A 115343-nucleotide genomic window follows, 5' to 3' on the forward strand; every position below is an offset into this window, starting at 1 on the left:
TTCTTTAGATTTAACAGAAGGAATCATCGCCAATCAATTTTAGATAAAATCATTCAGAGATGCGTAGAGCATAAACCGATTGCTTACGCTTCGATTAAATTACACGAGACTTAAATGGGTAACCCTATAAATTATATCTCTGAATTCTATTGTCCATGTTTTGATGGAGTTGAGTTTTTCTTTCTTGAACCTGAAGATAAGCTCTATTGGCTGTTTCTATTGCTCTGCTAATTAAACTCTCCAGTTGTTTGTAATGAGAATTTACTTCTCGGTATTGTTGCTCATTTTCTGATTCATAATACTCCTTCATAACGATAACCAAATGATTTGAAAGATCATTTATCATACTTAATCTAGGAGATAATTCTACAATCTCGCTGCTAAATTCTTTATTAAAGGCCTGATATATTATTTTATCGGTAAATAGGTCTTGATTATAAATGTTGATTTTTATATTATTCTCATATTCACCACCAGATATTAAAACATCAGTTAATAGATCAATATCTGCTAAAAGGCTTTTGATTTCCTTTTCTTGTTTAGTGAATAAGCGAATGTCTTCCAAGCGGTTTAATCGATAAGATATCTGATGTAACTCGTTCAGTTTATTCTGTAATATTTTAATAAGGTTGATATGTTGCTGTTCATTGAAGATGATTCTCTCATCTTTGGCTTTAGCGTTTACTATCAGATTATTAATGGTCATTAAAAGGAGGATGGAAAACAAGAAACTCACCATCATCAAAATAATTTTTCTTGAAATTGATTTTTTCATAGCTTCTAATTTAATTCAGTCCGTGTTTTTTAAAGATGGCTTGGCCCTCTGGAGAAATTGCATAAGTCATAATCTTTTGCGCAATATCAGGATGTTGACTACTTTCTAATTGTGCCAAAATCAATCTCTTTTTTGTGTTTTCAAGGCATGGAATATCCAATATATCCATATAATCGCTATTTCGATCCCAAGTATAGGTGGCATACCAATTTATCACAATATCGGCTTCATCATTTATAATAGCCATGCTTAAGTCTTTTGAGTCTGTGGTAAACCGAATAGCATTTTGTTCCACTTCTTCAAATACACCTTCTGAAACCAATAGCTTTTTGGTTGCTTTTCCCACGCTTCCGCTACTTGGATTACCAATAACAACATAATAATCTTTAGAAGTGAGGCTTTGAATTTCAGCTTTGATATTTAATGGGTTTCCTTTTTGAACGATGACGGCTAATTTGTTGTGACCAACTTTGGCCGTATCTGTTATTATTCCTTTTTTAAATGCCGTGTAAATATAGGATTCGGAACCAGGCAAATACAAGTCTCCAACACCATTTTGCTCAATGGCATTCAGTAAATTACCAGAGCCTCCCTTTGATATTTCAATATGACAGTTTTCTTGTTTTTCGATGATCTGTTTTATTTCCGTCATCGGACGAATCATAGTTATGCCACAATATATTAATAGTTCTTTCTTTTCTTCTTGCTGATTCACTTTGCAGCTAGTAAAAATAAAATGAAGCACAATAAGGCCTAGGAATAGTATGTATTTCTTCCCCATTTTTATAAATCTTGATTTTTAATAAATTATTCGAATACTAAGTTAATCAAAATTATTTGGAATGGCAATTTGGATGTGCTAAGCTAGTACTTGAGGAGTCAATAGGAAATATAATAGCATAGGCTATAAATGACATGTATGGAATGTAGATTTTAGTCTCTACTGTAATGAGTTTGACAAGTTAGATAAATGCAACAAGAAGTTTCTAAAAAACCGAAATGCCAGTATAAGTGGTAAACAGTTCTAAAGCCCTTAATCCAATCTTGGAATTTCCAGATGGGTTTAAACCCGGAGACCATACCGTAACCACCAATTGACCTGGGATGATAGCGACTATGCCTCCACCCACACCGCTTTTGCCCGGTAATCCAACACGATAGGCAAAATCGCCGGCAGCATCGTAGAGCCCGCTAGTGAGTAGGAGGGAGTTCATTCTTTTGCTTTGGCGTAGACTCAATACTTCTTGTTTACAAAATGGAGAGAATCCTTTGTTCGCAAGGAAAATAAATGCTCGGCTTAAATCGGCGCATGACATTTGAATGGCCGATTGGTGGTAGTAAACATCTAAAACCTCTTTAGGTTCGTTATTCAGGTTTTTATAGCTCTTTAGGAAGTTGGCTAAAGCCACATTTCTATATCCTGCTTCTTTTTCTGAATGAGCTACCTCGAAGGCATAGGAAACTTGAGGATTTCCAGCCAAATTTCTAACAAAGGAAAGGAGTTCCTTTTTCATCTTGCCAGGGTTTTGTGTAATCATATCGGTAATCACCAAAGCTCCGGCATTCATAAATGGATTTCTCGGAATGCCTTCTTCGAATTCTAATTGTACCAAAGAATTGAATCTTGTTCCCGATGGTTCTTTGCCTACTCTTTCCCATACCTTTTCATGGAACTGCTGCATAGCCATACTCAAACTGAATACTTTGGCTATACTTTGTATGCTAAAAAACTCATCGGCTTGTCCTACTTTAAATTCTTGTCCATCAACGGTATGAACTGCCATACCAAACTTATTTAGGTCGATATTAGATAAGGCAGGAATATAGTCTGCTGCTATTCCTCTAGAAGTTTCTGCTTGCACTTCTTGTTCTATTTGAAGAAGGATTTCTTGTAAATTCATGGGGCGAAATTACTTAATTCCATCAATATTCATGGATTAGTTTCACTAAATCACTTGGAATGAAATCATCGTAACTTTGTTTTACGAATGTATTTTATTCTATTAATCACCAAATATGGCTGGGAGCCTGAAGCTGGAAGTCTGAAGTAAATTTACTTTTAGCTTCGAACTTCCGGCTTCGAAGCACAAAAATTACAAAAAAGAAACACTAAAGCGCATAATTTTAAAAAGGAATGAGACAATAAACGAGAAAAGAACTACACTTACGATTTAAATATCTACGGATACAAATGGTGAGCTGTAATGGCTTGATATCCCGTTTTATAGAGCTTATCTTTGTATCAACAAGTTTAAGGAATAAGTGTTAAGAACGAACAATTAGGAGGACCAACCATGAAAAAAGTATTACAAATTACCACCAGTATTATTATCATACTCAGCTTAAGCTTTTTTAGTCCTTTAAAAGCTCAAAATTCACAAATAGAACAAGAAACACAATTTAATATATATCCTAACCCTGTGATTAGTGGACAAGTGGTAAAGATAGAAGTAGAGGTAGATGAGAATAAAATCGTTCATTATTATGTGTTCGATTTTGCGGGAAGAATGATAGAGGAGTCCACTGGTCATAGTTTAGGCCTAGGAGAAGTAAGTTTGGAGAAAGAGTTCACCATAGAGATGAAGGGAATGTATTTTGTTAAGGTGATTATGGAAGATGTTAGAACGAATACTAAGAAATCTATGGTGAAAAAGCTCTCCGTTAATTAGTCTTTGGAAGAAAATGTCAAATACTGCGTTACTCTAGATTTGAAATCAGTCATTTACAAAAGTAAACTCCTTAATTTCAAAACTTCGAAAGCCTTGTCTTTGACCTCATCTTATCAAAGACCTAAAAAAAAGGTGTTTTTTTGAAGGCACATTTAAAAAAGACATAAAGATATTTGTTAATAAAACCCGAATTGATTTTGATTTCAGAAAAGCCCCGGATCGCGAGATTAGGGGCTTTTATATTTTCAAAATAGATGTTTACATTTTTCTGCATAAACAGCTGCCTTTTCTTTATCATGAAGTAGTAAATACAAATCATGAATTTCTTTATAAATATAATCGTTTGATACACCATTTTTATCAGAAATTAGAAACGCATCCAAAGCTTCTTGGTACCTGTTTTCATCACGATATATATATCCTAAATCTTCTGCTATGACAGAAGGAGTCTTTGATATTTCTAGACCTCTTTTTAAAACCTCAATACCTATACTGGGTTTCATCTGTGAATAATACATTTCGTAATCACCAGTGGCCTCACATGCAATCATTGGAATAACTTCCTTTTCCTCTAACTCATAAGTTTGAACATAATTTAAGCCGCCTTCAGTCTGAAAAATGACATAATCACTGATTCTTTCAGGTAGTGAAACATCCATAAAACAATCATTTTCATTATGTTTGGAGTCAATCAAAATTGCTCTGACTATACAATGGGCTTCTTCATCAGGAATAATCATTTCTAGCTTAGGTGACAAAATCCACTCTCTAGGATCCTCAGAGTTTTCTTCAATGATATCAAATAATAAGGATTGTTGCTTTTGATGGTATATATCTTTCAATTTCATATTTATAAGTTATTGGTAATGAAAAATAAAGATACAAATATTCATCTAGATAGGTAGTGAAACTAAACAGGAATCTATTGAAACTTTAGGTATAGCGATAAATAAAATATACGAGTGTAAAACTAAGATTCTAATTATGACTTCTTCTATATGTATATCGCCATTAACCATTGTAAAATTCAAAGTGTGCTTAAGGCCTACTTTAAATAGGAAGTGGTATTAATCTTCAGCATACAAAAACAAACAACTATCTCCATAACTTAAAAAGCGGAAATCATTGTCCATAGCGTATTGGTAAATTTCTTTCCATTGCTCTCCCAAATAGGCCGATATGAGGAGGAGTAATGTGCTTTTTGGCTGGTGGAAGTTGGTAATCATGCCATCAATCATTTGATAGTCGTAGCCTGGACCAATGAGTATTTGGGTTTCGGAGCGCAGCTCCTGGAGTTTGTGCAGAATTAGAAAGTCGAATATAGCTTGTAATGATTGCTCTACCGAGGGTAAAGACGCTATATGCTCGTCCAACTCATAAGCCTCCCATTGACTGATTTTATATTCTTCTAGATTGGGTTGATGAATCATTTTTACGCCGATCCAATATAAACTCTCTAAGGTTCTAATACTTGTAGTTCCTACTGCTATTAGCTTTTGGTCTTTTTTATTAATCAATGATTCAATTAATTCCTTCTTCACCAAAATTTGCTCAGTATGCATGATATGATTGCCCACTTCCTCATCAGAAACTGGTTTAAAAGTTCCAGCACCCACATGCAAGGTCACATAATGAGTTTCTATTTTTTTATGAGACAATTTCTCCATTACCGCATCCGTAAAGTGCAATCCTGCTGTTGGAGCAGCAACCGAACCCTCATTACGTGCATAAATGGTTTGGTATCTAATTTTATCGTTCTCTTCGGCATTGCGATCCATATATGGAGGCAATGGAATTTTGCCAGTCTCTTCCAATACAGTAGCAAAATCAAGCTCCTCAGGTGTCCAAGTCAAACGGATATAGCTATATTCTCTTTCGTCTTTAAGTTTTTCTGCTTTCAGCACATTCTTTTGACCAGTTAACTCAAAGGGCATTTCCAGTTCACCGCTTTTCCATTTCTTTCTATTGCCAATAAGGCATTTCCAAACCACTCCACTTTTTTGCTGAAATGCATCTTGAATTTCGCGAGTAGGTTCAACTGGTTCTAGGCAAAATATTTCGATTCTAGCGCCTGTATTTTTTGCAAATATCAACCGAGCTTGAACCACTTTGGTATCATTAAAAACCAAAAGGCTATTTTCTGGTAAGAAACTTGAAAGCGTTTTAAACTGACTTTCCTGAATTTTCCCATTAAAATACAATAGCTTAGAAGCATCCCTTTCTTCTAAAGGATACTGTGCAATTCGATGTGATTCTAGAGGGTAATCGTATTCTTGGATTTGTATATTTGAGGGTCTTTGCATAGTAAATCCGATATGTTTGATTAGAGGTTCAGGATGTCATCAATATTTAAAACATCGAGGTATTCATCTACTATATAACCTAATTCTGGGGTGTCTATTTTGCGAATTTTGTTTAGGTCGAGATCGTAGATGACTTCCACATAAAACTGCTTGTAAATATAGAGTTTCATGATACTTTCTTCTTCTTTCTTTTCCATAATCAATCGCCCAGACTCCATAATGAGTAGCAGTTTCTGAACTTGTGTAAGACTATTAAAGCGTGCTTTTTCCATAAGTGGTATTCCTGCTGCAAAGATACTGGAAATTGCTTTTGCTTAGAAAATTTAAGAATCTTTCAGAATTAGTCTAAACATCATTCTTATAATTATTGCTCATGTCATTTACTTGATATAGCCAAAACTTACCAGCTTGCATTAATTAAGCTTCGGTTTCAAATCGAAACTATCAGGAGAGCATTAAATAATACGCATCTCAAACGAACCAAAAAATCTCTTATCTTCGCATGTATTCTAAAACATTTAGTCAGTGAAAATATATTACGGTTTCGACGAAGTGAAACACATCAAGAATGCAGTGGTAACTGTAGGTTCTTTTGATGGTGTTCACATGGGGCATCAAGTCATTATCAATAAATTAAAGGAATTAGCCAGAATTGAAGAGGGCGAATCGGTGGTGATCACCTTTTATCCTCATCCAAGAAAAGTTCTTTATCCAGAAACTACTGGTAGAGATTTATTGATGATCAATACACGCAAAGAAAAGATTCATCTTTTGGAAAGAGCAGGAATCGATCATCTGATTTTTGTGGAATTCACAAGAGAATTTTCCAATACTACATCGGCACAGTTTGTGGAGGATTATCTCATTAAAAAGCTGAATACTAAAGTATATGTTACTGGTCAAAATCACCATTTTGGTAAAAATAGAGATGGAGATATTGATGAGCTTTCTAAGCTTGGAAAAGAACACAACTTTCAAGTTGAACTGATTCATTTGCAAGATATTCAAAATGTAGATGTAAGCTCCACATTGATTAGAGAGTCTATTATTAGAGGGAAATTGAATACTGCCAACTTGTATTTAACTCATCCTTATTTTGTGATTGGACATCTTTCTTCCGGAAGTCAATTGTATAAACGGATGGGATATAATACATTCCGTATGGATATTGGCGATAAGTATAAATTGATTCCTCCTTGCGGTTCTTATAAAGTGAGAATTAATTATAATGGTCATATTGACGATGGAATTGCTTTGATTAGTACTTGCACCAATGCACTAAACGAAAGTGTTCTAGATATTTATACTAAGAATATGGATGTTCATAACCTTCCAGGTAAAGATGTGATTATATATTTCTTGGAGGAGCTTAATGTTCAAGACGACGAGAAAAAAGGCAGCCTTCTCAATTCCATCATGATGAAGGATTTGATTAGATTCGATAGCAATGGCTGATGCCGAAGCCATGCATATTGAGTTTCTAGGGACTGGAACATCATTGGGAGTTCCTATGATTGGTTGCAAATGTCATGTTTGTAAATCAAGCGATACTAAGGACAATAGAATGCGTGCTTCTTTGTTGATTAAATACCAAGGAAAAAATGTAGTGATTGACTGTGGACCAGATTTCAGGACCCAGTTACTACGTGCTGGTGTTGACGATTTAGAAAGCGTAATTATCACCCACGAACATCGCGATCATATTGCAGGTTTAGACGATGTGAGAAGCATCAATTATATCCTTAGGAAAAGTGTGGAGCTTCGCTTATCGGAGGAGTCTTTAAAAGCAGTAAAAGTTGAGTTTCCCTATATATTTAACCCTGGCGATTATCAAGGTGCTCCCCAAATAGATTTAGTACATTTAGATGATGAGCCTTTTGAGTTAAATGGGTTGAAATTTATTCCATTAAAGGTGATGCATCGCCATATGAAAGTATATGGTTTTAGAATAGGCGATTTTAGTTATATCACCGATGCCAATTATATTCCAGATGAAACCATGGCGATTCTAAAAGGCACCAAAATAATGGTATTAAATGCCTTAAGGTTAAAAAAACACCCGTCACATTTTAGTTTAGAAGAGGCTATAGAAATTGCTCAAGAAATTGGAGCTGAGAAAACCTATTTCACCCACCTCGGCCATTTAATTGGCAAGCATGAGTATGTAAATCCCAAGCTCCCAAAAAATATGGAATTGGCTTATGATGGTTTAAGCTTTTCTATTCCTTATTCTCAAAATTAATTCTGAAAAGGATTGGCATATTCTGTGTTATTCAAGAATGTTTCATCGGTAAGCGTCATCAAAAAAGCTTTTAAATCTGCTATATCTTGTTCATTCAACTGCAATCCTGGTTCTAAATTATATTGCATTGCATCATCAATGGTTGTAGAGGCTTTTACATGTCTGTTATAATGCTCCAAAACTTGATTTAGGGTTTCAAAACGACCATCGTGCATATAAGGTCCTGTTGCCGCAATATTCCTAAGTGATGGGACTTTAAATTTAGCTCGGTCTGCGGGGTTTTCTGTGACAGAAAAATAGCCATCATCAGCAAAATCGACATCAGTGTCCAAACCATTATTCATATATTGGTTATTGGTGAAATTTACTCCTGCATGACAGTGAAAACACTCTCCTCCTTTTTGCTGACCATTGGGATCGTATTCTGTAAAAAACAAGTCTTTACCACGTGCTTCACTTTCACTAAATGTTGCAATTCCTAATAGCACTTGGTCGTATTTGCTATTCATTGACAAAATGGTCATCATAAACTGTTCCATGGCCAATCCCATTCTCTCGCTACTAATTTTATCATCACCAAAAGCTCTTATGAATTGATCTTTGTAAACCTTAGATTCCTCCAGTTTTGCTACTACATTTTCTAATGTCTCATTCATCTCTAGGGGGTCTTGAATAGGCATGAGTGATTGTTCTCTCAATGTTTTTGCTCTTCCATCCCAGAAAAAACTATTATTATGCCAAGCCATATTAAAAATGGCCATCGCCTGACGTTTCCCTTCCAAGCCTTCTACACCTTCGCTAAATCTCCTGGTATCGCTAAAGCCATCTAATTGTAAGTGACAATCTGCACAACTTTGAGAGGCATCTTTCGAAAGCATGGGTTCATAGAACAACATTTTGCCGAGCTCCACTTTTTGCTGAGTCAGCTGATTGTCTTCAGGAATAGGTGGTTTTGGGAAGTAACTGGTATTCAATACATAAGAACTTGTATCATAAACAGCGACCTCCTCAGGTTCGGTGTTTTGGTTTTCATTTTTATCGCAACTAATGAGCAATATGCTAATTAATGCCAATAGACTTAGAAATTTATTCATGGTTTTTGGAAGTGTTTATTATTAATAAAAGACTCATCTGTAAGGCTTTGTAAAAAGGCGATGAGGTTTTCTTGGTCTTGTTTACTTAAGTTCAAGGGTTTAATCAATTGGTTTTTGTGGGGATGGTTTTTTCCTCCACTGTTATAGTGGGCCACTACTTCTTGCAGATTCTTTAAGGAACCATCATGCATATAAGGAGCTGTTATGGCTATATTCCTTAAAGAAGGAGTTTTGAATAAGGCCAAATCAGCTTCGTCATAGGTTAGTCTATAGCGACCCTGATCCTCATATTCCTCGTATAATCCATTATTCTCAAAGGCATAATTAGAGAAATTAAAGCCAGAATGACATTGGAAACAATTGGTTTTTTCACTATTAAATAATTCTAATCCCGCTTTTTGTTGTGGATTTAATGCTTCATTATTATTTTGAAAGGAAAAGGCATCATATGTACTATTTCCACTCAATAAACTTCTTTCAAAAGTGGCTATGGCTCTAGTAATAACAAATGGATCTATTTCCCTTTGGTATGCTTCTTGGCTTAAGGAAAGGTAGAACTCATCTTCTCTTAACCTTTCAGTTATTTCTAAAAGATTAAAATCAAACTCTACATGTTCTTGCACTGGAACCAATACTTGCATTTCAAGAGTATTTACTCCGCCTTCACGAGTAAAATAAGGTTGATAGGCCACATTGGCCAAAGAAGGAGAATTCCTTATTCCAGGGCTGTTTTCTACACCTAAACTGACTCTGGTGGTATCGCTAAAAGCAAAAGAGGGCAGATGGCAACTGGCACAACTGATACTTTGATCTCGTGATAATGATTTCTCGAAAAATAGGTTTTTTCCAAGTTCCCACCTGGCATGAGAATATTCATTATCCTCGGGATATTCCACGGCAGGAAAACCCTCAGGAATTTCCATAGAAAATGGAATTTCCTGAATAGTTTCTGAATCCTCTACCTTTGAACAAGCAAAAGCTCCAAATAAGAGGATAAAAAATATGAAAAAAGGAGTTCTCACTAATTTCTTATTGACTGATCACTAATTTTTGTGTTTCAATAACCTGAGACTGATTTATTAAGCTTAAGAAGTAAATTCCTGCTTCATCAATATCTATATCAAGTTTGGTCTGATTGGCTTCTATAAATTGTTCTTTAATAATACGGCCACTTAAATCGGTGATCTGTAGTTTAGAATTTGTAGGATAATCTTTATAGAGAAGAATATGGGTTTGATGAATGGTCGCAGGATTAGGTGCAATTACAAAACTAGCTTGTGGCTCTAAATCATCAAGCCCAGTAAATACCATTTGCGAAAATACTTTAGTGGAGAAATTAGACAATAAGACTGCAGATTCGCCAGTTTCAGCATGTGAAAATAAACCTGCAGAAACATCAATATTTTCAAGTAAACCCATATAATCAGCTTTTATACTGATGATTCTTTCATCACCATTGACCAAGTTGGCAGTAGGAAGATTTACCATTAAATAATTAATATCACCTAAACTATGTATCTGATAGTCGATTAATAATGCAGTACCAGTCTTTCCTTCTAGTGCAGCAAATCTATAGCCCGAAGCCCAGCCCCAATGCATATCAGGATTTTGTAGTGCCAATGGATGGCCTTCAGGATAAGTAGTAGGATCTAGATGGTTTATCTCAGGTTCAACACCTATTCCAAATCGAATTTCTTCAATAACATCAATGTCATGATTTCCAAGATTGAAAGACATTTCCTCTTCCACATTTACTAATAGCCAAGTGTCTTCTATGTCTGTAACTATTCCGCCGTCATGAACAATTTTAATTTGCGACACATAGTATTGTAATCTTGTGATGGAATACTCATAATCAAGATCATGTGTATAGGATTGTTCCATTTCTAGAACTTGGTCTCCCATATAATTATTAATATTAAGGATTATAGCGTTTTGAGCAAAAGAGCCAAAACCTAATAATACCAATAGGGAAAAGAGTACAGTTTTCTTCATAAGAATAGTTTTTAATTTAAAAATACATAAAAGCAAAGCCAGGGTATTGGCTTAATTGTTTGTGCTTCTTCCGGTATACCTTCTATGTATAAATGGAGAAAAAAGGCTTTAAAATCACTTCGTAAAACCCTATATTATAGTCAAATATATGAAAACAATCTTCAATTCAAACATAGTGGTTTTGTATTTAGGTATTTTAATGTCTTAATTATTTGTTTTTGCACTAAGACTCATTTGTAGAACTCAGAAAATGAGTAGGCTAGAAAGGTGAATGACAAAACAATATACTTTGTTAAATATTTTATAAAGTTTTAAATAGAAAATGTGCCTAGGATAAATAGGCGATGATGAGTGATTATTTCTAAATTTGCAAAAAAACAAAGATATGCTCTCTATCATAGTTGCCGTTGCTGAAAATAATGCCATTGGAAAAGATAATGATCTCATTTGGTATATCTCAGACGATTTAAAACGTTTTAAGCGCTTAACTACAGGTCATACCATTTTAATGGGAAGAAAGACTTACGAATCTTTACCAAACGGAGCCCTCCCCAAAAGAGAAAATGTGGTGATTACTAGAGACAAAGACTTGAAATTAGACAAATGTACCATGCTACATTCTGTTGACGAGGCCATAGAAAAATATGCCAAGTCAGAAGAAGAAGTATTCGTGATTGGAGGAGGGAGCATTTATGAGAAACTACTTCCATATGCACATAAAATCTTCTTGACTAAAGTTCACTCTAGCTTTGAAGCAGATGTGTTCTTCCCAGAAATCGACATACAAAACTGGAAAGTTATAGCAGAAGAGCATCATGAGAAAGGGGAGAAGAATGAGTTTAATTTTAGTTTTATTGATCTTGTGAAGGTTTAACCAACGGAGGCCCTGAGACATAAGGGATTTTAATAGTGGAGTGAGAGAATGATAGGATCTATGGAGCCTCTAATGCTATTAACTCATTCACTGGGGTGTTCACTCATCATAGCCATACTTCCAAAGATTCTTGTACTATCAAATCATGGTCAAAAGCCAATTCAGGTAATTCATCAATAAAGAACCATTCTGTTTCACTGGCATCATCACCCGCTTGTGCTTCTTGTTCTTCTTCTAAAAAAGCTCCAAAAACTACACTTACCGTTCTTCCTCTTGGGTCTCTTCTGGGTTTGCCATAGGTTTTTAATTGTTGAAGTTTCACATTTGTAAAATGAGCCTCCTCCTCCAATTCTTTAAATCCTCTTAGAGAAGTTCTAAGGATTTTTTAAAGAGATTGTTGGTTTTTTATGAAGCAGAATATTATGTTGGTATCTTTATATTTAATGATAAACCTAATTAATTTACTATATTTGCGTATATAATCCATGGTATATGGATTATATACGCAAATATAGTATTATGATAGGTGAGATAGAAAGAGAATTATCAAAAATAAAAACCCATATCATTGACCATTCGAGTATATCAAGTATACTTATGAATTTGGGGTATTTTAAGGTAAATGATAAGATAAATCATTTAAAACAAAAGGGTGTTTTAAAACCAATCAAAAAAGGTTTATACTACCACTCATCTATTATTACAAAAAATATTATTTCAAAAGAATTATTAGCCAATACTATTTTAGGGCCTTCTTATATTTCTTTGGAATATGCTTTATCATATCATGGTCTTATTCCCGAAAGTGTTTTTCAGTTGACATCAGTTTGTACTAAACGGAGCAAACAATATGATACAGAATTAGGTGTTTTTAGTTATAAACATATTAAAAAGGAATTGTTTTCTATTGGACTTAAAATAGAGCATGCCAAAAATGGTTTTTTTATGATAGCCACAAAAGAAAAAGCATTATGTGATATGATTTATTTAAAAAACACTTCTTTTTTTTCTAAAAAGGAACTCATTGCTTTTTTAGAAGATGATTTAAGAATCGATATAGTTGATTTAAACAATTTGAATATTGAAATAATAAATGACTATTACCAAAAGAGTAAATCGAAACGAATTGCTATTTTTCTCAAATTACTAAAAAACAATTGATGAATATTTTAGAACAGATGCTTTCTAAATATGAAATAGAAAGTGAAAATGATATGATAAATGCCCTGAAAGAGATATTTCAGGAAATCGTATTATTGGGATTGTATAGAGGTGGTTTTTTTGAGAAAGCGGCATTTTACGGAGGTACTGCATTAAGGATTTTATATGGCTTAGATCGTTTTTCGGAGGATTTAGATTTTACTTTGCTAGAAAAGAATAAAAATTTTAAATTGGAACCCTATTTCCCTGTCATTATTGAGGAGTTTAACTCCTTAGGAATTAGTATCAATATACATACCAAAAAGAAAAGTAGTAACATCAGCCATATTGAATCAGCTTTTTTAAAAAATGATACTTCTCTACATTCTTTGCATATCTCTTCTGAGAATATTAGTTCCATTTTGGGAGGTATATATTCCGGCAGAAAAATTAAAATTAAGTTTGAAATTGACACAAATCCCCCATTAAAATTTCAAACAGAATCAAAAACCTTATTAATGCCTATAACTTTTAATATTTTAAGCATGAGTTTACCCAATCTTTATGCGGGAAAAATGCATGCTGTATTGTTTAGAAATTGGAAAACAAGGGTTAAAGGAAGAGATTGGTACGACTTTGAATGGTATGTAAAGCAAGGTGTAAAATTAAACCTGGAACATTTACAGCATCGAATAATTGAGAGTGAAAATCTTGACAGTGCGTTTGTATTAACTAAAGAAGTATTTATCGAATTCATGTATAAAAAAGTTGACCAATTAAACATTAAAAATGCGGTAACAGAAGTTAGTCCATTTTTAAAAGATACTTCAGTATTAGGTGCGTGGACAAAAGATTACTTTAGATTTTTAACTGGAAAAATTATCTACTGCTAATCAGCTTAAGCCTTCTTATTAAAGAAATAAGCTTTCCAATGATTCTCGTACTATCAAATCATGGTCAAAAGCCAATTCAGGTAATTCATCAATAAAGAACCATTCCGCTTCGCTAGCATCATCGCCAGCTTGTGCTTCCTGTACTTCTTCTAAAAAACCGCCAAAAACCACACTTATCGTTCTTCCCCTTGGATCTCTTCCGGGTTTACCATAGGTTTTTAATTGTTGAAGCTTCACATTTGTGATATTGGTTTCCTCCTCCAATTCTCTATAAGCTGATTCTATTAAATCTTCCTCCATCTCAATAAATCCACCTGGCAAAGCCCAATGATCTTGATATGGCTCATGCCCTCTTTTTATGAGAAGAATTTCGGTTTGCTCTTCAAGTTTTCTTAGTATTACCATATCTACACAAAGCATGGGACGTGGGTATTCGTATGTATATGCCATAGTTTCGAATATTTTTTTCAAAGGTAATATAGATTCTCAAATGATGGGAAATACTTCATATCTCATTCCAAAGAATCAGGTCAAGAACTTTACTATTTAACAAAAAGCGGATTAACTGTGCAGTCCATAAATATTTAGGTGGATGTTTTGATTTCTTTCCAAAATCTATTTCAATCCATTTTGGCAGAAGCAATACATTTTCTATCTTCGGCACCAGTTTTATCTATTATTAAAAATGATATCATGAAAAAATATTTCAAATTTATTGCCGCTTTAGTGTTGTTTATGTCCTTGCCTTTAAGTCAGTTGGCTTTTTCTCAATCTGTAATGTCTCCCAGCGATTTACTCAGTTTGGAACGATGTGGAATTAGTGAATTAAGTCCTGATGGTTCAGAGTTGATTTACAGTATTTCAACACCAAGAACAGCAAATGAGGAAGCTGGTGGCTCACATTATAAGTATTATAAAATGAATATGACCACTCAAGAATCTACACTTCTTTTTGAGGAGGGTTTTAAAGGTGGTTCTCCTCATTATAGTCCCGATGGTTCTCATTTAGCTTTCACTTATACCGAAGAAGGTGGAAAGAGTCAAGTTTGGGTAATGCCAGTTGAAGGAGGAGAGAAAATACAAGTGACCCATGCCGAAAATGGAGTGAGTTCTTATCAATGGCAGCCTGATGGTTTGGGAATGGCCTATCTTTCTATGCAGGTCAAATCAGAAAAAGAAATGGAACTTGATGATCGCGGTTATGGCTTTATCTTTTATGAAGAAAATCTTAAAATAAAAGAATTATATTTGGTACAATTTGATGCCAATTATCAAACTCAAGAGGAAAAGAAACTACTAGAGAACACTCATGTTTGGGAGATGATTTTTAGTCCAAGTAGCGAATATTTAGCTTTTACTACCACCGAGAAAAACCTTACAGATCAAAAATATATGTTCCGTAAAATTAAAATTATGGATTTGGCTTCGGGAAAGCTCATCAATGAAGTAGGAAATATTGGTAAACTCGGAAACTATGCCTTTAATGAGGAGGGTACTCAATTGGCTTTTGCCTCAGCTTTAAATATCAACGACCATGCCGTAAGTCAGGCCTTTGTTTATTCACTTAAAAAAGAAGAAATAACAAATCTCACTCCTGAGAATTTCAAAGGCCATGTGAGTTGGATAGCATGGAAAAGTAATAAAGAAATCTTCTTCTATTCTGGAGAAGGTGTTTATCCTAAACTCTCTAGTGTATCCATTAAAAAAGGAAAACGTGATGTATTATTAGACGCTGAGGATTCAGGTATCATTTTCGGAAAACCCATATTTACTGCTGACCTCAAAACCTTTGTTTTCACAGGAAATACACCCAGTGATTATTCCAATATTTATTCGTGGAGTGGAAAAGGAAAACTCAATAAACTGACCAATGTGAATCCTCAATTAGCCGATATGGAACTGGGAGAGCAAGAAGTGATTCAGTTTATAGCTAGAGATGGCAAAGAAATAGAAGGATTATTGATGAAACCTGTGGGTTATAAAAAGAACAAGAAATACCCTTTGGTATTATATGTTCACGGTGGACCTGAATCTCATCATAGCAATGGTTGGTTGAGTAGGTATTCCACCCCGGGACAGGTGATGGCCGGAAAAGGATATTTGGTGGCTTATTTGAACTATAGAGCCAGTACTGGCTATGGTATTGATTTTGCCATGGAAGGTTTTATGGATCCTGCAGGAAAAGAATTTGACGACTTAGCCGATGGTATTGAGTATCTCATTGCCGAAAAAGGCGCTGATAAAGAAAGAGTTGGAATGGCTGGTGGGTCTTATGGTGGATATGCTTCGGGTTGGTTCGCGACCTATTATACCGAATATGTAAAAGCCGTTTGTATGTTCGTAGGAATTAGTAATGTGAGCAGCAAGCGCGGAACTACAGATATTTCTTATGAAGAGTTGTATGTACACAGTGGCAAACCATTAGAAGAACAGTGGCAGATGAATTTGGAACGCAGTCCGGTTTATTGGGCGCACCAAAGTAAAACTGCTACCTTAATTTATGGTGGTGCCGATGATCCACGTGTACATCCAGAGCAAAGTTTGCAATTATACCGCCGTATGAAAATGAATAACCATCCTGCCGTTCGTTTGGTACAATATCCAGGTGAAGGACATGGTAACAGAAAGCAAGTGGGACAGATAGATGTTATTTATCGTCAGATTGACTGGCTAGATTGGTATGTGAAAGATTTAAAACCTTTAGATGGACCCATGCCAGCGCTTGATATCAGTGAGAAATATGGTTTGGATTGGGAGTTTTAAGAGGTCTGAAACCACACAGACTGATCACATCATGACTCTGATAAACAATGAGTTTCGTTGTATTAATTGAGTGAGATAGCTTGAAGTCTAAAGTTGGAAGCCCGATTTGATTTACCTCTAGCTTCGTGCTCCGAGCTTCGAACCACAAAACTTGTAGAAACTGAAATGCTAAAGGGTATCGTTTTAATAGCAGAAATATAATTCCAACATCATCATAGTTTCACTGATTTTGAATTCTAGCAATGATACTGCCTAAAAAACCCGTAATTTTGTATCCTTAAAAACTCACAGATCATGTCAAAAATAAGATTGGCTATCAACGGATTTGGAAGAATAGGTAGAGCTACTTTTCGCCTACTTATTAACCATCCCAATATTAGTGTTATTGCCATTAATGATTTAACAGATACCTACACCCTTTCACACCTTTTGAAATACGATACGGTTCACAGAGCCGTGAAGGCGAAGGTAGATTATGATGAGAATCATTTGATAGTTAATGATCAATCAACGCTGGTTTTAAAGGAAAAGAATCCTCAGAATTTACCTTGGGCTGATTTGGATATTGATGTGGTGATTGAGTCCACAGGTTTGTTTGCCACTAAAGATAAAGCAGGCATGCATTTGCAGGCAGGAGCGAAAAAGGTAATCATTTCAGCTCCTGCAAAAGATGATGAGGAACAGGAAATTCCGTTTATAGTTTTGGGTGTAAATGATAAAGATATTGACAAGAATCTAAAGATTATTTCCAATGCCAGTTGTACCACCAATAATGTGGCTCCACTGATAAAGATATTAGACGAAAACTGGGGAATAGAAAAAGGGTTTATCACCACAGTTCACTCTTACACTAAAGATCAGAATATTTTAGATGGACCTCATAAAGATTTGAGGAGGGGAAGAACGGCAGCAGAGAATATAGTGCCTACTACAACCGGAGCGGCAAAGGCAGTTACCCGTATTTTTCCTCATTTAGACCAGAATCTAGGTGGGGCAGGTATACGAGTTCCTGTTCCCGATGGTTCACTCACCGATTTAACTTGTACACTTGCCAAACCCGCTACCATTGAAGAGATTAATGAAGCTTTTAAAATCGCCAGCGAAACTACTATGAAAGGCATCCTCGAATATACCGAAGATCCTATTGTATCTCGTGATGTGATTGGCAACTCCCATTCCGCTGTTTTTGATGCTCAACTCACGGCGGTTCTTGGTGATAAAAACAAATTGGTGAAAGTAATCGCTTGGTATGATAATGAGATGGGTTATTCTAATCGTTTGGTGGACTTGGTGGAGCGTTTTGTTTAATTATAGAGAACTTTTAATCTAGATATTGAACTGAAAATTAACTATTTTTGTTTCATGACAACAATTACTATTAAAAATGGAGCTAAACTCAGTAGAGATACTTTTGAAAATTGGGATGATTTTCAGAGAGAATTAATATTGATGCAGGAATCATTTGAACTCACAGAAAAGCATAAGGAGATTTTATTGTCACGCGAAAAAGAAGCCAATACTGCTCAAGAGCCTGGTTTGACTTGGGAACAAGTGAAAAAATCTATCAAGAGGAAAGATGTATAATCTAACTTTTCGACCTCCTGCTAAAAATGACTTGCAAGAAATTATAGAATATTATGATTCAATTAATCCAAAACTTGCTGATGTATTCTTGCAGCAATTAGATAAAGCTGTATATCATATTCAAAACTACCCATTGTCTTGTCAAAAGAAATTTAGTAGTATTAGAGTTGTTTTCTTAAAGCGGTTCAGCTATGGGATTTATTTTATAATTAATCAACAAGAAATAGCTGTTATAGCCATACTTCACAGCAGTAGGAACCCAAAAATCTGGAGAACTCGATAAAAGAATAGTCTTTTTCTATCTAATATTACAATATAAGATAGACTAATACCCAGCCAAAAAAGAAGTAATACTCTGTTGTTCGGTCTCAATACCTAATTTTTTTCTCATTCTAGATCTAGCTACCACAATGCTTCTATAACTTTGATTGGTAATGGCCGAGATTTCTTTGGAAGATAAGTTCATTTTTAGAAAGGCACACAATCGCAATTCGTTTTTAGTAAGGTTTGGGAAATCTGATAATAGATTGGTATAGAAATCCTGATGCGTTTCAACAAAAAGCTTTTCGAATTCTTCCCAATTGAAACTAAAATGCTCTTGTTTTATACTAGTGAGAATAGAGGTGAGATTTTTTCTCATTTCATCAGAGCCATCTTCCCTAATCGACAATATTCTATTGTGGGTATCATTTAGTAATTCGGTAATCTGTAAGGTGTGCAATAACTTAGCTGTAAACTCTTTGTTTTTTGACTCTAAGGTAGAACGCAATATTTCATTCTGTAATTTCCTTTTGGTAGCTTTTGTTTTTTGAAGCCTAAATAGCATGAGAAAGAATAGAGCAATAATAATGAGCCCAATTAATATGGTATACAAAATCAACTCGTTTTTCTTTTGTTTCTCAATGAGCTCTCTCCTACTTTGTTTGTATTTTGCATTCAGCTCAATACTGGTCACTTTCTTAATATTCTCTGTATTGATAGCCTCTTCGCTGAGTCTCTGTTCTATTTCTTTATATTCCAGGGCTTTCTCAAATTCCCCCAATGATTTGTGGATGGTATACAATAATCGAACAGCTTCTTTCTGTACATGTGGATGCCCAATTTCTTTACCTAAATCATAAGCTTTTAAAGTGTAATAAATAGCGGAGTCGTTGGAGTTATTATGGGTATGAAATACTTCTCCTTTGTTTTTCAATAATAGAGAAAGCTCACGATTTGAATTGGCTAAATAACAAAGCTCTATGGCTTTGTTTAAATATATCATTCCTTCTTTATACTCCTCTAAATCGAAATAAACGATAGATAGATTGTGATAAAAGAATATAATATGAGTGGTATCATGAGCGGCAATGGTTTTATCTAAATATTGGTTTAAATAGTTTTTCGATTTAAAAAAGTTCCCCTCATCTCTTTCTAGCACGGATAGATTATTAATGATAGCATGAATTTTGTTCTCATCAATATCTTTAGGAGAAGGATGGCTTTCGTATAAATCTTTGGCTTTTAAATAATTATAACGAGCTTTTTCATAATCTTTCATTATTAAATAAACCGTTCCAATCCTATTATATATGGCAAAGCTTCCTAAGGAATCTATTCTGTTTTGTATCTCTAATGCCTGATGTAGATAATCGAAAGAAAGATCGAATAAGTTGAGCATGAAGTGCAATTCTCCTGCCACATTATACAATTCAATCTTGGTGGTATCATGAATGTATTCATCTAGCTTAAGTGCCTCTTCCAAATAAAAATAGGAGGTACGGGTATTATTATCAAACTCTTTTCTAGCCTTCTTTACTAAAGTCTCCACATAAACATCTGGATGTTCAGCATTAAATAGTATAGAATCTACTTGAGCACTTAAATGATTAGAACAAAATAAAATCAATAGAAGTATTATCCAATATTTATTCATTCCCAGAGTGGTTTTTCTAGAGGCTGAATCAGCAAATCTGCCTTTGAAAATATTTTCTACTTCAATTTTTCTCATGAATCACATTCTTGTTTTCTCTATTAAATTGACAAAACAGATTTTTTAATCTCTTTCCCAATAATTATAGTCACCTAATATTCAGCATTAAAAAACATATGTGCATCTAATGTAACCTCTATAATTGAGATGTGCACTTTATGAAACTGCAAAAACATGCTGCTTTGATTAATTTATATTCTATTTGCTGTGTATTAAAATACAAACATAGCAAGAAACAAATAAACAATCAAAGGAATTTAAAAGAGTAGTGATGAAACTGGATCCTAAAATCAAAACTCTTTTTTTTCAAATGAAATAAATTTAAAAGATAAATTATGAAAACTAGATTACAATTTTTAGTCATTGTCTGTCTGGCCATATTATTTTCATCAAATATATTGGCGCAGTCTTTTGAGTTAAATCATAGAAATAATACAAACCTTGAAAATACAGATAGTCAAGTATTCAACTATGAAAATATGTTTACCTATCCTTCTTCAAAAAATGATTTTGGCTATGCAGATTTTCAAAACCTAAAAAACGAAAATTCAACAAAAGAAGCTTGGGATGTTTTATACCAATGGGATGCAACAACTGCTAACCAACCTGGTGTAGAAACTGATGGACAATATATCTACACAGCCCATTGGAATGATGTAAATATATTTAAATACGAAATGGATGGTACATTTGTAGAATCCTTTACCATCCCTGGTGTGGATAATGGCCTACAGGATTTGGCCTATGATGGTCAATATTTTTATGCTGGTGATGGATCAGACGGAAGTATGGACATTTTTGAAGTGGATTTTACCAATAAAACCTTGGTGAGCACCATCACTGCAGATGCGCCAGGCATTACTGGGATTCTTCATATTGCATATGACAACCAGCAAGATGCCTTTTGGTGTGGTAACTGGGAAGAAATAACCTGTGTGAATAGAGCTGGCGAAATGATTAGCCCAGTGGTGATGTTAATTACGCCAGTAAACGGTGTTGAAGGTGCAGCATATGGAAGTGCGTTTGATCCCTATTCGGAAGGTGGCCCTTATCTATGGTTAAATATGATTGCTATTACTCCTGTTATGAATGGTATTCAGCTCGTTCAATACGACCCAATAGCTGGTGAATATACTGGCGTGGCTCACAATTATACTAGTGATTTAGGTGGTCTTTATGGTTACTGTGGAGGCTTGGCTATTTATGAAGACTACGAAAACAATATCGCAGTTTTATTAGGAAATAATCAACAGACTCCTAATCACATATTTGCGTATGAATTAGCCAGCCTGCCCACTGAAGGAGCTCCAGGTTCTCCAACTGCAGCCTCTGCATCAGCAGCAGCTAATGGTGTTCTTGAATGTACTCTAGAATGGACCAATCCAAATGAAACCATTACTGGAGGAGCCTTAAGTGATTTAGATTTTGTGTATGTCTTTAAAGAAGGTGTTTCAGATCCTATTCATACCATAGAAAATCCTAGCATTGGAGGTATGGAATCTTTTATTGACAACGAGATTACAGTTTCAGGATTTTATAATTACAGCATATACGGTGTAAATGATGCCGGGGATGGAATTAGCACCAGTATTGGAACATGGGTGGGTCCTGATGCACCAGCCATACCTGAAAACATTATCGCTACGGCCATTAGCAATGGAGATGAAGCTTCTGTTACTTGGAATGCTCCAACTATTGGCTTACATGGTGGTTATCTGGAAAGTATTTCGGCTTATAGAATAGTACGCCAGCCCGACGAAATGGTTTTAGAAAACTCATGGAATGGAACTCAACCTTATATTGATAATAGCTTAACAGAGATTGGATATCATTATTACGAGATTACGGCCATAAACAATATTGGGGATGGTGAAACAGGAGCATCCAACTCCATATTACTTCACTATGCTGATGTTACTTATTCCGACCAAGCCTTTGCCATTAACGAAGGCCCTTCTGATCAGTTTGAAGCAGTAGATGTTTTAAATGGAACTTTCGAAATCGTAGAATATTTACCAGTGAGCCCATTTAAAATGTGTGGTACCTATATCAACGATCTACTCTATGTCGTAACTGAGCAAGGACGAGTTTCTATATTTCTTGAAGATGGTCGTGAAATTATTTTGGGAGAAATTAATCGTCCAGATGGTTGGTACCCATCAGGCCTTGCCTATGATGAAGAAAATGACATTATATACATGATGGTTCTAGAGCAGAACGAGGTAGCACACTTATTTACGCTAGATCTTGAAGCTCTTTTCATCACAGAAATAGGAGCACCTGGAGGAAAAATAATGGCGATGGATTTAGCTGATGACGGCTTCCTATATGGTCCCGACATTAATGACGATCAATTGATAAAGATAGATCCTAGTACTGCAACATCCTCTGTTGTGGGTAATATTGGTATGGACTTGGAATATGGTCAAGATGTATCATACGATCCTACGACACAACGACTGTATACCATCACCTGTGGAGCAAGTACTGAAATTCAAAAATACTTTGGGTTTTATGATTTAGAAACAGGTGAATTTAATGCAATAAGTGAAGTGGACGATCAGTATGGAGTATTGGCTGTAAACGATGTGGTTATTCACCCTGTTGATGTGGCTGTAACTTCAGCAAACAACCCTGGTATGATGCAATTAGGTGACACTTATACTCCATTAGTTTCTGTGGCCAACTTTGGTAGTCAAACTTCTTCTTTTGACTTAACAGCTGTTATCAGTAAGGAGGGGTCCAATTTATATGAAGAAACAATCACCATTAGCAATTTAAGCTATTTAGAATCCAACGACTTGATATTTCCACAGTGGACATCAGAAGAAACAGGAGCTTTAAATGTTGTATTTACAGCTTCAGACCCAGGCGGAGATGCAAATTTAGAAAACAACACTATGGGCTATGATTTTGGAGTATTTTCAGGTTGTGAGCATACACTCATTTTGAATGATTCTTATGGGGATGGTTGGACAGGAAATACTATGCTAGTTAGTGTTAATGGTGTTACTGCTTATCCTGATCTAACTTTAGAAAATGGATTCTCAGCCTCTTTCCCAGTTTATGCTGAACATGGAGATGCCATTTTCTTAATCTTTGATGGAGAAGGGGGATTTGGTACAGAATGTTCATGGGAATTATTGGATGGCCTTGGGGAAACTCTCATAACAGGAGCGGGACCTGACTATTTGGTACAGGACGCCAATGCCATATGTTTTGGTGTAGGTATTGAAGACCATTCCTCTGATAACTTAGATGCTAAAATATATCCAATCCCTACATCTGATCAATTAATTATTGAAACTCAAACTTTAGGACAGCTACAGATTTTAGATATGCAAGGCAGAATAGCTTTTGAATCCTTAATAGAAAATGAAAAATCATCTTTTGATGTTTCAGAGTTTGTGAGCGGAATTTATTTTGTGAAAATAATTACCGGTAATCAGGTCATCACCAAAAAAGTGATTATTGATTAGATTTTTAATTGAGTTTATAGGCAGCTCCAATTTGATTTGGAGCTGCTTTATTTAAATACCAATACAAACCCATAATTATGAAAGACCTAGAACAAATAAATAGTGCATTAAAAAAGATTCTAGAAACCACCAAGGAAACCACTAAAGAGGATGAGGAAAAACTAAACACAATCAATAAGGATAAGTTTAGTTTAAGAAAGATTAAAGATAAGATACTGAATAAGAAGAATTCACAATGATTTCATAAGATTGGTATTAATGATGATCTGCTTATTACCCAAGGCTAGTTTTTCCAAATTAAAAAGCCCCAAAGTAAAATACAATGGGGCCAATCACTTCTCTACTAATCTAAAATTTACTCTATTATTAATTGCTTGGTCAATGTTTCTTTTTTTGTTTTTATCTTAATAAAATAGGAGCCAATGGCTAATTGAGAAATATCAATCTGGCATTCATTACTATTTATCTCTTTATCTATTAATACCTGAGTTAGATTTAAATATCACCATATTTTCAAATAATAATTTTTGCTAAAAAATATTTCTGCTTCCTCAATAATCAGAATAGGGCATTAATCCGCGAAACACCCAGTATTAATTAGACTTAATATAAATCACACTTAATTTAATTAAATAAAACTGAACTTAGTGGATATCGTAAGTTAAATCTAATTTACTTTGTATAAATCATTTTTAAGTCAAAAAAGGGATTATGATAGACCAAATGGGAAGCCGAATTAAGAAGAGACGCGAAGGTTTTGGATTGCAAATGAAAGAACTGGCGAAAGATATTGGTGTCACATCTAGTTTGATCAGTCAAATCGAAAGTGGTAAGGCCTTTCCATCTATTGTAACGCTTAAGAAAGTGGCAGATGCTTTACACACAACCGTGGGTGATTTAATTGGTGAAAATGAAAATCAAATTACGAAACCCTTATTAAAAGTGGAGGAACGTAGGTTTGCCAAAAGCAATAAAAAAGGAACCTCATCTTATTTACTTTCCTATCATTTCCCATCTAAACAAATAGAGCCATATCTACTTCATTTTGATGAAAATGCAGATTCAAAAGGAGTCATGACCAGTAAATTTCCAGGACAGGAATTTTGCTTTGTCTTAAAAGGCGAATTTGAAGCTACCATAAATCGCAAGAAATTTAAACTCGAGAAAGGAGATAGCTTTTACTTCGATTCAAGCAAACCACATTTGTTTAAAAATATCTCCAAGGGAGAATCAGAATTACTATGGGTAATTACTCCTTTAATCCAATCTGAAATAAATTAAAAACACAAAAAAATAAATACAATGAAAGTTGATTTTTCAAAACAATTCGCACATCATGGAATTGAAGAAAGTGCCATCAAGGTAATAGAAAAAGAAAACCTTTTGCCTGCAACACTAGTTAATAAAATTCATAATGCATTCCCTAAAATCTCTATTATAAAAGAGGAAAGCAAAGCTATGTTTACTGGTAAAACAAACCGCTATACAGGAATAGATGGTTTTAGAGAAATAATTAAAGTCTTAAACGAAAATGGAATTGACATTGGACATATTGAAGAACGTGAGCTTTTTATCAATGTGTATCGTTTCTTAGCTACAAAGCACGTTTTAAATACCATCAATTGGAAAGATTTCAAAAATGATTCTGTTTTCCAATTGGTATTTCCTCAGCCAGGAATGATGAAGCCAGAATTGGTGAAAGAATATGCGGCTGCAAGTTCTAATGAAGAAAGAGAACAACTTTGTTCAGCATACATCCATAAAACAAATCCACATGATGGCAAACAGCTTTTAAATAAAGCGTATATTGACAATGGAGAAGGTGATATTGATATATTAAATGGTAGTCAACATAAATACCCTCATTGCTTCCTTATTTTTGATAAAACTACTCAAAGCTGTTTTGCTTTCTGTAACTATTGTTTCCGTCATGCCCAAGTGAGGGGAGATGAAGATATGTTCATCCAAGATGATGCAAAACAAGTTCATACTTATTTAAAACAACACAAAGAAGTAACAGATATTCTAATCACAGGTGGTGATGGTGGATATATGCCCTATGAGCGTTTGAAGGAATATTTAGAGCCTTTGACTACTGATCCAGAATTGGCTCATATCAGAAATATCCGTTTGGCATCTAGAGCATTAACGTTCGATCCTCAAATTGTTATCAGACCTGCTTATGACAAGACATTAGAATTATTTAAGACCATTATTGAGAATGGAATTCAAATGGTTTGGATGGGTCACTTCTCTTCTCCAAAAGAATTGATGAACCTAACAACTATAGCTGCTATTCGTCGTTTGAGATCTATTGGAATGACTGTAAAAAGTCAAAGCCCAATCATGAAGCATATCAGTTTATTCCCAGATGAAACTGGAAAAATTGACATCGATAAATCGGCTCAAAACTGGATCGACTTAGGACATTTATTAATGATGCAAGGCGTTGGTTTCCACTCTATGTATTATGCGCGTCCAACTGGTGAACACCATTATTTCACAGCTCCTTTAGCTGAAATCAACGATGTATTTAGTAAGATTTATAGAAGTCTTCCTTCTATTGGTCGTCCGTCGAGATATATCTCTATGACTTCCTCTGCTGGTAAAACTTCCATGCTTGGAACTGTTGATGTTAATGGTAAAAAAGCTTTTGCCCTTAAATTCAACGAAGCCAGAAATATGGAATGGATGGATAAGGTGTATTTAGCAGAATATGACGAAGAGCAAAATACTATAGAAAAACTTAAGCCATTTGGTGGAGGTAAAAACTTCTTCGAGGATGAATTAGCAGCCATCGAGAAAAGTTTAGAATTGAAATAGGAAAATAATATTCAAGGTCCTTACCCCTCCCTAAAGGGTGGGACCTTGGAGTATGGTTAGTGAAAAATAATTAATTAATGCAACAAAAAACAATATCACTTTTTAAAATCAGGCTCCCTTTAGGGTAGGGCAAGACTGATTATTAAAAAATAAAATCATTTATATGATTAACAAAATAGTAGATTCGGCCGCCGAAGCAGTTAAAGACATACATGATGGAGCCATCATTATGATCAGTGGTTTTGGCGAAGCAGGTAGTCCCATCGAACTCATTCATGCCTTGATTGATCAAGGTGCGAAAAACTTGACCATAGTCAGTAATAATACTGGAAGTGGAAATGTGGGTCTTGCAGCTCTTATCGAGCAAAAACGTGTGAAAAAGATGATTTGTTCTTTTCCACGTACAGCCAATTCAACTGTTTTTCCTGAGCTATATAATGCCGGAGAAATAGAATTGGAATTGGTGCCACAAGGAACCTTAGCAGAAAGAATTCGTGCTGGAGGGGCTGGCGTTCCAGCTTTTTATACTCCAGCATCGGTAAATACACCTCTTGCTGAAGGTAAAGAGTCTAGAATATTCGATGGAATTGAATATGTATTGGAAAGAGGGATTAAAGCCGACTTTTCTTTAGTGAAATGTGAACAAGCAGATCGTTATGGGAACTTAACTTACCATGCAACAGCACGTAATTTTGGTCCTATCATGTGCACTGCTGCAAAAAAGGCTATTGTTCAAACCAAGAAGGTGGTGGATGCAGGAAGTATAGATCCAGAAGTGGTTGTCACACCTGGAATTTTTGTAAATCGTGTAGTCGAAGTATCTGAACCTGTCAATGAATCAGATTTAGTGGCTCAAAAATTGAAGTACCCATGGTAGATAATCAAATAAAAATAGGTTGGAGTAAAACTGAAATGGCCCAGAAAGTTGCTCTTGATATTCCAGATGGTTCTTATGTAAATCTTGGAATTGGAATGCCCGAAATGGTAGCTGACTTTGTACCTGAAGGTAGAGAACTCATTTATCAAACAGAAAATGGTTTGTTAGGTATGGGACCTGTTCCTGAAGTGGGACAAGAAGACCTTGAATTAATCAATGCAGGAAAAAAGCCGGTAACAACCAATCCTGGAGCTTGCTTCTTTCATCATGCAGATAGCTTTACTATGATTAGAGGAGGGCATATAGATGTATGCGTGCTCGGAGCTATGCAGATATCCGAAGAAGGTGACTTGGCCAATTGGTCAACAGGTGCAGCCAATGCAATCCCCGCAGTTGGTGGAGCTATGGATTTAGTGGCAGGAGTAAAGAGAATTTTTGTCATTACCCAGCATAATACCAAAGACGGAAAATCTAAACTGGTGAAACAATGTTCTTATCCATTGACAGGAAAAGGAGTTGTAGAAACCATATATACAAATTTGGCTATCATAGATGTGAAGGAAGAAGGGTTATATGTGAGAGAGCTGGGGCCAAATGTAAATTTTGAATACTTAAAAGAAAGAACTGAAGCACAATTATTTCAATAAACAATCGCATAATAAAAAATCATGAGTAGTCATTCGTATAATACCAACAGGAAGCATAGCTCGGCACTTTATAAAAGAGCCAAAGAAGTTATGACAGGAGGTGTGAGCAGAAATACTATTTTTCGTCGCCCTCATCCATTTTATGTAGCCACTGCAAAAGGTAGCTATGTTACCGATATTGATGCCAATACAAGAGTTGATTTTGCCAATAATATGGCCTCACTTATTCATGGCCATGCCCATCCCGCTATTATTGATGCTGTGAACGAACAAATGCACAGAGGAACTGCCTATACTTTAGGAAGTGAAGTGGAAGTAGCATTCGGAGAGCTTTTAGTAGAGAGAAACCATAATTTCGAAAAAATTAGGTTTGTTAACTCAGGTACAGAAGCTGTAATGTCCATGATAAAGGCTGCTAGAGCCTATACTGGACGACCAAAAATTGCAAAAGCAGAAGGAGCTTATCATGGCACCTATGACTTTGCTGAAATTAGTCAAATTGTTAAACCCGATAATTGGGGAGATATTGATAAGCCCAATTCGGTGCCCGTTACTATGGGAACGCCTGAAAATGTAAAAAGTGATGTGATCATTTTCCCATATAATGATACAGAACGTACTTTGAAACTATTGGAAGCCAATAAAAAAGATTTAGCATGTGTATTGATTGATCCTATCTCTCATCGTGTGGGGATGTTTCCCATTGAAGAAGATTATTTAATAGCCATTTATAATTGGACTAGAAAGAACAAAGTGCTTTTGGTTTTCGACGAAGTAGTGACCTATCGTGTTACTTATAGCGGAGCCCAACATTTATATCCGGTAAAGCCTGATATGACAGCTTTAGGAAAGATTATCGGTGGTGGTTTCCCAGTTGGTGCTATTGCTGGTGATGCAAAGGTGATGTCGGTGTTTGATCCCACACGTAAAATTATTAAGCAGCCCCATTCTGGAACCTTCTCTGCCAATCCTATTACCATGACTGCCGGTAAAGTAGCTATGGAGCTTTTTGATAGAAAGGCTGTTGATGACATCAATAATATGGCTGATATTGCCAAAAAACAAATTGAGGAGGCCATTAAGGAAGCTGATGTTCCTGTATTAATTACTGGTGCTGGTTCTATGTTTAGAATGCATTTTCGATATCAAGCTCCTCGAAATTATCGTGAAACCTATCAGTGTCCAGAAGAAAGAAAACTCATCGTAGATTTTCTCGATTACCTCTTCCTTCATGAAGACATCATTATGATCAATACTTTTGCTTGTATGCTGGCTACTACCATCACTCAAAAAGAAGTGGATATACTTACAGAAAGTTTATTGAAAGGGTTTAAAATATTTAAAGCGGAGATTCACAGCTTTGCCAAGTAGAGAAGCTTGAAGCTAGAAGTTCGAAGCATGGAGAATGAGAAATAGTTCTCTTTTTACTTCGTGCTTCGTACTTCAAGCTTCGTACAAAATATAAAAAACTATGAAAAACGTATATATATGCGATGCCATCAGAACTCCTGTTGGTAGATACGGAGGCTCCTTAGCTTCATTAAGAGCAGATGATTTGGCTGCTATTCCGCTAAAAACCTTAATGGATAGAAACCCAGAAATGGATTGGACAGCTATTGATGATGTTTTAATGGGTTGTGCCAATCAAGCTGGTGAAGACAATAGAAATGTAGGGCGCATGGCCTCTCTTTTGTCTGGCTTACCAGAAACAGTTCCTGCTAATACCATAAACAGACTTTGTGGTTCAGGAATGGATGCCATAGGAAGCGGTGCCAGAGCTATTAAAGCAGGAGAGGCAGAATTGATTATTGCTGGCGGAGTAGAAAGCATGTCGAGAGCTCCTTTTGTTATTGGAAAAGCTGAAGGACCTTATGGTCGTAGTCAAAAGCTTGAGGATACTACCATGGGATGGAGATTCATCAATAAAAAGCTGGACCAATTATATGGTACCGAAGGTATGATGATGACGGCTCAGAACATCGCAGATGATTTTAATATCAACCGAGAGGATCAGGATAAATTTGCTAAATGGAGTCAGGATAAGGCTCAAAAAGCTCAAGAAAATGGGAGCTTAGCCCGTGAAATTATTTCTGTTGAGATTCCGCAACGCAAAAAAGATCCAATTATATTTTCAGCTGATGAGCATCCAAGACCATCAACCCTTGAGAAGCTTGCCAGTTTAAAAGCTCTAACAGGCACAAATGGTTGCATTACAGCAGGAAATGCTTCTGGAATTAATGATGGAGCAGGTGCCATGCTTTTGGCTTCGGAAGAAGCGGTAAAGAAATATGGATTAAATTCCAAAGTTAAGATTTTGGGGATGGCTACGGCTGGAGTTTTACCTAGAATTATGGGAATGGGCCCGGTACCAGCAACACGAAAAGTATTGAAGTTAACGGGTTTGAGTTTAGATGATATGGATATCATAGAGTTGAATGAAGCTTTTGCTGCTCAATCACTTGGTTGTACTCGTGAACTAGGCTTAGCTGATGATGATGCTAGAATCAATCCTCTTGGAGGTGCTATTGCTTTAGGCCATCCTCTGGGAATGAGTGGCATGAGAATAGTAACCAGTGCCTATTACCAACTCATTAACACCGATGCCAAATATGCGCTATGTACTATGTGTATTGGTGTGGGACAAGGAATTGCTGTGGTATTAGAGAAGGTTTAATACCTTTAGAATATCAAGTCATAAAAATAGGCTAACAGACTCATTTAGGTTTACTAGCCTGTTTTTTATTCTATCAAAGCATTTCATTTTATTTCAATCCACTTAAGATATATTCAAATAAGGCATTGTTGTCCTCAGTTTTAGGGTGTTCAAAGCTCTCTGTTATATACTTAGGTTTCTCCACAATATTTCTATCCATCATTTCTACAATGGTATTATAAAAACCTATGGAAGTTTTTCCAACCAAAAGCGGAGTGAGATCGTTCCCATCTTGCCAAAATTTAAAGAGCTTAGAAAAACCATTTAAGTATAGGTAGTCTTTGGTAAACCCTCCACCTCTATATACTCTTGTTATTATTTTATAAGCAGATTCTTTGTTTACATTATAGTCATTTACTAGAATGGAGAAACCTGTTTTAAAATCGGCACCATTACACATATTGTCCACGGCAATAACTCTAAGTGCTAATTCTCGGAATCTTTTCATAGTGAAATTTCCAGATAGATATTCCGATAGCACGGCCATGCCTTCGCCGGTAAGGGTATTGACAGGAAGGCCAATACTAAATATTTTCAATTTATCGAGGGAGGCGTTCATGGTGGTTAGCATATGGACACCAATTTCATGTTCAGCTAAATATTGTAATTCTACTTTTGAAAATCTTGAACCCTCCTTTAGAACTACAGTTTTGGTTGAATTTAGGACTAGGACAGAAGATATGCCACTTTTGTCTACTCTAATATTTCCTTTAAATCCATACTTTTCAAATGTTTCCTCAAAAAGTTTTTTTGCTTCGTCAACACCAAATTGTTGCAACTTCTTTGCTTCTCCTTTTATGTCGGGTAATAAGAGGATATACTCAGCATTCCTTATGTCATTACTATCTGGTCTTCCAAAATACCGCAATGAGTTATACAAAAACTGCTCTGTTCCTAAGGATGCCAATAAATTAATTTTGTCGATACTAGCCGTAATCACCGCTTCGTATAGATTGCGAATACTGATGTCTTCAATCTTTTTAGTATCGATTAAATGCAATTGCTTTCTTAGCTCGTAGGGATTAATTTTTATGGGTTTATACTTAAAAACAGGATTAACAGTGAACTTGCTTTTGAAAAACCTCTCCTTTTCTGATTTTACATTTGTCGGATTTACATAGGTGAGTAATTCAAAGTTTTTAAGAAGTTTAAAAAGTTGCTTGTCGATTTTCTGAACATTCTTGTTCATAGAATTATCTAATAGCATATTTTTATCTGTAAACTTCCAGTTAGTTAACTCATTAACAAAATAACTGGCATTATTAAGGATGGCCTTTTTAAAATTCGTTTGGATGTTCTTTATAATCTGAGGATATATTTCACCTGTTTCTTCGTCACAATAAATTTTACTGATTTCCGTAGCTAAAACCAGGGTGTTTTTGAAATTTGTAGTGATATATTCCAAATTATAACCTCTCCCATAGAACACATCGTTAATTTTAGATTTAACATGAATTCCTTTTAGCTGAATTTCTCCAAGTTCTTTTCGCCAATTTTCAACAAAGCCGGCATATTTTTTAAGGTCAACACATTCAGCACCAATATTAAAAACAGGAACTGCTCTATCCCATCTTTTATGATTGTAGGAATGAACGTCATATACCAATGAAGCCCCAAACATGCTTTCTAATTTTTCGATTAGGGCATGTGTAACCCTATAGTAATTGGCATGTTTTTGTTTACTAATATTGGCCTCTTTTTTGGTTAGGGGTTTTTTCCATATTTTTTTTCCCCAAGCCTCTTCATAAATCGGATCTTTTCTATTTAATTCATATTCAAATCTAGAATCGTTTCCAATCAAAGTAATGGGCATTGAAGCTATAAAATCAGCGGTATGAGGATCTTCTTCATACCATCTTTCGTATTCATCGAGGGCCATTTTATGTAACAGCTCATGTCTTACATGACTACCATTATGAATAGCTGTGCATACGTAAGGCACATATCGGTCTATTTTTATGGTAAACGAACCATCCTCAGCAGTAGCCTGGAATGTTCTACCACTTTTTATAGAAGTGACCATTTCTTTTATCGTCATAAAAACAACTTAATCAATCATTATTAAATCCTATTTATTTATTCGTTCAGCTGCTTTTTTGCGCTCTTGAACAACCTTTTCAATAAAATTAATTATTTTAACCTGAAGTTTTGTTTTATTGAGCCTATTGAATTCGGTAATAGCCCCCGGACTCATTACATTTACTTCGATTAATTTACCTCCTATTAAATCAAGGCCGGCAAAAAACAAACCGTCACGAACAAGTTTCTCACCAATTGTTCTACACAATTTAAGCTCTTGTTTGGTGAGTTTATGCTTGGCAATACTTCCTCCTGCCGATATATTCGAGCGAATATCTCCAGTGGAAGGAATTCTTTTTAGCGCACCAACAGGTTCTCCATTTAGCATAAACACTCTTACATCACCTTTTTCTGCACCTGGTATATATTCCTGAAGAATCACATATTGTGATTTCCCATCGCGGCTACTGTGGTTAACATAGAAATCTAATAAGGATTTTATGTTATTTGTAGCTGATTTTTCAATGATAATAACACCTCTACCTCCATATCCATCCAGAGGTTTCATGATCATTTGTTCTTGATCAGATTCGTCGATAATTTGTTTTAAATAGGCCACATCTTTCGAAACATGGGTAACGGGGATAAAATCATGTTCAGGATCATAATAAGCAGCGGTATATATTTTGTTATTTGCTTCCCTTAAACCTCTAACGGCATTCATTACAAACACATCGTCTTTAATAGAATCGAGAAAATTTAACAAAATAGGATCCAGAGGAGGATTGGCCCTCATAAAAACCACATCGAAGCCTGCTAAAGGAAGGTTTTTCCAATATTTTTCCACATTATTTCTAAACGAATTGATACTAGAAGAAACCTTTTGATCCTTTTTAAAAACCTCACAATTGGCCATGGTAACACTTTCACGTATTCCTAATCTTTCTGGAGTGGTCGTTGCTACAGTATGACCTCTTTTAACACATTCGTGTATCATTCGAAGTGTTGAGTCACCTTTTGTCATACTTTCCCATGGGTACATTAAAAAACAAATTCTCATAGTCTATTTTTTTACTATTATCCTTACCCTCGGAATCCTATTATGTGGGTATCTTTAATAAAGTTAGCTTACGAAAATACACCAAAATAGAATTCAAAAAAAATAAAGTCTATTTATTAACAGGGTAAACACATACTTTCAGGTCTAGTTAAAAAATTAACGATTAATTTGAAAACAGAAAAAATGTCCGCTAATTTCACCAATTTCACGGATTATTTTTACAAACAGAGTAGAGCATTGCTGAACTCTGTTTGTAATCGGTGTCAATTAATTTCAGTGAGCTTGCTTGGCTTCGGTTTGTATAAATCTGTGGACAAATAAAAAGTATGCGTTTGCGCTGTATTTATTAACTCTATATTTATAAATTGCCAACCTAATATCACTGCTGCTTCATCCTAACCAAAAAAACCACATTAATGGATGATATTCTGTAGTGAAAATATAGTCCTCGAATACAAATATACCATCCTCTAAGGTAAAAGTCCGGTATAAACACTTCATGGTTTCAGTAAAGGAGATAGAATGCCTATTGTATATATTATCAATGACTTAGTGTGTTGTTGTTTGTTGAAAATTAATTATTTGAAATAGAGCTCTAAGATTACTCTGTACTATGCTATTCATGAAATTACTATCTTTGTTGAGAATAATAAAATATAAATGAGAAGGATATTTCTGATAAGCTTAATGGTCATTTTTTGGAGTCTTTCATGGGCACAATCATTTTATAATATTGATAGTCTGGAAATGGTATTAGATCAAAAAAATGATCCCCAAGTTAAAATAACCATTTTAACTGAGCTGTCTAATATTCTGTTAACTTATAACCCAGAGCAAGCTCTAGATTACTCCGAACAAATTCTTGAAATTGCTGAACTCAATAGGCAACCCCAATTTAAATTGAGAGCCTATTTACAACTAAGTGAGATTTATTTAAGTATGACAGAGCTTGTGTTGTCCACTGAGTTTGCTTTAAAGGCTCGGGACTTAGCTGAAAATATGAGTTTAGATAATGAATATGCGGAGTCATTATTACTATTGTCGAAAAACTATACTGAATTAGGTGAATATGAAAAGCCATCCGCTTTAAACTATCAAGCTCTTGCCATATTTGAAGAACAAAACAATGTGAAAGGCATGGTTAAGGTTTTGGGCCATATAGGTTTTCTATATTCAGCATTGGGGAATACGGAAAAAGCATTGGAATATGATTTGCAATCTTTAAAGGTTGCTCGTGAAATAAATGATTTAATTGGTATTTCAAGGGGCCTCAATAATGTAGCTGTGGTGTATTCTAATATGGGAGAGTTCGAAAGTTTTAGAACTTATATTAAAGAAGCCATAAAGATCAATAAAAAAATAGGCCACCAATTATGGTTGGGAATAAATTATGCCAATCTGGGTTATATTAATCTAATTGAAGACCAATATGATTCTTCATTTCACTATTATAGAAAGGCTGAAGCTCTTTTTTTGGAACTAAATAATACTCCTAAACTTGCAGTGACCTATACCAGTATCTCTGCTTATTATTCTGAAATTTCAGATGAGGAAATGAGTTTGGTATATGCTTCCAAAGCTATTGAAATAGCTGAAAAAGGTCATTTAAAACAATATATCTATGAAGCCGCACAAAGGTTGCATACTATATATATATCTAAAGGGGACTCTAGCAATGCCTATAAATATAGTTTAAAAGAGTTTCAAACGAAGGATAGTCTAAATATAGAAAACAGTATTACCAAGCTATCAAAACTAGAATTGCTCTATGAACATGAAAAATTAATACAAGAAGAAAAGAACATTAGGCAAAAACAAGTTTTCTTTTATATCATTATTGGAACCATCCTCCTTTTTGTGCTTGTGTTGTGGATTGTTGTTCTGTTTAACAGACGCCGATTAGAAAAAATTGAACGGCAAAAACTTGAGGCAGAAATACACTTAAAAAACAAAGAACTCACTTCCAATGTAATGAGCTTAATGCGTAAGAATGAGATTCTATCTGACATGGCAGATAATCTTTTGAAAATTCGAGAAAAGGCCGTGAAAGATGAAACCAAATTGGCTATTATAAAAATAGCTGAAGAATTGCAGAAATCAACCGAAGATGATGTTTGGGATGAGTTTGAACTCAGATTTAAACAAGTTCATAGTGCATTTTACGAGAAATTGCTAAAGCGCTTTCCTGATTTATCGCCCAATGAACAAAAAATATGTGCTTTTCTGAGGTTAAATATGTCTACCAAAGAAATATCCGAATTAACAGGGCAACGAGCAAGCACAATTGAAATGGCACGAACTCGCCTACGAAAAAAACTGGGCATCGCCAACACATCTGTTAACCTTATTACCTTCCTTTCGCAGGTATAGCTTCATAATTTGTTGGATCAATACCATTCCTGCTTCTATCAAAAAGCCTCTATAGTATTGATTTTATATTCAAAAATATCGATCATAAATTCTTGAGGAAATTCCCAAAACCTTATAAACCAACTATAAAATGAAGCCTGTATGGTTTTTGTTATGGTGGTTTTCTTGATCATATTGTTTTTGTAATGGGCTCAAATATACCTTGTTATTGTTTTGTATGAGCGTTATGTTTTTTCCATAGCATATTCCTTATCATATTTGCATCAACAGTAAAAACCAAACTACGTAAATGGCAAAAAAGAAATCGTCATCAGAGGATGAAAAAGAAAAATTTGATGAGTTAGAAGAATTCAATCGCTTTATTGAAAAGAAAAGAATTCAGAATAAAGCCTTAAAGAAAATAATAGATACTATTGAAATGAAAAAGGAAGAAACTAGCTTGTCATCAAATAAATTCGATCAGCAAAAATGAAATTTTTAAACTTAAAATCATGAAAAACAATTTACTATCAATGCTTTTTATAATAATCTTTTATGGTGCTTTTAGCCAGGGAGCTATCAATCAATCCCCTATAGGAATCCAAACAGAAGGGATCAAATCTTTATCAAATGTGGCTGTGAGCATGCCCTTTTTTGAAGATTTTGAATCTTGTGTTGAACCCGAAATACCAAATTATTGGTATAAAATTGTTGCTTCCAGCGATACCTATGCTAACGTTAGATCTTATAATACTCAAGGAGTTGACAATTCTAAATGTGTTAAACTTGTAAATGTTAATGATTTAGAAGCAAATCTTTTATTGATAACTCCTGCACTCGAAGGGGGTGAAGCAAATAAATATTTACATTTCTACTCATGGTCATACGGATCAGAACTATCGGTTGGAACCATAACAGATCCAGCAGATATTTCTACCTATACTGAGCTAGAAGTTTTAAATATTCCTAATATAAATGATATGGAAGAATATGAAGTGTATTTTTCTGATTATACAGGAACTGATGAGTATATTGCTTTTAAGGGTGTTTATAGCAATACCTATGGAGATATCGCACTCGATAACATTACTATTGATGATTTGCAGTCATGTGCAGATCCTTCCGATGTTAATGCCAATGAAATCACTCAAACTTCCGCCCTCATGGAATGGACAGAAAATGGAGATGCCACTCAGTGGAGAATTGAGTATGGAGAAATGGGCTTTACACCAAGCGGAGTTGCTATGATAGCTAGCGATGAAAATCCTTATTTACTCCAAGGACTAGATGCCGGAACCTATTATGATTTTTATGTACAAGCCGATTGTGGTGCAGGTTCTGTCAGCGCCTGGATAGGCCCCTATTATTTCTCTACTCTTTGTGCAGCATCGACAAGTATTCCATATATAGAAAATTTTGAAGAGGTCATTTTACCCTTTATGCCGTCTTGCAATGCTGTTGAGAACACAAATAACGATGATTTGAACTGGATAAGTTCAGATGCAAATGCATATAATGGTAATCAACATGCCATGATTGAATATAGTGATACCGAACAAATGAATGATTGGTTCTTTTCTCCTGGTATTGAATTATTAGGCGGGGAAACGTATAATGTTAACTTCTTCTATACTTCTAGTTCGGATGCTTATTATGAAAATCTAGAAGTGAAATTTGGAACAGAACCCAATGCAGCATCCATGACAAGTGAAGTTATATTTGAAGATTTAATGTTTGCTCTTAACAATATATACCAACCCGCAAATGCATCTTTTACGCCAGATGAAGATGGTATCTATTATGTCGGTTGGCATGGCTTTAGCGAAGCAGGCAATGGAAATATCCTCATCGATGATATTAATGTAGATATGAATGAAACATCATCAGGTTTAGAAGCGCCGACTAATCTTATTGGGCCTGCAGAAGTTGAGCATGGTCAGGATATTATGTTGAGTTGGGAGACTGTTTCTACGCCTTCTGCAAATTTCTTTGAGGGTTTTGAAGGTGATTTTTTACCTGAAGGATGGTCTAAATTTAATATGGATGGTGGTTCAGGATGGATGCAAGTAATGGTTGGAGAGGATGTTGCAGGATGGTCAGGTGGATCTATTACTGCTTGTCCAGATGGTGGTCAATTTCAGGCTTATGCTACTTGGTTAACTGGAGGAGACCCAGTGAGTGATCAGTGGTTAGTAACACCACAACTCACCTATTCTGAAGGAGATACACTAGGCTTTTGGATGGGTACCTACAGAGATGATTATTCTGAGCATATAGAGATTCGTATATCAACAACTACTCCTGATAATCCAGAGGCATTTGATATTGTAGTAGATATTATTGATTTACCTGTGGGTACCCCTATTGGTTGGATCTATTATTACTATGATTTGACTAGCATAGTTGAAAATGGCACTCCTATTTATGTGGCTTTTAGAGAAAATGTGTTAGATAATTATAATGAAGGTAATGCTACTTCTCTGGATAATATTAGCTTGAGAAAAGCAGAGTCTAAATCTTCTGTAAAGAGTTTGTTAGGATATAATGTTTATCACAAGTTAAACTCAAATGATTTTGAAAAAATTGGATTTACAAATGATATTTCCTTTACACATAATACATCTGATATTGGAGTTCATACTTATTATGTAACTTCATTATATACTGAGGGTGAGTCTGAACCATCAAATGAACATGTTGTAGATGTGGTTTTAGGTGTTTCTGAAGAATTAGCCTTGTCCACTCAGATTTATCCAATCCCAGCTAAAGACTATGTAAATATTACATCAGAATATACCATGAAGTCTGTTATTATTTATAACCAAACAGGTCAAAAAGTTCAAGAGATGAATGTGAATGCAGCTGATTATAAGGTAAATACTTCTAAAATGGTATCAGGAATATACACTATTCTTATTGATACCGAAAAAGGAAGAATTCATAAACAGCTTATAATTGAATAATTTTTAGGATTTGATTTAATGAGGGCGTAATTTTTATTACGCCCTTTTTTGGTATGTTTCTAGATTATTAGGGGTTTAAAGAATATGTAATCATGCATTTGTGGTAAACTCAAAAAGTGGACAAGCATTTGCACGACTCCAACAGGTTCAAACGAACCTTCGCTTCATCCTTCCCTTTTTTATGAAAAGCAAACATCATCGCAAAATGGTAATGATTGTTCTCTTATAATTCTTTCAAACATCACAAAGCATCGCCCGATCAGCTTTTTTAAAAGAATATAGAAAAAGTTTTCCATTTCCTTGTAGAGCATATGTTATAAAAACTTCAATAGAAGACTAGCAGCAATGAAAGCAAATCCCCTACGGGGAATAGAAAAACTTGGCAAGAACCTTATATAAGAACTAAACCGCTACGCGGTAAGGTATTTCTCCCTTCAGACACAATTATTATTGGCCTAATTCGAACTGAAAACCGAATGAGTAACTCTAAAAACCTAATCTAACTTGTGCTTCCTCTATATCAAAAGAAGAGCGTTTAAAAGGATGAGCTTCTGTAGTAAAGATATGGTCATCAAGATTAAAATCACCCTCCTCTAAAGTAAAGGTCAGGTAAAAATACTTCATGGTTTCGGCAAAAAAGAAGGTGGGCATATAATCCTTTTTCTCCATGGTTTGCACATCTTTAATGGAGGAAAAGGCCACATCGGTACGACAATATTTCATGATGTCTCTCCAATATTGTTCAATCATATCTTCATATATTTTCTTGCCTGTGAAGTGTAATAAATAATAAGCTGATTCTATGATTTCTGGATTTAAGTCGTAAACAGGATAGGTAGGAACCGCTCTATCATAATCGTAAATCATAGGTTCTAGACCGTATTGGTTCCACAACCAATCCCAAGTAGCTTGGTTTTTTTCGGCTCTTTCAATATCTCCACTTAAAGCCAAAACAGCCGGGAAAAAGGCATCATACAGTGTTACTATTCCTCCTTCTCTTATTTCATTATTATCGGCATACATGAATTTGGTTTGTTTTTCTCCTGTGTGCATATCTACTCTACGGTACCAAAATGAAGTATCGCTTTCATCTACCAAATATGTATTTATTGCATGAATACTTTTCTCCCAAATGGGTTTTAAATCTTCATCACCAAAGAGGAGGTAGGCTTTATAAAGATATTCGTAGTAAGAGTCGATTCCTGCGCAGATATGGCTGGTTCCATGCTTCCATTCTCCACTTTCTACATCGATGAGTTCTGCTACCAAATTGATATCTGAAACTCTTTCCCAAACGGCTAAATTGGCTTTTTTGGCAGTTTGATAGTAGATAGGATTCTTGGTGTAATAACTCAAAATGCCCATTTCCATCATATAGGAAGCGGCCTCAGCCACATTGATTTTAGAGCCTTTTGCTTCTCCTGTTTTTAGATTAAACCAATAATAAGGCATTCCGGTTGGAGAATCGAAAGCAGCCAACATCTTCTGCCCAAACTCCTCAGTTTTATCTAAAATTTCTTGTTTACCAGTATACTCGTACATCGCTAATAAACCACCCAAAATACGAATATTTACTTCGAAGGTTTTTACATACAAATCCTTATCCCAACTAATGGAATCGATTACATAATTCTCAACCTCCTCAGCATATTCATCCAAGCCCATTACTTTCATGGTGCTATAGGCATCGATAGGAGATATTGCCAAAGATTCTTCATACCAATCTTGGTAACTTTTAGAGAGCGGAAGCAATACATCGTGTCCCCAGGCATATTTTTTATAGCCTTCCCATGAGCGAACAAACTCTGCTTTTACTTCTTCGGCTAAATCTATTTCAACTCCAGTATTCTGTTTAATTTTAGTCTGGCTCTCACAAGAACTAAATAGAATTCCAAAGGATAGTAAAGTCAATAATAAATGTTTCATTTTAATGTATTTATGGTTTTCAAGATTGGATATGATGGTAATTACAGTTTTAGACAAAACTAATACCTTTCTGCAGATGTTTAAAGAAATATATTGATGGGAGGAGTTGATTTATTGCTCTATAGCGATATTCTCTCGGAGTAACACAGTTCTTCTGAACGGTGCAATTATTCGATGAGAATAGAATTGGTTAAACTGCAGCTCGGGAGAGCTGCGTTACTTGTAGGAAAGAGCCTTAATCAAAATTAGAAAATCTTTCTGTTTTTCCCTCTGTATTCAACAGGAGTTTGATGCATATGTTTTTTGAAAAGCCGGTAGAAATAAGAAACAGACTCAAACCCACAATCATAACATATAGATTTTATGGAAGAATTGGTCATAATCAGCTGTTGACTTGCATATTGCAATCGCGCTTTAATCACCGTTTCAGAAAGGGTTTGCTTTAGATGTTCTTTAAGGATTCTATTCACATGATCTACAGAACGCTCAGTAAGCTCAACAAAACCTTGCACGCCTTTTTTAAATCTATTTGGAGTATTATAGTTTTCCAATGCATAGGCCAACCAAGCTGGTATATGGTTTTGACTTTCCTCAAGGCAGTTAATCATTCTAAAAACCTGAATCATAAGGTAATCTAAATGAAGAGAGTTTCTTGCTTGTCCTATCAATCTGTCAGTGATAGCAGACAATTCGTTCAATTGATCAGAATCCAGTTGAATGGTAAAAGGTTGTTGGTCTTCTGACCAAAAATAGTTGCTGCTATTTCTGAAATATCTATCCTTAAAATAGTCAAGGCTATCTTGAAAAAAGGCAATATTGGTGATGACCATACTTTCTTGACTTTTATTTAATTTGAAAGTATGCTGATCTTCTGGCCGAATCAGGCATAAGCATCCCTTTTCCAGAGGAAGTTCTTGCTTATTAACCAAGTGAATACAACTACCCTCTTTTACCCAAAAAATCTCACAAAAGCCATGGCGATGAAGTTGTAAATCGTTTTTTGAGTTAATAGTAGTACGTGCCACATGAAAAACCTCCTCTTCATGGTCTAGAAATGTATTTAACTTAAAATGATTTGTAGGCATGATGCAAAGGTAGTGGACTATCAAAAATAGAATTGAGAAAACAATTCAGAATAGAAAATTCTAGTATTGACTTTCTGAAAAACAATTTGTTACTTGTAGGCCAAATTATTTCTATTAGAACAACAATAAATGGAACAAAAAGATTTACACTCATTAAGCGATGAAGAGCTGAAAGCAGAAGCAAAAAAAATGAAATCCACAGCCACCATAAACGCCTTTATCATAGGTTTCCTTGCTGGAATCATTGTCTATAGTGTGGTTTATAGCACTTGGGGATTAGTTACTTTAGTTCCTTTGTTTATTATCTATAAGCTGGTAAACAAACCCAATCAGGATAAGGAGTTGAAAGCGCTTTTGAAAGAACGCGGCATGAAATAGGTTTACAAGGGGTTCTCATAATACATCTTAGCAAAGCATTCATAGAGGCTTACCGATTGTAATGAATTTCATAGAAATAATTGTTTTTAGCTCAATAACCAAAAGCCAAGGGCAATGTTTTGAACTATGCCCTACTTTGAATTATTTTGATAAATATAAAACCCCGAATTTCAATTATTGAAACCCGGGGTATCTAATCAAATTAATGAACTATTCTATCACAAGTTTTTTAGTGATGGTTTGTTTGTTTAAGATGGCCTTTACAAAGTATATTCCAGAACTTATTTCAGCAATATTTATGTTTATATCGCCTTCTACATCAAAAATGGATTTAACCAAAACACCATTTAAAGTATAAATGTGAATATCTCCTCTTTCCATATTGGCAATATTAATTTTATCTTTTGCTGGATTTGGATAAATAGTAATATCATCGATAGTCTTTAGTCCTGAAACACTTGTAACTAATAAATGATTTTTGGTAGCATTCATTATTTCTCCTGTATTATAGTCTAAAAGCATACCAACTACTTCAATATGGTCTATATCCCATTCTTCGTCTATGATAGTAGAGAATTCCCAGCTATGAGTTTCGCCTGCATTTATTATTCCCGGCAAACTGCTTTCTTCACCTTCAAAACCACCCAAAATAGCTCTAGCTACATCTTGATAAATCATATCTTCAGCAGGAACAGGATTTGGTAGATTTTCATAACCACCCATGACTACTGCCCCTTCTGAATAATAATTTGCTTGGTCCCAGCCTGCACCAGTACCGGTTACTTCATTTTCCATGATTACTGCATTAAACCTATAATTTGATGCAGAAACAATAAACTCCGATGTTAAAGTAAATGTAAGCTCTCTGCTCTCCTCATTAAAAACCTTATCTTCAATAATGATACTTGCTGGTGCTACTTTTTCAATTTCTGCTAGATACGCGGCCTCAAAATCTAAAGGATCTACCACAATATCTCGATTAATTGCACCACTCGGATATCCAACAACATAGGCTCCTAATCCTTCATCATAATCGGGTACAAGCATTGGATCACCATTATGAACAGCAATTCCAATCCAGGTGTCAGGATATTTCATCTTCAAAGAATCCATAAGAACATGTCCTCTAATACACCATCCACACCAAGTTCCAGTACCTTCTTCTCCAACAACCATTTTTTCTGGCACCCACGGAGCAATGATAACATCATGGCTAAGTGTATTATTCTCAACAACTTCGTCTCCATCTAAATCGCTGGAAACCTCAATGGTATATGAACCTGTAGCTGCATTCCATACATCAAATTCAATCTGAATGGTTTCACCGTATCCCAATTCTGTTACTTCTTTAGTGGAAGTGTAAGAACTGCCTTCTATGGAACAAGTAACAGGGAAAGAAATCGGTTGAATTCCTTTATTTTGGAAAGTGGCTACAGGAATAAGATCTCCTGGTTCTATGATTGTTTCCATATCAATTGAAATGACTGATGCGTCAAGATTGATAGATTCTCCTGTAATTTCTATTGAATAGTCTTCCCATTCTCCATATAAAAATGTGGCACAAGGGTCTGGTGAAGAAACTGCTGAAAAACGAGCCCCTACCCTCATTGTAGTGCTGCCAGGTAGGGCATATCCAGGTATTGGAATGTCTACTTCATAAACAGTTCCAGATGATTCAATTAGGAAATCTGCTAGTATTAATTCGGTGGATTGAAATGTAAAATCCTGATTAAAGTCGACCCATATGCTTAAGACTTGAGTAGAGTAATCTGAGATAAAACTAGCTGTATATGTTTCTCCAATTTCCACTGAAGCTTGAAGGCTGGTAAAGTCACCATATCCACCATCACTACATCCATTATTATAATTCTCCATATCGGCAAAAGCAAAGCCTGAAATGCCATCGCCCAAAGAACAGTCTGCAGATGGTATACAATAAATGGTGCTTTCGTAAACTGTAAATTCTTGGTAAATAACATCATTTGAAGGACTTTCATCACCATCTAATAAGGTAGTTACGGTTGCTGTATATTCTCCTGTTTCAGCTAACCAGGCATCGAAATTTATATTTGCGCTTCCTCCAAACTCAAGGTTGGAAACTTCCTTTATGGATGTAAAAACGATATTGGTTCCATTGTCTATTTCCAGTTTCACATCAAAAGATACTGTTTCGGATCCATTATTATTAACTTCAGTTGAAATGAGTGCATCATTACCATTGTAAACATAATCCAAGCCATCTATGTTAATTGGTGTAACATCATATTGTAAAGGATCTCCAAGAGTAATATCATCTATTAACCATCCCATTAATGATTCTGAGTTTTCACTAAAAACAAAACAAAATTGAAAATTTTCTGAACCCATATCGCCATTATCTATATTTATGACTTCGTTAGCCAAATAGGTTTCCATAGAGGCATGTTCATGAGTCCAGACTTCGTTCCAGGTTTGCCCCCCATCGCTAGTCGTTTCTACTCCAACCCAAAACTGACTTGTTCCCATTGGGTCAACTCTATGCACAAAAGAAAGCCCTGCTGCAGCAAAGCCACTGGTGTTAATTACAGGTGAAACAAATTTGGTCGTTCCTGTAAAATCTGGATATCCAACTAAAATAAGCTCTGGAGCCTCTTCTCCCACATAGTTTGTTGATGAGTTGGTCCATTGATTAGCAGCATCACCTGTTGCAGTCCAATTATTAAAACCATTATTGGAAAAATCCTCTGAAAACAAAATATCTTTTACTCCTTTTCCCCAGTCTGAATGAAATTTCTGGTTTATTTCAGTGGTTTTTGAAGGCGTTCTTCCTTCATAGACTTGAGAATAGGTCTGCGCTGAAGCATTAAATGCGAATAGTACAGCAAGAGTTATCAGGTTTAATTTGTAGATTAATTGTTTCATGTTTTTATGTATTATTTTTTGAGTGTTTTTTTCCAATCTTTTTTAGCATTTTCTCAAAAGCAATATTTTCTGCCTCTTTTCTTTCCATGATGATTTTTAATTCTTCTACACCTTTGGATTTAATGCTGTTTTTGTTTGTATCGGGTTTGTTTTTCATATGATCGATTTGCTTATTTGCAAAGCTATAATATAGAAACACTTAGCTTGGTTTTTATACTGCGTCAATACTACGTCATGGTATAAAAATACCCTGACAAAAACCCGTCATAGATAGATTTAGTAAAAAAAACAGAGTTTTAATAATTACTAAGAAAAGAATTCAGGCTTACTTTTGTTTTGGTAATGCCAAGTTTTTTACGAAGTCGTAGCCTCGCAGTTTCAAGAGCAGAAATACTTTGTCCTGTAATTTTAGAGATTTCTTTGGAGGTCATTTCAAGTCGTAAAAAACCACAAAGGCGTTTTTCATTTGTAGATAAATCAGGAAAGTCCTTGCTCAAGTTTTCATAAAAATCGGTATGAACTTGTTGAAATCGAATTTCAAATTCTTCCCACGAACCTTCCTCTATTGATTTATATATTCTTTTTGAAATTCTTTGTATGGCATTTTGTGTTTCCTCTTTTACAGCTTCCTTTTCGATATTAAATAATTCATCGGAGATATTCCTCAACATATTATTCTTTTCTATAGAATACATCACATTGGTGGCCAGTTCTTTATTTCTGAATTCAAGCTCTTTTGATATTTTTTCTTTCTCCAATAATGTGTTTTTCTGTTCAAGACTTTTCCTTTTGGTTTTGTTTCTTTGTATGATGAATAAAACCAAAAAAAACATAATAATTATTCCAGACACTAAACTGAAGCTAAACTCCCTTCTCTGCTGTTTAATCTTTTTTTCCTGATTTATTTTGTCTTGCTCGTATAAAAACTCCAATTGAGATAAACGGGTTTTATTATTTTCAAAATCCAGACTATCCTTTATTTGATATTGTAATTCGCTGTATTCATAAGCCTTTTGAAAATCAGACAACTCAAGGTACCTGCCTTTAAGAATAAATGCTGCACCATATATTACCAGCTTAATATTGTTTTCTTTTCCAATTTTTAAGGCTTGTTGCGAATAAAACAACACACTATCCGTTTGTTTGAGTTTGGTATGGTGCAAAGCAAACTTAAGGTATAGATCTGATAAACTGTAGAAGTTATTTAATCCTGTAAAAAGTGATTCTGCTTTTCGGTAATAATACAAAGTGGAATCATCATTATTTTCATTGGCATTTACCATGCCTAAATTGAGATAATTAACACCTTCACCCAAATGATTACCCAGTTTTTTATTTATTGCAACCGATGCAAAATAATTAGCTTTTACTTTCTCTATATCCCCTCTATTACCATAAATAACTGCGGTATTATTCAAGCCACGAGAAATTCCTTCTAAATCATTTATTTCCCTTGCCATGTTTAAAGATTGTTTATAATACTCAAGGGCTTTATCTGAATCATCCTGGCTAAAAAAATCGACCCCAATTTTATTCAAAGCATTCATGACTCCTTTTTTGTCATTGATTTTTTCGAAGGTTTTAAGAGCTTCAAAGTTCATATTGGAGCTCTTTTTATAATCTCCTAATTCAAAAAAACTTTGTGTGATTATTAGAATGGACTCAGCATATTCTTTTTGATAATCTTCTTTTGCTGCCAATCCTTTGGCTTGGTATGCATACTCTAGTGAAGTCTTAAAATCTGTTTTAGACCAATAAATTTCTGCTAATTGTAAATAGGCCTTAATCTCTCTATGGCTATCTTCATTTTCACGAGATAAAACAAGACTTTTTTGGGCATAGTCAAGTGCTTTATCAGGTTCTGATGATATGATGAGGTCTGTGATATTTAGTAGAATATCGCATTTTTGAGTATCATCATTTATTCGATTTAAAGCGAGCTCCAAACTATCAATAGCTGAACGGCTTTGTGAAAAGGAGCTTCCATAAATCAATAAGAAAAGGAATATGAGCAAAAATGGCTTGTATTGCATGAAGCAAATGTAAGAAATCGAATGGAGAATTTTATAAATACTTAAGAAAAGCATTTAGGATTTGCTTAGAATTCGATTTTCATTTCTTCGGGCCAAATAACAGAATAAAGCAGTAAATACGCCACCAATAATAATACAAATTGCTGTGGAGTGCAATAGATTGCCTAAGCCAACTAGGGGAGTGCAAATGCTTCCTGCCAAAAATGTGATGGAGCCAATAGCTGCCGAAGCAGAACCTGCATTTTCTCGTTCACTGTCTAGGGCCAGTGCTGTAGCGGCTGGAAATAGCAAACCAAAAAAGAACAATACGAAAATAAGACTCGTTTCATAATATATAAATGGGAGATCATAGAATAGACTTATTCCTGTACTCAAAGAGAAAATAAATACGCCAATACTCCCGGTAATGATGCTGTTTTGGGTTTGCTTGAAACGCATGGAAAGGGCAGAACCCAAAACAATACTTAATGAATTCAGACCAAAGCAAAGGCTAAATATTAAAGCAGAATAGCCATAGTGTTCTTGAATGATAAAAGGGGAGGAGGCTATATAGGAGAATAATACCACTGCCGACATCATCAGAGTCAAAGTGTTGAAGGCATAACTCGGGTTTCTGAACACCTTTCCTAAAGTTTTGAAGTTAGATAAGGTACTTTTGTCGCTTCTATTTTCTTGGGCTAGTGATTCCTTTAATCTATAGGATAAAAACAGGATAAGAAAACCTAAACCCAGCAATACCCAAAAAGCACTTTCCCAATCGAAGAATTCCAATAGAATACCTCCCATTACAGGGGAAACAATAGGAGCAATGCCGTTTATAGCACTGATGATAGCGATATATTTGGCAAGTTCTTTTCCGCGAAACAAATCTGTAGGAATGGATTTAGATAAAACCACCCCACCAGCTCCGGCCATTCCTTGTATTAACCTGAAGAACACAAAAGAATAAATATCCCAAGAATATAAGCAAGCTATGGTAGAGAAAATAAATATCCACATACAAACCAAAAGGGGTTTTTTACGCCCATATTTATCACTAAGCGGGCCAATAACCAACTGACCAAGCGCCAAACCCAACATACTCAAGGATAAACTTAACTGTACATTGGAGGCCGAAGTCTGGAAATATTTTGCCAGAGAAGGTAATGCCGGCAAGTATAAATCGGTTACAAATGGACCAAAAGCGGATAATAATGCCAAGCTTATTAAAAGTAGAGTAGAGGTGGTTTTTTTTTGTTCTATCGAGTTTGAAAAATGCTTAGTATTCATTCTGTTTTGACCTTATCATTATTTGGCGAAATTACTCCATTTATCCTCCTAAAAAAAGCAATAATTTACAATCTACAGACTTTAAATCTATTAAAAAGGTAGTCTATAATACTATTCTTGTGTTTTATTTTTGAGAGTTAAACTTCTCAAGCCAGAAACCTGGTAATTCATGGTTGGAGAAATAATCCCATCTAAAAACCTAACATTAAGTAGTTTTATAAAAGCATTGTTTTTCAATTTAAAACGGAGGATGCTATCTAGAGGAATATCGCTTATTTGTTGTAGAATATCTTCTTTTAAAGTATCCGAAGTATATAAGTTTTTCTGCAGTTCAATATCTATCATGGGTCGGGCTTCCAAGGGAATAAACTCATAGGATATTTCTTGGCTTTCGCTGATGTTGATCTCGTAAAACCCTTTAGTCTCGTCCTTCTCAGCAAAGGCTGTTCTTTCTATAGAGCCTGGGTAGATAATGGGCGTTTGACAAGCAGAATAGAGTATTTGAGAGCGATGAATATGACCCGATAAAAACAAATCATAATCTTCAGGTAAATCTCGAATCGGTATCACATCTTTCCCTCCTCTAAAAGTATAATCAGATGGGCCACATGTAGCGCCTTCTATGGATTGATGCATGCACAGGAGTTTGATGCTTTCTTTCCTCAGTTTTGGTGCTATTTCTTTTGCAATATTAGGAAATTTAGACAAGACCTCCTTCCTCACACAAGGGAAACCAGCCATATCGAAATCTATCCCTTTTAACCGAAATTGAAATACCTCTGGCTTACTGAAATAATGAATGAGAGGATGCTGCATAAATAGGGAAACGGGTAAACGAGAACTTTCGTGATTTCCGGGAACGATTACGATGGGAATACCTGATTCAGCAAAATTGAAAATGCGCTCGTAAACCATATCAATAATGGTAGGAGGAACTAAAGTTCTGAAAAAGAGATCGCCACCATGAATCACCAAATCGGCTTGTAATTCTTGTGCATACTCCAAGGCCTTATCGAAGTTGTTGAAAAAATCGATCCCCCTCCTCCGTTTTTCTTTTTTTGGTCGGAGTGGATAATCAAAACCCAGATGGGTATCGGACAGGAAGATGATTTTGGGCATTTGGCAAAGTTAAAAAATAGAACACGAATAACACAGATTATACGAATTTACACGGATCTGTGATCATCTGTTGAATCCGTGTTATCAGTGTTCAAAGAACATTATCCGGAACCCAAACAAAACCCTCCTCCAAATCACCATAAATATTCCCAGCATGCTTATTGGCAAACAAAGCTGCAGTATACAAACAAACTACTGCATCCAATGCATCTTCGTTGGATTTGAGTGATTGACCTTTTAGTTGCTGGATGGCTTTGAAGTCGAAAAAGTGAGTGAGTTCATTGGGTATGATGAGTTTTAATACCTGTGATTCTTGTAGACTTAATAGCAACTCAGCCAACTTTACTTGACCTGCTATCTTCTCCCCAACTTTTCCTTTCTTGTAGACCAATCTTCTCGTTAAACCAAAAATTTCTATGAGTGATGCATGTGGATAGCACTCCATTTGCCATTTAGGCTCTGTTCCATATTTAAAACCCTCCTCCTCTAATCTTTCTGATAGCCTCACACTAAAAGCATTGGGATATAAGTTTTGATTGGTGGGATAACAGCCAGCCCATTTGTTTCGGTATACTTTGTTCAAATCCGTTTCGCTTTTTCGATAGCCGGTTTTATTGGGGATTTTGAGCGAAGCATCTACCGTAATTCCTTGTAGGTTTTCTTGAGCTTTCAAAAACTCAAGAATTGGGTTTAAACCAAAAATCTGAGGATGGATATCTTCTAATAGTATCTCATTGTTTTTTAAATTTCCTACCGCTATGGCCGATGGATTGGTTTCTCCTTTCCATGCTAAATCTATTCCGGCGTATTTCATTTACTTGTTTTTGCATTTTCTATAAGTAGCCAAAGGTGTGAATAAATGGAAGCTTTGGCTACATATAGATTAGTCTACGAATAATGTATCCATGGTTAATTCCTTATCAACAATCTTATTACTATACTTGTTTTGATGGATTCCGAATGTTGTAATCATAGTTAAAAAGAAACTCTTTTTTGATTTACTTGATTTTCGGAACTCATCCATTTTAAGACGAAGCTTTTTTAATGGTATGATTACTCCTTCATAAACTCGTCCCACTTGTTTTCGAAATCCTCTATACTGATGGTTTCAAAATCTACAGTACTCTCAAACTGAATTTCTGGATTACACCACATTCCGAAGTCCTCCTCTTTTGGAGCTGCAATTTGCACTTGATGCTCATTGTTAAATCCTAATTCTCGAGTAGGAGAGTTGTTTTCATCCAATTCTAGCCACCAATATTCCAAAGAGATGATAAGCCTATCTTTTATGGTAGTGGGCTCTTGATAATTGATGAGCTTGTTATTGTATTTGATGATTTTAGTCATGATTGTTTATAATGAGGATTTTATAAGAATCCGCAAAAATACTCTTTTTCTAAGATTGAAATATAGCAACAGTAAAATGACAAAGAGACCCTCGTAAATTATAACCTTTTCCAATTAATGGTATATCCCAAATTAAATTCGAGAAACTCTGCCAACATAAAATTGATGGCTCTTACATTTACTCCAAGCGAAATATGGTCGGTGAAATAGTATCTAGCTCCTAATCTTTGATATAATTGAGTGAAATTTCCATATTGATGGTGTTTGGCATAAATTCCAATCCCACCTGTTAGCCTTAATTTATCAATCACCAATTCTGGTGTATATATCAATCCGATGGTTAAATTATCAAGGCTTTTGGGGCCAGGGGTTCCGTCTGGTTTAGCGGTAAGTCCCCACATATAGTTGAAATCGATTCCGGCCCCGACCTAAAAGCATTGGAATGCTGAAATGAATAATACAAACCTAAACCAGCTATGGCATAATAGTTACTGTCGTATTCGTGCTCTACAATTTGATGATCACCATAACCCAGCATCATATAAAACTCGTTCGACTTCTGTGTCACTTTTGGCATTCTTTCTATGCTTCTTGTATTTGGTCTTTTGTTGATGTGATATTTTAATTCAAAAGAAGGAGATATTAAATTCAATCCTCTATTGGGTCGTTCGAATCCTCCGTTTGAAAAATGAGTGAAACTTAATCCTAAGCCTAAATCGAGATGCTTGGTGAGTGGGTAAAAAGCATTTACACCAATATCCAAATAAACGGTCATATTAGAACCAATGGCATTGTTTTTTGGGTTTTGAATGGAATCGTAATGGTTCCAGCGCCAAGCCAAACCAAATTGAAATTCAGAGTACAGTTCTAGCTTTTCCCAACGTTTGATTGGGATTCCATAAAAACCATAAGCAGTCAAAGGATATCCTAATTCTTCAGTAAAAAAATCACCCATAAAAAATCCAACACCATAATAGGGTCCTCGAAAAGTTTTCTGCCAATCGGTATAGCCTGGGTTTTGAAAACCAAATTTGAATGATAAGGACTGATAATTAGCGATGGGACTTCCACTCATATTATCACCTTTCACAAAATCGGTAGTACCCATCACTTTTCCATAATGATAGTTGAGGCTAAAAAATGGATGGTGTTTTTTAGGAATAGAGGCGCTGTCTATTTGGCCATGACTAGCAACATAAATAGCCATCAAAATAAATAGGAAGGTTTGTTTCTTCGTAATTATAAGACCTAAAAGGGTTTCAATCGTTCGCATGTTAAATTATTTGATGCAAAACTATTATGAGCTCATTCAATACAGAATAGAAACCTGATGAATTGTAGTATTAGCTATTTAGAGGTAAAATATGAATGTTGAATTGTAAATGATAATAGTGAAAGCCAAGGACGCTATCCCTTTTAGGGCTATCATCCTCTAGACCTATACAAAGGATCAAAGCCTCGAAGAGGGTTGAGGCCCTAGCGATCAACTATCATTTTTTAATTCCCTCTTCCTGATATAGGTTCTCCGGGTCACTTCTCCCAAAAACACTTTCGACTCTTTCAACTCAAATGACAATTCTTTTGGAAGTTGAGCAAATAATGGAACGCCTCCTCCGAGCAATATGGGGATGGTGGTGAGTATCATTTCGTCTATTAAATCTTCACAGAGAAATTGTTGAATAACTTTTCCTCCGTCGATATAAAGTTTGTGATGTCCTTTAGCATGTATTTGCTCTAAAACTTCTTCCAAATTACCTTTTACCAGTTCTACTTTATCTTGGAATTGCTGAGGAACAGATTCTAAAGTGTTGGATAAAATATAAACAGGTTTAGTATAAGGCCATCCTATTCCGAAACTCAAAACCTTTTCATAGGTATTTCTTCCCATCACTAAGGCATCCACTTTTTCCATTAGCTTTCCATAGCCCATATCATTCTGTTCCGGATTTGGAATCATTTCTAAGTAGGAGATTCCTCCATCTTTATCAGCTATATATCCGTCAATACTGGTGGCTATGAATACGATGTTTTCTCTTTTTTCCATGAAGTAAAATTAAGAATTTAGAATCGGTGAGCTGTTAAAATAAAGCTAAAAACATAAACATCGTGCGCGATATAAATAATATCAAGTATGTTTGCATCGCGAACGACATAATACAGTTGGAAGCAGGATGCACGAAGCAAGAAGTATTACTTCGAACATCCAGCATCAGTCATCAAACATCTAGTAAAATGAAATACATAAAAACAATATTAAGAATACTATTAGGAGCAGCATTATTATATGCTGGAATTGGCCACCTTACATGGCTCAGACAAGAATTTGTAGCACAGGTACCACAGTGGATGCCTTTAGGAACCGATTTGGTAGTGGTGCTTTCAGGAATAGTAGAAATAGTATTAGGTGCCAGTTTAATCTTTCTATACAAATGGAAACATATAGTTGGCTGGACAGCCGCTCTATTTTTTATCGCTGTATTTCCAGGCAATATCTCTCAATACATCAATGAAGTAGATGCCTTTGGATTAGATAGTGATAGAGCCAGATTGATTCGCTTATTCTTTCAGCCAGTATTAGTGCTATGGGCCCTTTGGTCAACAGGGGCTTGTAAAAAAGGCGTTTAAAGTTCCAAGTTTAATGTTCAAATTTCGAGGCTCCAAGTCAAAAGCAGTATGCTTGAAATTCAGTCTCCCTTTAGGGTAGGGGCAAGCTGATTTCAAGATTCAAAGAGGGAAGTTTACAATAAGGACTACAAGCAAAACCCAGTATTCAGAACCCTACATCTGTCATCACTCATCAAACAAGAAAAACAACATTATGAATAATACATTTTATAATTTCGAAGCCAAATCCCTACAGGGAAAAGATATAAAAATGGAAGCCTATAAAGGCAAAACAGTATTAATAGTAAATACCGCGAGTAAATGTGGATTGACTCCTCAATACGAAGGATTAGAAAAACTATACCGGAAGTATAAAGACCAAGGTTTGGTGATATTGGGATTCCCAAGTAATCAGTTTGCCAATCAAGAACCTGGGGATGAGAAGTCAATTGAACAGGGTTGTGTGATTAATTATGGAGTTAGCTTTCCCATGTTTTCTATCATTGATGTAAATGGAGATAATGCTCATCCACTTTATAAATACCTCAAGCAAGAACTCAAAGGAACTCTGGGCAATAAAATCAAATGGAATTTCACTAAGTTTCTAATCGATGCAGAAGGAAATCCGGTGAAGAGGTTTGCTCCTACTACTAAGCCGGAGAAGATAGATGTGTATTTGGAGAAGAATTTGAAATAAGAGGCGGGATGAGGGATGACAGATGTGGGATGTAGAGCTAATTCTTTAGTTCGGGCTCCACATCGGACATCGGTCATCAAACAAAACAAACCCCATGAAATACAATCAACTAAAATTAGAAAATCAGCTGTGCTTCCCGGTATATGCAGCTTCTAGATTAATTATAAGGGAATATCAACCTTATCTCGACCAGCTAAAAATCACCTATCCACAATATTTGGTTTTAATGATATTATGGGAAGAGGATGGCATGCCAGTAAATGATATTGCTAAGAAATTAATTTTGAATACCAATACCATTACGCCTCTGCTAAAAAGGATGGAAAAGCAAGGATTAGTGGAGCGTGAGCGCTCCAAGCAAGACGAGCGGAAAGTCATCATTAAACTTAGCAATCAGGGCTTCGATTTACAAGAAAAAGCAAAATCTATTCCCGAAGATTTATCTAAAAAACTCCTTGATAGTTCTTTGGAAATAAAAGATTTGATACATCTTAAGAAGAATTTGGAGGATGTGATTTCTTTGTTGAGCAAAAAAGAGTAAATTGTATTGGCATTGCTACTTTTTGACAATTATTTTTTTTGTCAGCGATTCATTATTCTGCTCAATTTCAACAAAATAAATACCATCTGAAAAACCATTTAATTGTAGAATAACCTGCTGTTCCCTTGTTGAAACCCTCAACTGTTCTTCTCCAACAATACTATAGATTTTAATGACAGATTGCTCAGAATTTCTTTCAAAACTAATGCTAAGCTCATTGCTACAAGGGATTGGAAATAATTCAAAATCAAGATTACTTTTATCTTCTCCCAAAGCTGTTATATCAAAAAGGGTTTGAAATGTTGCTTCTTCAGAATACTCAAAACCATCATATACTTGAAACTTAAAATGGTCATCCACAGCAGGATTTGAATTAGAGGAATATGTCATTTGACTGAAGCTGGAAAAGTCAATTTCTTGCCCTATAATAACAAGACTACCATTATAATCAAGCACTCCAAAACTAGGTAGTTCGGTGATTTTAATCTTCATTATGGTATCGAGTTCAGCATCAGAATAAGCATTTATGAATGTTTCTGCCACTATGTCTATTTCAACATTTTCATTGCACGTTATAATGATATCAGAAGAAAATGGAGCTGTGTTTTGCATATTCTCTAACAAAATATCGAGAACAACGCCTTCAATAACGGTAAGTTCATAGGGTAAATCATCAGGAATATGATACCAAGAATCGTAAGAACCACCCCATCCAAAATTAACGTGGTAAAAATTATCCTCATTCCATCCATCAAGAACTACATTGTGTCCCACAGTCATAGCGTCATTTACCACTGCTAGATGAATCGGTAAGGCATGACGCATATTAAATGCCATCCTCTCATAAAGATTCTCCATATTTGGATATAGTAATTCGGAGTTGGAACAATTAAAAGAACCATATGCATCTGCTGCTTGATTTACTCCGAAAGTTCCAGATGCTGAGGAAGAATAAACCTGAGTACAAGCTACACCACATGCAAATACAAGATTTGCTATTTCAAGATTAGAAGGATTAATCCCCACTGAATAACTATTTTGAAGACTATTTAAATTCGTGTTTAATTCGGGGAAAGAAGGGAAATCCAGTTCTTCGAAATCATCATCTATATCATATTGTCTTCCACTATAATTGTGAAAATAATCATCTTCATCAGAAAATATCTTTTCATTGATGGTTTTATGAAAATCTAATATCTGAGCCATGGTGATGGAAGGACAGCCTGCTATGCTTCTCGCATTGTCTATTGGATCCATGGGACATGCAGCATTATAGGGTGCAGATTGCGACCATTGTGCTTCTACCCAACCTTCGGTGGATGTAGTTCCTAATTCAGGCCATGATAAACTACTTTTATTATTTGATTTTCCAGACAATAATACAGCCCAACTTTTATTGTTTTCATCTTTAAATTTCGAAAGATAAAGCCCTTCAGAAGCAGCTCTCTTTTCAAAATCAGCACAGATTAATTGATGCAAGGGATTGTTATTATTCTTTTCATATTTGCCATGTAAAGAATAAGCAAGTATAGGAGCAAAATCTTTACCATTGGATACCAAGGCATAACCAGCAGGTGAAAGATTTACGATATGGTAAAGAATCCCACCTTTATATGAACAAGTTTCATAGTCCTTCAAACTATAAATATTGCTTTTAGTATTGTTTAAAAATACCTTCCCAACCTTTATGGCTTCCTGCTTGTCAACTTGTTGAGCTAATACCACCGTGGTAAATAATAGTATGGAAAAAAATAGGATTAATTTTTTCATGATGGAATGTGTTAGTTAGTGCAATAACAAAAGTATTATAATCTTTTATTAAGCCAAATGATAAAAGGGAATTAGTATGGATAATATCATCAATCGGTATCATTCTGCTATAATATGAGCTAGAGATGCTTTCGAAATCATTCTTTGATTGAACTGGCAGAACGGAAAATAGGGGAACTCAATGAATAAATCTTCTCGATAGCTCCTTTTTGTTAAAATTACGAATTATGTAATTTCTTTTAATTGTTTAGTACCCCTATATAAAAAACATAGCCACACCCAAAACACTCAAGAAAGCTCCAGCAACCTCAGCCCAACTCACTTTCTGTTTATACAAAACCACAGCTGGTAGAATGATTAAAACAGGAACTATAGCCATAATGGTGGAGGCAATTCCTGTATTGGTATTCTGAACGGCAAGCAGAGAAAAGGAAACCCCTAGAAATGGTCCGAATATAGAACCTACCACAATACCTCTTAAGGCCAATTTATTTTTAAAAGTAGCTGTTACATTTCTCCATCGTCTTAAAAAGGTGATGATGATGGTAAATCCAATAATGCCGACAATAACACGAATTTGAGTAGCTGCAAAAGCATTATATTCTCCCATTCCGTATTTGCTTAATACAATTCCTCCTCCTTGTCCGAGTGCGCCAATAAAGGCAAAAAGCAGTCCTTTAATGGGGAATTTTAATTTGGCTTTCTTTTCGCCACTGGGTTTACTCCAAATGGCAATTCCAATTCCCGATAATACTAACAACATTCCAGCTAAGCCTTTTAAATTCATGGTTTCGCCAAGCACCATCCATCCAAAAAAGGCAGCCATGGGTGGCGCCAAGGTCATCATGAGCATGGCCATTCTTGAGCCAATTTGAGGATAGGAGGCAAAAAGAAAATAATCGCCGATAATAAATCCAACTACACCCGACAATCCAAGCCAAAACCACATATATGTAGTGGCATCTACTGGAAAAGCAATCCCTCTACTAAAATAAGACATGATACTTAAAAGGACGATGGCAAATAATAATCGAATGAGGTTTACGGCAAAAGGGCCTACACGTTTAGTGGCCCCTTCAAAAGCTAGTGCCGTAATGGTCCAAAAAACAGCAGTCATTAAGGCTGCAAACTCGCCAAAGTGTGATTGAAACATGGTCTATTTTTGATTTGCACAAATGTAGAAATAAATTAATGCATTATTATTAATCTGAAATAGACTAGATTATTAATTTGCTTTGAGGATACCAAGGTTTTAGAAAACACTAAAATGGAAATTATTCCTTATTGGGAATTGGCATGATCTGCAAAATAAAGATTGTATCATCAGCTTTTGCGTGCCCAAACTAAATTCCGTTCATTTGCAGCTGAAATAGATGAGCGATAAAAAGAACGAAATACAGACGAATAATAAGCTGATAGGATTTGCATTTGCACTTTTGGCCACAGCACTCTGGTCGGGGAATTTTGTGGTAGCTAGAGGATGGTCAGCAGAGATACATCCCTTTAGTTTGGCGTTTTATCGTTGGACAGTAGCAGTTTTGGTGTTTACTCCTTTTGCGCTGAATTCAGTAAGACGAGATTGGAAAGCCATACGAGCAAAGCTTCCCTATTTAGCCATTACTGCGCTGTTGGGAGTGAGTACTTTTAATACGCTCATTTACTTTGCTGGCCGCAGTACCACAGCCATCAACCTTTCCCTCATTGCACTCACTTTTCCTATTTTTATACTCATTTTATCCAGCCTTCTCTTTAAAGAGAAGATTACCCTAAAGAAGTCTTTAGGAATACTGATTGTATTAGTAGGTGTATTGAGTATTATCAGTCAGGGGCAGCTTTCCAGACTCCTCCAATTGTCATTTCATCCGGGTGACCCATTGATGTTGATGGCGGCTTTTACGTTCTCTATTCATAGCATGTTGCTCAAACGAAAACCTGCTGCAATATCGGTGATCAGTTTGCAATACATGACCTTTCTCATTGGACTCGTCATACTTCTGCCTTTCTATTTGGTGAATAAAAGCCTGCAGACAGAACCCGAAATCATCACAATGCCCATTTTTGCTAGCATCCTCTATATTGGTATTTGTGCTTCACTCATATCATTTGTTTCATGGAATAAGGCCATCGAAAAAATTGGCGCTCCTTCTGCTGGGATGATTTACTTCTTGCTTCCCTTATTTAGCGGAATTGCCGCTTGGGTATTTTTGGGAGAACACTTGCAGGTTTATCACTTTATTAGTGCATTCTTGATTGTTACTGGGATTATGATTGGCACCCGAAATATTCGTGCAAAATAGAATCAATGTAAAAGTCATTTACTCTATACGATTTACCTCACAAAATGAATATATATTTTCTTCTCTTGTTCTGGTGCTTCCACCTTACCTTTTCCGTGCTCCCTCAACTCTAATAGATAAGCCATATTCTTGCCCAATACTCTCATAATTTGTATACCTTCTTCATCTTGATGAACCTCGCCAGGCATAGTTCCATGTATCACATTCCAGTAGTTAGAAGAAGCCAACATCATTTCTGAATAGTTCATATAATTGTTTAACTCGTTGAAGGTGGGTAAGCCTCCTGAACGACGAACCGCAACTACAGAAGCTCCTACCTTATGACGGAACATATTTCCATTCACACCAGATACATAGAATGCCCTATCAAGGAATGATTTCATATTGCCCGCCAAGGAAGCATAATGCACCGGAGAACCCAAAATAAATCCATCCGCTTGTTTCATTTTTTGAATCCAATCGTTAACAGGGTCTGTTTTCGCCACACAGGCTTCGTTCTTATTCTTAGCACACATACCACAAGCCGTACAAGACCTAATATTCTTAATACCCACTTGTATCATCTCCGTTTCTATGCCTTTGGCTTCTAATTGCTCACATACTATTTTTAAAGCTTCGTATGTATTCCCCGCTTTACGAGGGCTTCCATTAAATGCTAATATTTTCATTCTGTTTATTTTTTTTGTGTTATACGATTAGGTATTATCTTCAGGTATTTCTTTTAATTCATAATTAGTGCTTCTTCCTTCTTTTGCAGTATTTGCCCATTTTGAATTATTTAATTTTTCTTCAAAACTTTCTCATTATTTATTAAGCATCAATCTCTGACGACTATTCAAGCCTGTCCCTTTATGAATCTCCCAGAAGTTAACTTTATTAAGGACCTTTTTTAATGTAGTATCTGTTGCTTTTAATGCGCTATAAATACATACACTTTGTCATTTTCTTGCTTACAAGAATAATACTTTTATTTACCGCAAAAATAAGGAGATTAATGGCTTCAATCACCGCAGCAAAATTTTTCTTTTGTTTGTAGGAAAGGATTGGTGTATGTTTAGTAAGGAATATATACCCAATTAAAAAAAGGTGAATATCAGAGTTGTAATCGAAACGTAAAAACTTGGTTGTTTATGTTCATTAGGTGTTATTGTGCTGAATTCAGGCTGTTTAAGATGCTTGGTTTTTAATAAGCATTTTCTTTATCGTAATTTCATAGCTTAAAATGGCAAGAATACACCCCATTCCACTGGCAAGGATATCGTAAACATCAAATGTTTTAGAGGCGGTAAAAAAAGGGAAGAATTCTTCAATTATTAGAAAGATAAAAATGAAAGCCACGTAGAGGTAGTAATAAGCCTTTCTGTTTTTGTTATTTGACTTGATTATTCTTTCAAAAGGAAGCAAACTAAACAAATAGGCACCTAAGAAATTTGGCAAACTACCTACTATAATTGAAACAACCTCATTGTTTTGGAATGCAGGTCTTAAGTATTCCTTATTGATTACAAAAAGAACTAAAACAACTATACCAGTGAGGACAAGCCTAATCCTTATCTTCCGTATATTCATCCCATTAGTTTTTTCATTAATCTGGTTTTTCAAAATGATTTCAACTTCCTATATATTCACTTTTATTAACTATATCTTAGCTCAAATTGCTGATATACTTATGTTTTATCAAAAATAAAACACCAGAAACTTATCAAAAGGCTATAAACTAAATAAGAAACGGATTTTTAATTGTCTGATTAAATGTTAGCCCAAATGTAGGAATTGTTTTTAAGATAATACCTTAAATGCTCTTGCGGAATTAAGGTAATAGATGAAAAGGTTATTTATTTATCCGAAATCATCATATTTAGCTTAGCTAGATTTTAACAAATATTTTCTTTTATGAATCACAAAACAAAATACCTTTGCACCATTGTTGCATTTGAAATAGATTTGCATTTATGAAACCAGTGGATATTTTAAATAATCATCATCTCAAACGAACCAGTTGTCGTGAGGGAATTCTTAAGGTAGTGCAGACTGCCAAGCAAGCCCTATCTGAAAATGAGATTAGGGAACGTTTGGAAGGGAATTATAATCGAACTACTTTTTACCGTTCTTTTAAGACTCTTGAAGAGCATCATATTATCCATAAAATAGTTATCGATAATCAGTTGGTCAAATATGCACTGGATAATACTGTTACGCATAAAGAGGAACATGCACACTTTTATTGTAAGGAATGTAATACTGTTAAATGTATGGAGAATATCCCGGTTCAAAAATATCAGTTGCCCGATGGTTATTCCGATACCGAAACCGAGGTTTTAATTAAAGGACTTTGTTCCATATGTAAAAACCAATAGAATACTTGACAAAACACAGAATACATATTGCCAGCATTTTGTTTTGGATATTTTTATTTCCAATCATATTCCAATCTATTCATATAGTTTGGCATCACGATCATGAACACCATTGTGAGCATGAATTTGCAATATCTGGCAAAGGAATACATCAAAACCATCAAGCCTTTTGTGAAAAAGAAGATAGCTGCGATATCTGTGAATATCAATTAACCATTAATGATTTACCTAGGACTTCTTTATTTCCTATTTTCATTCCAACTATTAGCTTTAAAACTAAAGAGATCGCTCCTAAGCTTCCTCTCAAAATAAGATTTTCTAACAAATCGCCTAGAGCACCACCGTTTCAGCTTTCTTAAACGACATTCTACAGATTTTTAGGTATTTATTTCACTCAATTATTTTAATATGAGCAAGTTTTTCATGCTTTTAATAGGCATGGCTTTTCTTTATAATGCTTCCTATGCGCAAATGCATTTTGAGCTTAAAGGTATGGTTGTTGATGAAAACAACCAAGCCTTAGCCGGTGCATCCGTATTTCTTTTTCCAGTGAAAAAAGGCAGCATCACCAATGCTAATGGTGACTTTGTGATGGAGCATTTACCAGCAGGTAAGTATAAAATAGAAATTTCATTTATAGGTTATCAATCATTGATAGATACCATTTCTATAAATGGTCACAAAACCATCAATTATCAATTAGAGGTGAGTGCACTTAGCCTTCAAGAAATTGAGGTAAATGATAATTATATAGAAAATAGAAAGAAAGAAGAATCGCTTAATGTAGAAATTGTAAATGAGGAGTACCTGAAACAAAACCTAGGTGGTAGTTTAATGAATTCTCTAGAACGATTACCAGGGATAAGCAGTATTGGAATTGGTTCGGGCCAGTCGAAACCTGTTATTCGAGGACTTGGGTTTAATAGAGTGGTGGTGGTGGAGAACAATATAAAGCACGAGGCTCAGCAATGGGGTACCGACCATGGCCTTGAAATTGACCAATATGCTGTAGATAATATTGAAGTCATTAAAGGTCCTGCCTCGCTAATGTATGGTTCAGATGCCATTGGTGGAATCATCGACATGAAAAAAAGGGAAATACATGCTAAGAACTCCTTTGGTGGTTCTGTTGATTTATTAGGTAAAACTAATAATGATTTACTGGGTACTTCCATTTCCATGTTTATGAGAAAAAACTGGTTCTTTGCAGATATTCGTGCCACTATAATGGATTATGGCGATTACAAAGTCCCTACTGATAGTGTTGATATTTATTCTTATCGTGCTCCTTTGTACAATAATAACTTACGTAATACAGCTGGTAAAGAAAAGAACCTACACCTATCCTTTGGGATGATTAAAGACCAATTTCAAAGTCATTTTTACATCAGCAGTGTGAACTCGAAAAGTGGTTTTTTTGCCAATGCACATGGTTTAGAACCTCGAAACATAGACACAGACTTGCATGATCAATCCAATAGAGACATTCTATATCCTTATCAATTGAGTCGTCATTTAAAGGCCACCAATAGCAGTTTCTATAGATGGGATAAGCTGAAAATTGAATTAGACTTGGGCTATCAGCGAAATTTCAGACAGGAATGGAGTCCGTATGTACAACATGGCTATATGCCTGCGGTTTTTCCTGATTCAATGGATTTTAACCCAGACCTAGAACGACAGTTCACGAAAAATGTATACTCTGGTCATCTCAAGTTTCATTATCAATTATCAGATAAAATACAATTAAAGTTTGGGCTCAATAGTGAGTTTCAAGATAATCAAATTGATGGACGTGGATTTATCATTCCTGAATACCAGCAGTTCAATATGGGCGGCTTTGTATTTGGGAAGTATTTTATTTCTGAAAAAAGCATTATTCAAGCAGGAATCCGATATGACTATGGAAATATTGAAACCCAAGAATATTATGATTGGTTTACATCCCCAGTTATTGAAAATGGGGATACCACTATGCAATATTTGCAGAGAGCTGAAAACATCAACAGAAGCTTTTCAAACTTTACTTGGTCACTAGGCTATAATTATAATCCTGGTAAATGGTCCTATAAAGTCAATATTGGTAAAAGCTTCCGAATGCCTATAGCTAAAGAATTGGCCGCAAACGGAGTAAATTATCATCATTTCAGCTACGAAGTGGGTAATGCCAATCTATCACCAGAAATATCTTATCAGATAGATATGGGATTGGAATATCATAATAAAAGATTTGCTATTGGAGCCACTCCTTTCTTTAACTATTTCACGAATTATATTTATCTGAATCCAACATCTGAACACGATAGACTTTATGGTAATGGCAACCAAGTATTTTATTATACTCAAAGCGAAGTATTAAGGTATGGTGCTGAATTACACGCTCATTTTGAGCTTTATAAATGGCTACAGCTTGGGCTTATTGGTGAATATGTATATTCTGAGCAAATGTCGGGAGAGAAAAAGGGCTTCACCTTACCCTTTTCGCCACCACCCTCTGGAATTCTTAATGTTAAATTCCAACAGCCAAGCATAAGCTTTATTAAAAATGCCTATTTCTCGGTTGATTATAGGATGACAGCGGCCCAAAACAATATCGTTCCTCCCGAAGAAAAAACCGATGGATATCAGGTGTTTAATCTGAGTTTTGGAGGAGATGTCAATTTAAGAAATCAAAAAATAAACATCTCGATGCAGGTGCAAAACCTGTTGAATACTAAGTACTTTAATCATACCAGCTATTACAGGATGATTAATGTACCTGAACCGGGGAGAAATTTTATTGTCAATATTTCCATTCCCTTTTCAGGAATAATAAAAGAAAAATAATATGTATAACGAGGTCTGCTAAATCAGCAGACCATAAAATTAAAAACAATGAATACAAGAATCCTATTAATTTCGATTGCATTGATAACAGCTATTGTTTTCTCCTCCTGTACAAAAGAGGATGAAATAGCAAAGCCAGTCATCACTATTCATGAACTGGGACATGGAGATAGCCATAGTAACGATTATGCTGTTGCTATTGGTGGTGATCTTCATATGGATGTAGATATTGTTGCCGAAGGAAAGATAAACACCGTTCAGGTAAGAATCCACCCCGAAGGAGAACATAAAGGAGAGGGTGAACATGAGGAATGGGAAATAGATACAGTCTATACCAAATTCTATGGGCTTAAGAATACTACTTTTCATGAGCACCTAGAAATTGACAGTCTTGCTGAAGCAGGAGACTATCATTTCGATTTTATTGTGACTGATTTAGAAGGTAATCAAAGCAGCGCAGAAGCTGAATTACAACTTATTGAAGAATAATTTAAATAGAAGAGGCTGTCTGAATGTTGAGAATCATTAGTTTCGCTTTTCATGCAGCCTCTTGTAAAACTTTTGAGGTATTCAAATTAGTACTTATTCAAAGACAGAGGCCTAAAGCCCTAATTTAATGCGGTTCAATCTTTTTTCGTTTGCCCCAGCCCCAAGGGGAGTGAAAAAAGCATCCTCTAAATTAATTAGATATATAGTTCGTTATAAAACCCTCAATAAAACTTTTAACCATGAAAACGTTTAAATATTTCATTTACTCATTGCTTATTTTATTTATAAGTATTTCCTGTAATAAGGATGAAGACATAGATACCGAGAAACCTCAAATTGACAATAGCTTTGCAGGGGCTTTTCCTATGAATTGTGATACCTTATATTTTGGTGAATCTTTTGATTTGAAAGTATTATTAAAAGATAATGTCGAATTGGGTTCCTATAGTATTAGCATTCATAATAATTTTGATCATCATTCCCATACTACAGATGTCTCAGAATGCAGTCTAGACCCTATCAAAACCCCAGAAAGCCCATTTGTATCTATAGAGGATTATAGCATTCCTTCTGGTCAGACAGAATACGAAACCAATGTAAGCATTATAATTCCTGCTAATAGTGGAGGTGAGTCTTTCGATGAAGGCGATTACCATTTCTTTATTAGCCTAACCGACCAAGAGGGTTGGTCAGCACAAAAGGGTATGAGTATTAAAATGCTTTATCGATAGAAGCTTTTTAAATAGAATTAGAGCAGAAAGTCGGTAGGATGATAGTAAGGTTTGTTTATCGCAATAGATTTCTCCATACAGCTCTTCACTCTGTTACGAGCCTTCTGTCGAAATGATATTACCTTGTTTTCTGGAGCAAAGGCAGCGAGGACTACTTGTGGAAATTAAATGCGTCCTCGCTGCCTTTGCCTAAACCCCTATATATCAATGTCATTTCGTCGACCAGTGGGAGGAGAAATCTAAATACTTTCCCGATAGGGGTATATTACAAGCTTTTTTACAATAATTGCAATATTTTCACTGAAAACTGATTATAGCTAGTTGGTATATAATAGCTATATATGAATAGCCATTGCAAATCCTCTTCCTTTTTACTATTTTAGCATACCACAAAACCAAAAGGAATGAAAAAATATTTAAGCTTCATATCCGTTATCTTTCTTTTCTCTTATGCTTATAGTAAAGATTCAATGCCTCCTCAGCATGCAGATAGTTTGATAGAGGTTTTGGAGAGCAGAAGCACTAAGGATACCATTCGTGCTGAATTACTCAATGACATTGGTTTTGAAACCTATACCACCGATTTAGAGTTAACTAAAAAATATGCAGTTGAGCTTCTTGAGCTTTCCAAAGAAATTAACTATGAGGTAGGAATAGTGAATGGGTATAATTTACTGGGGATTTATTATGACTATACAGGAGATTATAATGAAGCCTTGGAGCAATATGGTATGTCCTTGCGAAAGGCGGAGCAAATCCATTCCATGAGTGGTGTTTCTGCAGGGCTTAATAATCTGGGAACCATCTATGAGATTTTAGGACAGTACCCTCAAGCCTTAAATTATTATCAAAGGTCCTTAGATATAGATTTTGAACGAGAGGATTTAAAGGGTGTAGCCAATTCTTATTTGAATATTGGGAATTTATATGAGAATCTCCATGATAATGAGAAAGCCATGGCCTATTATCAGAAATGCTTGATTTTATCTGATTCCGTTGGCTTTAAGAAGTTGATGGCTTATAGCCTTTTAAATATTGGCTATTTATATAATAGTTCCCAAGAGTATGAGAAAGCAAGAGAGTATTATAAGAGATCTATAAAGATTTCTGAAGATAATGATCAGCAAGAAGGTGTTTTATTGGCTTGTATGATGATGGGTATTCTTGATAAAGAGGAAGGAAAGCACAGTACTGCTAAAACCAATCTGAATAGGGCTTTGGAAATCAGTATCAAACTGGGATCCATTTCTCAGGAGCGATATTGTTATTTTCATTTGGCCGACGTAAACTTCAATCAAGGAAAATATAAAGAAGCGCTTAAGCTAGTGAAGTTATCCTATGTTGAAGATGAGGATAGTGATAAAAACTTAAGAATGAATGCTAGCGAATTGCTATCGAGTATTTATGCTGCAGCTAAAGACTTTGATAAAGCCTATAAGTATCATGTGATTTTTAAAAGCCTTCAAGATGATTTGTTTAATGAGAAGAATATTCAGGAAACCGTTAACTTGGAATATCGCTATAAATATGAGAATGAGAAACAGGCTTTAGTGCTAGAACAAGAGAAAAAGGATGCCATAAATCAAGTTGAACAAAACCGACAAAGAGCAGCTCTATATTTTTTAATTATTATATCTTTATTGCTAGCCCTTATTTCTATATTTATTTTATATAGTTTAAGACAAAGAAGGACTGCAAATCAGCTGCTTCGAGAGCAAAAGAAAGAATTAGAGGAGGTTAATCAATTACTCGTCAAGCAAAAAATGGAGATTGAGGCTGTGGCTAAGGAGCTCGAAAAAGCCAATGAGACGAAAGACAAGTTTTTCTCCATCATCGCTCACGATTTACGTTCTCCTTTTACTACTATACTAGGCTTTTCTAATATTCTACTCGAAAGTCATGAGGAGTTTGACAAAGAATCGCTTGAAACCTTCCTCGGTAAAATTAAAAAGGGTTCGGAGACTGCATTAATCTTATTAGAGAATCTTTTCAGCTGGGCCCGCTCCAATGCTGGAGGTATTAAATTTTCTCCCAAATCTTTAGAACTTGAGCCACTGGTGAATAGGGTTTGTAGATTATATGATAGTGGAGCCAATAGTAAACTCATTACGCTCATTTGTGAAGTCCCTCCAGAATCAAAAGTTTATGCAGATGAGGAAATGCTAAGAACCATCATTAGAAACTTGATATCGAATGCCATAAAATTCACACAAGAGGGCGGAGAAATAAAAATCTCAGTGAAAGTAGAGGAGGCTTATACAAAGCTTCATGTAACAGATAATGGCATAGGGATGAGACAAGAACAGGTGGAGTATCTTTTTGAGTTGAACAAGAAAACAGTTACACGAGGAACCTCCGGAGAGAAGGGAACGGGATTAGGTTTGGTATTATGCTATGAGTTTGCCCATAGGCATGGTGGTAGGATAGAAGTGGAAAGTAAAGAGGGGGAGGGGACGGAAGTTATTGTTATTTTACAAAATTGAAGTATTCTCCATCTTGGGTTTTAATAAAATGGCAGTAGTATAGAATTCTATAAAAAAACAGGTAAGGAAAACCCCAACCTGCTTTATCATATTTTATATTCTGGATTTTATTTAAAACCCAGTTTTGCTCTAACTCTTGCCATTACCGCTGAACTCACCACCCTAGCTTTAGCAGCACCTTCCATAAGAATAGCATCTAATTCTTCAAGATGACTCATATAGTACTCAAACTTCTCACGTGGCTCGGCATACTTCTCTAAGACTAAATTTAAAAGCTCAGTTTTGGCATGACCATAACCAAAATTACCTGCTAAGTATTTCTCTTTTAATGCGGCAGTTTGCTCTTCAGTTCCAATAAGTGTATATAATGCAAATACATGACAAGTATCTGGATCTTTAGGCTCCTCCAAAGGCGTGCTATCGGTTTTTATTCCCATAATTTGTTTCTTCAACTGCTTTTTAGGCAAGAAGATATTCACCAAATTGTCTCTAGATTTACTCATCTTGTTTCCATCAACACCTGGAACATATTTAGTTTCCTCATTGGTTTTTGAATCAGGAATGATAAATGTATCTCCCATTTGATTATTAAAACGAGAAGCAACATCGCGGGTCATTTCTAAATGTTGCAATTGATCTTTCCCAACTGGAACATAATTGGCATCATAAAGTAAAATATCGGCCGCCATAAGCATTGGATAAGAGAACAGTCCAGCATTGACATCCGATAATCTATCGGCTTTGTCTTTAAATGAATGGGCTAATGTTAATCTTTGATATGGAAAATAACAGCTTAAATACCATGATAATTCAGTGGTTTCAGGAACGTCACTCTGGCGGTAGAAAACCGTTTTTTTGGTATCTAATCCCATAGCTAGCCAAGCTGCAGCTACTCCATTAGTGTTTTGTTTTAAAACTTCACTGTCTTTTATCTGCGTTAAAGAGTGCATATCAGCGATAAACAAAAACGATTCGTTATTGCCATCATTGGCCATAGCTATTGCGGGCTCAATGGCTCCTAGTAAATTTCCAAGGTGAGGGACTCCAGTGCTCTGAACTCCTGTTAGTATTCTTGCCATATTGTATTATCTATAATTTCACGCAAAAGTAAACATATTTGAGAAAAAACCTCTTTAAGACATACATATACAGCTTAAAATATTGAAAGAATACAAGCCGGAACCAGAATACCTAAATATAGGTATTGCCAATCTCCTGCTTCTGTATGCATATTTGCAGCAGAAATATTACAAATCAAAAAAACCATAGAAATGAGAAAATTAATTACTGTTATTCTATTATTGGGGAGCTTAGGATTATGGGCGCAAGAAAGTCAGCTAGAGATGAATTCTGCTGATAGGCTCATGGATATAAGAGACCAAAAATTAATAATTGGGGGTTACGGACAGATAGATTATAATCAACCTTTAATAAAAGACCAAAGCAATAATGGAACATTGGATGTTCATCGTTTGGTATTATTATTTGGTTATAATTTCACTGAAAAATTACAGTTGTTTACCGAAATTGAATTAGAACATGTGAAAGAGGTATATGTGGAACAAGTTTTTTTAAATTATAAATTCAACAACTATTTTCAAGTTAAAGGAGGATTGATGCTCATTCCCATGGGAATTATAAATGAACTTCATGAACCTACAGTATATTTTGGAGTAGAACGTCCTTTATTAGATAAAAAAATAGTTCCTACTACTTGGAGAGAAATTGGTTTAGGAATTCATGGTAATATTCAGGAAATCTCCTTAAAATACCAATTATACATGGTGAATGGGTTCTTGGGTTATGACGATCAGGCAAAATTTAGAGGTTCTGATGGATTTAGAAAAGGACGTCAGAAAGGTGCAGAATCAATAGCTAGCAGTCCAAATCTTTCTGCTAAAATCGATTATTACGGAATTCCTCGTTTGAAACTTGGTTTGGCTACTTATCTTGGGAAATCACAATCTAATCTATTTGATGGTTTACCGGATAACGATCCTCAATTACAACAGCAAGCTGACAGTTCAATTGTTGATATAGCTATGTTTGGAGTAGATGCTACCTATAGAATTGAAGGAATACAATTACGCGGACAATTGGTTTTCGTAAATAATGGAAATGTAGATCAATATAATGACTTTGGTGGTTCTGATTTAGGACAACAAATGTTTGGATATTATGCTGAAGCTGGATATAATGTTTTCAAAACTACAAAGTTTAAATCAGAACTTATCCCATTTGTAAGATACGAGTTTATCAATACACACCACGAGACTGTTGGATTTGAACCTAATAAGAGTTTCGAAACTCAATTGATTACCAGTGGTCTCAATTGGAAAATCAACTCTGGTGTTGTTTTAAAAATAGATTATCAATGGATTAAAACAGCTGCACAATCAAAGTATGACCACGCATTCAATGCCGGTCTTGGTTTCGTATTTTAAAGACCATTGAAACAAATATATATTGAGAATAATAACACAAAAGAATGATATATAAGATTTTCATATTCATTATAATGCTCACTCCCATCACCGAAATATTTCGGTCGGGAGTGGGTTTTAATCATGGAATAGAAAAAAGAATCAACAGAAACCTCGTTAAATATTTTGAAAAGGAAAGTTTCAATAAGAAAACAATCGCTGTTCACGATAGTATTTTGACTAAAACCAATAGCTACTTCTATCAGGTAGAAAATACTTTAAAAACTAGAGGAGGTTATATGGTGATTACTATTGCCAATGGTTGTAAAGTTGGAGGTTGCGATGTGGAGCATGAAGTGGACGAGGAGTTTGAGCAATTTTGGGTCTATAGCTTTTATAGTTCTGAAGCTGAGTTATTGGACTTGAAAATTCTAGATTATCAATCTGAGCATGGTTATGAGATAACGAGTAAATGGTGGTTAAAGCAATTCGTAAAACACCAGAAAGAAACCTATAGGTACGGTAAAAATATCGATGGAATATCGGGAGCAACTATTTCAATAAAATCAATGATTCGGGAGATGAATTATTTAGAACAAATTATGCCTGCCGTTATCTTACTATCAGCTAAATAATCTACTTTTTATTCTTCATTTTGGCAAAATATGCTACTTTCTCAAGAGAAGTAATCATATCATATTCCTCCAAGTATACGTGAGCTGGAACATTCATAGGGCGAGGCGTATAATTCAAAATTCCTTGGACTCCTGATTCTACTAGAGCTTTAGAGGTTTCTTCAGCTACTTCAAGTGGGACTGACACAATTCCAATGGAGATATTCTTTTCTTTAATCACACGATTCATTTCATCGATATGATAAATAGGGATACCGTCAAATTCTGTTCCTACTTTATCTTTATTGGTATCGAAAGCAGCAGCTATGCTTAACTTGTCTCTTCTATCGTGAAAATATTTCATTATAGCACGACCTAGATTTCCCGCACCAATAATGGCAACATTCTGTCCTTCTTGTTTGTCAAGAATTTCTCCTATTAAAGTCACCAACTCTTCAACATTATATCCCTTTCTCAAAGTACCTGTATATCCAATTAACATAATATCACGACGAACTTGTACTGGAGTAATATGGTGAATATTAGCTATTTCATGAGAAAAAATATGAGTCTTTCCTTTTCCCTTACAAATCAATAAGTTTCTACGGTATTGACTTAATCTCTCTACTGTCTTATCTGGCAATGTGTTCATATTCATGTAGTTTCAAGTTGGCTATGGAGTTGATATTCTTTCGCAAAGCCTGTTATTTCGCAAACAAAGTTAATCAATTTTGTTATTTATTGAACACTATTCATAATTTTTCATTTTAGACTCTTTATCAAGAACATTTCTAATTTAATAGTATATAAGCTAAGTACTGCATTGGCTTGGGTAAGATGATTAAAAATAGTTTATTTTTGTTAACATGTGTAATAGCTTTTCGGTACTCATTTAATTGAATGGATATCCTTGTAATTGAGCTATATTAATAATAATCTAAATCGGAACGATGAAAAAACATGAGATTAGTATTTGCATGGGAAGTTCGTGTTTTGCCAGAGGCAACAAAGCCACCTTGCAAAAGATAAAAGAGTATTTGGTTAAGAATGATATTGAAGACAAGGTATTATTTCGAGGCAACCGCTGCTTCGACAAATGCGGCAAAGGCCCCAATCTCATGATAGATGATAAGATGTTTCATCAGGTAAATGCTGATAATGTGGAAACTTATCTAGATCAATTTTTTAGCATATTTCGAATCTATTAAAAACTCATAAACTATGGATGACTATTTGATGAAAATCAACATTGAAAAATGTGTTTTATGCTATGCATGCGTAAGAAATTGTCCAGTAAAAGCTATTGCAGTATCCTCCCAAGAAGATCCCCCTATTCAAATTATTAATGATAGATGTGTAGGTTGTGGGGCTTGTTATGAGGTTTGTCCTTATGATGCTGTTGAATATAAAAGTAGTGAAAAAGAAACCAAGGAATCCTTAAAAAGCAAAGAAGCCGTTATCGCTCTTTTGGCGCCTAGTGTAGCAGCTGAATTCCCTGATATCACTGACTATAGGAAGTTTGCTCAAATGCTTCATCAACTTGGTTTTAACAAAGTATATGAGGTAGCACTTGGAGCTGATCTAATTGCTAAAGAATATAACGAACTATTTAAAAAATCACGTGGGAAATATTACTTGACTAGCAATTGTCCAGTGGTAGTGTCCAATGTGGAGAAATTTCAGCCCGAATTAATTAACAACCTTGCTCCAATAGTTTCGCCATGGGTAGCCATGGCGAAGGTGTTAAAAAAAGAATATGGTGATGCTTGTAGAATTATATACGTAGGTCCATGTATAGCTGCTAAAGAGGAGGCCAAGAGATATGCCGACCAAGTAAAAATTGATGCTGTTCTAACTTTTGAGGAATTGCGTAAAATGATCGACGAGTCAGGTTTAGTGGAGAAGAATTTGAGTTATGCTGAGTTTGATGGACCTATTGCCAACAAAGGATACTTGTATCCTATAAGTAATGGGTTGCTCCAGATTATGGAGAAATCGGAAGACTTAATGGATTCCAAAGTCATTACCTGTGAAGGTCATGTGGATTTTGTAAATTCACTTTCAAACTTTAATAACGATGTCACTGAAATCAAAAAGCATTTAAATATCTTTTATTGCAACGGTTGTATTTCTGGTCCTGGAATCAAGAAAACTACAAGTAAGTTTGTGAAGCAAAATAAAATAGTAGAGTTTGCCAAAAAACGCAGAAAAGACTTTGATCAAAAGAGTTGGGAAAAAGCAATGCAGTCTTATGGAAAAATAGATTTTTCTGCCAGTTTTGAGCTTAACGATCAAAGGATAGCCACACCTTCAAGCGAGGAGGTTGATAATATATTAGGGACTATCGGTAAAAATAACGACCATAGTGAAAATGGTTGTGGCGCTTGTGGATATAAAAATTGCACTGAATTTTCAATTGCTATTAGTAAAGGTTTGGCTGAACCAGACATGTGTTTTACCTATACTTTCCGTAAGAATAAGCAAACCATAATGGAATTGAGTAAAGCCAATCAAAAAATGGAAGAAACCAAAGCCCAATTAGAAACCAGTAAAAGAGAAGCTCATGCTGATAAACTAGCCATGGAAGAAGCTCATCAAATTACGCACTCTATGCTTCAGGAATTGCCATCAGCCATAGTTATTGTTGATAAAAAGTTAAAAATTATTCAGGCCAATAAAGGCCTAATCGATTTGTTGGGAACTGATGCTAAAGACATAGCAGAAGTAATACCAGGTTTGGTGGGTGCCGATCTTAAGAGCTTTATTCCATTCAATGTTCAAAAGCTTTTCAATTTTGTGTTGAACTCTAGTGATAATATTATCAATAGAGATATTCATTTGAATGATGAAATTTATACTGCTTCTTTCTTCTCTATTAAGGAAAAAGAAATAGTTGGAGCGGTATTAAGGAATATGCAACAGCCTGAAATTCAGAAAGAACAAGTTATAGAGCGTGTTACTGAAGTCATTGATAAAAATCTGGAAATGGTACAAAAAATAGGATTCTTATTGGGAGAGGGTGCTGCAGAAACCGAACAGATGCTCAACTCAATTTTGCAAACCTATAAGCAAGCCCCAAGTCAAGAAACACAATTTAACATCAGTAAACTAAATGAATAATCTGGAAAATAGTATTCATATTGATGTCAATTGCCAGCAAATCAATCACGAAGGTGAGCGTATTTGTGGAGATGTTTTTGTGAGTAAAAAAATAGAACAAGAGAATAGAATCATCTGCGTATTATCTGATGGAATGGGGCATGGAGTCAAAGCAAATATGCTGGCTACTCTTACGGCTACTATGGCGGTTAATTTTGCCAAAGAGCATAAAGAACCAACCAAGATTGCCGAAATTATTATGAAGACACTTCCTGTTTGTAGTGTTCGACAAATTAGTTATTCCACCTTTACTATTATCGATATTGAAATAGGTGGGCGGGTTTCTATTTTAGAATATGATAATCCACAATGCACCATCTTTAGAGGAAGTGAAATATTTGATCCAGGGTGGCAATGTCTTCTTCTAGAGGAGGGGAAGAACAAGAAAGAATTACTCTATACATCATTTGAACCTCAAAAAGAAGACAGAATATTGTTTTGGTCAGATGGAATTGCTCAGTCAGGTTTAGGTAGCGAAAGGTATCCTTTTGGATGGGGAGTAAGTGATGCGGTGAAATTTGTTCGTGATAAAATAGCAAAGAATCCAATTATTTCGGCTCGTAAGCTGTCAGTACTTACTGTTAACAAAGCTTTTCAGAACGATCTCTATCATTCCAAAGATGATACCAGTACGGCCTGTATTTATTTTAGAGAACCCAGAAAACTACTACTCAGTACTGGACCTCCCATTAGGAAATCATCGGACAAGGAATTAGCAGAAATAGTGAGGAGTTTTCCAGGAAGAAAGGTTGTTGCAGGTGGAACCACCGCTGATATTATTGCTAGGGAATTCGGTGTGAAGATAGTGGATAGTCTAGATTTTGACGACCCCGATTTACCGCCAGAATCACACATGGATGGAATCGATTTAGTTACAGAAGGAATTTTAACTCTGAGCAAAGTGGCCAACATCCTTAAAAACTATACCAGTGATCAGGATTTGGGTGATGGCCCAGCTGACAAAATGGTGAAGATGTTTATCCGTAGTGATGAAATACATATTCTCGTTGGTACGAAGATTAATATCGCTCACCAGGATCCAACACTGCCAGTTGAATTAGAAATTAGAAGAACCGTGGCCAAAAGGATAGCTCGTCTTCTTGATCAGAAGTTTTTAAAGGGTGGGAGTGTGAAGTTTATCTAGTTCTTGTCATAATATGCCAATTTTTTCGTTACGCTTGTTCTGAAAACAGACATTTACAAAAGTAAACTTACTGTTATTCAGGGATTCGCAAGTCTTAAGTTTGACGTCTTCTGAGCAAGAACACACATTTTGCTTAAACTAGAAAACCTCTCATTATTAATGAAAACTTTTAGTATATTATTTTAGGAACACCCGCAAATAAATAGGATGGTGATCGGAAAACTTAAATTTCTGACTCACCGTATTGGCACGCAAAACCGTAACATTGGGGCTGCAAATGAAGAAGTCTTTAATGGTGGTATTTAATGCGGAATGCCTATAAGCTTCGTGTAAAACCCTTGAAGTAGGAATGCTGTTTTGATACTCAAACTTCCAGCCATTAAAATATTTTTCGGAATCAAGTTCTGGATAAGCAACCTTGCCTTTATAATCGTAGCTTATTTTGTATTGCTTAAAATGAGGAGGGTTCATATTCCAACCTCCACCAATGATCACATAATTCCCTTTTAGATATAGTTTTTGAGCTAAATTTTCTACTTCCCTTAGCTGAGCCAAGCGAATTTCTCCCATATAATCGTAGCTATTTAAATGCACATTAATAATATAGAGGAAACCATCATCTAAAGGGTACTTAGCCACATCCATGCATTTCTTTGCCGTGAATAATTTTTTTGGCCAATAGAAATCCTTATCGCTGAGTGCCATTCGCTCGTGTGACCCTGCTCCTTTACTACTCATGCTCACCATACCAGAATAAACTTTGCCCAAGGGTTGATTGAGAGGAACAGGAATATATGGAACCGCAAAATTAGGACAATAAACTGATTCATATCCTCTTAGCCTCCTCCGAATTTCTTCCACCTGATTTATGCCATATGCTCTTTTCGATGCGCTATCTACCTTGTGAAAAAGAAAGACATCAGTACTGTCTTTATAAGATTCGATGGCATTTAAAATCTGATGAAAATTGGATTTACTCTTATCTTCCTCCAATTGAATCCTTATACCACCAGAATAGAAGAAATCCATTTCGGCTGGCATACCTCCATAACTGATATTCCAAAGCAATACTCCCAAGGAGTCGCCGATTTTGCTTGAGACAGGGTCGACGACCCTAAGTTTTTCTTGAGGATGGTATTCATGATACTGTATCCAAGAAAGGAAGGAGATGACAGCTGTAAAGCCAATAGCTGCTATGGCGATAATGAGAGGTTTGAGTTTCAAGGTTTAGAATTCTACAGCGACTTCAAACAATAGGTTCTGGGCTGTTAGATCCATAAATTGAGCATTGTCCATCACATTAAAGCCAGTGGCTGTTTTTTTGAAACCTTTCACTATCGCAAAGCTTATGTTTTGCTCACCAATATCTCTTGAAAATCCAAAGCTCACATGGTCGGTAATTACATCAGGCATCATCATATTTAAAAGGAATTCTGATGCTACAAGAGTTAAGTCGCTATATTGGTAACCAACTCTAAATTGCCATTTTGGGATGCTATATTGTATACCGAATTTATAAGTCATCTGATCTGTTCTTCCGAAGCCTCCTCCATTTTCGCCACCAAGAGAAACAGCACCTTTCTGTTTCATGGCCAATCCCCATGCTGGAACACCACTATGACATATTCTATTCATGTCTAAAGCCATTAAAAAACGATCAAAGGGATGGTAAACTAATCCGATACTCCACTCAGATGGGATATCTAGTTTTCCAGATTCACTAATTAACCCTTTATACTCGTCCATGGTCGTCATATATAGCTTGGTTCTAAAGGCTACACCAGCTTGAAATTTTTTAGAAACATTCCATTGTACACCTAATTTCCCGCCAACACCAAATGAGTTGGCTGTTTCGTTATTGGTAAGCTCATTTGGGAATTCTGAATAGTGTAAACTTCCAAAGGCTTCTAGACCTCCAGCGCTAAACGATTGCCAAGCTCCAACTAGGCTGATACCAATTCCTAGTTTGTCTCCAAATTTTCTAGAGTAAGAGAGGGCAGCAAAGTATTGGTTGAGTTTCATAAAAGTAGGATAGCTTACTGTTCCCATAGGATTGATAAATCCTTCGCTACTACCAAAATCTGCTATCACAGGACTATAATATGTTTTTGCAGCATATTCCTTGCCTTTATTTCCATTTCCATAGATGCTGATTCCTATGCTATTATTGTCATCAAGACTCATATTAAATCCAATTTGAGGAATCACCAAGACTTTATTTTCGGAATCTACTCCTCCTGTTTTGATTCCTAAAGGCCATATACTAGATTGAGTTTGTTCAAATTCTGTTGGTTCCCCAGCTACAAAATAGGAAGCTTTAGGCATGGCAATCTCGATACCAATTCCTAATTTTTGCCCTAGGAATACTTGCCCGCCAGGATTGGAATTTCCCCATATGGAATTCTCTACAATAGCAGTTCCAGCTCCTGCCATTGATTTAGCTCTAGGGCCATAAGCCAAATTAGATTGAGCTTGTATCTGACTTACGAATAAGAGCAAAGCCACAAGGAAAAAAGGAATGGAAAATTTAGATAGATTTTTTGTCGTCATAGTATCAAATTTTAAAGCATAAACTTAAAGGATTATTTTCTTCATTTCTATAAAAGACCCTATTCTTTTTCAACAGTTGTTTTGTGATAATAGGAATATGTGAATTATTGTCATCAAGAAAATTCCGATAACTGCGTTATACAATTTTTGAAAACAGCCATTTACAAAGGTAAACTCCTTTATTTGCAGAAATCGTAGCCTTGTTCTCGAAGCTTTCCTATCAGACACAAAAAGTAATATTCAGTTTTCTTACAAAAACTAATTAATTATATTTGACTCAATAAAATAGAATATGGAAAATAATAGACACGAAACTGAAATGCCAATGGCAGTAGAAGAATGGGGATGGAAATACCATCATTTGGGAGTTCCAACTAAAGAGAAAAAGCCAAACGAGCATTACTTACCACAGTTTAAGTTTTATGTTTCTGGTTTTTCCACTAGTCCTTTTGGTGTGGAGTGGATGCGTTTTGATGAAGATTGTGAAATGCACCCTTTAATTCAAACCATTCCTCATTTGGCATTTGTGGTAGATAATCTCGATAAAGAATTGCTTCGTCCAGAGCTAAATTTGCTCAATCCACCTAATCTACCCATGGAAGGATTAAGGGTAGCTATGGTAGAACATGATGGTGCTCCCATCGAATTAATGGAGTTTTCTGAGTATCCATAGTAGTTAAGGATAAGAATGAAATTCAATCCTTTTTGTATAAATAGGCAAACGAATACCAGAATGTTTAATTTATTGTTAAAAACTTGACACGGTGGCTTTTTAGGCCTACTTTTGTACAACTAAATTAAGGAAAGCAACTTGTTTAAGTTGTAGTTTTTTTCATATTTTTTTATTTGGTTAAATGTGTTTATATGCGAGAAGTCGTCAGTAGCCCTACTGGCGACTTTACTTTTTTTATGAGGTTTTGTTTTTAGATTTCTGATCAATTTCCACTTTTTTTCTAGTCCTAATTTACTATTATATTTTTATGCACGATAAATTTCACCTATGATAAATTTCACGTACGATAGATATGACCTACGATAAAATCATAGTATATCTACACTTTAAAGACCCCACACAAAAACCCACCCAACCAAAGCAAATTTTTCATATTTTTGCAAACTTTTATTATAAGATGTAAATACAACCAGTCCAATCATTTATAAAGAGAATACAGGATGGCAAAATATAAAGATTACAAAAATTTAAACCTCACCAATATTGCTGAGGAAACGCTCAAATTTTGGAAAGAACAAAATATTTTCGAAAAGAGTTTAGAAACCCGTAAAGAAGGCGAGCATTTCGTGTTTTATGAAGGACCTCCATCAGCGAATGGAGTACCTGGAATTCATCATGTTATGGGTCGTGCCATTAAAGATATCGTCTGTCGTTACCAAACTTTAAAAGGAAAATATGTTTCTCGTAAAGCGGGTTGGGATACCCATGGTTTGCCAGTGGAAATTGGAGTAGAAAGAAGTCTTGGAATCACTAAAGAGGATATTGGTAAGAAAATTACCGTTGAAGAATACAATCAAGCTTGTCGTACTGAGGTGATGAAGTATAAAGACCTTTGGGACGATTTAACCGTAAAAATGGGATATTGGGTTGACCTCGATGATCCATATATTACTTTCGATAATAAATATATAGAGTCGGTTTGGAATCTTTTATCTAAGATTAACAAGAAAGGCCTCCTCTATAAGGGATATACTATTCAGCCATTTTCGCCTGCTGCTGGAACTGGTTTAAGTACTCACGAACTCAATCAACCCGGTTGTTATAAGGATGTAAAAGACACTACCCTTACAGCTCAGTTTAAAGTAGTGAGAAACGAAGATTCTGAAAGGCTTTTTGCCGATGTGGAAGATGAATTGTTCTTCTTAGCTTGGACAACTACTCCTTGGACTCTTCCATCAAATACTGCTTTGGCCGTGGGTAAGAAAATCGAATATGTGAAGATTAAAACCTTCAATCCATATACTCATCTACCAATTACTGCAATTATTGCTAAGCCTTTAATGGGGAAATACTTCCCAGAAAAGAATGCCGAGCTTAAACTAGAAGAATACGAAACCGGACAAAAAGCCATTCCTTTCCAAGTGATAGGAGAATGTGTGGGAACAGATTTGGCGGGTATTCGTTACGAGCAATTATTGCCTTATGCACAACCTGAAGACGGGGATGCTTTTAAAGTCATTATTGGCGATTTTGTAACTACTGAAGATGGTACTGGTATTGTTCATATTGCGCCTAGCTTTGGTGCGGATGATTTTAAAGTGGCTCAACAAAACGGAATTGGTGCTTTGACTATGGTTGAAAAAACCGGTCGTTTCAACGAGGAAATGGGTGAGTTTGCTGGGCGTTTTGTGAAAAGCGAATATTATGCTGATGAAGATCCATTGCGCAAAGAATCGGTGGATGTTGAAATTGTAATCAAGCTAAAGAAAGAAAACAGAGCTTTTAAATCTGAAAAATATACCCACTCTTATCCTCATTGTTGGAGAACCGATAAGCCTATTTTGTACTATCCTCTAGATTCTTGGTTTATTAAAACCACAGAGGTGAAGGATAAAATGATAGACCTAAACAAAACCATCAACTGGAAGCCAAAAGCTACTGGTGAAGGTCGTTTTGGTAATTGGCTCGAAAATCTAGTAGACTGGAACCTTTCTCGTTCTCGCTTCTGGGGTATTCCTCTTCCAATTTGGACCAGTGAAGATCGCACAGAGCAAATTGTTTTGGGTTCTGCTGAAGAGTTGAAAATAGAAGTAGATAAAGCTTATGCTGCTGGTGTAATGACTGAGAATCCAATGGAAAACTTTGTTCCTGGAAACATGAGCAAAGAAAACTATGAGACTTTCGATTTCCACCGTCCCTATGTAGATAAGATAGTATTGGTATCAGAAACTGGTCAGAAGATGTTCCGTGAGCCAGACTTGATTGATGTTTGGTTCGATTCTGGAGCTATGCCATATGCGCAATTGCATTATCCGTTTGAAAACAAAGAATTATTTGAGCAAAACTTCCCTGCTGACTTTATTGCCGAGGGTGTGGATCAAACTCGTGGATGGTTCTTTACCTTACATGCGATTGCATCCATGTTATTTGATGGTGTAGCCTTTAAAAATGTGGTTTCCAATGGTTTGGTATTGGATAAAAATGGAAATAAAATGTCGAAACGATTGGGCAATGGTGTTGATCCTTTCGAGACATTAGGAAAATATGGGCCAGATGCCACACGTTGGTATATGATCACCAATTCTCAACCTTGGGATAATTTGAAATTTGATGTGGCTGGTATTGATGAGGTGAGAAGAAAATTCTTCGGAACATTGCATAATACCTATGCTTTCTTCTCATTATATGCCAATATTGATGGTTTTACCTATGCGGAGGATGATATCGAATTTAGCCAACGACCAGAAATTGACAGATGGGTGCTTTCTGAATTAAACTCTTTAGTAAAAGAGGTTGATGAGGCATTTGGAGTATTCGAGCCCACAAGAGCTGGAAGAGCCATAGCACGTTTTGTTGACGAGCACTTAAGTAACTGGTTTGTTAGATTGAGTAGAAGAAGATTCTGGAAAGGTGAATATTCAGAAGATAAGATTTCTGCTTATCAAACCCTTTATACTTGCTTAGAGACTATTGCTATCATTAGCTCTCCAATTGCACCATTCTTCACAGATAACTTGTTCCGCGATTTAAATGCGGTTTCTGGAAAACGTAGCGAGGAAAGTATTCACCTTTGCATGATGCCTGTGGCCGACGAATCTAAAATAGATAAAGACCTAGAGGAGCGTATGCAAATGGCACAGACCTATTCTAGTATGGTTCTTTCCATGAGAAAGAAAAATAAAATTAGAGTTCGTCAGCCATTAAATAAAGTAATGATTCCTATTTTGGATGAGCGCTTCAAAGATCAGGTAGAGAAAATTACCGATTTGATTCTTTCTGAGGTTAATGTGAAAACATTAGAGTTTATGACAGAAGACAGCGGTATGTTGGTAAAGAAAATCAAAGCCAACTTTAAAGCCTTAGGTCCTAAATATGGTAAGATGATGAAGCAAATAGCTGCTGCTATTTCTCATTTTAGCCACGATGATATTAAGCAATTAGAAAACGAAGGTGTTTATCATATTGATATCAATGGTGTAGATGTAGCGATTGAAGTCAGCGATGTGGAAATCACTACCGATGATATTCCTGGATGGTTAATTGCCACTCAAGGGGCATTAACTATTGCTTTGGATATTACGCTCACTGAAGAGTTGAGAGAGGAAGGTATTGCTAGAGATATCGTGAATAAGGTTCAGGGTTTGAGGAAGGATAAAGGCTTTGAGGTGACAGATCAGATTCATATAACAATTCAGAAACAGGTAGAAACTGATAATGCTATCAATAATAATAATTTGTATATTTGCTCAGAAACACTCGCATCAGAGCTAAAGCTGGTTGACACAGAATTGATAGGTGGTGAGGAAGTAGAATTGTCAGATTCTATTAAAGTGATAGTAAAAGTAGAGAAAATCAGCTAGTTACAAATCATTTAAATATTGCATTATGGATACTGAAACAAAAAAGAGCCGTTATTCGGATAGTGAATTACAAGAGTTTAAAGAAATTATTCAAGGTAAAGTTGCCAAGGCAAAAGCTGATTTAAAAATGCTTACCGAAGCATATATCAACAATAACGACAATGGCACTAACGATACTTCTCCTACTTTTAAAGTATTAGAGGAGGGCAATGCTGTTTTAACAAAAGAAGAAAACAGTAAATTAGCATCTCGTCAAGAAAAATTCATTCAGAGTTTAGAGATGGCCTTGATTCGTATTGAGAATAAGACTTATGGTATTTGCCGTGAGACTGGAAAATTAATTCCTAAAGAACGTTTGAGAAGTGTTCCTCATGCTACTTTAAGTATTGATGCAAAATTGAATAGACCTCGTATCTAAACTGATACGATTAAAATATTATATGGAAGCATTTTGATTGAAAATCTCAAAATGCTTCTTTTTTATTAAAAGACAATAAATTGAAAAAAGCAGCAATAATTGTATTTCTGGTACTTTTAGTAGATCAGATTTTAAAGATTTATATCAAAACCCATTTCCATTTAGGTGAGGAAATTCATGTGATGGGAGATTGGTTCATTATTCACTTTACTGAGAATCCCGGAATGGCTTTTGGCTATGAGTTGGGTTTCTCTTGGGGGAAATTAGCTTTGAGCCTTTTTAGAATTGGAGCCATCATTGCTTTGGGCTTTTATATCGCTCATATTGTGAAGCGAAAATCTCCTGCAAGCTTTGTTCTAAGTATTTCTTTAATTATGGCTGGAGCTTTAGGAAATATGATAGATAGTGCCTTTTATGGAATGATTTTTAGCGACAGTATGTTTCATGAGGTTGCAACGGCTTTCCCCGAAGGAGGTGGCTATGCCAGCTTTTTACATGGTAAAGTAGTAGATATGTTCTATTTTCCTTTATTTAGCTTTACTTGGCCCGAATGGATGCCATGGTTAGGTGGGCAGATGTTTACCTTCTTTCAGCCTGTATTTAATGTAGCGGACGCTTCTATCACTATTGGTGTAGCTTTGATATTGTTATTTCAGAAGAGCTTTTTTAAGAAAGACGAATAGCGGTTTTTTTATTCGAGATTTATAGAGAAGCCATTGCATTTGTAATGGCTTTTTTGCTGTGCTTTTCACTTTGGTTTCTCCTTATACAATAGCCGATGCCCTATGGGCAATGCTATTTAATAAATAGTAAACTAAGAGGAAAAAGCTACCGCGTAGCGGTTCAGCTCATGTATAAAGTACTTGCTAAAGTTTTCCTATTCCCCATAGGGGATTTGCTTTAATTGTACTCTATCTTTTATTGAAGTTTATAGAACATATGCTCTACGAGCAATAAAATATTTCTTTTCTCCATATACAATAGCTGATGCCCTATGGGCAATGCTTTTCTATAAATAGTAAGTTGAGAGGAAAAAACTACCGCGTAGTGGTTCAGCTCATGTATAAAGTATTTGCTAAAATTTCCAATTCCCTGTAGGGGATTTGCTGTAATTGCGCTCATCTTTTATTGATTCTTAAATTCAAGTAGTAAATGCAACTTTTCGATTTAGAGGCGAAATTATTAATTTTTCAAAACAGAAAGAGAGAAGAACTCTCCTTCATGTTTTGGTGGTTTGCTTACCTTACCGCTTCCAATCGCGAAAAAAGAAGTTGTATGGCACACTTAACCGAATCACAAAGGTACACCATTTCATGCCATTGTCGGGCTAAATCTAGCATAAAGCCTCTATAATTGGCATCAGGACTGTCTATAATTTGTAAAACTGGAAAAGTCAAAAAAGCATCTTGCTTTATCACCAAGTGAAGCAAACTATTTTTAGCCATAGCTAAAGTTTGATAAATTACTCCTCTCATTTCAATTTTATTGCTGATACTAATTTGATATTCTTCTTTTTCAAGGGAATTATCTAATTCAAAAATCACATCACTATTAGGGCTCATTTCTTCTTCTTGCTCTAGTTTTAAGCCTGTGATCAATTCCAGCTTCTCAGAGAATAATTGGAGGAGGCCTCCGATTTCTTCATTTGGACTAAAAGATTTGCTCTCTGCTGTTAAAATTAAAGTTTGAGTAGAAGCAATGAGTTCTTTGAGTTGGGGGAGAAGACGAATTTCTAATTTTTGCTCAATAACCAGATTACTGCTATCGCAAGAGATGAAGATTAACAACAAACTAAAAAAGAGAATAAAGTTTTTCATTTAAAGAAGTGTTTTGGCTTTTTTTCAGCCATCAAATCTACAATGTTTACAGATTTTGGGCGCGATTATTAGTGTTAAAATCACATATTAATCATGATTAGATATGCCTACAAATTTAGACCCTAAAACTATAATTTTCTGCAAATGTGTAAAACTGAAAAAGTCTATTATATTTGCCAAAACAAAAATTATGATATTAGGAGTTTCAGGTTGGTTAGGGAATAAGTTGGGGATCAGTGAGAAAATAATAAGAATAGCATTTGTAGTAGGTGCATTATGCTTTGGGGTTGGAGTCGGGCTTTATCTTATTCTTTGGGTTGTTAAGGTTTTAACTAAATAGCCTTTTATTTTTTCTGATACTTTGCAAGTTCTTTTTGCAAGAGTTTTCTTCTAATTTCTTTTCAATGATTAGGCAGGAATAGTTGAACTCTTGTACTTAGGAGTTTTTCCTAAGACTGCACCATATCTTTCTGATTATTGGCAAATGGAGGTTTACCTGAGTTTAGGAAGATGTCAAAAAAAGTATCTTTACTATAGTTATCTCCTCGTCAACTATTAAGCTGATAGAACTATCTGTGCGACCTGGACTTAAATTATCATTTTTTCTTCACTTTCAAGAATACCAGCCTCCTTTATTAAAATATCGAGAGATAATACTAAATAACTGAAGCTCTTTTTTGGTAATTTCTGGCAAAAGGGAAATCCAATTGGTGAGTAAAGAAGTCCCTAAGGGAAGTGGGGTAAACCCATCTTTCGTATAATTTCTTTCCTCTTCACTTAGTCATATTTTGCACTGGAATTTATCCTTCAGCTTAGCAGCATTCAAATAATGATCGCAGTGACTATGGGTAAGAAATAGATATTTTAAAGGATGTTTTGAATTACTTAAGATTTCCAAACCCCTAATGAGTTCATCATCAGCAGAAACCTTTCCTGTATCGACTAAAATTTGAAATTCCTTGGTCTAGATAAGAAAAGAATTATTTCTATAATTTAGCACCTATGTAATCTGAGTACCCTTTTGAGTCTACCAGGTTTTGTTTGCTAAAAAATTAAATAATGATTCCAAAAACCAATCTGTCTTGTACTTTTGGTAGATGTAATTTCCATCATTATTATTCCCCATATCTAAATAATAATGGGCATCTTACCAATTATCCAAATAATATACTCCCTTATTGGTTTAAAAGAGGTTCACATGTCTAGCTTACATACTCTAAAATCTAATTATTGAAACACCTCTCCCATAAATATATAGTAAGAAGCCTAGTCTAAAGAAGTATTTTTATACCGATGACTAATCAGTATTGTTTAAGGCGCATTTTAAACTACACTTAGTTATATAACGATGATCTATTACCTTAGCTTTAAAGTCAATAAAAAGGCATTATTACCTTCTAATTGGTTAATTGTAAAAGAATAAATTTAACAAGGTGCTGAAATAAAAAATACTGCCAATTAAAAAAGAGCCGAAATACAATCTCGGCTCCTAAATAATTCATTTGGTTAGTATGTTTTAATATTACTTCAATTCTTTATGACATAACCACCAATCTAAACATTCATGCTCACCAGCTTTGGCTTTTTCAATGCGATCTTTTGCATCAGTAACATTAGTTGCTGGTGGAACAATTACTCTAGCTCCAAAATGCTCGTTATTTGGCCACTGGGCTGGCATAGCTACTTTATTGGCATCTGATACTTGCATACCTTCTAAAGCTCTTAAAATCTCATCCATATTTCTTCCCAATTCCTGTGGATAATAAAAAATGATTCTGAATTTACCTTTTGGGTCAACAATAAATACCGCTCTTACCGTATTGCTTCCTTTACCAGGATGAATGATTCCTAAATCTTCAGCTACTTTACCAGTATCGGCAATAATAGGGAACTCGATTTGTACATTCATATTGTCCTTAATCCACTCTTCCCATTTAATGTGAGAGAAAACTTGGTCAACGCTCAATCCTATCAACTCGGTGTTTAAAGCTCTGAATTTATCGTAACGCTCTTGAAAAGCCACAAATTCAGTAGTACATACAGGAGTAAAATCTGCAGGATGACTAAATAATACGAACCATTGTCCTTTGTAGTCTTCTGGTAAATTCTTAATTCCGTGAGTAGTTTGTACGGTCATATTTGGGAACATGTCACCTAATAAAGGCATTCCTTTTCTTACTTTTTCTTCCATGATTATTTGTTTTATTTGGGTTTATTTATTTAAGAATGCTGAATACATCCATATTGCTTTCTCTTGTTCTCTGATATAATCGCTCATTAAACCATTAGTACCTTCATCATTGGCATCGCCACTTTTTTCTAAAATCGCTCTTTGCTTACTAATAAACAAAGTCAATCCATCTAGAATGCTTTCCACATTTTTTAGCCCGTCATTGGTTTGAATGGCCTCCTCTATTTGTGATACCTGAAGATATTTTGAAAATCTATATTCTGGCTCAAAACCTAAGGTTAAAATACGTTCTGCTATTTCATCAATCTTCAAATTCAAGTCATTATACAACTCTTCAAACTTCACATGCAATTCAAAGAATTTTTCACCTTTTATATTCCAATGAAATCCTCTCACATTGGTATAAAAAACTTGATAATTGGCTAATAAATCATTTAGCATTGAACTTAATTCCTGGGCTTTATGTTTTTTAATTCCTATTCTATTCATCTTTATTCCTTTCTTTTTAAAAATACGGATTATATATTCTTTACTACTTGTTAATCTGATAATTATATCACACTTATTTGTGACTTATTTAAGGCAAAGATACAGCCTGAAAGCACATTTGTCAAATCGATAATATTTAATACCTAATAGATTTTGTCTATATTTGCTGCATGATTAGTTTAATACAATTAGAATATATAGCAGCGGTAGATACCTATCGCCACTTTGCCACTGCCGCCGAAAAGAGTTTTGTCACACAACCCACCTTGAGTATGCAAATCAAAAAACTAGAGGAGGATCTAGAGGTTATCATTTTCGACAGAAGTAAACAACCGGTGGTTCCTACCTTGGCAGGAGAAAAGTTAATTGCGCAAGCACGAGAAGTTTTAGCAGAAGCTCAAAAATTAGATTTGATAGCTCGAGAAAGCAGAAAGGATGTTAGCGGAGCATTAAAAATTGGAGTTATTCCTACCATCTCACCCTACTTGCTGCCACGGTTTTCTGGTGCATTCCGAAGAAAATTCCCTAAAGTGGAGCTAAAAGTTACTGAAATGGTCACCGAGAGAATTTCTGAATATTTAAAAAAGGGAATCATTGATGTGGGAATTTTAGTCACTCCCCTGCATGAAACGGGTATATTTGAAAAGCCTTTATACTATGAGGAAATGCTCATCTATTCCAATAAAAACCATGAATATATGCAGCAACCTGTGATTAATGTTTCGGCCATGCATACCAATGATATTTGGCTCCTCAACGATGGTCATTGTTTTCGCCATCAAGTAGTCAACCTCTGCGATATTCACCATTTCGAAAGCAGCGATTTACCCTTTGAATTTGAAGGAGGAAACCTAGATACCCTCATTAAAATTATAGACATAGAAGGCGGCTATACCCTAATCCCAGAACTGGCTTGGTACGATTTAGATGCCCAAAGAAAGAATCAGGTGAGGCATTTTGAAGATATGGTTCCACTTAGAGAAGTAAGTTTAGTATATACTCGTAAATATCAAAAGTCGAGGATTATTGAAGAGCTCAGTAAAGAGATCCAAGTTTGTATTCCCAAGCCGCTTATAAAAAAAGAAAGAGGTAGTTTGGTAGAGTGGAAAAGCTAAGCCATCTGATTTGTCAATTTCAAAAAAATATATAATTATAATAAACATATGTTCATTATAATTTATATTTTTGCAATCCTTTATTCCTAATCTTGAATGAAGACAAATTATAATCATCACCATAACGAAAGATAAACATGAAGATCGCAATACCTACAAGAGGAAACATAGTGGATGGACATTTTGGCCATTGCGAAGCCTATACTATTATCACCGTTGATAATAACAAAAAAATTGAAAAGACCGAGATTTTACCTTCCCCACAAGGATGCGGATGTAAAAGTAATATCGCAAGTGTATTGAAAGATTTGGGCGTTACCGTAATGCTTGCTGGAAATATGGGAAATGGGGCATTAAACGTACTTCACCAACAAGGTATTGAAGTTGTTCGAGGTTGCCAAGGAGATATTCTATTAGTAGCTCAAGCTTATTTGGACGGAAACATTGGTGACTCAGGAATCAGTTGCCAACAGCATGAAGCACAAGGCGAAGGTCATGTTTGTAATCATTAAATAATATCAAATGGCGAGAATAATAGCATACTCTTTATTATTCTATTTTACTGCAATTGAATTATTCGGTAGAACTACTTTCTGTGGGCTGAAGAACTAAGCTTTTATATTTTAAATCGGCCATTTGATTGATGACTGTTCTTATCTTTTCATAATCTGCGGCAGGATAAGATGACTTAGTAAAATACTCAGTTACCTTATAAACTAACAGCTTCTCGTTTAACTCATAATTCGACGCTAACCCTGCTTGTACTTCACCTTCCTCATTGGTGTATTTAACATCCTCTATTAAATCTTCTAGATTAGCAATTTGATAGTTCTCAGGGATTTCAACCTTGATAATATATGATTTTTTAATGGGATTACCCATGTCAATATCTTGACTTCGCTCTTCTTCTTCTTTGTACAAATCACTTCGTGTTTGGAACAAATATCCAAGATTAAAAATCAAGTCGTCAGCCCCTTTTTCAATCAACATATCGCTAGATAATTGGTATGTAAATATTAATGGCTTCACAATGGTATCCTTCCAGCTCAGGGTATCATTAATGATTTCACTATCATGAACGGTAACATTTACAGAACTCCGTTTGCCTTTTTCCTTTAAAAATTCTTTTCTTTCCTTCTTATCCAGATAAGAAAGCAGCCTTCGATATTGCGCGGCCCAATATCCCTTATAATGCGTTTGCCAATTTATTTCGACAATATGGTCATCAACCAATCTTAAGTGTATATGATATTTAGCATTAGACCTAGAAGTGTCTACTGGTATTATACTTTGATAATAGGAACCAGAGCTTTTTTTGATAAAATAGGCTTCTTGGGAAATATAATTTGTTTTCACTATGCCTAAGGGGTAAAACTCCGAATAGGGTTCTAAGTATTGGCCCGAATTAGGAAAATAAAACAATGTTTTATCTACCATATAAGAAAAAGGATAATCTGAAGAAAATTCCGTGAAAGTTTTATCACCAGTAAGCAATATTTCATACTCAATACCTGCTGCTTCGTATAATGCTGATTGTAAAATCAACATTCCAAAAGTAGTAGGGACAGTTTTATATCTAATAATATTATGTAAATTATATTCAGCATAAGTATATGCATAAGTTATGTTTATACTATCGTTACAGTATTTCTTGATATAGTTTATTTTTTGTTCATCGGAAGCATCGGACAAAGGAAAGGTCTGATATAGCTTGAGCGCCTTCTTCTTTTCTGACTTTGAAAACTGCATACAATAATCAAAAACACTATTATACTTTTTCCTCCATTGGGTAAATGGAGTAGCATCACTTCCACCCATAATTGCATAGGATATTTTCATTCTATGGGGAGTATTATTGGTGTACTTTTCTCGTTTTATGGGTTCCACGTTTTTTAAATCGGCATACCATGCCTGTCTACCATCTGAATCTACTTCTAATTCAGGGAAACCATTATACGATTTTATAAAAACTGATAAAGCACCATGTGCAACCAATTCAAATCGTCCTTCCTGAATGGGATAATCATTATAATATATTTCTATATGAGACTTGCTAGGATATAAATTGAGCGTATATTTATATTCTATCTCCCCTCCAATTTCGGCTCCTTTAATAGCAAAGACCTTAAAATCGCCATATCCCTCTAAATTGTCAATCTCATACAAATCATTTTGATTCATTACAGTTACTTTTCCATTTGGTGAAATAAATCGTACTTTAAAATCAACTATTTTCCTGACACCATACATGGGAATAGCTACTTTGTTATAATCTTCGAGTCCGATATCCGTATTAATTCTAATCAACTTATAAACTGTTTTTTGCAAAGTGGAGGGCCCCAAACCTTTATACTCAAATATTTTAATGCTTTTTAGTTCTACAGCATCCTCATCGGCATAGCGAGAATCTACAGGACTCAAAGCAGTGCTATCTTTGAAATTATACTGCTTCCATCTGTTTCTTTGAGCAAATACACTTTGAGAAACCATTATAAAAACTAGAAAAAGGAATATATATTTAAGAATATTCTTCATTTTTAATGTTGTTTTGATTGGAGATTAGATTTTGATTAATGGCGTTGAAGGACTATTACTTCTCTATAAGCTTTCTTGAGTTCACTTACGAATTGATTCCAGTTATTGAAATCGTTTTTCTTAATCCTTCTACTTTTTAAGATAATCTTCCTATTCATCATCAACTTATTATCTACCAATTCATATTCAAGATTAAACTGATAATCGTCAAAATTGATTTGCCTATTTGGTGGTAAATAACTTATGCCATAATCCTCAGGTATTTCGTAAACCATATAATAATCATCTGTAAATGGAATATCGAATAGATAATCGAATTTACGCTGCGCTATGTCTATTTCATCATCATCAAAAGGAAGGGTAAAATGCAGGTTTAAATATTTCTTATCTCCAACACTTTGTCCATATTTGCTCAAGCTAAAGTCGTAGGATACCTTCATGGAATCTGTTCTATCTTTTATTCCAGAATATTCTATATTCTCCAAAAGAGCTTTGTTTGTAGCCTTTTTCAAATTTTCAGCAATAAAATCGACTACTTCGTCCTTCTTTAATGGAAAAGCCATTTCTATGGTATGTTTAATGCTTCCAGTTAATTCAATATCTGCATGGCCTTTTAAAACACCATCCTCTTCAAACAAATAGGTTTTATCCAATAAGATATTTGCTGATGCAGAATCTACTGGTACTTTGTGTATAATAAAATCTTTTGGTCCTAATGAAATTAATACTTCTTTTCCTTGAATATAGTAGGGTGCCTTATATAACTCTCCAAAGCTATTGGTGGCATCTAGCAACTTATATTTATCCTTTGAGCCCACTGCTAAAATCATATGATTATCTGTTGATGTAGTGAAGTTTTCCGCATAGGTATAAGGCAAGTCCTTGGTTCCAACCCAGCAGTAATAACTTTCCACTCCAGATGCTTTTAATATCTCTTTTGTGAGGTTGGTCATGGCCTTACAATCACCATACCTATTTCTCAACACATCTACGCAGTCATCAGGGATAAAACCACCCAAGCCAATAGATGTATTAATATATTTTATATTTCTCTGCACCCATTGAAAAACGGCTCTAATTTTCTCATCCTCATTATGACAGGTATCTGTGATTTCATGAGCTATTGCATTAATGCTTTGTTTGGACTTATAATTAGTTTGTTTTACTAAGGTCCTATACCATTTATGTAATGAAGCAACGCTATCGAGGAAAGGAAATGGAACATCTTCTCTAATAATAGTTTTTACATAAAAGATGATTTTTGGACTTAACTCCTGGAATCCAGGACCATTGTCTTCTAAATCGAAACTAGCAACAGTGTCCATTTCCCATTTATACTCTACCAATCCACCCACTTCTTTTTTGGTGAATTCAAATGAATAGGAATCGGGACCATGATAATTCCATCCCAATATAATATTGGGTTCACATCTGATAATCAATCGTGATTTTAAACATGAATGCTCTTTAACAAATAAATACGGGGTAAAATAAAGTGGGCCATTAATATTTCTATCATAATCTAAAACTAAATTTGACCCTCTTTTTGCATCCAAAAAATAAACCTCTTGATTTGACATATCAGCGTATAAATCGGTGCTTTCCATCAAGCTTTCGACTTCTGGTATATAGGCCATCTTATTATCACTACCCATTTTAGAATTTAGAGTAGATCCCTTAATATTTACTGCCGGGCTTAATGAACTATAAAATATATTATCCAGCCAATAATCATTTGGATTATCATTATTAATAATCATTTTCTTGGAATAAACATGTTTAGTGATTTTTAGCGAAGTAGAATAATCGCGAATGGTAATTAGATCGCTTCTTAAAATATTTACTGCATCTTCTTCCGGAAATACTATTTCTAATTCTTCAGGACTTTGAGGAAAGGTATTTAAAAAAGTAAAAACGAGTGAAATGAGTAGTATAAATGTCTTTTTCATAGATTTTGATATTGCTTGTACATTAAAACAGGCTAATATAGAAATATATATTATACAGTTAGATTTGATATACAACCAAATTTGTAAAAATAGAAATGGTCTAAACTCTTGAGAACAATAATAAGTTTATAAAAAAAGAAAATTAAAGTCCAAAATATTCTGTAATTGATAAATATAATGATCTTCTATGATTATGGCAAAAGTATTACCCTTAAAGAAAGTAAATAGAAGGTTTTAAACATATATAAAAAGGCCTCCAAATGGAGGCCTCAAACTCATTAAAACGTATAAATTATACCAAACAACATTAATTTGGCACATGGCAATTTTAGTCTAATAATGTTGGCGCTTTCTATAAGTGGTATGTAAGAGATTGTGTGATACATGACTCAGTGGCTCTTTCAAGAAGTCCTTATATATGGTTTTTATGGCGGGATTATCGTGCGACTTTCTAAGGTTCATATTCATATCCTCTTCATAAATGGCAGCTACTCTTGCTTTTCTAATAGCCTCATTGGTAGGAATAGGCTGCCCTCCTCCTCCAATACATCCACCAGGGCATGCCATCACCTCGATAAAGTGATATGGCGATTCACCAGCTGCAATTTGATCCATAATGATTCTTGCATTAATTAAGCCATGGGCTACAGCAACTTTCATTTCTACTCCTTCAAGGAATGACCATTCGGGAAGCGCTCCTTCAATTTTTATAGCTGCTTCTTTAATGCCTTCCATACCTCTGACCGGTATGATATTCAAATTTTCGAAAGGTACTTCTTTGCCTGTTACTATCTCGTATGCTGTTCGTAAAGCAGCTTCCATCACTCCTCCTGTGGCTCCAAAGATGACTCCTGCACCAGTAGACTCTCCCATGATACTGTCATAGGAAGACTCTTCTAATTCAAGGAAGTTTAAGCCTGTTTGCTTGATCATATGGCCTAGTTCACGGGTTGTTAAACCTGCATCAATGTCTTGGAATCCACTGTCTTTCATTTCACCTCGATTGGCTTCGAATTTCTTAGCAGCACAAGGCATAATAGCAACACTTACGATGTCTTTAGGATCAATACCTTTTTTATCGGCGTAATATGTCTTTGTTAAGGCTCCGAACATCTGTTGAGGTGACTTGCAAGTAGAAAGATGGCCTAAATGTTCTGGATATAAATGTTCACAGAACTTCACCCAACCAGGACTACAAGATGTTAATAAAGGAAGTTTAATGGTATCATCTTTGTCTACCAAAGCTTTCTTCAGGCGGACTAATAATTCGGTGCCCTCCTCAATAATCGTTAAATCCGCAGAGAAATCAGTATCCAAAACGGAATCTACTCCCAAACGACGCATGGCAGTAACCATTTTACCTGTTACACGAGTACCAACAGGGTAACCCAACATTTCGCCAAGGGCTACACGCACAGAAGGTGCTGTATTCATCACTACGTGTTTGGTAGGATCTCCGATAGCCTCCCATACTTCATCGAAATAACGTCTTTCGGTGAGTGCTCCAGTGGGACAGCGGTTTACACACTGCCCACAGTTGGTACAGACCACATCTTTTAATGGCAGATCGTGGAAAGTACTAATTTTCATATCCTTTCCCTTATGGCTGACCGTTAGAGCATTCACATGTTGTAATTCAGAACAAGTTCTTACACAACGTTGACAACGTACACATTTACTGTCATCTTTCTCGATAGACCAAGATGACCTATCCACTTCAATATTAGGCTTTAATATACTTAGATACCTATTATTATCAATATTAAATTCTGCCGAAAGGGTTTGAAGTTCACAATTGGTACTTCTATAACAAGTGGTGCATTGTGTATTATGCTCCGATACCAACATAGCGATGATATCTTTACGGGCGTTTCTTACCTTAGGGGTATTTGTCCTTACCTCCATTCCATCTTGAGCTGGAATAGCACAAGAAGCCTGAAGGGCTCTAGATCCAGCTACTTCAACCACACATACACGACAGTTACCTGCCACGCATAAATCTTCGTGATAGCAAAGGGTTGGAATTTTTACATTTATCTTTTTGGCAGCATCGAGTATGGTTTTACCCTGTTCTATTTGAACCTTCTTGCCGTCTATAGTTAATTTAATTTTTGACATGATTTTCCTTTCGTTTTGCGATTAATAAATCATTTCCTCGCGGAAGTTGGTTACTATTGATGAGAACGAATTAGCCACAGACTGACCCAAACCACATTTTGAAGCTATCTTCATGGTTTCGGTGAGTTTGATAAGTTGATCTAGGTATTCTGATGGCATTTGTCCTTTTTTCACATGCTCAATTCCTTTGATCAACTGTTGGGTTCCAATTCTGCATGGCGTACACTGACCACAAGATTCTTCAGCAAAGAATTCTAGATAATCATTTAGTACATTAAACATGGATCGGGTTGAATTGAAAATCATCATAGATCCACCTGTTGGAATTCCTTCGAATCCAATAATGGTTTCTTTGAAGAGTTTACGGGGGACACAATGACCTGAGGCTCCTCCAACTTGAACAGCCTTAGTGTCTCCATCGCCGAATTCCTCTACAAAATCGGCCACATTTAATCCCAGTTCTAGTTCATGAATTCCAGCTTTGGGTGTATCACCAGATACGGAGAATACTTTACTACCTCTAGAATCCATTGTTCCAACTGCCTTAAACTCATCCACACCCATATTTATAATCATGGCTGTATAGACTAAGGTTTCAACATTGTTAATCACGGTAGGCTTTCCATTATAACCAGATTTGGTTGGAAATGGGGGCTTGTTACGTGGCTCTCCTCTTCTTCCTTCCATAGATTCGAAAAGAGCGGTTTCTTCACCACAGATATAAGCTCCGCTACCAGAGCGAATACTAACTGCAAAATCTAAACCTATTTTGCTCAAGCTATTGTTAAATTCATCTATTTGAGCATTAAGCTTTTTCAATAAGAAATTATATTCTCCTCTTAAGTAGATGATTCCTTCTTTAGAACCAATGGCATAAGCACAAATGGCCATACCTGATAATACTTTATTAGGAACCACATCTAGGATTTCTCTATCCTTAAATGTTCCTGGTTCTCCTTCATCTGCATTACAAATGACATACTTGGTGTCTGCCACCTCATCTTTTGCAAATTTCCACTTCATACCAGTAGGGAAACCTGCGCCTCCTCTACCTTTCAATCCGCTCTCAATGATCGAAGACACCACTTCTTCTCGTGTCATCTTCAATGCCTTTTTGACCACTTCAATGGGCTCACAACCCGCGCAATCAAAAATAAAATCGACTCTTTGTAATTTTTTTGATACCATTTTTATTTTTTTTGGGGTTAATGACTAGCAATATTTATCTAAAATATTAACTATTTGATCTGGGTCTACGTGAGGGTAAACATCGTCATTGACGAGCATCACTGGACCCTTGTGGCACCAACCCAAACAGTTGGCGGCTAGGAGTGTAAACTTCTTGTTCCTACTAGTTTCACCTTCCTTAATTTTTAAATGGTTCTCAATAGCCTCAATTACTCGCTGTTTGCCCTTCATTTTGCAAGTAATGGTTTTACACACTCTGATGATATTTTCACCACGGGGTTCCGTTTCTAAGAATGTATAAAACGAAGCGGTTCCGTAAACATCGGCCGACGATAAATTTAACGCCTTAGCAATTGCGATCATTGCAGTGTCCGATAGGAAATGTTCTTCTTGAACAACGCCTTGCAAAACGGGTAAAAGACTATTTCGAGTCTTACCATGTTTTGAAACCAACTGTTCAACTAATTTTTCTGTATCTGCCATATTGAATTGATTAAGAGTATTGTTATTTGAATAACAAATATAAATTTTCAATTGTTATTTGAATAACAATCAAAAACAATCTTCAATATTTATACTTATTCTAAATAAGTATGTTTTATATAATATTGTGTATCAGATACATAAAAATATAGCACGTTTCATATTTAGAAAGATACCGGTTTTATTTATTTAATACGAAATAGCAGTTTATCGTAATTTAATAGGTGTTTTACTGATTTTACGCCATATTTTATCCTTTTATAATCGTTTTGCTGAATACTATAACATATATTTATACACATGACTAAAAGTCAATAACAAATCTTTAAACAAAAAAAATAACAGTTTCTTATGGTAAAGAAACTGTTATCAATTCTGTAAATATACTTCTGATAAATACTGTGAAGATTAAAACACCTTTTCCGGAATAATTATCCAACAAATAAGATAAAGTAACACTCCAAAACCTCCAAACAGAACCATCAATAACCAAATAATTCTGATGATGGTATAATCCAGGTTAAAATAATCACCTAATCCCGTACAAACTCCTCCTACCACTTTTCCTTGTGGGTTCCTAAATAATCTTTTTCCAGTACTCATAATCGTATTTTTATTATTAGATGTTAACCTGGCATTTTGGTTACAGCAACAACTTTTTTAAAAATCAAAGTTTCAGGATTCTATAGATGCGACGATTTACAAATAACTTAAATACTAATGACCAAAAAGAATGATAATCCTGGTATGAATTTACATAATCTTAAAGAAAAACAACTGTGCAATCTGAACAAACTCAAATCATCCGAAACTCTATTTGGAATTAAACCTCTGATATTAAATGATTAAAAGATTCGAGCACTAGGTTTTCAAGGATATTTTTATCAATGTCTGCAAGCTTATTTACATAAAGGCAAGATTTTCCAATTTTGTGTTTTCCTAATTGGTCAAGATAAGGTTTTAGATAATCAAAGCCACTCATCACATAAAGACTAAACTTTGCTTTTCTTGGTGAAAATCCAATTTTAAACCATTGCCCTTCTTGCCCCGATTCGTATTTATAATGATAACTACCAAACCCAATGATATTCTCTCCCCACATTTTAGGCTCAGCCATTGTGATTTTTGTAAAAAGATCCAAAAGCTCAAAGCTATCAGATCTTTTTTTTTCATCTTCTATTTTCTCTAAAAATGCAATCACGTCCTTATCATTCAACTTAGTTTTAAGCTCGTATTTAGCCATCCTTATTCCAAGTTTTTCTTAAGGTTATCTAAACCTGTTTGTAAATCACCACCTAGCATTTCTTCCATATCCATAAATAAAAGCATGATATTAGATGGGTAATCCATATGACCTTCAAATCCCCAAACTACTTTGGTTGTATTTGCATTTATGCTTTCGGTTGACATATATGCAGGAGAAACTGATTCCCATGGAGATTCAAATCTTAACTCGAAATCTACTCGTTTACCCTCCTCAATTTTTATAATTTCTTGTTCTCCAATACCTACATTTTCATCTTCGCTTTCCCAACGAGAAACAAAGCCAACAGTTCCATCAGTACCTCTGAAAGATTTCTTCATATTCGGATCTACCATAGCCCATTTACTATATTCATCTTGGTTTTTAAGATGCTTTACATAGTCGAAGGTAACAGGAAGAGATTGGTTAACTTCAACAGATCTTACCACCGAATACTCCTTAGGTGCAAAAGCTGCTATAACAAAAAACAGGGCAATAATCCCTAGAACAATATACAATAACTTTTTCATAATGACTCATTTAGATTTAGAAAGCTAATGTAATGAAAAACGAAAGGTGGGTGTGTTAATTAGGAGTTAAACTAACTGATAACGGTAATAAGTTTTATCATTTTTTAAAAGAATAGTCATATTTCGGCTGATTTAGTTGCTATGCTTTTATGAAGTTCATAATTCAGGAAAAAGATATCGAGCAGAGAGAGGGAACTATTTTTTCTATAGTATTCCCAGCGAGCTGAAGATGAATATAGATTTAGGAATCTATTTTTTTTAAGTCATTTAATTCCAATTGTACCATCATTGAAATACCAATTTCTCCAATTCTAATCATCACCTTTTTCTTACCGTCGCTATCCAAAACGACTTCGCCTTGGTACCCCATTAAAGCTCCTTTTTCAATAAGAACCATTTCGCCTTTTCTAAATATATGACCACTAAAAGTAACATGTGTATCAGAAGACAGTACCCTTTTCATGGCCTCAATTTGCACATCGGGGATAGAGGCTGCTTTACCATTAAAGGTAACATAGCGGACAACTCCTTGAGTATTTAAAATATCATAATACTCTTTTTCACTAGCTTTTACAAAAACGTAGGAATTGATATAAGGAACTTCTACCCACTTTTTTCTATCGCTCCATTGACGTAATTTTCTTTGCAAGGGAAGATATACTTCAATACCTTGGTCGCTCAATAACTTTGCGGTTACTTTTTCACCGCGCGAACGGGTATAAATGGCATACCATTGATAGGATATCATGATAGAAGTTTATTTACAACCAGCATCTCTGAGGAAAGGGTGATAATCACCTCGTTTACCCATTGGCTTACTGTTTCTAATATGAAAGACTGTATTGATGCTGTTTCTAGCTTCTTCTAGTCTGAAACCTCCACCATTTAAAATATCCTGATAACTCAGGGTGTGGAGATCGGTAAAGCCACCACTGAATTCTATTTCTTTTCCTTCAATAGTGATTGATCTGAATGTTCTTTGACCAGAAGCTCTTACATCGGCAGGAATATCAGCTTCATCAATACTTAGAAACCATCTTACTCGGGCTTTTTCATACTCTAGATATCCAGAAGCTTTGTCCGTTTCAAGGCAGTGAACCATATTTTCTTTCACATCACCAAAAACCCAACTCAGCATATCGAAGAAATGGACACCAATATTGGTAGCTACTCCTCCTGACTTTTCAATATCTCCTTTCCAACTGATATGATACCAGCGACCACGAGATGTGATATAACTGAGATCTATATCATAGATTTTGTCTTTTGGCCCCTCTTCAACTTGTTTCTTCAAGGCTATAATTGACGGATGAAGACGTAATTGGAGGATGGTATAAATATTTTTCCCTGTTTCATTTTCTAATGTTTGCAAGGCGTCCACATTCCACGGATTCAGAACTATAGGTTTTTCACAAATGGCATGTGCATCATTTCGTAAAGCCAAACGAATATGAGAATCGTGTAAATAGTTAGGAGAACAGATGCTTACATAATTCACTTCTCTTCCTTTGTCCATTCGTCGCAATTTATCCAGGTGACGGTCGAAACGCTCTGGCTCAGTAAAAAAATCGGAATTAGGAAAATAACTATCCATGACTCCCACACTGTCGAATTTATCAAGTGCAGCAACCAAGTTGTTATTGGTTTCTTTGATGGCTTTTAGATGTCGTGGAGCAATATAGCCAGCAGCTCCAATTAGTGCGAAATTATAGGGGGTACTCATCTTTTATCCTTTAAAAAAATAATAAATTTGATTTGGCAAATATAGCTTCTTGTAATTGATTACACAAATGTAGACTTATTGGGGAACAACCTCTGCCATGGCATGAATGAGGAAGTTTCTTTTGCTTCTCTTTTCCTGGCAAAGAAATCGGGTTCTGTTTTTCTTCAAAATTTGAAAATGAGCTCCTCTAAACTGAAAGTCATCACCTAGATTTAGGTCAGCTAAAATGGGTTGGCTTGCTCTGAGATCTAGTTTTTTCAGCTCTTTCATTAAATGAATATCGGAACTAGAACTAGCTTTGGGGTTGAGCATATGTTTTCTATAAACGGAAAATAAAGGTTCAGGAAAAATATAATTAGTTAGATAAGGCTCCATCAAAGCTTTATATTCTGTTTTCCATTCGTTTCCATGTGGTTTAATAATTCGGAAGTTTTTATGTTTTTTCCAGATCACCCAATGCGCTAACTCATGAATTAAGGTGATTAAAAAAGAATAGGGGTTTAAATCACCATTAACAGAAATTCTAGCTGGATGACCATGAAATGGAGCTTTGAAGTCTCCCAGTTTGGTAGATCGAGCATTGGTAATTTTTAGATTAATGGGATGTTCATTGATATAATTCATAAATAATCCCAAAGCATTTTCTGGCAAGTGTTTGGCCAATATTTCTCGATGTTTCTGCGCTAACATAGAATACTTAGGCTTGCAAATAATACGTTTGTTGAGCAGGAAAACTCAAATGTCCAAAGGAAGGGCAATCGCAATTCTTTTTCTTTCTTTTTTTTCGCATTCCCTTAGGACTAGAGGCACAAGCTCCTAAAAACATAAGAATGACTATGATAATGATAATATTTCGAATTCTGATCATTTAGGTTTTTCAATTAGAGGCAAAGATATTAAGCTTCCCATAACTAACAAGAATCTTGGTGAAATATTGCATGTAATAACATATTAAGATATGCAAGGGTCTTAATTTGATCAACCTTATAGCATTAATACCTATAAAAAGACCCTTGGTAATACCTATTGATTACTAAGAGTCCCTATTTAATTAGGTAACCGTATTATCTTGAAATTATTATTTTTTCCACTTTTGAACGCTTATTGCCTAGTATATTCAAAAAATAAGTCCCTTGTGGGATATCAGAAATATTCATATGAAGTTCTGTGCTTCCTTTGGCTATCTTTTGAGTTCTTATCAAGCTCCCATCTATGCTATATAAATGGGCAACAATGTTTTGCTTTGCTTGTACCGCTATTTTAATTTCAGACTGAGCAGGATTCCCTAAAACTTGGAACTTGAGCTCTTCTTGAGTTTGGATGCCAGAAATAGTAGGTCCATCAATTTCAACATCATCAATAATAAATACAAAACTCAATTCATCGCTAAAATAATGAAAGCCAAAATAAAACATTCCTGTTTCTGCTGCTATATAATTGATTTCTGCCTGTTTCCATAAATCCTCATCTACGTTATCATCAATCCAAAGCTCTGTATTTTCTAACATGGCTAGCGCATTGTTTTCTCCAGCTATATGTACTTTTATTTTTTCTATAGAACCTTGAAGTATTTTTGCGGTATACCAGAACTTAAGGGTATAAACTTCGCCTGCTTCCATTTCTATACTTGGCGTATAAAGCCAATCGTTATTGGTTTCCGAAAAATGGCTCAACATATGAATTGCAGTTTCGCCAGTATGTGCATTTTCGCTAGTACTTGAATTTTTTATGCTGCGCCAAGCCTGATTGGTAAATGGATTTATGTTTAAATCTTCTGAAGTCCATCCTTCAGGATATTCTTCCACTCCACCCTGCTCTATTTCTTCGAATGAAGTGGTATAGGGGAAGGTCGTGATATCTTGAGCAAATGTTAGTTGTGCTAACATCAGTAGTAGAATTGCTAAGTTGTTTTTCATGATATATTGTGTTTTTAACAGCAGATGATTTATTCATCTGTAGCACAAAAATATCGTTTTTTCACTGCTAAGCCTTGTGTGTTTTATCTTTACTAAAATCACCTAGCTAAGGCCTCATTGTATACCATGAGGTTTTCAGTATTGCTTAATTAATTTAGCATGAAATACTAATCATTCGATATCTTAAAATAATAAACAGCCCCTAAAAAACTATTAATATTTATCATAAATCATAGGTTTTACATAGAATTATCATCTGATGAAGTTTGTTATTCATTAAGGTAATATTTTCAATCTTAGCATACTCAAATAAAACAAGTTATTCTATCTCCTCCAAAGCTACAAACTCAATATTCTCCTCTAAAAACAAATTCTGCCCTCGATATCGGTTGAGTAACTGAACGATAGCAAGAACATCATTTTGGCAATATTCTGCAATGCGCTTTAAATTATTTTCTTTCCAGTAAACCTCATTCACTTGGCTGCCATTAATATCGGCTTTAGGGGAGGGTATGTCGAAAATAGCAGTCAATAAATCTAAAGAAGTGAAATGCTTATAATCGCCAAACTTCCAAAGTTCAAGGGTATCGATATGCCTGATTTCCCAAGGCTTTTTACCTGCGATGTCTAATAGTGAGGGGAGTTCCAATCCGTTGACGAGCATTCGTCTAGCGATATAAGGAAAATCAAATTCTTTGCCATTATGAGCCACCATGAGATGTTTGGGTGAATTGAAATGCTGATTCAGTAATTCCCCAAATTCATACAGTAATTTGGACTCGTCATCGCTATAATAACTTTTAATTCTGAGCCTATGGCTGCTTTTAACCACATAGCCCACCGAAATGCAAACGATTTTTCCAAATTCGGCATAAATGCCCGAACGATTGAATAAATCCATGGGTTTTTGGTCGCCTTTATAATTTAAGGTTTTGGCTTTTTTATCCCATAATAGCCTGATGCGTTCTGGCATATCAAAATAGCTGGGATAGGCACTTACCGTCTCTATATCTAAATAGAGAAGCTGATAGTCTGATAGATGGTTTAACATAAGTGAAAAATTTAACCCAAAGGTAAAGAAAATATTTATAACTAAAACGATAGAAACCCCGAATGCGAATTCCTCGAATTTAAAGGGATGGCCGATAAGCTTTCTGTCTACTTGGCAAGGCTGTCGTAGGAATGTAACTAATTAAAAGGCGTAATTGAGGATTCTTACATGCTATAGGCATAGAGATATCACTGACTAGCAATCATGGCATTATACTTCGAAGCAAACAAATTGATAAATAAAAACACAAAGTTAATCAGTGGTAATTCGCGGATGTTTTTCTTTTAAAAATAAAGGCTAGACCTAATTTTTTCCTCCAATTACAATAACAATCTCACCCTTCACACTAGGTCTCGACTCGTAAACCTCTATTACTTCTTTTACACTTCCTCTTACTGTTTCTTCGTGAAGTTTGCTGATTTCTCTAGACACGCTAATTTGTCTATCCTCCCCAAAATATTCAACAAATTGCTTGAGAGCTTTTATCAAGCGATGCGGAGATTCATATAAGATGATGGTACTTTCCATTTCGGCAAGAAATAGTAATCGGGTGTGTCGGCCTTTTTTGTGAGGAAGAAATCCTTCGAAGTGAAAGCGATCGTTGGGAAGGCCTGAGTTAACGAGAGCAGGGATAAGCGCAGTAGCTCCTGGTAAGCAATCCACTTCAATATTATTTTGCACGCAAGCTCTAACCAATAAAAATCCAGGGTCAGAAATGGCGGGCGTCCCAGCATCGCTAATTAAGGCCATAGTGGTTCCGGTTTGTATACGAGAAACTAAAGACTCAATACTGCGGTGTTCATTATGTATATGATGCGACTGTGATGGGGTTTTTATGTCGTAATGTTTCAATAGCTTGCCAGAAGTTCTGGTATCTTCTGCCAAAATTAAATCCACTTCCTGTAGAATTCTGATGGCCCTAAAGGTCATGTCTTCTAAGTTTCCAATGGGTGTAGGTATAATATATAATTTCGACATATTCTGGGTTTTAATAGCTATAATATTCTGAAATCTTGCTTGGCAAATTTAGGGATTATTTTTTGCGAGCCAACATCAGTCCATCTCTCAATGGGATAAGCGTATTCTCAAATCTACCATCCTCCTGAATCTTCTTATTGAATTCTAAAACACCTCTAGTATCTTTATCTGCAGTCTTTAATTTTTTAACCACTTTTCCCGACCATAATACATTGTCTACAATTAGTAGGCCTCCTGTACTCATTTTTTCAGCTACCAATTCGAAGTATTTGGGGTAATTCAACTTATCGGCATCTATAAATATGAGGTCGAATTCCTCATTAATTTGCGGGATAATATCCAGGGCATCACCAATATGTTGCGTGATTTTGTTTTCAAAACCAGCTCTCTTTATATACTTATTGGCTATGTCGGAAAACTCTTCTTTTATATCGATGGTATGAAGTTTACCTTCAGCTTTCATTCCTCTAGCTAAGCAGATTGCAGAATATCCAGTAAAAGTACCAATCTCGAGTATACTTTCTGCATGAATTAAATTAGCCAGCATTTGCAGAAATTGTCCCTGTACCGATCCCGATAGCATGCGAGGATGGGTGGTTTTCAGGTTGGTTTCTCTATATAATTCGTATAATAATTGATCTTCTTGGCTAGAATGATCATTGATATAATTTTCTATGGAATCCGGTAATAAGTTCATTTTATTGATATATTAACATGCTCAATTGCTTGGGTTCGAATATCTCATTGGCTACTTCAATAATCATATCTGAAGTGAGTGCGTCTATTTTCTTATTGATGGCATTTAAATTACTCACTTTATCAAAGCTTAAAAGGCTTCTACCGTTTCCTAGCATTTTGTTGGCATTGCTTTCTTCTGAAATGGCAATTTGGCCAATCAGTTGTTGTTTCGCCTTTTTTAATTGCTGTGGACCGAGTTTGGTGTCTCTTAGCATCCTCAATTCTTTGTGCACTAATTCTATGGTTTTATCCAAATATAATTCATCAGTACCTAGGTAAATGGAAAAATGCCCCGTATCGGTTAATGCTGTGAAATTAGATTCCAAATTATAAGTAAAACCATATTTCTCTCTAATACCTAAGTTTAGACGACTGTTGAGACCTGGGCCGCCAAGATAATTATTGAGGAGGCTAAAGGCGATTCTTTTTTCATCCTGTATGGAATAGGCACGAGTACCTATCATGCAGTGTGCTTGATAAACTCTTCTTTTCTTATTAATTTCAACGGCCTCATAGGCTTCTGGTGCTTTTCTATGCTTAGTATTTCCTCCATTAGGTAAATCTGCAAAATGTTTCTCGATAAGCTTGACGAGTTTATCCATTTCAACATTACCTACTGAGGAGATAACCATATCGCTGGCTCTATAATGCTTCTTTACAAATTGAAGTACATTTTCTTGAGTATACTTTCTGACTTTGGCTTTAGTACCTAAAATATTATTTCCTAGAGGATGGTTCGGAAATAAGAGCCAGTCGAAGTCATCAAATATTTGCTCTGAAGGTGTATCTTTATAGGAGTTGATCTCATCTATCACTACTTCTTTCTCTTTGTCAAGCTCTTTTTGTGGAAAAGTAGAATTGATAATGATATCTGCCATTAATTCTAAGCTACGCTCGTAATGCTGATAAAGGAAGGCGGCTTGTAATACGGTCTCTTCTTTAGAGGTATAGGCAGTAAGCTCAGCTCCAACATCCTCCAAACGACTTAGAACATGATAGGCTTTACGTTTCTTAGTGCCTTTAAAAATAACATGCTCAATAAAATGAGCCAAGCCATTTTCTTTTTTCAGCTCGTCTCTAGAACCTGTATTTATAATGAGGCCTAAATGAGCAACAGTCTGATCTTGACTAATCTGCTGATGAACTAGTTTTAGTCCATTTGAAAAGCGATGTATTTGATATTCTTCCATAAAAGGTGGCAAAAGTAATCAATTTTAGTAAGGTATTAAAAAGAAGAATAGTTGTGTTTTCTGACCTTTAAGGTGTGGCTTTGTGGTATCCAAATAAGATATGACAAACACTAGAATCTCTCTATCTCTTCATCCCATCCAAACATAAAACAATAGCCTCATGAGTAGCCGGAATATCTAATCGGGGTTCTTTTTTGTGATTATAAACTGCTGAAATCGCATCTTTCAATGCCAACCAAACCGAAAGCCCATGAATAAAGGGTGGCTCCCCTACCGCCTTACTCCTCTTAATATTATTGGGATTGGCTGTATCCTTAGTAAAAGCCACTCTAAAATCCTTAGGAATATCATCCATCGTTGGAATCTTATAGGTATCAGGAGAATGGGTGAGCAAATGCCCTTTTTCATCATAGCGTAGTTCTTCAGTAGTCACCCAACCCAAACCTTGTACAAAGGCACCTTCAATTTGCCCTTTGTCGATTAATGGATTGATGGATTCTCCCACATCATGAAGTATATCCGTACGGAGCAACTCATGCTTTCCAGTGAACACATCTAACTCCACTTCGGAGATGGACATGCCATAAGCAAAATAGTAAAATGGAGTCCCTTTTCCCTTTTCTCTATCAAACTTAATATCTGGAGTTCTATAATAACCTGTACTACTCAAACTCACCTGCTGAAGATAGGAATGCATCACTAATTCCGCAAAACTCATTCTAGCTCTACCTGCCGTTATATTATTTTTTTCGAAGCGAATATCACCCGAATGATGAAGCTCAAATTTCTCCATAAAAGAATCCTCCAGTCTTTTCTTTAGTGTAAGGCAAGCATTTTCTACTGCCTTACCATTGAGGTCGGTACCAGAGGAAGCTGCAGTAGCGGAAGTATTTGGGACCTTAGAAGTGTTGGTGGCACTTATGAGTACCTTTTCAGTAGAAATCCCAAAAGTATCAGCAGCAATTCGTCGCATCTTTGTATGTAAGCCTTGTCCCATTTCTGTGCCACCATGATTCACCATCACCGAACCATCCTGATAAATATGAACCAAAGCACCAGCCTGATTTAAGAAAGAAGTAGTGAAAGAAATTCCAAATTTTACAGGAACCAAACTCATGCCTCTTTTTTTCCACTTGTTCTGACTATTAAAAATATTTATATCTTCTCTTCTCTTCTCATATTCAGCAGTTTCCATGATTTCCTCATAGATGGCAGCCAAAGGATTTTTTCCAAGTTTCTGATCGTAATGGGTAATATTCTTTTCTCCCGAACTATAGAAATTCCTTCTTCTAATTTCGGAGGAGTCTATCTTTAATTGCCTAGCTATTCTATCTATAATATTCTCTATTAATGCAATAGACTGTGGACCTCCAAAACCTCTAAAAGCCGTATTGGGTGGTTGATTGGTTTTCCAAGCATGACCAAGCACTTTCAAGTTGGGGATATAATAAGCATTGTCCATATGAAATAAAGCTCTTTCCATAATCGCCATACTCAAATCCAAAGCAGCACCACCATTAGAATGCAGTTTCACATCCAAAGCGTGAAGCATGCCGTCCTCATCAAAACCTACTTTATATTCTGAATAAAAAGCATGTCGCTTGCCCGTAATAATCTGGTCGGTATCCCTATCGAGGTGCATCTTTACAGGCTTGCCCGTTTTACGAGCCAAGAGCGCTGTCCAAGCCGCAATATGATTGGCTTGAGTCTCTTTGCCTCCAAAAGCACCACCCATTCTTTTCACTTCCACCTCTATCAAATGCCTTGGAATACCCAAAACCTCCGCAACAATAGCCTGAGTTTCTGAAGGATGTTGAGTACTAGCATATACTTTCATTTCCTTGCCTTCCAGTGGAATACAAAGTGCTGTCTGAGTTTCTAAATACCAATGCTCCTGACCATTACTATAAAACTCTCCTTCTAATTGCATTGTTGATTTTTTCAAACCCTCCTCAATGTTTCCGGTTTCCATTTTACGGGCGGGTTTTAGCATCACTCCCTTTTCTATGGCTCTTTTTACCAATACCACCGATCCCAATTCTTCATATTCAATATCAATCAGCTTTGAAGCTTTTATTGCAATCTCACGACTTTCTGCAGCAATTAAAGCAATCACTTGTCCAACAAATTCAACGTGATCTTCAGCCAAACAAACTTCATCATGAACCACAGGCCCCATCTGATTCACACCGGGGATTTCTGTATAATTCATGATGCTGTGCACGCCTTTTTGCTTTCTCGCTTCATGGCAATTGATACTCACAATTCTACCGTGAGAAATACTAGAATAAAAAGGAAATGCATGGAGACTTCCTTCTGGAAGTGGAATATCGTTAATATAAACAGAATTGCCCGTCACATGATGCAAAATACTGTTATGAGCTAGTGATGACGCCATAATATTGGATTTTATCCTGTAAAGTTAAAAAGAATTTTGAATCCTCCTTACATAAGAAGCTTGGTCCCCACAGGGCAAACGCACACTTTTTTTGATAAAAATGTGCAAAAATAAATAATATATAACTTAACCGAATCAGATAAAAATGTTATATTGTACTGATAATCATACAAATAATAATTGTGAAGACGACTAAGAATCTATTAAGCATTTTCGGTACTATAGACGATCCTAGGAGCCATATAAACCAACTTCACATTATATCCGATATCCTTCTTGTGGGAATAATTTCGGTCATTTGTGGATTTGAAAACATGTATTAACGATTATTTTTGCCACTTCATTTTCTGTCATCAAATTGCTAATGTTTAATGCATTGTGGCTTAATTACTAATAATAATTCTAAATCCTATGAGTCCTAGCGGCTTGGTATGATATAAAACTACCGAAAGATAAAACCCTCGCGTAAAGGATCCTCAGGGTCAAAGTAAAACTCATGTTGACCTGTAATATGAGCAGTTCCGCTAACTTCTGGTACCACAGCTTTATATGGGCCATAGCTTGTTAACTCTTTTATTTCCACATCCATGGTAGTTCCTAGAATACTCTCGATGGTGATTTTTTGACCCTCCTCTAATTCTCCTTTGGCATGGTGTAGCGCTGCTCTTGCACTTACTCCTGAGCCTGTAGAAGATCGATCGACTTCTCCATCTGCAAAAATGCAAATATTCCTACTGTGATGAACTGGGTTCTGAGCTTTTCCGGTAAAGATAGTTCCATAGAGAAAACTCAAATCTTCCTCGAAAGGGTGCTTAATGTCGAAGTTTTTCATGACGGCATGTTTTATTTTCCGGCCCCAATCTATGAGTTGATTATAATTTTCTTCCAACATTCCGATGCCCAATTCGTCAGCATCTACAAAGGCGTAAAAAGCACCTCCATAGGCCACATCGAATTTGACTTTTCCTATACCTTCTACCTGAACTTCTTTATCTCTGAGCAATAGAAAAGATGGAACATTCAAGAAGGAAACCTTTTCAACTTTCCCGTTTTTTCTAAAGGCTTTGGAGCGGATTAATCCTGGAGGAGCATCGATGATAAGCTCTGGTTCGTTGCCTTCTTTTTCTATCAATTCGGTATCGAACACCAGTTTGGTAAGAGCTATAATAGCATGGCCACACATGGTAGAATAACCTTCGTTATGGATGAAGAAAGTTCCAAAGTCGGCATGCTCAGTGATGGGTTCTGTGATAAAAGCACCATACATGTCGGCATGACCTCGAGGCTCAAACATGGTACCTGTACGAATATGGTCCCAGTTTTCTTTGAAATATCTTCTTTTTTCGAGGATGCTATTTCCTTTGAGTTCTGGGATTCCATCATAGAGTACTCGCAGGGGTTCTCCGCCAGTGTGAAGGTCTATGGTTTTGATGTTGAGCCAGTTTTTGGGTGGCTGGTATTTCCAGTTTTTTAGATTTTTCATTTTCATTTTTTTTCACGCAAAGGCGCAGAGTCGCAAAGAGCTTTATAATTCAACTTCAACTCCTAAATTTTCTTTTTTACAATAATCGTAGACCATTTGAGCAGCAAAAAGATCGAAGGTAGCTAGTCCTACAGTTTTGTAGATTCTGGTTCCTTTTGTGAGTTTGCATTTTCCTATCAATTTGCTAATCGTCCTGATTTTTGAGGAGTCTATTAAAGCTTGTTCTTGTGGATATATTAAATCACCAGTTTCTTGTTTACCGTGTTCTGCATCAATCCAAATTTCGTTGACGAGAGGATAGAGTGCCTCGGGAAATTCTCGCATCTCTGGTTTATAGGAGCCCACACCTATTATGCATTTGTTTTTAAGCAATTCTGCATGGTTTGGTAAAACAGGTTGACTAGAACTTGTGGCTGTGAACACCAAACTCGTTTTGCTTAATAATTCTTGTGCATCCTTACAAACCACTACTTCTATTCCAGGCTTTTTGTTTTTAATAAAAATGATAAAGTCGGTTATGACCTCCTCAGAATAATCCATTAAATAAATCTTTTCAATGGGTCTTTCTTCGGAAGCAAACCAAGCTAGATGTTTTCCTTGAAATCCTCCTCCGACAATTCCTAGGCTATTGGTGTTTTCAGGGCTTAAATATCTAAGTCCAATAGCTGCAATAGCAGAGGTTCTCATGGCCGTTAATTGGCTTCCATTCAATAATGCTAAACCTTCTCCAGTTTCTCCGTCATTTAAAATCACTATGCCTTGTATTAACGCTTTCTTGAGGTTTTTATTTCCGGGAAAAACTGAGACTAATTTGGTGGCATAGTTTTTAGGACCAACAGATGGCATAAGTAGAAGTGTATTCTCTTGAACCATTACATGCATACGATTTGGTGTGACATAGTCTTCTTTTTCATTAGCTAATAAAGCCTCCTCCATGGTGTTTATCCATAGAGAAGGTGGAATGGATTTTTCGATGATTTCGGCAGAAATGATTCGCATTGTTTATTTTGTTTTTACCACTAAGGACCTAATGTACAACACGAAGGTAAATAAGTAAAATCCTTTTATACCCTAGTGTTGTCCTTTGTTACCTTTTGGGTTGAATATTAAAAAGCTTTTAAGCGTTCACTCTCTACATCCTTAATGGTCTTTGGTAATGGTTTTCCCAATAGCTGATAAGCATCTTCGGTAATCAAGAAATCTTCTTCGTTTCTACATCCACCAAAGTCGCGATATTCGTTTATTTTGTCATAATTCAAGAATTCCTCGAATCTTCTTTCCTTTTTCCATAAATCGATGAGTTGTGGAATAAAATAGATGCCAGGCTCAATGGTTAGAACGAATCCGGGTTCTAATTTACGACCCAAACGAAGTGACTTAGGCCCAAACTGTGTGCTTTTCTCTTCATTATCATAACCCACATATTGCTCGCCTAGATCTTCCATATCGTGCACATCCATTCCCATCATATGGCCTAATCCGCAAGGAAAGAACATGGCATGAGCACCAGCAGCAGCGGCTTCATGAACATCGCCTTTTACAAAGCCCAAATCTTTCATTCCTCTTAATACCTCTCTGGCCGATTCGTAATATACTTCTTTAAATGGAATACCTGGTTTTAGCATGGCAATTGCGGCTTCGTGAGCATTGAGTGCCACCTGGTAAATCTCTTTTTGGCGAGTAGTAAATGTTTTCCCAACCGGAAAAGTACTGGACATATCTCCAGCATATCCAGAGGCTGTTTCGGCACCAGCATCTAAAAGAAACATCTGCCCATCTTGAATGGTATTTCCATGATAGTGATTGTGTAATGTTTGTCCGTTGATGGTGGCAATCACAGGGAAACTCACACAACCGTCATGAGCTAAAGCTATCTTTTCTACTTCTGCTGCTACTTGTGCTTCTAAGATACCAGGATGAGTAGAGCGCATGGCGGCCAAATGCATATCCACAGTTATATCACAGGCCTTATCTATCTCAGCGACCTCCTCCGCTGATTTATAGTTTCTTTGTTTGATCACTGCTTTTACGAATTCGAGACTGTGCTTTTCTGGTATTTCGGAAGGCTTAATGCCCAAATACTCAAATAGCTTAATTTTACTGTCTCCTCTATATAATGGCAAGAAATGAATGGGTCTTCTGGCAGTTTGTGCTTTTTGAAGGTCTTGAACCAATTGAGCTGTGTTGGCTGTTTTGTTTATTCCACAGCTTGATGCTCTTTCTTTGATGCTAGGCTGATTTCCCATCCAAACGATATGATCAATGGTATAATCATCCCCATAAATGACTTCTTCTCCTGATTCCACATCGATTATGGCAGCTAAGTCTGGGTGTATCAAGCCAAAGAAATAATTGAAACTTGAATCTTGTCGATAGCGATAGGTATTGTCGGGATAATTCATGGGGCTTTCGCTATTTCCAATGAACAGTAGGATGCCTTTATCTACATCTCTTGCCAGTTGCTGGCGGCGATTTATATATGTTTCTTTTTTGAACATGTTTTATGTTTTTTACTAATCAGTTTTTGAACTTCACACAGCGATTTTTAAAGTACCATGAGTAGATATAAACGGTCTTTATCCAAGCCTAATATTTATCAAATAAAAATGAACTTTCATTATTTTAATGGTTTATGCTTAATATTATTGACTCAAATAATCATTCTTGGTTAGCAACCATCAATCTTGTGTAAATATAAAAAAACTAAAGCTCCTATATTCAAATTGAATCCTAATTAACTCAAGTTGCTACTTATCTTGCTGATTTAAAATGTTTATGGAATTGTGAAGATGTTGTGATGTTAACAAGAAAAAGAAATTTATTAACAAAACACACCTGATAATCAGTTAAGTATATGTTTTTACAAAAAAATCCCCCAAATTGTTGCTGTGAAACAAATTAATCTGGAGGATATGATTAAAAAATCGACAGCAATATACACAATAATTGATGATTTACTAATAGAAATTGAGCATAAAGAACCCAAAAACAGGCGAGTAATTGATTCTGAGATTATCACAACAGCCTTGATATCAGCACTGTATTTTGGAGGAAACCAAGAAAAAGCCATTTGCTTTATGAAGTCTACAGGACTGATTCCCAAAATGCTTTCAAAAAGCAGGTTTAATAGGCGATTGCATTTAATCAGAGAATTAATAGTCGATTTGTTTTTCCAACTCTCTGAAATGATAAAGAAGGTAAATATATCATCAGAATACATAATTGATAGTTTTCCAATCCATACATGTGATAATATGCGGATTTCCAGTTCAAAACTTATCCAAGGTGAAATTTATCGGGGAAGAAAAGCGACTATGCGTAGGTATTTTTATGGGTTTAATGTACATGTTTTGGTAACAACTGACGGTATTCCAGTTGAGTACACTTTTCTGCCTGGGAGTAAACATGATTCAGAAGCCTTAAAACAAATGCCTTTTTATCTACCTGAAGGAAGTAAAATTTATGCTGATTCCGGATATACCAATTATAAGATTGAAGATATGCTTAAAGAGGCAGAGAACATAAATCTATTGGTTGCTCGAAAAAGTAACTCTAAACGAAAAAGAGAAAGGTATATGGAGTATATTATTGAAAGTATGAGAAAACGAGTAGAAACAACTTTTAGTGAAATTTCAACTTTATTACCTAAGAAAATCCATGCTGTTACATCTTATGGATTTGTTCTTAAAGTTATAATGTTCTTGTTTTCATATACATTAAATAAAATGGACTGCTAGCAACTTGAGTTAATTATTAGGAGTTCTAGAATGTACTTGGTTTTCGTCACAATTTCAGATGATTAAGTTATATAGGGCTCGGGTTTTTGAACAGTTATCGCTTCCAATAGTTTTAGAAATCAATGAAATTTCAGGAATATGGTGAGTAAATGCAGCTATCAAGAAAGCTAAATGCTTAAGTATGAAAGTAAAAGTGATGAAAAATTCGGATGATAATATGGAAGATTTTGTAGTAAGACAAATACTCTGGAGCGCATAGATGACAAATTTAATGTCTTAGTTTTTGAATTGGTTAATAATCTATTCTATTTATTACTTTTGTTCCACATAAAACATATAACGATGCATAAAATCTTCACCTTACTATTAGCAGGATCCGCGCTATTTTCATTTGGTCAAAGTATAGAACAAAAGGCCGCTCAAATACATGAGAAGGTATTTACTATAGATTCACATACTGATACCCCCTTGAAATTCTTTAATGGGGATTTTGATATTGGACTAGAACATGACGGTAGAAAAGGAGAAGGAAAAGTAGATATTTCGCGCATGGAAAAAGGTGGATTAGATGCGGTATTTTTTGCAGTTTTTATAGGACAAGGGGATAGAGATAGTTTGGGTCATGCCAAAGCTTATGAGAAAGCAGAACAGATTTTTGAAGCGACTCATCAAGAGGTGAAGAAAAACAGCAAGAAAGCGAAAATAGCCACCACTCCGAAACAAGGTTATCAACTGGAGAAAAAAGGCAAACGAGCTATATACCTATGTATAGAAAATGGATATCCCCTCGAGAATAATCTAGATAATATCAACCATTTCTACAATTTGGGTGCACGATATATTACCATTGTTCATTCTCATAATAATGATATTTCCGATTCTTCCACCGACAAGGTTGGACCAGAATATGATGGTTTATCGGCCTTTGGGGAAGAGGTTGTGGAAAGAATGAATGAGTTGGGCATGATGGTGGATGTATCACATGCTTCTGATTCTGCTTTTTACGATGTGTTGAAATTGAGTACTAAACCTGTGATTGCCTCACACTCTTGTGCCCGTGCTTTATGCGATAATCCACGTAATATGACTGACGATATGCTCAAAGCATTAGCCAAAAATGGAGGAGTCATTCAAATGTGTATTTTGAGTGATTATGTGAAGAAGCTAGAGCAAAGCCCAGAGAGAATAGAAGGTAGAAAAGCATTCAGAAAAAAGCATAGCAACTGGGCCAATTATACCGAAGAAGAACGTAAAGTAGGTTTACGAGATTGGTATCAATTAGATGTAGACTTCCCTCCAAACCTAGCTACAGTTTCTGATGCTGTAGACCATATCGATCATATTGTAGAAGTTGCAGGAATTGATCATGTAGGCATAGGTACCGATTTTGATGGAGGAGGAGGTTTGCAAGATTGTTACGATGCTTCTGAACTGGGGAATATCACCTTGGAATTAGTCAAACGTGGTTATTCAGAAGAGGATATTCGTAAGATTTGGGGTGGTAATTTTATGCGAGTATTTGAGGCTGTTGCTGCTAAATAAA

105 protein-coding genes are annotated in these 115343 nt (G+C 35.5%); 45 read left to right on the forward strand and 60 right to left on the reverse strand.

The window, feature by feature from the left end; translation table 11 throughout:
• Window positions 1–124: 124 nt before the first annotated feature.
• The 3 genes from HNS40_RS00005 to HNS40_RS00015 form a co-directional block, all read right to left on the reverse strand.
• Window positions 125–775 (reverse strand): hypothetical protein, encoded by a 651-nt coding sequence (locus tag HNS40_RS00005; protein WP_172275925.1) that lies wholly within the window; start codon window positions 773–775, stop codon window positions 125–127.
• Between the two features lie 10 nt (window positions 776–785).
• Window positions 786–1556 (reverse strand): molybdate ABC transporter substrate-binding protein, encoded by a 771-nt coding sequence (modA, locus tag HNS40_RS00010; RefSeq protein ID WP_172275927.1) that lies wholly within the window; start codon window positions 1554–1556, stop codon window positions 786–788.
• A gap of 205 nt (window positions 1557–1761) precedes the next feature.
• On the reverse strand, window positions 1762–2676 hold the full coding sequence (locus HNS40_RS00015; protein ID WP_172275929.1) for a glutaminase: 915 nt from the start codon (window positions 2674–2676) through the stop codon (window positions 1762–1764).
• Window positions 2677–3069: 393 nt separating this feature from the next.
• Here HNS40_RS00015 and HNS40_RS00020 point away from each other — a divergent pair, with 393 nt between their 5' ends.
• The gene (locus tag HNS40_RS00020; protein WP_172275931.1) at window positions 3070–3444 is read left to right on the forward strand and encodes a T9SS type A sorting domain-containing protein; all 375 of its coding nucleotides are present in this window, start codon (window positions 3070–3072) and stop codon (window positions 3442–3444) included.
• 245 nt (window positions 3445–3689) lie between these two features.
• On the opposite strand, the gene HNS40_RS00025 is transcribed toward HNS40_RS00020, so the two are convergent.
• From HNS40_RS00025 to HNS40_RS00035, 3 genes are all read right to left on the reverse strand, one after another.
• Window positions 3690–4292 carry a hypothetical protein gene (locus HNS40_RS00025; protein WP_172275921.1) on the reverse strand — a complete coding sequence of 201 codons (603 nt, stop codon included), beginning with the start codon at window positions 4290–4292 and terminating at the stop codon, window positions 3690–3692.
• A 219-nt stretch (window positions 4293–4511) separates the two neighbouring features.
• Window positions 4512–5747 (reverse strand): S-adenosylmethionine:tRNA ribosyltransferase-isomerase, encoded by a 1236-nt coding sequence (locus tag HNS40_RS00030; protein WP_172275933.1) that lies wholly within the window; start codon window positions 5745–5747, stop codon window positions 4512–4514.
• 20 nt (window positions 5748–5767) lie between these two features.
• On the reverse strand, window positions 5768–6019 hold the full coding sequence (locus tag HNS40_RS00035; protein ID WP_172275935.1) for a hypothetical protein: 252 nt from the start codon (window positions 6017–6019) through the stop codon (window positions 5768–5770).
• Between the two features lie 253 nt (window positions 6020–6272).
• Between HNS40_RS00035 and HNS40_RS00040 the strand changes: the two genes are divergently transcribed.
• Together HNS40_RS00040 and HNS40_RS00045 are read left to right on the forward strand one after the other, a co-directional pair.
• Complete coding sequence (locus tag HNS40_RS00040) at window positions 6273–7202, forward strand: riboflavin kinase (RefSeq protein ID WP_172275937.1); 930 nt, start codon at window positions 6273–6275, stop codon at window positions 7200–7202.
• On the forward strand, window positions 7195–7989 hold the full coding sequence (locus HNS40_RS00045) for an MBL fold metallo-hydrolase (protein ID WP_216663641.1): 795 nt from the start codon (window positions 7195–7197) through the stop codon (window positions 7987–7989). The genes HNS40_RS00040 and HNS40_RS00045 overlap by 8 nt, the downstream gene beginning before the upstream one ends.
• Here the strand turns inward: HNS40_RS00045 and HNS40_RS00050 are convergent.
• The 3 genes from HNS40_RS00050 to HNS40_RS00060 are packed head-to-tail and all read right to left on the reverse strand — an operon-like array spanning window position 7986 to window position 11078.
• The gene (locus HNS40_RS00050) at window positions 7986–9083 is read right to left on the reverse strand and encodes a cytochrome-c peroxidase (protein ID WP_172275939.1); all 1098 of its coding nucleotides are present in this window, start codon (window positions 9081–9083) and stop codon (window positions 7986–7988) included. The two genes, HNS40_RS00045 and HNS40_RS00050, sit on opposite strands and share 4 nt — an antisense overlap.
• Complete coding sequence (locus HNS40_RS00055; RefSeq protein ID WP_216663642.1) at window positions 9080–10105, reverse strand: cytochrome c peroxidase; 1026 nt, start codon at window positions 10103–10105, stop codon at window positions 9080–9082. The genes HNS40_RS00050 and HNS40_RS00055 overlap by 4 nt, the downstream gene beginning before the upstream one ends.
• 7 nt (window positions 10106–10112) lie before the next feature.
• The gene (locus HNS40_RS00060) at window positions 10113–11078 is read right to left on the reverse strand and encodes an MbnP family protein (RefSeq protein WP_172275941.1); all 966 of its coding nucleotides are present in this window, start codon (window positions 11076–11078) and stop codon (window positions 10113–10115) included.
• Between the two features lie 385 nt (window positions 11079–11463).
• Between HNS40_RS00060 and HNS40_RS00065 the strand changes: the two genes are divergently transcribed.
• Entirely contained in the window at window positions 11464–11952 is a 489-nt protein-coding gene (locus HNS40_RS00065; RefSeq protein ID WP_172275943.1) for a dihydrofolate reductase, read from the forward strand.
• A gap of 106 nt (window positions 11953–12058) precedes the next feature.
• On the opposite strand, the gene HNS40_RS00070 is transcribed toward HNS40_RS00065, so the two are convergent.
• Window positions 12059–12301 carry a hypothetical protein gene (locus HNS40_RS00070; RefSeq protein ID WP_371742896.1) on the reverse strand — a complete coding sequence of 81 codons (243 nt, stop codon included), beginning with the start codon at window positions 12299–12301 and terminating at the stop codon, window positions 12059–12061.
• A gap of 143 nt (window positions 12302–12444) precedes the next feature.
• On the opposite strand from HNS40_RS00070, the gene HNS40_RS00075 reads away from it, so the two are divergent.
• Together HNS40_RS00075 and HNS40_RS00080 are read left to right on the forward strand one after the other, a co-directional pair.
• Window positions 12445–13113, forward strand: coding sequence for a hypothetical protein (locus HNS40_RS00075; protein WP_172275947.1), 669 nt, complete (start codon window positions 12445–12447; stop codon window positions 13111–13113).
• Entirely contained in the window at window positions 13113–13985 is an 873-nt protein-coding gene (locus tag HNS40_RS00080) for a nucleotidyl transferase AbiEii/AbiGii toxin family protein (protein WP_253916188.1), read from the forward strand. The genes HNS40_RS00075 and HNS40_RS00080 overlap by 1 nt, the downstream gene beginning before the upstream one ends.
• An 18-nt stretch (window positions 13986–14003) precedes the next feature.
• Here HNS40_RS00080 and HNS40_RS00085 read toward each other — a convergent pair whose 3' ends face one another.
• Window positions 14004–14435 (reverse strand): NUDIX hydrolase, encoded by a 432-nt coding sequence (locus HNS40_RS00085; protein ID WP_172275949.1) that lies wholly within the window; start codon window positions 14433–14435, stop codon window positions 14004–14006.
• A gap of 243 nt (window positions 14436–14678) precedes the next feature.
• Here HNS40_RS00085 and HNS40_RS00090 point away from each other — a divergent pair, with 243 nt between their 5' ends.
• From HNS40_RS00090 to HNS40_RS00105, 4 genes are all read left to right on the forward strand, one after another.
• Window positions 14679–16748: a prolyl oligopeptidase family serine peptidase gene (locus tag HNS40_RS00090; protein WP_172275951.1), complete on the forward strand. Its 2070-nt coding sequence runs from the start codon at window positions 14679–14681 to the stop codon at window positions 16746–16748.
• 294 nt (window positions 16749–17042) lie between these two features.
• The gene (gap, locus tag HNS40_RS00095; protein ID WP_172275953.1) at window positions 17043–18056 is read left to right on the forward strand and encodes a type I glyceraldehyde-3-phosphate dehydrogenase; all 1014 of its coding nucleotides are present in this window, start codon (window positions 17043–17045) and stop codon (window positions 18054–18056) included.
• Window positions 18057–18110: 54 nt separating this feature from the next.
• A complete protein-coding gene (locus tag HNS40_RS00100; protein WP_172275955.1) occupies window positions 18111–18332 on the forward strand; it encodes a hypothetical protein in 222 nt (73 codons plus the stop codon).
• The gene (locus HNS40_RS00105) at window positions 18325–18615 is read left to right on the forward strand and encodes a type II toxin-antitoxin system RelE/ParE family toxin (protein WP_172275957.1); all 291 of its coding nucleotides are present in this window, start codon (window positions 18325–18327) and stop codon (window positions 18613–18615) included. Before HNS40_RS00100 ends, HNS40_RS00105 begins: the two co-directional genes overlap by 8 nt.
• Before the next feature lie 42 nt (window positions 18616–18657).
• Here HNS40_RS00105 and HNS40_RS00110 read toward each other — a convergent pair whose 3' ends face one another.
• Window positions 18658–20322, reverse strand: a complete 1665-nt coding sequence (locus tag HNS40_RS00110) for a tetratricopeptide repeat protein (protein WP_172275959.1) — start codon at window positions 20320–20322, stop codon at window positions 18658–18660.
• Window positions 20323–20639: 317 nt separating this feature from the next.
• On the opposite strand from HNS40_RS00110, the gene HNS40_RS00115 reads away from it, so the two are divergent.
• Both HNS40_RS00115 and HNS40_RS00120 read left to right on the forward strand, forming a co-directional pair.
• Window positions 20640–23783: a T9SS type A sorting domain-containing protein gene (locus HNS40_RS00115; RefSeq protein WP_172275961.1), complete on the forward strand. Its 3144-nt coding sequence runs from the start codon at window positions 20640–20642 to the stop codon at window positions 23781–23783.
• A gap of 77 nt (window positions 23784–23860) precedes the next feature.
• On the forward strand, window positions 23861–24022 hold the full coding sequence (locus tag HNS40_RS00120; protein WP_172275963.1) for a hypothetical protein: 162 nt from the start codon (window positions 23861–23863) through the stop codon (window positions 24020–24022).
• Between the two features lie 116 nt (window positions 24023–24138).
• Here the strand turns inward: HNS40_RS00120 and HNS40_RS23630 are convergent, their stop codons facing one another.
• On the reverse strand, window positions 24139–24261 hold the full coding sequence (locus HNS40_RS23630; RefSeq protein WP_172276320.1) for a T9SS type A sorting domain-containing protein: 123 nt from the start codon (window positions 24259–24261) through the stop codon (window positions 24139–24141).
• A gap of 233 nt (window positions 24262–24494) precedes the next feature.
• On the opposite strand from HNS40_RS23630, the gene HNS40_RS00130 reads away from it, so the two are divergent.
• The 6 genes from HNS40_RS00130 to pcaF all read left to right on the forward strand — a co-directional run bounded on the left by HNS40_RS00130 (window position 24495) and on the right by pcaF (window position 30804).
• Window positions 24495–25064 (forward strand): helix-turn-helix domain-containing protein, encoded by a 570-nt coding sequence (locus HNS40_RS00130; protein ID WP_172275965.1) that lies wholly within the window; start codon window positions 24495–24497, stop codon window positions 25062–25064.
• Window positions 25065–25085: 21 nt separating this feature from the next.
• Window positions 25086–26606 carry a hypothetical protein gene (locus HNS40_RS00135; RefSeq protein ID WP_216663643.1) on the forward strand — a complete coding sequence of 507 codons (1521 nt, stop codon included), beginning with the start codon at window positions 25086–25088 and terminating at the stop codon, window positions 26604–26606.
• 163 nt (window positions 26607–26769) lie between these two features.
• On the forward strand, window positions 26770–27483 hold the full coding sequence (locus HNS40_RS00140) for a 3-oxoacid CoA-transferase subunit A (protein ID WP_172275967.1): 714 nt from the start codon (window positions 26770–26772) through the stop codon (window positions 27481–27483).
• Window positions 27477–28130 (forward strand): 3-oxoacid CoA-transferase subunit B, encoded by a 654-nt coding sequence (locus tag HNS40_RS00145; protein WP_172275969.1) that lies wholly within the window; start codon window positions 27477–27479, stop codon window positions 28128–28130. Before HNS40_RS00140 ends, HNS40_RS00145 begins: the two co-directional genes overlap by 7 nt.
• A 21-nt stretch (window positions 28131–28151) precedes the next feature.
• Entirely contained in the window at window positions 28152–29501 is a 1350-nt protein-coding gene (locus tag HNS40_RS00150) for an aspartate aminotransferase family protein (RefSeq protein ID WP_172275971.1), read from the forward strand.
• Window positions 29502–29601: 100 nt separating this feature from the next.
• Window positions 29602–30804, forward strand: a complete 1203-nt coding sequence (gene pcaF / locus HNS40_RS00155; RefSeq protein WP_172275973.1) for a 3-oxoadipyl-CoA thiolase — start codon at window positions 29602–29604, stop codon at window positions 30802–30804.
• 88 nt (window positions 30805–30892) lie between these two features.
• On the opposite strand, the gene HNS40_RS00160 is transcribed toward pcaF, so the two are convergent.
• Window positions 30893–32881: a tyrosine/phenylalanine carboxypeptidase domain-containing protein gene (locus HNS40_RS00160; RefSeq protein ID WP_172275975.1), complete on the reverse strand. Its 1989-nt coding sequence runs from the start codon at window positions 32879–32881 to the stop codon at window positions 30893–30895.
• A gap of 30 nt (window positions 32882–32911) precedes the next feature.
• Complete coding sequence (gshB, locus tag HNS40_RS00165; RefSeq protein ID WP_172275977.1) at window positions 32912–33922, reverse strand: glutathione synthase; 1011 nt, start codon at window positions 33920–33922, stop codon at window positions 32912–32914.
• Between the two features lie 660 nt (window positions 33923–34582).
• On the opposite strand from gshB, the gene HNS40_RS00170 reads away from it, so the two are divergent.
• From HNS40_RS00170 to HNS40_RS00180, 3 genes are all read left to right on the forward strand, one after another.
• A complete protein-coding gene (locus HNS40_RS00170) occupies window positions 34583–36292 on the forward strand; it encodes a tetratricopeptide repeat protein (protein ID WP_172275979.1) in 1710 nt (569 codons plus the stop codon).
• A gap of 289 nt (window positions 36293–36581) precedes the next feature.
• Window positions 36582–36764 (forward strand): hypothetical protein, encoded by a 183-nt coding sequence (locus HNS40_RS00175; RefSeq protein WP_172275981.1) that lies wholly within the window; start codon window positions 36582–36584, stop codon window positions 36762–36764.
• A gap of 19 nt (window positions 36765–36783) precedes the next feature.
• Complete coding sequence (locus HNS40_RS00180) at window positions 36784–39234, forward strand: T9SS-dependent choice-of-anchor J family protein (protein WP_172275983.1); 2451 nt, start codon at window positions 36784–36786, stop codon at window positions 39232–39234.
• Between the two features lie 486 nt (window positions 39235–39720).
• Here HNS40_RS00180 and HNS40_RS00185 read toward each other — a convergent pair whose 3' ends face one another.
• Together HNS40_RS00185 and HNS40_RS00190 are read right to left on the reverse strand one after the other, a co-directional pair.
• The gene (locus HNS40_RS00185) at window positions 39721–41160 is read right to left on the reverse strand and encodes a glycoside hydrolase family 47 protein (RefSeq protein WP_172275985.1); all 1440 of its coding nucleotides are present in this window, start codon (window positions 41158–41160) and stop codon (window positions 39721–39723) included.
• 245 nt (window positions 41161–41405) lie between these two features.
• Window positions 41406–42245, reverse strand: coding sequence for an AraC family transcriptional regulator (locus HNS40_RS00190; protein ID WP_172275987.1), 840 nt, complete (start codon window positions 42243–42245; stop codon window positions 41406–41408).
• A 129-nt stretch (window positions 42246–42374) separates the two neighbouring features.
• Between HNS40_RS00190 and HNS40_RS00195 the strand changes: the two genes are divergently transcribed.
• Complete coding sequence (locus HNS40_RS00195; RefSeq protein WP_172275989.1) at window positions 42375–42623, forward strand: FUSC family protein; 249 nt, start codon at window positions 42375–42377, stop codon at window positions 42621–42623.
• Between the two features lie 210 nt (window positions 42624–42833).
• Here HNS40_RS00195 and HNS40_RS00200 read toward each other — a convergent pair whose 3' ends face one another.
• The 11 genes from HNS40_RS00200 to HNS40_RS00250 all read right to left on the reverse strand — a co-directional run bounded on the left by HNS40_RS00200 (window position 42834) and on the right by HNS40_RS00250 (window position 53336).
• Window positions 42834–45524, reverse strand: a complete 2691-nt coding sequence (locus HNS40_RS00200; RefSeq protein WP_172275991.1) for a GEVED domain-containing protein — start codon at window positions 45522–45524, stop codon at window positions 42834–42836.
• A 4-nt stretch (window positions 45525–45528) separates the two neighbouring features.
• Window positions 45529–45681, reverse strand: coding sequence for a hypothetical protein (locus HNS40_RS00205; RefSeq protein WP_172275994.1), 153 nt, complete (start codon window positions 45679–45681; stop codon window positions 45529–45531).
• 139 nt (window positions 45682–45820) lie between these two features.
• The gene (locus HNS40_RS00210; RefSeq protein WP_172275996.1) at window positions 45821–47539 is read right to left on the reverse strand and encodes a tetratricopeptide repeat protein; all 1719 of its coding nucleotides are present in this window, start codon (window positions 47537–47539) and stop codon (window positions 45821–45823) included.
• 72 nt (window positions 47540–47611) lie between these two features.
• A complete protein-coding gene (locus HNS40_RS00215; RefSeq protein ID WP_172275998.1) occupies window positions 47612–48826 on the reverse strand; it encodes a multidrug effflux MFS transporter in 1215 nt (404 codons plus the stop codon).
• 111 nt (window positions 48827–48937) lie between these two features.
• Window positions 48938–49945 (reverse strand): DNA repair exonuclease, encoded by a 1008-nt coding sequence (locus HNS40_RS00220; RefSeq protein ID WP_172276000.1) that lies wholly within the window; start codon window positions 49943–49945, stop codon window positions 48938–48940.
• Window positions 49946–50036: 91 nt separating this feature from the next.
• A complete protein-coding gene (locus HNS40_RS00225; protein ID WP_172276002.1) occupies window positions 50037–50759 on the reverse strand; it encodes a DUF429 domain-containing protein in 723 nt (240 codons plus the stop codon).
• A 69-nt stretch (window positions 50760–50828) separates the two neighbouring features.
• Window positions 50829–51023, reverse strand: coding sequence for a hypothetical protein (locus tag HNS40_RS00230; protein ID WP_172276004.1), 195 nt, complete (start codon window positions 51021–51023; stop codon window positions 50829–50831).
• A complete protein-coding gene (locus HNS40_RS00235; RefSeq protein ID WP_172276006.1) occupies window positions 50999–51292 on the reverse strand; it encodes a hypothetical protein in 294 nt (97 codons plus the stop codon). The genes HNS40_RS00230 and HNS40_RS00235 overlap by 25 nt, the downstream gene beginning before the upstream one ends.
• A gap of 98 nt (window positions 51293–51390) precedes the next feature.
• On the reverse strand, window positions 51391–51693 hold the full coding sequence (locus tag HNS40_RS00240) for a hypothetical protein (protein WP_172275923.1): 303 nt from the start codon (window positions 51691–51693) through the stop codon (window positions 51391–51393).
• Complete coding sequence (locus HNS40_RS00245) at window positions 51633–52565, reverse strand: acyloxyacyl hydrolase (RefSeq protein WP_172276008.1); 933 nt, start codon at window positions 52563–52565, stop codon at window positions 51633–51635. Before HNS40_RS00245 ends, HNS40_RS00240 begins: the two co-directional genes overlap by 61 nt.
• Window positions 52566–52775: 210 nt before the next feature.
• Entirely contained in the window at window positions 52776–53336 is a 561-nt protein-coding gene (locus tag HNS40_RS00250; RefSeq protein WP_172276010.1) for a dihydrofolate reductase family protein, read from the reverse strand.
• A 188-nt stretch (window positions 53337–53524) separates the two neighbouring features.
• Here HNS40_RS00250 and HNS40_RS00255 point away from each other — a divergent pair, with 188 nt between their 5' ends.
• From HNS40_RS00255 to HNS40_RS00265, 3 genes are all read left to right on the forward strand, one after another.
• Window positions 53525–53917, forward strand: coding sequence for a DoxX family membrane protein (locus HNS40_RS00255; RefSeq protein WP_172276012.1), 393 nt, complete (start codon window positions 53525–53527; stop codon window positions 53915–53917).
• 193 nt (window positions 53918–54110) lie between these two features.
• Window positions 54111–54593, forward strand: coding sequence for a glutathione peroxidase (locus HNS40_RS00260; protein ID WP_172276014.1), 483 nt, complete (start codon window positions 54111–54113; stop codon window positions 54591–54593).
• Between the two features lie 94 nt (window positions 54594–54687).
• The gene (locus HNS40_RS00265; protein ID WP_172276016.1) at window positions 54688–55134 is read left to right on the forward strand and encodes a MarR family winged helix-turn-helix transcriptional regulator; all 447 of its coding nucleotides are present in this window, start codon (window positions 54688–54690) and stop codon (window positions 55132–55134) included.
• A gap of 15 nt (window positions 55135–55149) precedes the next feature.
• On the opposite strand, the gene HNS40_RS00270 is transcribed toward HNS40_RS00265, so the two are convergent.
• Window positions 55150–56904 (reverse strand): C10 family peptidase, encoded by a 1755-nt coding sequence (locus tag HNS40_RS00270; RefSeq protein ID WP_172276018.1) that lies wholly within the window; start codon window positions 56902–56904, stop codon window positions 55150–55152.
• A gap of 256 nt (window positions 56905–57160) precedes the next feature.
• Entirely contained in the window at window positions 57161–58057 is an 897-nt protein-coding gene (locus HNS40_RS00275; RefSeq protein WP_172276020.1) for a DMT family transporter, read from the reverse strand.
• A gap of 220 nt (window positions 58058–58277) precedes the next feature.
• On the opposite strand from HNS40_RS00275, the gene HNS40_RS00280 reads away from it, so the two are divergent.
• Window positions 58278–59201 carry a DMT family transporter gene (locus tag HNS40_RS00280; RefSeq protein WP_172276022.1) on the forward strand — a complete coding sequence of 308 codons (924 nt, stop codon included), beginning with the start codon at window positions 58278–58280 and terminating at the stop codon, window positions 59199–59201.
• 32 nt (window positions 59202–59233) lie between these two features.
• Here the strand turns inward: HNS40_RS00280 and HNS40_RS00285 are convergent, their stop codons facing one another.
• Together HNS40_RS00285 and HNS40_RS00290 are read right to left on the reverse strand one after the other, a co-directional pair.
• The gene (locus HNS40_RS00285; protein ID WP_172276024.1) at window positions 59234–59869 is read right to left on the reverse strand and encodes a flavodoxin family protein; all 636 of its coding nucleotides are present in this window, start codon (window positions 59867–59869) and stop codon (window positions 59234–59236) included.
• A 499-nt stretch (window positions 59870–60368) separates the two neighbouring features.
• Entirely contained in the window at window positions 60369–60770 is a 402-nt protein-coding gene (locus HNS40_RS00290; protein ID WP_172276026.1) for a hypothetical protein, read from the reverse strand.
• A gap of 383 nt (window positions 60771–61153) precedes the next feature.
• On the opposite strand from HNS40_RS00290, the gene HNS40_RS00295 reads away from it, so the two are divergent.
• From HNS40_RS00295 to HNS40_RS00315, 5 genes are all read left to right on the forward strand, one after another.
• Window positions 61154–61558, forward strand: coding sequence for a Fur family transcriptional regulator (locus tag HNS40_RS00295; RefSeq protein WP_172276028.1), 405 nt, complete (start codon window positions 61154–61156; stop codon window positions 61556–61558).
• Between the two features lie 408 nt (window positions 61559–61966).
• The gene (locus tag HNS40_RS00300; RefSeq protein ID WP_172276030.1) at window positions 61967–64384 is read left to right on the forward strand and encodes a TonB-dependent receptor; all 2418 of its coding nucleotides are present in this window, start codon (window positions 61967–61969) and stop codon (window positions 64382–64384) included.
• Between the two features lie 48 nt (window positions 64385–64432).
• Window positions 64433–64873 carry a DUF4625 domain-containing protein gene (locus tag HNS40_RS00305; protein ID WP_172276032.1) on the forward strand — a complete coding sequence of 147 codons (441 nt, stop codon included), beginning with the start codon at window positions 64433–64435 and terminating at the stop codon, window positions 64871–64873.
• Between the two features lie 239 nt (window positions 64874–65112).
• The gene (locus tag HNS40_RS00310) at window positions 65113–65604 is read left to right on the forward strand and encodes a DUF4625 domain-containing protein (RefSeq protein WP_172276034.1); all 492 of its coding nucleotides are present in this window, start codon (window positions 65113–65115) and stop codon (window positions 65602–65604) included.
• A gap of 404 nt (window positions 65605–66008) precedes the next feature.
• The gene (locus HNS40_RS00315; protein WP_172276036.1) at window positions 66009–68087 is read left to right on the forward strand and encodes a tetratricopeptide repeat-containing sensor histidine kinase; all 2079 of its coding nucleotides are present in this window, start codon (window positions 66009–66011) and stop codon (window positions 68085–68087) included.
• A gap of 107 nt (window positions 68088–68194) precedes the next feature.
• Here HNS40_RS00315 and trpS read toward each other — a convergent pair whose 3' ends face one another.
• A complete protein-coding gene (gene trpS / locus HNS40_RS00320; protein ID WP_172276038.1) occupies window positions 68195–69166 on the reverse strand; it encodes a tryptophan--tRNA ligase in 972 nt (323 codons plus the stop codon).
• A 192-nt stretch (window positions 69167–69358) separates the two neighbouring features.
• On the opposite strand from trpS, the gene HNS40_RS00325 reads away from it, so the two are divergent.
• Together HNS40_RS00325 and HNS40_RS00330 are read left to right on the forward strand one after the other, a co-directional pair.
• Window positions 69359–70531 (forward strand): hypothetical protein, encoded by a 1173-nt coding sequence (locus tag HNS40_RS00325; protein ID WP_172276040.1) that lies wholly within the window; start codon window positions 69359–69361, stop codon window positions 70529–70531.
• A gap of 44 nt (window positions 70532–70575) precedes the next feature.
• On the forward strand, window positions 70576–71145 hold the full coding sequence (locus HNS40_RS00330) for an FMN-binding protein (protein ID WP_172276042.1): 570 nt from the start codon (window positions 70576–70578) through the stop codon (window positions 71143–71145).
• A gap of 1 nt (window position 71146) precedes the next feature.
• Here HNS40_RS00330 and HNS40_RS00335 read toward each other — a convergent pair whose 3' ends face one another.
• Window positions 71147–71782 carry a redox-sensing transcriptional repressor Rex gene (locus tag HNS40_RS00335; protein WP_172276044.1) on the reverse strand — a complete coding sequence of 212 codons (636 nt, stop codon included), beginning with the start codon at window positions 71780–71782 and terminating at the stop codon, window positions 71147–71149.
• Between the two features lie 292 nt (window positions 71783–72074).
• Here HNS40_RS00335 and HNS40_RS00340 point away from each other — a divergent pair, with 292 nt between their 5' ends.
• Genes HNS40_RS00340 through HNS40_RS00350 form a run of 3 tightly spaced genes read left to right on the forward strand, consistent with a single transcriptional unit; the run spans window position 72075 to window position 75427 of the window.
• Window positions 72075–72332 carry a (2Fe-2S) ferredoxin domain-containing protein gene (locus tag HNS40_RS00340; protein WP_172276046.1) on the forward strand — a complete coding sequence of 86 codons (258 nt, stop codon included), beginning with the start codon at window positions 72075–72077 and terminating at the stop codon, window positions 72330–72332.
• 13 nt (window positions 72333–72345) lie between these two features.
• Window positions 72346–74244 (forward strand): [Fe-Fe] hydrogenase large subunit C-terminal domain-containing protein, encoded by a 1899-nt coding sequence (locus tag HNS40_RS00345; protein WP_172276048.1) that lies wholly within the window; start codon window positions 72346–72348, stop codon window positions 74242–74244.
• The gene (locus tag HNS40_RS00350) at window positions 74237–75427 is read left to right on the forward strand and encodes a SpoIIE family protein phosphatase (protein ID WP_172276050.1); all 1191 of its coding nucleotides are present in this window, start codon (window positions 74237–74239) and stop codon (window positions 75425–75427) included. Before HNS40_RS00345 ends, HNS40_RS00350 begins: the two co-directional genes overlap by 8 nt.
• Before the next feature lie 177 nt (window positions 75428–75604).
• On the opposite strand, the gene HNS40_RS00355 is transcribed toward HNS40_RS00350, so the two are convergent.
• Window positions 75605–76651 (reverse strand): hypothetical protein, encoded by a 1047-nt coding sequence (locus HNS40_RS00355; protein WP_172276052.1) that lies wholly within the window; start codon window positions 76649–76651, stop codon window positions 75605–75607.
• Between the two features lie 3 nt (window positions 76652–76654).
• Complete coding sequence (locus HNS40_RS00360; protein WP_172276054.1) at window positions 76655–77977, reverse strand: OmpP1/FadL family transporter; 1323 nt, start codon at window positions 77975–77977, stop codon at window positions 76655–76657.
• Between the two features lie 292 nt (window positions 77978–78269).
• On the opposite strand from HNS40_RS00360, the gene HNS40_RS00365 reads away from it, so the two are divergent.
• The 4 genes from HNS40_RS00365 to HNS40_RS00380 all read left to right on the forward strand — a co-directional run bounded on the left by HNS40_RS00365 (window position 78270) and on the right by HNS40_RS00380 (window position 83611).
• Window positions 78270–78650: a hypothetical protein gene (locus HNS40_RS00365; protein ID WP_172276056.1), complete on the forward strand. Its 381-nt coding sequence runs from the start codon at window positions 78270–78272 to the stop codon at window positions 78648–78650.
• Between the two features lie 500 nt (window positions 78651–79150).
• A complete protein-coding gene (gene ileS, locus HNS40_RS00370; RefSeq protein WP_172276058.1) occupies window positions 79151–82510 on the forward strand; it encodes an isoleucine--tRNA ligase in 3360 nt (1119 codons plus the stop codon).
• Between the two features lie 25 nt (window positions 82511–82535).
• Complete coding sequence (locus HNS40_RS00375; RefSeq protein WP_172276060.1) at window positions 82536–82928, forward strand: TraR/DksA C4-type zinc finger protein; 393 nt, start codon at window positions 82536–82538, stop codon at window positions 82926–82928.
• Window positions 82929–83008: 80 nt separating this feature from the next.
• Window positions 83009–83611, forward strand: a complete 603-nt coding sequence (locus tag HNS40_RS00380) for a lipoprotein signal peptidase (protein ID WP_172276062.1) — start codon at window positions 83009–83011, stop codon at window positions 83609–83611.
• A 555-nt stretch (window positions 83612–84166) separates the two neighbouring features.
• Here HNS40_RS00380 and HNS40_RS00385 read toward each other — a convergent pair.
• Complete coding sequence (locus tag HNS40_RS00385) at window positions 84167–84745, reverse strand: glycoside hydrolase family 20 zincin-like fold domain-containing protein (RefSeq protein WP_172276064.1); 579 nt, start codon at window positions 84743–84745, stop codon at window positions 84167–84169.
• 103 nt (window positions 84746–84848) lie between these two features.
• On the opposite strand from HNS40_RS00385, the gene HNS40_RS00390 reads away from it, so the two are divergent.
• Window positions 84849–85085 carry a PspC domain-containing protein gene (locus tag HNS40_RS00390; protein WP_172276066.1) on the forward strand — a complete coding sequence of 79 codons (237 nt, stop codon included), beginning with the start codon at window positions 84849–84851 and terminating at the stop codon, window positions 85083–85085.
• Between the two features lie 441 nt (window positions 85086–85526).
• Here HNS40_RS00390 and HNS40_RS23635 read toward each other — a convergent pair whose 3' ends face one another.
• The 3 genes from HNS40_RS23635 to HNS40_RS00405 all read right to left on the reverse strand — a co-directional run bounded on the left by HNS40_RS23635 (window position 85527) and on the right by HNS40_RS00405 (window position 87425).
• On the reverse strand, window positions 85527–85694 hold the full coding sequence (locus HNS40_RS23635) for an MBL fold metallo-hydrolase (RefSeq protein ID WP_172276324.1): 168 nt from the start codon (window positions 85692–85694) through the stop codon (window positions 85527–85529).
• A gap of 573 nt (window positions 85695–86267) precedes the next feature.
• Window positions 86268–86936: a peroxiredoxin gene (locus HNS40_RS00400; RefSeq protein ID WP_172276068.1), complete on the reverse strand. Its 669-nt coding sequence runs from the start codon at window positions 86934–86936 to the stop codon at window positions 86268–86270.
• A gap of 21 nt (window positions 86937–86957) precedes the next feature.
• Window positions 86958–87425 (reverse strand): Dps family protein, encoded by a 468-nt coding sequence (locus tag HNS40_RS00405; RefSeq protein ID WP_172276070.1) that lies wholly within the window; start codon window positions 87423–87425, stop codon window positions 86958–86960.
• A 170-nt stretch (window positions 87426–87595) separates the two neighbouring features.
• Between HNS40_RS00405 and HNS40_RS00410 the strand changes: the two genes are divergently transcribed.
• Together HNS40_RS00410 and HNS40_RS00415 are read left to right on the forward strand one after the other, a co-directional pair.
• On the forward strand, window positions 87596–88540 hold the full coding sequence (locus tag HNS40_RS00410) for a hydrogen peroxide-inducible genes activator (RefSeq protein ID WP_172276072.1): 945 nt from the start codon (window positions 87596–87598) through the stop codon (window positions 88538–88540).
• Window positions 88541–88677: 137 nt separating this feature from the next.
• The gene (locus tag HNS40_RS00415) at window positions 88678–89052 is read left to right on the forward strand and encodes a NifB/NifX family molybdenum-iron cluster-binding protein (protein WP_172276074.1); all 375 of its coding nucleotides are present in this window, start codon (window positions 88678–88680) and stop codon (window positions 89050–89052) included.
• Between the two features lie 61 nt (window positions 89053–89113).
• On the opposite strand, the gene HNS40_RS00420 is transcribed toward HNS40_RS00415, so the two are convergent.
• The 20 genes from HNS40_RS00420 to HNS40_RS00515 all read right to left on the reverse strand — a co-directional run bounded on the left by HNS40_RS00420 (window position 89114) and on the right by HNS40_RS00515 (window position 112561).
• A complete protein-coding gene (locus HNS40_RS00420; protein ID WP_172276076.1) occupies window positions 89114–91075 on the reverse strand; it encodes a DUF3857 domain-containing protein in 1962 nt (653 codons plus the stop codon).
• Between the two features lie 35 nt (window positions 91076–91110).
• Window positions 91111–93024 (reverse strand): transglutaminase family protein, encoded by a 1914-nt coding sequence (locus HNS40_RS00425; RefSeq protein WP_172276078.1) that lies wholly within the window; start codon window positions 93022–93024, stop codon window positions 91111–91113.
• A gap of 333 nt (window positions 93025–93357) precedes the next feature.
• Window positions 93358–95142 (reverse strand): NADH-dependent [FeFe] hydrogenase, group A6, encoded by a 1785-nt coding sequence (locus HNS40_RS00430; protein ID WP_216663635.1) that lies wholly within the window; start codon window positions 95140–95142, stop codon window positions 93358–93360.
• Between the two features lie 21 nt (window positions 95143–95163).
• Window positions 95164–96330 (reverse strand): NADH-ubiquinone oxidoreductase-F iron-sulfur binding region domain-containing protein, encoded by a 1167-nt coding sequence (locus HNS40_RS00435; RefSeq protein WP_172276080.1) that lies wholly within the window; start codon window positions 96328–96330, stop codon window positions 95164–95166.
• A gap of 24 nt (window positions 96331–96354) precedes the next feature.
• Entirely contained in the window at window positions 96355–96813 is a 459-nt protein-coding gene (gene nuoE / locus HNS40_RS00440) for an NADH-quinone oxidoreductase subunit NuoE (protein WP_172276082.1), read from the reverse strand.
• A gap of 408 nt (window positions 96814–97221) precedes the next feature.
• Window positions 97222–97416, reverse strand: coding sequence for a PspC domain-containing protein (locus HNS40_RS00445; protein ID WP_172276084.1), 195 nt, complete (start codon window positions 97414–97416; stop codon window positions 97222–97224).
• Between the two features lie 220 nt (window positions 97417–97636).
• Window positions 97637–98056, reverse strand: coding sequence for a DUF1801 domain-containing protein (locus tag HNS40_RS00450; RefSeq protein WP_172276086.1), 420 nt, complete (start codon window positions 98054–98056; stop codon window positions 97637–97639).
• Window positions 98057–98058: 2 nt separating this feature from the next.
• Window positions 98059–98586 carry an SRPBCC family protein gene (locus HNS40_RS00455; protein ID WP_172276088.1) on the reverse strand — a complete coding sequence of 176 codons (528 nt, stop codon included), beginning with the start codon at window positions 98584–98586 and terminating at the stop codon, window positions 98059–98061.
• Between the two features lie 241 nt (window positions 98587–98827).
• Window positions 98828–99334, reverse strand: a complete 507-nt coding sequence (locus HNS40_RS00460) for a UpxY family transcription antiterminator (RefSeq protein ID WP_172276090.1) — start codon at window positions 99332–99334, stop codon at window positions 98828–98830.
• 9 nt (window positions 99335–99343) lie between these two features.
• Window positions 99344–100309 (reverse strand): Gfo/Idh/MocA family protein, encoded by a 966-nt coding sequence (locus tag HNS40_RS00465; RefSeq protein ID WP_172276092.1) that lies wholly within the window; start codon window positions 100307–100309, stop codon window positions 99344–99346.
• Window positions 100310–100384: 75 nt separating this feature from the next.
• Window positions 100385–100999, reverse strand: coding sequence for a sprT domain-containing protein (locus HNS40_RS00470; protein WP_172276094.1), 615 nt, complete (start codon window positions 100997–100999; stop codon window positions 100385–100387).
• A 374-nt stretch (window positions 101000–101373) separates the two neighbouring features.
• The gene (locus HNS40_RS00475; RefSeq protein ID WP_172276096.1) at window positions 101374–102225 is read right to left on the reverse strand and encodes a T9SS-dependent choice-of-anchor J family protein; all 852 of its coding nucleotides are present in this window, start codon (window positions 102223–102225) and stop codon (window positions 101374–101376) included.
• Window positions 102226–102544: 319 nt separating this feature from the next.
• The gene (locus HNS40_RS00480) at window positions 102545–103276 is read right to left on the reverse strand and encodes a 3'-5' exonuclease (RefSeq protein ID WP_172276098.1); all 732 of its coding nucleotides are present in this window, start codon (window positions 103274–103276) and stop codon (window positions 102545–102547) included.
• Between the two features lie 303 nt (window positions 103277–103579).
• Window positions 103580–104254 carry a 16S rRNA (cytidine(1402)-2'-O)-methyltransferase gene (gene rsmI / locus HNS40_RS00485; RefSeq protein ID WP_172276100.1) on the reverse strand — a complete coding sequence of 225 codons (675 nt, stop codon included), beginning with the start codon at window positions 104252–104254 and terminating at the stop codon, window positions 103580–103582.
• Between the two features lie 55 nt (window positions 104255–104309).
• Window positions 104310–104951 carry an O-methyltransferase gene (locus HNS40_RS00490; protein ID WP_172276102.1) on the reverse strand — a complete coding sequence of 214 codons (642 nt, stop codon included), beginning with the start codon at window positions 104949–104951 and terminating at the stop codon, window positions 104310–104312.
• A 1-nt stretch (window position 104952) separates the two neighbouring features.
• A complete protein-coding gene (locus HNS40_RS00495; RefSeq protein ID WP_253916190.1) occupies window positions 104953–106194 on the reverse strand; it encodes a pitrilysin family protein in 1242 nt (413 codons plus the stop codon).
• 109 nt (window positions 106195–106303) lie between these two features.
• On the reverse strand, window positions 106304–108580 hold the full coding sequence (gene xdhB / locus HNS40_RS00500; RefSeq protein WP_172276104.1) for a xanthine dehydrogenase molybdopterin binding subunit: 2277 nt from the start codon (window positions 108578–108580) through the stop codon (window positions 106304–106306).
• Window positions 108581–109022: 442 nt separating this feature from the next.
• Window positions 109023–110063: a proline racemase family protein gene (locus HNS40_RS00505; RefSeq protein ID WP_216664144.1), complete on the reverse strand. Its 1041-nt coding sequence runs from the start codon at window positions 110061–110063 to the stop codon at window positions 109023–109025.
• A 42-nt stretch (window positions 110064–110105) separates the two neighbouring features.
• Window positions 110106–111062, reverse strand: a complete 957-nt coding sequence (locus HNS40_RS00510) for an ornithine cyclodeaminase family protein (protein ID WP_172276108.1) — start codon at window positions 111060–111062, stop codon at window positions 110106–110108.
• 107 nt (window positions 111063–111169) lie between these two features.
• Complete coding sequence (locus HNS40_RS00515; RefSeq protein WP_172276110.1) at window positions 111170–112561, reverse strand: aminopeptidase P family protein; 1392 nt, start codon at window positions 112559–112561, stop codon at window positions 111170–111172.
• Between the two features lie 414 nt (window positions 112562–112975).
• Here HNS40_RS00515 and HNS40_RS00520 point away from each other — a divergent pair, with 414 nt between their 5' ends.
• Both HNS40_RS00520 and HNS40_RS00525 read left to right on the forward strand, forming a co-directional pair.
• Window positions 112976–113800: an IS982 family transposase gene (locus HNS40_RS00520; protein ID WP_172276330.1), complete on the forward strand. Its 825-nt coding sequence runs from the start codon at window positions 112976–112978 to the stop codon at window positions 113798–113800.
• Window positions 113801–114142: 342 nt separating this feature from the next.
• Window positions 114143–115342 (forward strand): dipeptidase, encoded by a 1200-nt coding sequence (locus tag HNS40_RS00525; RefSeq protein ID WP_172276112.1) that lies wholly within the window; start codon window positions 114143–114145, stop codon window positions 115340–115342.
• Window position 115343: the final 1 nt, after the last annotated feature.

It is taken from the genome of Lentimicrobium sp. S6, assembly GCF_013166635.1.
GTDB lineage: Bacteria > Bacteroidota > Bacteroidia > Bacteroidales > UBA12170 > UBA12170.

Bases quoted from the DNA above. Each gene is read 5' to 3' on its own strand.
- HNS40_RS00005 (WP_172275925.1), bottom strand. From the start codon at position 775: ATGAAAAAATCAATTTCAAGAAAAATTATTTTGATGATGGTGAGTTTC.
- modA (WP_172275927.1), bottom strand. From the start codon at position 1,556: ATGGGGAAGAAATACATACTATTCCTAGGCCTTATTGTGCTTCATTTT.
- HNS40_RS00015 (WP_172275929.1), bottom strand. From the start codon at position 2,676: ATGAATTTACAAGAAATCCTTCTTCAAATAGAACAAGAAGTGCAAGCA.
- HNS40_RS00020 (WP_172275931.1), top strand. From the start codon at position 3,070: ATGAAAAAAGTATTACAAATTACCACCAGTATTATTATCATACTCAGC.
- HNS40_RS00025 (WP_172275921.1), bottom strand. From the start codon at position 4,292: ATGAAATTGAAAGATATATACCATCAAAAGCAACAATCCTTATTATTT.
- HNS40_RS00030 (WP_172275933.1), bottom strand. From the start codon at position 5,747: ATGCAAAGACCCTCAAATATACAAATCCAAGAATACGATTACCCTCTA.
- HNS40_RS00035 (WP_172275935.1), bottom strand. From the start codon at position 6,019: ATGGAAAAAGCACGCTTTAATAGTCTTACACAAGTTCAGAAACTGCTA.
- HNS40_RS00045 (WP_216663641.1), top strand. From the start codon at position 7,195: ATGGCTGATGCCGAAGCCATGCATATTGAGTTTCTAGGGACTGGAACA.
- HNS40_RS00050 (WP_172275939.1), bottom strand. From the start codon at position 9,083: ATGAATAAATTTCTAAGTCTATTGGCATTAATTAGCATATTGCTCATT.
- HNS40_RS00060 (WP_172275941.1), bottom strand. From the start codon at position 11,078: ATGAAGAAAACTGTACTCTTTTCCCTATTGGTATTATTAGGTTTTGGC.
- HNS40_RS00065 (WP_172275943.1), top strand. From the start codon at position 11,464: ATGCTCTCTATCATAGTTGCCGTTGCTGAAAATAATGCCATTGGAAAA.
- HNS40_RS00075 (WP_172275947.1), top strand. From the start codon at position 12,445: ATGGATTATATACGCAAATATAGTATTATGATAGGTGAGATAGAAAGA.
- HNS40_RS00080 (WP_253916188.1), top strand. From the start codon at position 13,113: ATGAATATTTTAGAACAGATGCTTTCTAAATATGAAATAGAAAGTGAA.
- HNS40_RS00085 (WP_172275949.1), bottom strand. From the start codon at position 14,435: ATGGCATATACATACGAATACCCACGTCCCATGCTTTGTGTAGATATG.
- HNS40_RS00090 (WP_172275951.1), top strand. From the start codon at position 14,679: ATGAAAAAATATTTCAAATTTATTGCCGCTTTAGTGTTGTTTATGTCC.
- gap (WP_172275953.1), top strand. From the start codon at position 17,043: ATGTCAAAAATAAGATTGGCTATCAACGGATTTGGAAGAATAGGTAGA.
- HNS40_RS00100 (WP_172275955.1), top strand. From the start codon at position 18,111: ATGACAACAATTACTATTAAAAATGGAGCTAAACTCAGTAGAGATACT.
- HNS40_RS00105 (WP_172275957.1), top strand. From the start codon at position 18,325: ATGTATAATCTAACTTTTCGACCTCCTGCTAAAAATGACTTGCAAGAA.
- HNS40_RS00110 (WP_172275959.1), bottom strand. From the start codon at position 20,322: ATGAGAAAAATTGAAGTAGAAAATATTTTCAAAGGCAGATTTGCTGAT.
- HNS40_RS00115 (WP_172275961.1), top strand. From the start codon at position 20,640: ATGAAAACTAGATTACAATTTTTAGTCATTGTCTGTCTGGCCATATTA.
- HNS40_RS00120 (WP_172275963.1), top strand. From the start codon at position 23,861: ATGAAAGACCTAGAACAAATAAATAGTGCATTAAAAAAGATTCTAGAA.
- HNS40_RS00130 (WP_172275965.1), top strand. From the start codon at position 24,495: ATGATAGACCAAATGGGAAGCCGAATTAAGAAGAGACGCGAAGGTTTT.
- HNS40_RS00135 (WP_216663643.1), top strand. From the start codon at position 25,086: ATGAAAGTTGATTTTTCAAAACAATTCGCACATCATGGAATTGAAGAA.
- HNS40_RS00140 (WP_172275967.1), top strand. From the start codon at position 26,770: ATGATTAACAAAATAGTAGATTCGGCCGCCGAAGCAGTTAAAGACATA.
- HNS40_RS00145 (WP_172275969.1), top strand. From the start codon at position 27,477: ATGGTAGATAATCAAATAAAAATAGGTTGGAGTAAAACTGAAATGGCC.
- HNS40_RS00150 (WP_172275971.1), top strand. From the start codon at position 28,152: ATGAGTAGTCATTCGTATAATACCAACAGGAAGCATAGCTCGGCACTT.
- pcaF (WP_172275973.1), top strand. From the start codon at position 29,602: ATGAAAAACGTATATATATGCGATGCCATCAGAACTCCTGTTGGTAGA.
- HNS40_RS00160 (WP_172275975.1), bottom strand. From the start codon at position 32,881: ATGACGATAAAAGAAATGGTCACTTCTATAAAAAGTGGTAGAACATTC.
- gshB (WP_172275977.1), bottom strand. From the start codon at position 33,922: ATGAGAATTTGTTTTTTAATGTACCCATGGGAAAGTATGACAAAAGGT.
- HNS40_RS00170 (WP_172275979.1), top strand. From the start codon at position 34,583: ATGAGAAGGATATTTCTGATAAGCTTAATGGTCATTTTTTGGAGTCTT.
- HNS40_RS00175 (WP_172275981.1), top strand. From the start codon at position 36,582: ATGGCAAAAAAGAAATCGTCATCAGAGGATGAAAAAGAAAAATTTGAT.
- HNS40_RS00180 (WP_172275983.1), top strand. From the start codon at position 36,784: ATGAAAAACAATTTACTATCAATGCTTTTTATAATAATCTTTTATGGT.
- HNS40_RS00185 (WP_172275985.1), bottom strand. From the start codon at position 41,160: ATGAAACATTTATTATTGACTTTACTATCCTTTGGAATTCTATTTAGT.
- HNS40_RS00190 (WP_172275987.1), bottom strand. From the start codon at position 42,245: ATGCCTACAAATCATTTTAAGTTAAATACATTTCTAGACCATGAAGAG.
- HNS40_RS00195 (WP_172275989.1), top strand. From the start codon at position 42,375: ATGGAACAAAAAGATTTACACTCATTAAGCGATGAAGAGCTGAAAGCA.
- HNS40_RS00200 (WP_172275991.1), bottom strand. From the start codon at position 45,524: ATGAAACAATTAATCTACAAATTAAACCTGATAACTCTTGCTGTACTA.
- HNS40_RS00205 (WP_172275994.1), bottom strand. From the start codon at position 45,681: ATGAAAAACAAACCCGATACAAACAAAAACAGCATTAAATCCAAAGGT.
- HNS40_RS00215 (WP_172275998.1), bottom strand. From the start codon at position 48,826: ATGAATACTAAGCATTTTTCAAACTCGATAGAACAAAAAAAAACCACC.
- HNS40_RS00220 (WP_172276000.1), bottom strand. From the start codon at position 49,945: ATGCCCAAAATCATCTTCCTGTCCGATACCCATCTGGGTTTTGATTAT.
- HNS40_RS00225 (WP_172276002.1), bottom strand. From the start codon at position 50,759: ATGAAATACGCCGGAATAGATTTAGCATGGAAAGGAGAAACCAATCCA.
- HNS40_RS00235 (WP_172276006.1), bottom strand. From the start codon at position 51,292: ATGACTAAAATCATCAAATACAATAACAAGCTCATCAATTATCAAGAG.
- HNS40_RS00240 (WP_172275923.1), bottom strand. From the start codon at position 51,693: ATGTGGGGACTTACCGCTAAACCAGACGGAACCCCTGGCCCCAAAAGC.
- HNS40_RS00245 (WP_172276008.1), bottom strand. From the start codon at position 52,565: ATGCGAACGATTGAAACCCTTTTAGGTCTTATAATTACGAAGAAACAA.
- HNS40_RS00250 (WP_172276010.1), bottom strand. From the start codon at position 53,336: ATGGAAAAAAGAGAAAACATCGTATTCATAGCCACCAGTATTGACGGA.
- HNS40_RS00255 (WP_172276012.1), top strand. From the start codon at position 53,525: ATGAAATACATAAAAACAATATTAAGAATACTATTAGGAGCAGCATTA.
- HNS40_RS00260 (WP_172276014.1), top strand. From the start codon at position 54,111: ATGAATAATACATTTTATAATTTCGAAGCCAAATCCCTACAGGGAAAA.
- HNS40_RS00265 (WP_172276016.1), top strand. From the start codon at position 54,688: ATGAAATACAATCAACTAAAATTAGAAAATCAGCTGTGCTTCCCGGTA.
- HNS40_RS00270 (WP_172276018.1), bottom strand. From the start codon at position 56,904: ATGAAAAAATTAATCCTATTTTTTTCCATACTATTATTTACCACGGTG.
- HNS40_RS00275 (WP_172276020.1), bottom strand. From the start codon at position 58,057: ATGTTTCAATCACACTTTGGCGAGTTTGCAGCCTTAATGACTGCTGTT.
- HNS40_RS00280 (WP_172276022.1), top strand. From the start codon at position 58,278: ATGAGCGATAAAAAGAACGAAATACAGACGAATAATAAGCTGATAGGA.
- HNS40_RS00285 (WP_172276024.1), bottom strand. From the start codon at position 59,869: ATGAAAATATTAGCATTTAATGGAAGCCCTCGTAAAGCGGGGAATACA.
- HNS40_RS00290 (WP_172276026.1), bottom strand. From the start codon at position 60,770: ATGAATATACGGAAGATAAGGATTAGGCTTGTCCTCACTGGTATAGTT.
- HNS40_RS00295 (WP_172276028.1), top strand. From the start codon at position 61,154: ATGAAACCAGTGGATATTTTAAATAATCATCATCTCAAACGAACCAGT.
- HNS40_RS00300 (WP_172276030.1), top strand. From the start codon at position 61,967: ATGAGCAAGTTTTTCATGCTTTTAATAGGCATGGCTTTTCTTTATAAT.
- HNS40_RS00305 (WP_172276032.1), top strand. From the start codon at position 64,433: ATGAATACAAGAATCCTATTAATTTCGATTGCATTGATAACAGCTATT.
- HNS40_RS00310 (WP_172276034.1), top strand. From the start codon at position 65,113: ATGAAAACGTTTAAATATTTCATTTACTCATTGCTTATTTTATTTATA.
- HNS40_RS00315 (WP_172276036.1), top strand. From the start codon at position 66,009: ATGAAAAAATATTTAAGCTTCATATCCGTTATCTTTCTTTTCTCTTAT.
- trpS (WP_172276038.1), bottom strand. From the start codon at position 69,166: ATGGCAAGAATACTAACAGGAGTTCAGAGCACTGGAGTCCCTCACCTT.
- HNS40_RS00325 (WP_172276040.1), top strand. From the start codon at position 69,359: ATGAGAAAATTAATTACTGTTATTCTATTATTGGGGAGCTTAGGATTA.
- HNS40_RS00330 (WP_172276042.1), top strand. From the start codon at position 70,576: ATGATATATAAGATTTTCATATTCATTATAATGCTCACTCCCATCACC.
- HNS40_RS00335 (WP_172276044.1), bottom strand. From the start codon at position 71,782: ATGAATATGAACACATTGCCAGATAAGACAGTAGAGAGATTAAGTCAA.
- HNS40_RS00340 (WP_172276046.1), top strand. From the start codon at position 72,075: ATGAAAAAACATGAGATTAGTATTTGCATGGGAAGTTCGTGTTTTGCC.
- HNS40_RS00345 (WP_172276048.1), top strand. From the start codon at position 72,346: ATGGATGACTATTTGATGAAAATCAACATTGAAAAATGTGTTTTATGC.
- HNS40_RS00350 (WP_172276050.1), top strand. From the start codon at position 74,237: ATGAATAATCTGGAAAATAGTATTCATATTGATGTCAATTGCCAGCAA.
- HNS40_RS00360 (WP_172276054.1), bottom strand. From the start codon at position 77,977: ATGACGACAAAAAATCTATCTAAATTTTCCATTCCTTTTTTCCTTGTG.
- HNS40_RS00365 (WP_172276056.1), top strand. From the start codon at position 78,270: ATGGAAAATAATAGACACGAAACTGAAATGCCAATGGCAGTAGAAGAA.
- ileS (WP_172276058.1), top strand. From the start codon at position 79,151: ATGGCAAAATATAAAGATTACAAAAATTTAAACCTCACCAATATTGCT.
- HNS40_RS00375 (WP_172276060.1), top strand. From the start codon at position 82,536: ATGGATACTGAAACAAAAAAGAGCCGTTATTCGGATAGTGAATTACAA.
- HNS40_RS00385 (WP_172276064.1), bottom strand. From the start codon at position 84,745: ATGAAAAACTTTATTCTCTTTTTTAGTTTGTTGTTAATCTTCATCTCT.
- HNS40_RS00390 (WP_172276066.1), top strand. From the start codon at position 84,849: ATGCCTACAAATTTAGACCCTAAAACTATAATTTTCTGCAAATGTGTA.
- HNS40_RS00400 (WP_172276068.1), bottom strand. From the start codon at position 86,936: ATGGAAGAAAAAGTAAGAAAAGGAATGCCTTTATTAGGTGACATGTTC.
- HNS40_RS00405 (WP_172276070.1), bottom strand. From the start codon at position 87,425: ATGAATAGAATAGGAATTAAAAAACATAAAGCCCAGGAATTAAGTTCA.
- HNS40_RS00410 (WP_172276072.1), top strand. From the start codon at position 87,596: ATGATTAGTTTAATACAATTAGAATATATAGCAGCGGTAGATACCTAT.
- HNS40_RS00415 (WP_172276074.1), top strand. From the start codon at position 88,678: ATGAAGATCGCAATACCTACAAGAGGAAACATAGTGGATGGACATTTT.
- HNS40_RS00420 (WP_172276076.1), bottom strand. From the start codon at position 91,075: ATGAAGAATATTCTTAAATATATATTCCTTTTTCTAGTTTTTATAATG.
- HNS40_RS00425 (WP_172276078.1), bottom strand. From the start codon at position 93,024: ATGAAAAAGACATTTATACTACTCATTTCACTCGTTTTTACTTTTTTA.
- HNS40_RS00430 (WP_216663635.1), bottom strand. From the start codon at position 95,142: ATGTCAAAAATTAAATTAACTATAGACGGCAAGAAGGTTCAAATAGAA.
- HNS40_RS00435 (WP_172276080.1), bottom strand. From the start codon at position 96,330: ATGGTATCAAAAAAATTACAAAGAGTCGATTTTATTTTTGATTGCGCG.
- nuoE (WP_172276082.1), bottom strand. From the start codon at position 96,813: ATGGCAGATACAGAAAAATTAGTTGAACAGTTGGTTTCAAAACATGGT.
- HNS40_RS00445 (WP_172276084.1), bottom strand. From the start codon at position 97,416: ATGAGTACTGGAAAAAGATTATTTAGGAACCCACAAGGAAAAGTGGTA.
- HNS40_RS00450 (WP_172276086.1), bottom strand. From the start codon at position 98,056: ATGGCTAAATACGAGCTTAAAACTAAGTTGAATGATAAGGACGTGATT.
- HNS40_RS00455 (WP_172276088.1), bottom strand. From the start codon at position 98,586: ATGAAAAAGTTATTGTATATTGTTCTAGGGATTATTGCCCTGTTTTTT.
- HNS40_RS00460 (WP_172276090.1), bottom strand. From the start codon at position 99,334: ATGATATCCTATCAATGGTATGCCATTTATACCCGTTCGCGCGGTGAA.
- HNS40_RS00465 (WP_172276092.1), bottom strand. From the start codon at position 100,309: ATGAGTACCCCCTATAATTTCGCACTAATTGGAGCTGCTGGCTATATT.
- HNS40_RS00470 (WP_172276094.1), bottom strand. From the start codon at position 100,999: ATGTTAGCGCAGAAACATCGAGAAATATTGGCCAAACACTTGCCAGAA.
- HNS40_RS00475 (WP_172276096.1), bottom strand. From the start codon at position 102,225: ATGAAAAACAACTTAGCAATTCTACTACTGATGTTAGCACAACTAACA.
- HNS40_RS00480 (WP_172276098.1), bottom strand. From the start codon at position 103,276: ATGTTAAACCATCTATCAGACTATCAGCTTCTCTATTTAGATATAGAG.
- rsmI (WP_172276100.1), bottom strand. From the start codon at position 104,254: ATGTCGAAATTATATATTATACCTACACCCATTGGAAACTTAGAAGAC.
- HNS40_RS00490 (WP_172276102.1), bottom strand. From the start codon at position 104,951: ATGAACTTATTACCGGATTCCATAGAAAATTATATCAATGATCATTCT.
- xdhB (WP_172276104.1), bottom strand. From the start codon at position 108,580: ATGGCGTCATCACTAGCTCATAACAGTATTTTGCATCATGTGACGGGC.
- HNS40_RS00505 (WP_216664144.1), bottom strand. From the start codon at position 110,063: ATGAAAAATCTAAAAAACTGGAAATACCAGCCACCCAAAAACTGGCTC.
- HNS40_RS00510 (WP_172276108.1), bottom strand. From the start codon at position 111,062: ATGCGAATCATTTCTGCCGAAATCATCGAAAAATCCATTCCACCTTCT.
- HNS40_RS00515 (WP_172276110.1), bottom strand. From the start codon at position 112,561: ATGTTCAAAAAAGAAACATATATAAATCGCCGCCAGCAACTGGCAAGA.
- HNS40_RS00520 (WP_172276330.1), top strand. From the start codon at position 112,976: ATGATTAAAAAATCGACAGCAATATACACAATAATTGATGATTTACTA.
- HNS40_RS00525 (WP_172276112.1), top strand. From the start codon at position 114,143: ATGCATAAAATCTTCACCTTACTATTAGCAGGATCCGCGCTATTTTCA.